Origin of the sequence: Actinopolymorpha alba DSM 45243, from assembly GCF_000373925.1 — a bacterium.
GTDB classification, from domain to species: Bacteria; Actinomycetota; Actinomycetes; order Propionibacteriales; family Actinopolymorphaceae; genus Actinopolymorpha; species Actinopolymorpha alba.
Genome location: NZ_KB892756.1, coordinates 1 through 94,031, shown reverse-complemented (window position 1 = coordinate 94,031; position 94,031 = coordinate 1). Strand labels below are relative to the sequence as shown.

Below are 94,031 nucleotides of genomic sequence, written 5' to 3'. Positions count from 1 at the left end.
ATATCCCCACCAGGCAAGGCAAATTTGCCTAGTGAGGTGGGGATATGGCGCGTGAGGTCCGCCAACGGGTGTACACAATGTGAGACAGAAGCCTGGCTTCTCACTATCTGATACAACAGGGCGTGCGCCATTCGAGACGGCCGGGATCTCACCCGGAGACCTATTCAAAACCCAGGTGATGAATTGAGCCTGCGTGGTGATTCGCCACGTGCGGGGCGCCGTCTCGAATGGCGTACACCCCAGCCGTTCGGATGTTGAGATCTCAGGGTTTAGGTCTGAGTTGTCATAGGTTTCTCGGTCTCTTAGCCGAGAAACCTATGACAACTCAGACCTAAAGGCCAGAGCACTTGTCTCGTATGGCGGTCAGGCTCGAGGGCGTTGCGGCGCGAACCTTCGAACCGTCCACATTTTGGATGGCTTACCGGACGACTCGGCAGACAAGAACCCGTACCGGTCTCACCCAAGGGGCCAGGGCAATTTGAGGATCGGGAAGGATTTTGGTCACATAGCGACGAAGATCCTTCCCGATAATGGCTCCGCGCGTCGTCGAGCTCTGCTCAGCGGCGAACGGTCGGCATGCCGAGGAGCACACCCTTGGAGGTTTCTTCCACGCGTCCCTGACGGGCCTCCCAGAGATCGCCAGCACGGGTCGGGCGTACGCCCAGAACGGGTCCATCGGCGACCAGGTGGTGGGGTGCGGCGTACGTCACCGCGACCCGCACGAGATCACCCGGTCGGATCCCATGCTCAGCCGCATCCGGCTTGCCGTGCTCACCGGGATTGGCGGCCTCACCGGGATTGCCGTGCTCACCGGGATTGCCGTGATCCCTAGTCGGGTTGCTGTATCTGCTCGGGTTGCTGTATCTAGTGGGATTAAAGTGGACCAGCCGGTTGTCGGATGCGCGACCACTCATCCGGGCGGTGGCGGCGTCCTTGCGCCCCTCCCCCTCGGCGACCAGGACCTCAAGCTCCCGGCCGATGAGCGTGCGGTTCTCAGCCCAGGCGATCTCCTCGACCAGGGCGACCAGGCGTTCGTAGCGGGCCTGCACGACTTCTTTGGGAACCTGCTCGTCCATCTCGGCGGCCGGCGTGCCGGGCCGCTTGGAGTACTGGAACGTGAACGCGGCCGAGAATCTCGCCTCGCGGACGACGTGCAGGGTCTCCTCGAAGTCCTCCTCGGTCTCCCCCGGGAAGCCCACGATGATGTCGGTCGTGATCGCGGCATCCGGCATCGCCTCGCGTACCTTCCGCACGATGTCGAGGTAACGCGCCTGGCGGTAGGAACGCCGCATCGCCTTCAGCACCCGGTCGGAGCCGGACTGCAGCGGCATGTGCAGCTGGTGCATGACGTTTGGCGTCTCGGCCATCGCGGCGATCACGTCGTCGGTGAAGTCGCGCGGGTGGGGCGAGGTGAAGCGGACGCGCTCGAGTCCCTCGACGGTGCCGCAGGCCCGCAGCAGCTTCCCGAACGCGAACCGGTCACCGAACTCCACGCCGTAAGCGTTGACGTTCTGGCCGAGCAGCGTCACCTCGAGGACACCCTCGGAGACCAGCGCCTCCACCTCGGCAAGGATCTCGCCCGGCCGCCGGTCCTTCTCCTTGCCCCGCAGCGCGGGGACGATGCAGAAGGTGCAGGTGTTGTTGCAGCCGACGCTGATCGCCACCCATGCGGCGTACGGCGACTCCCGCCGCGACGGCAGTGTCGACGGGAACGTTTCGAGGTAGTCCTTGATCTCGACCTGGGCCTCGCCCAGCACCCGCGAGCGCTCGAGCAGGGCCGGCAGCGACCCGATGTTGTGGGTGCCGAAGACCACGTCGACCCACGGCGCCCGCCGCACGATCTCGCCCTTGTCCTTCTGGGCCAGGCAACCGCCGACAGCGATCTGCATACCGGGACGTTTGGCCTTGGTGGGCGCGAGATGACCGAGGTTGCCGTACAGCTTGTTGTCGGCGTTCTCCCGGACCGCACAGGTGTTGAAGACCACGACGTCGGCGGTCTCGCCCGGCTCGGCCCGGACATATCCCGCGTTCTCGAGCAGACCGGACAACCGCTCGGAGTCGTGGACGTTCATCTGGCAGCCGAAGGTCCGGACCTCGTAGCTGCGCGCTGGGCTGTACGACATGACGCCCCAAGGTTAGACGAGGTCAGCGAGCGAACAGCGCGCCGGTGAGGCTGGTCGTGAGGTTCTTCAGCGAGTCCGGCAGGTGCTGCAGGTGCCAGTTGGCCGGACCGCTGTACCAGCTGAACCCCTCGTCCGGTTCGTCGTCGACGTCGGTCGCGACCAGCGCGTCGATCCAGCGTTCGGAGCCACCCAGAACCACCGCGTACGGCAGTGCCCGCGCGCACAGGTCGACGTGCTGGACGGCTGGCAGCTCGTCCGGGTCGAGTTCCAGTAGTTCGCCACGCAGGGAGGCGACCTGCCCGATCACGCGACCCGCCGCGGGTGCCTTCGCCGGCATGTGTTGCCCGAGCACGGTGAGACCGGCACCGATCGCCGTGACCGCGAGACCGAGGAGTCCCCACGTGGTGAAGAACGCCAGACCAACCGTGAGCAGGACGCCGGCGACCAGGACGCCGATCCCGGCGGCGGTCCACGTCGAGCGGGAGCGGTCGGGACGCTCGGCGAACCAGCCGTTGGCCACCACCTCGTCGTACAACGCGTCCTGGATCGCGCCGAGCTGGGTGCGTACCCGGCCACCGAGTTCGGAGACCTTCACCTCCGCCGCTCCGTCGACGAAGATCCCGTCGAGCAGTCGCTGCTCGTACCGCTTCAGCTCATCCGGCGTGGTCGCGGCGCGGGTCAGTGTCCAGTCGGACCGGGCGAACTCGTTCGGCTTGGGAAGCTCGGTGATCCGCAGGTGACCGCGGACCGCCAGGTCGAGGATCGTCGAGGTCACGTCCACCGGGTCGACCCGCTCGTCGATCAGCGTGCCGACCTCACCCGGGCGCAGGTCCTGAGGCGGGCTGAAGGTGGTGGTGCCGCCCGGCTCCCGGCGGAAGAACGAGGCCGGAACGACCCGCCCGGTCTCGATCGGGTCCCGGCCACGCCGCCGGTGCAGGAGGTAGAGGCCGGCGGCGCCCAGCGCGAGCACCACCGCGGTCACCCCGAGCTGCGTGGGTTCGGTCAGGAACGCGCGGCGGAAGGACTTGCGGTAGGCGACGACGGTGCTCGGCGCGACCTGGCCGGGCGGGAATCCCGCGACGATGGTCACCGAACCCCCGTCAGACAGCCCCCGCTGCTCGAAGATCGGCGCCGACTCCGTCATCTGCGCCAGGGTGCAGGGCATCGACCCGTCGAGCGGTCCGGCGGTGCAGCGGATGTAGTCAATCTGCGGGCTGCTCAAGGTGATCCTCGCCTCGGCGAGCTCGTCGAGCCCGTGCAGGGGCGTCCAGCGGAGTTCGGTGCCCACCGACGTGGCCGCGACCGCCCCGCGCACGTCGTACGTCACCTTCACCGTCGCCGGCGTCCTGCGCGCGGGGACGGAGACGGAGAGCGTCGTGACGTCGCCGTCGGCCAGGGCGCTCACCGCGGCGGGCGTGCCTCCAGTGGCTGACGGGTCGCCCGCCACCACGGCCTTGACGTTGCTGATCTCGACGACGTGGTCGACGTCGTCCGGCAGATGCCACCGGGTCACGACCTGACGGTCAACGGTGTCTCCCCCGCCGCCCGCACGCCAGGTCTCCGACACCCGCAGCGTGCCGTCCCGGTTGACGCGGACGTCGCTGGTGTACGACGTGAGCTTCGCGGCGGTCGAGGCGATCTTGGCACTCGCTAAGGTAGGCGCTCCAACGACACAGAACGTGGCAATCAGGACGAGCGCCGCAAGGCGGGCGCCCGTGGAGCGCCCTCGGCCGCGGACCGTCGCTGGAACGCCGGAACGCGTCGAAGGGTCATCATGGCTGGTCATCAATGGGGTTCTCCTGCCGGACAATCTTCGCAGGGCGCACCATATCCACGTCCCGCTCGACCGCCAATCCGGCCACCTGCTGGCGGTGGCTCCTTGCAGGGCCCGCCGACCCGCCCGCCGCAGCCGTCCGGTTGGGGCTGGGGACCCCAGTTTGGTGGACCAGGCACCCAACCGGCGCCGGCCCGGGTGGGTGGCCCCCAGACCAGACCGCCCTTCGCCCCGGGCGTCGGGCCGGGCGGGTCCGGTCCCGGAGGACCAGGACCCGGAGGACCATTCGGCCCGCCGCCCCCTGGTCCGCCCTCACGGCGACCCGACCGTACCGGCCTCAAGGTGACTCTGGTCCTGCTCGGCGCGGCCGTGGTCGTGGGCCTCAGCGCCCTCGCGGTGCGGATCTTCAACCAACCCGACACCGACCTGACCACGACCGGGTTCCCGACGTCCACGCCGACGACGAGTTGGTCCGCGTCCACGCCCACCTGGAGTCCGTCGCCCTCAGCGACGCCCACCTGGTCGTCCGCCGCCCCCACGAACTCCCCCACCGCGACGCCGTCCACCACCGTGACGCCGCCTCGCCGTACCCCCGCCGGTCCCTCAGACTCCGACGTCATCGGTAAGAACCGCATCTACTCCGTCGGTGCCCAGGCGTCCGTGTCGTGCCGGGAGTCGAACGCCCGGCCGTCGGACAAGAACGGCACCCGGATCTACTACCAGCGGCTCAAGGAGTGCCTCGACCGGGCCTGGCCCGGCCAGGTGAGGAAGGCTGGCGGGGAGTTCCGGCCGCCGACGGTGCTGATGATCTCCGGGTCCGTCGAGACCCCTTGTGGGCAGTACGTCCGGGCCTTCTACTGCGGCAAGACCGAGACGATCTACATGCGCTGGGAGGACGACGTACGGCAGTACACCAAGTTCCCCGAGCGGTTCCAGAAGGTCTACGCCCGGATGTTCACGAGCTTTCAGTTCTCCCATGAGTACGGCCACCACGTCCAGCAGCTCACCGGCATCCTCGGGTCGTACTGGAACCTTCGGTACGCCGCCAGCGAGTCGAAGGCGCTGGAGTACAGCCGGCGCGCGGAGTTGCAGGCGTCCTGCTTCGCCAGCGTCTTCATGGGCGCCAACCAGCCGTCGTACCCCATCACCGGGGAGGCCCGTAGCCAGTGGATGTGGCTGGTCGACCATTACGGTGACGAGTATGGCGAGGGCGTCCGCGATCACGGGAGCCGGAAGAACCACGGGTACTGGGCGCGGCGCGGCTTCCGCTCCGAGAGCCCCAGCACCTGCAACACGTTCACCGCACCGTCGAGCCGGGTGTCGTGACGCGACGACGTCGTCACCGTCCGCGGGCGTCTGTTCGAAGTGTTATCAGGGTGAACTCGCAAATGTCACAGCCGCAATGTAATTTGCCCTGTCATGACAGCCACGAGTGAGCAGACACCTTCTCCGGGGGAGGCGACCGGTCAGCCCCTGGTCGTCCTGGAACGGGTCAACAAGCACTTCGGCGACCTGCATGTGCTCCAGGACATCGACCTGTCCATCGCCTCCGGGGAAGTCGTGGTCATTCTCGGGCCGTCCGGCTCCGGCAAATCGACACTTTGCCGGACAATCAACCGGCTGGAGGGCATCGACTCCGGACGGATCCTGCTCGACGGCCAGGCACTCCCCGCCGAGGGGCGGGCGCTGGCTCGGCTACGTTCGGACGTCGGCATGGTCTTCCAGTCGTTCAACCTCTTCGCCCACAAGACCGTCCTCGAGAACGTCACGCTGGGCCCGATCAAGGTGCGCAAGCAGGCCGCCAAGGTCGCCCAGGACAGCGCGATGGCTCTGCTCGAGCGGGTCGGCGTCGCCAACCAGGCCGGCAAGTATCCCGCCCAGCTGTCAGGTGGGCAGCAACAACGCGTCGCCATCGCCCGCGCTCTCGCGATGCAACCCAAGGTGATGTTGTTCGACGAGCCGACATCCGCGCTCGATCCTGAGATGATCAACGAAGTGCTCGATGTCATGAGCACCCTTGCCAAGGACGGTATGACCATGGTTGTCGTCACCCACGAGATGGGCTTCGCCCGCCGTGCGGCCGACCGCGTGGTCTTCATGGACGGTGGACGCATCATCGAGCAGGCTCCGCCAGAGAAGTTCTTCACCGATGCGCAGACCGACCGCGCCAAAGACTTCCTGTCAAAGATCTTGACGCACTGAGCACGTGGAAATCCGTCACCGCGCGCCCGTGCGGAGACATGCACACCCCAGAAGAGAGGGACGACCAACAATGCGCGTACGGCGACTGTCAGGTATCGCTGCCGCGGCGGTACTTGCGCTGGGCTTGGCCGCCTGTGGTGGAGGCAGTGGCACCGAGGTTGACTCCGAGGCGTCGTTCCCGGCCGGCACCACCATGGCCAAGCTGAACGACGCCGGCAAGATCACGATCGGCACCAAGTTCGACCAACCGCTGTTCGGCCTGCGTGGCCCCTCCGGCAAGCCGGAAGGCTTCGACGTCGAGATCGGCAAGATCATCGCCGCCAAGCTCGGCATCCCGGAGGACAAGATCGAGTGGAAGGAAACCGTCTCGGCCAACCGCGAGCCCTTCATCCAGAAGGGCGAGGTCGACCTGGTTATCGCCACCTACACGATCAACGACGAGCGTAAGCAGAAGATCGACTTCGCCGGGCCCTACTACGAGGCCGGCCAGACGATCATGGTGTTGGACAAGAACACCGACATCAAGGGTCCGGACGACCTTGCGGGCAAGAAGGTCTGCTCCGTCGAAGGCTCCACGCCGGCGGAGAACATCCGCACCAACTACCCCAAGGCTGAGCTCGTCCCGACCGACGCCTACAGCAACTGCCTGGAGCCGCTGCGTTCCGGCCAGGTCGACGCGATGACGACGGACAACGTCATCCTGTCCGGCTTCGTCGACCAGAACGAAGGCGAGTTCAAGCTGGTCGGTAAGCCGTTCACCAAGGAACCGTACGGCATCGGCCTGAAGAAGGGTGACGACAAGTTCCGTAAGTTCGTCAACGACACCCTCAAGGCATCCGAGGACGACGGTTCTTGGAAGAAGGCATGGGAAGAGACCGCCGGAAAGGTCCTGCCCACGCCGACGCCGCCCGCGATCGACAACTACTGATCTGCCGCTGAGGTGGGCCACCGCGGTGGTTCCGGCCCCCACTCAGGTGGGGGCCTCCCCGCGGTGGCCCACCTTCCGCGTGCCGGGGCCACGGCAGATCGAGGCCGGCGAATCCGGCGCTTTCGACTCTGAGGTGATGGATGGACGTCGTTGTCGAGAACCTTCCGCTGTTCCTGGAAGGGTTTTGGACCACGCTGCGGCTCGCCGTGTTTTCGGGAGCGCTGGCGCTGGTGCTGGGCACCCTGCTGGGCGCGTGCCGGGTGTCCCCGATCCCGCCGCTGCGCGGGCTGGGCACCGTCTACGTCGAACTCGCCCGCAACACGCCATTGACGGTGGTCTTCTTCTTCGTGGTCTTCGTCACGCCACAGCTCGGGCTCAGGCTGCCGTTCTTTCCCTCAGCCGTGATCGCGTTGACGATCTACACCGCGGCGTTCGTCTGTGAGGCCGTCCGCTCTGGCATCAACAGCGTCGGAGTCGGCCAGGCCGAGGCGGCCCGGTCCATCGGGCTGTCGTTCAACCAGTCGCTGCGCAACGTGATCCTGCCGCAGGCCGTCCGCACCGTCGTACCCCCCTTGATCAACATCTTCATCGCGCTCACCAAGAACACCTCGGTCGCGGGTGGTTTCTTCGTGGCCGAGCTGTTCAACGTCGGCCGCCGGCTCACCAACGGCCACGCAACCGCGGTGACCCCGATCCTGATCGGTGTGGCGGTCTTCTACCTCCTCATCACCGTGCCCTCCGGCCTGCTCGCTGGCCGGCTCGAGCGGAAGGTGGCGATCGCCCGATGAGTTCGGTCCTCTACGACGAGCCCGGGCCGCGTACCCGCCGGCGCATCCTCATCGGCACCATCATCGGCGGTGCGCTGGTCGCGGTGATCGTGGGCGCCATCCTTTACCGGCTCTCCTCGCAGGGCATGTTCGAGGCTCGCCGCTGGGACGTGTTCGCCGATCCGCAGGTCTGGCAGTTCCTCGGCAACGGCCTGTTGGCGACGCTGCAGGCGGCCGCCGTCGCTGCGGTGTTCGCCGTCATCCTCGGACTGCTCTTCGCGGTCTGGCGGATGTCGGAGTCGCCCGCTCTGCGCATGACGGCGACGTTCATCATCGAACTCTTCCGCGGCCTGCCGGTCCTCCTGCTCATGTTCTTCACGTTGATCGTCTTCGGCCTGGAGAGCTACTGGGCGGTGGTCGCCGGCCTCGCCATCTACAACGCCGCCATCATCGGCGAGATCCTGCGGGCCGGCATCCTGTCCTTGCCACGCGGGCAGACCGAGGCGGCGTATGCCATCGGGCTCACCCACACGCAGACGCTGCTGATGATCCTGCTCCCGCAGGCGATCCGCCGGATGATGCCGTCGCTGGTGAGCCAGCTTGTCGTCCTTCTCAAGGACAGCTCGCTCGGGTACATCGTGGGATACCTCGAGCTACTCCGGTCGGTCCAGAACCTCCGCGACTTCTTCGGTAACCGGTATCTCTTCTCGGTCTTCTTCGTCGCCGCCGGCATCTACATCACTGTCAACTTCGCCTTGTCACGGTTGGCGGTCTATTTCGAACGCCGGGGCAGCAAGAAGACACCGGCGGGCGTGGCTGCCGGGTTGGACGAGGACGGCGCAGCACCCGCCGCATAAGAGGTCGCGCGGCTCATGGGTTGTGGGTCGGGGCACCCTTGTCCAATAGAGCCGTACCAGGGTGCCCCCGACCCAAACGTTGCGCCTCACTGTGCGGCCTCGCTGGCGCCTCACTGTGCGGCCTCGCTGGCGCCTCACTGTGCGGCCTCGCTGGCGCTTCACTGTGCGGCCTCGCTGGCGCTTCACTCCGCGGCCTCGCTGGCGCTTCACTCCGCGGTCTCGGTGGCGCGGGACTCACGGACGACGGTGATGCGGATCTTGCCGGGATAGGTGAGTTCCTCCTCCACCTGCTTGGCGATGCCCCGCGCCAGCACCTGCACCTGGATGTCGTCAACCAGATCCGGCAGCACCATGACCCGGACCTCACGACCGGCCTGCATGGCAAAGACTTTCTCCACCCCGGGATGGGAGCGCGCGATCTCCTCCATGCGTTCGAGCCGTTTGATGTAGACCTCCAGCGACTCCCGCCGCGCGCCGGGCCGCCCGCCCGAGATCGCATCCGCGGCCTGGGTGAGTACCGCCTCGACGGTCTGGGGTTCGACCTCGTTGTGATGCGCCTCGATCGCGTGCACGACATCGTCGGCTTCGCCGTACTTCCGCGCTACCTCGGCACCCACCCGCGCATGACTCCCCTCCGCCTGGTGGGTGAGCGCCTTTCCGATGTCGTGCAGGAACGCGCACCGCTTGGCGAGGGTGGTGTCAAGGCCGATCTCCGCGGCGAGCATGGCGGCAATGTGGGCCGACTCGACCAGATGCTTCAGGACGTTCTGGCCATAGGAGGTACGAAAACGCAGCGTGCCGAGCAGGCGTACCAACTCCGGATGCAGGTCGGTCAGCCCGGTCTCCACCAGTGCGTCCTCACCGGCGCGGATGCACAGATCCGCGACCTCACCCCGGCTGCGTTCGTACGCCTCCTCGATCCGGTGCGGATGGATGCGCCCGTCAAGGACGAGTTGCTCCAACGTGATCCGGGCGATCTCGCGCCGGACGGGGTCAAAGCACGAGAGCAGGACCGCTTCCGGTGTGTCGTCGATGATGAGGTTGACGCCGGTGACCTGCTCGAAGGTACGGATGTTGCGGCCCTCGCGGCCGATGATGCGACCCTTCATGTCGTCGCTGGGCAGATGCAGAACGGACACCACCGATTCGGCGGTCTGCTCGGTCGCGAGCCGCTGGATGGCGCCGACGATGATTTTGCGGGCCCGCTTCTCGCCTTCCTCGTGTGCCTCGCGCTCGAGGTCGCGAACCAGAATCGCGGCCTGCCGCTTGGCGTCGTTCTCGACCAGCTTGACCAGCTCCGACTTCGCCTGCTCGGCGGTGAGTCGGGCGGTCCGCTCGAGCACCTCTCGGCGGTCGGCTTCGAGGTCGGCCAACTTCGCCTTCTCCGCCGCGAGCTTCGCCTCGGACTCACTGAGGTGCCGGCCCCGCTTGTCGAGATCCCGGCCACGTTTGTCGAGATTGCGGGCGTCGAGGTCGAGTCGGGACTCGCGTTCGGTGAGCCGGCGTTCGCGGCGTTCGAGATCGAGCCGTTGCGCGCGGACTTCGGTGCGTTGGGTTTCGGCCGCACGCTCGGCCTCGGCTCGAGCCGCCTGCGCCCGGGTCTCGAGGTCGGCCGCGGACTCCTCCGCCCGCCGGCGTACCTCCGCCGCCTCCCGGTGAGCGTCCTCGAGCATCGAGTCGGCCGTGTGCGGGTGCGAAGAACCGTCACCGGTGTGCCGGATCTGGCGTACCAGCGCGATCAGCAGCCCCAATACGCCGAGCCCGACGACAAGAAGTACGACCTGGATGACTGTCCACATCAGGCGCTCCCTTCGCCAGACTGCCTTGTGGGGCGTTGGCCCCGAAGGGATCGCTCATGACCCGAGCACACCACACCGCGCCGTCGTGCTTCACCTTCCGGCGTACGACGTCAGGCCTGCTGCGCGGATACCTCGTCCTCGTTAGTCTCCGCTCGGTCTTGCTGGAGTTCGGTCTGCTCGTTCGGGTTTCAGAAACTCGTTGTCCATGGGGTTGTGCGCATCGTGGATGGTTCGGGTCATGCCATCCGAAAATCCGCTTGACACGGAAGCGATCCCCTGCTGTCTGGGAGGCTAAGGTGCGGTTACCAGCCGGTCAAGAAAAGTGTTCAAGGCCGGTCGGGCTGGCCGTCCGCCAAGGGCAGGTGGAATCGCGTGTACGTCTCGAAATCCAGCACGCTCTGAAATCCCAGCCGCGTCAGGACGGCAACGCTCCTGCGGTTGCCATGCGCCACACCAGCGAACACGTCAGTAGCGCCGAGGGACGCTCGGGCGAACCCGAGTACCGCACCCACCGCTGCCGTCGCATAACCGTGGCCGGTCGCGGTTTTGTCCAGCCAGTAGCTGAGACCGTAGTGCGGCGGAGCGACCGGGATCAGGTCGACACGGCCGATGAGTTCGTCAGCTCGCCAGATGCCGTAACGCAGGGTGGCGGCGGCGGAGCGCTCGAGGAAGTCATGGTCCCAGGCGCGGCGATAGTCCACCTCGGTCTCGGCGCCGCCGGGCCAACCAAGATGCGCCCGATTGCGCCCCGCGAGTGGGGCGTACGACCCGGCGTCCTCCCGCGCCAGCGGGCGGACCACGAGCCCGGCAATGGGCGTGGAAAGCTGCGGAGCGCCTGCCGCGTTCATTGCCGAGCCGCGGCCGAGTCGGGGCCGCCTCGCTGGATGTCCCCGACCTTCTGAGCGGGTTCATTCGCCGTCGGACCGCTCAGAAGAAGTCCCGCGCCCAGGGCGTGCGTCCACCGAACGTCCGATCCAGCGCGGCGAGATCGGACTCCTCCGCCCCGCCGATCAGTCCAGCGTGAGCCAGCCGTCGCGGATCCGCCCACCCGGTGTAGAGCGAGGTGAGTCGCCCGATGTCGATCAGGACATCGCCGCGGCCACCGGGTTCCAGCTGGCCCTCACCGTCCTTGACGCGCAGCACGTGCGGCCCGGCGTTCCACGGTGCGGTCGGGTCGATGAGGTCCAGGTGGATCTCGACATCGACCTCAGGCGCGAAGCCACGCGCCCTGATGGCGCCGGGTGCGTCGACCAGGCGGGCCATCCAGCACCATCCCGCACCTGCCGGGCGCAGATCGCGCTCCCCGAGCAGCAGGGGAAGCGCGCTGCTCACGGACGTCACCAGTCTGGCGGTCCGAGCAACCGGGTAATGGGCGGCGACGACGCGGAGAAGAGCGAGTTCGGAGTCGAGGTCGGCCGCGAAGAGATTGCGGACGGACAGCGTGTAGAGCTCGCGTTCGTCGTGGCCGTCGCCATGTCCGAGCGTCAGCGCGCCGGTGAGTACGCCGTCCACCTCAGCGACGTAGCCTTCCTGGGCTCCTGGATGACCCAGCAATCGACGCGCAGCGAACTCGGGGCCGTACGAGACGTTGCCGGGCACCTCACGCGACACCTCGTCGTTGAGCGCACGCAGCGCCGGAAGGTCAGCCTCGACGCTCTCCCGAACCGTCACCTGTCGCGTCGGCTTGGGAAGATCGGTGAGCGCTCGCAGGTCGATGTCGTGCTCGGGGTAGGCGCCCGCGACCTCCCAACCATGCCGCCGGTAGAGCGTGTGGTTCATGGGATAGAGGGTGGACAGCACTTCGCCGCGCTCCCGCATCGCGGTCAGAGCGTCGTCGAGAAGCGATGACGCGACCCGCCGCCCGCGGTAGGCGGGGGCAACCGCCACGCCGCTGATCCCGCCCATCGGGACCCGCCGACCTCCGAACCACTGTCCCAACTCCCAGATCACGAGCTTGCCGACAATGGTCCCGCCATCGGTGGCGACCAGGCGGCGCTCCAGAGGGACCGCGGTCCGGTCGAGTTCATCGTCATACGGCGCGGGCCGAGCGGCGAATGCCTGCTGACTGAGCTGGTGCATCGCTTCTCGGTCGTCGTCGCGTGCGGTCCTCACCTCGATTGTCATAGTTCCGCACGCTAGCCGTGCTCCCGCGAGGGACGCGAACGGATTGCCGAACGCCGCCCGGTGGGGTGCTGGGCGCGTCGAACCTGTTACTCCACGTCGCCGTCAGGCATGCCGTCCATCGCGTCGACGGCGCTGGCGAACTCCTCCACCGCGGCCCGCTCATGTTCGCCTGCCTCGTCGGCGAGCGCCTCGCGTACGACCCGGAGCGCGAGTGTCGGCGGGTAGCCCTTGCGGGCCAGCATGCTCGCCAACCGGCGTACCCGAATCCGCGCGTCCAGCCCACGCGTCGAGGGAAGCCGCCGGGCGACGAGCGACCGTGCGGTGGCCAGCTCGGTCTCCGGTGAGAGCTGGTCGACCGCGTCGCCGACCTCCTCATCGCCGACGCCCCGCCGGCGAAGCTCATGCGCGAGTGCCCGGCGGGCCAGGCCACGCCCGACGTGCCGAGAGTCCACCCACGCGCGGGCGAATGCCGCATCGTCAATGAGGCCCACGTCAGAGAACCGGGCGAGGACCCGCTCGATCACGTCCTCGGGCACGCCTCGACGGCGGAGCGCTTGTGCCAGCTCGGCCCGCGACCGGGGCTGGGCCGTGAGCTGGCGGAGAACGATCGTGCGCGCGAGTTGCTCGGGATCGGCCTCCGACCCCTCGGGCTCACCACCCGCACCGGCCTGTCGACGGGTACGCCGGCTGGCGCGGGGCTCGGCGGCCCCTGCGCCTTCGGCTTCGTCGTCCGGCCTCGACCAGCGACCGCGCTGGGCTCGACGGCTCACCTCGACTCCTCATGCTGGTCGAACTCGGCAGCCGTCTTAGAAGTCCTCCTCGCCAGCAGGAACGTCAGCGGGGTTGTCGACCTGCGGGCCGATACCGAGCTTCTCCTTGATCTTCTTCTCCAGCTCTTCGGCAAGGTCTGGGTTGTCCTTGAGGAACTTGCGGGCGTTCTCCTTGCCCTGACCGAGCTGATCGCCCTCGTAGGTGTACCAAGCGCCTGCCTTGCGGACCAGGCCGTTGTCGACCCCGAGGTCGATGAGGCTGCCCTCACGGCTCACACCTTCACCGAACAGGATGTCGAACTCCGCCTGACGGAACGGCGGCGCCATCTTGTTTTTCACGACCTTGACCCGGACCCGGCTTCCGACCGCTTCCTGGCTGTCCTTGAGCGTCTCGATCCGCCGGACGTCGAGCCGCACCGACGCGTAGAACTTCAGCGCCTTGCCACCCGTCGTCGTCTCAGGCGACCCGAACATGACGCCGACCTTCTCGCGGAGCTGGTTGATGAAGATCGCGGTGGTCTTGGAAGAGCTGATCACACCGGTGAGCTTGCGAAGCGCCTGGCTCATCAGCCGGGCCTGGAGACCCACATGGCTGTCGCCCATCTCCCCTTCGATCTCCGCCCTCGGCACGAGGGCCGCAACGGAGTCGATCACCACGATGTCGAGCGCGCCCGAGCGGATCAGCATGTCGGCGATCTCCAACGCCTGCTCGCCGTTGTCGGGCTGAGACACGAGGAGCGCGTCGGTGTCGACGCCGAGCTTCTTGGCGTATTCAGGGTCGAGCGCGTGCTCGGCGTCGATGAAGCCCGCGGTGCCGCCGGCCTTCTGCGCGTTGGCGACCGCGTGGAGAGCGACCGTCGTCTTACCCGAACTCTCCGGCCCGTAGATCTCCACCACGCGCCCGCGGGGTAGACCCCCGATGCCGAGCGCCACGTCGAGGGCGATCGCCCCGGTGGGGATCACCTCGACCGGAGCGCGGCCTTCCTGGCCAAGGCGCATCACCGCGCCCTTGCCGAACTGCCGCTCGATCTGGGCGAGCGCCGTGTCGAGCGCCTTGTCGCGGTCCTGAGCTGCCATGCTCGCCATCCCGGTCACGTCTGGGGCCCGTCGAGAGCCTCTGGTCTTCTTCACAGTCTTCTCTGTCGTCACACCCGCGACGTTAGAGGTGACCACCGACATCCGCCGATCGGGGCCGGTGAACCTGTGGATGTCTCGGCCGTCGCATGTGTTGTGGATGAAAAGCCGCCAACCTCGTCGGCGACCTCTCGCTTACAGCCTACGACTGTAGGACGAACACGTGTTCGAAGGCCACCGACACGCCCGAACAGATCGCCACAAATCCCGCCGAGAACGCCCACGTGTCCAAAGACTCGCCGACCGGCGAGCCGCTCAGCGTTCGGACGGGGGCAACTCGAGCGCGCGCCACACCGCCCGCCAGACCACCTTGGCGTCCCACCCGGCGTCCAGCGCCTCCACGACAGTGCGCCCCCCGAGCTCGGCGAGAACCTGATCCCGCGCCCAGGTGCGGGCGTACGCCGCGCCGAGGTGGTGCTCCATCCGCCACCAGAACTCCGTCAACCGCACCCGCCCAGTATCCGACATGCCAGCAATGCCCCTTCCCCGAGCCACCACCAGCAGGACCCGGAACGGCGCAAACCGCGCGACAGGGCCCGCGCGACTCTGGCGTACGCCACGCCGGTCGTCGACCCTGGTGTGGCGTACGAGAGACGCCAGGCGGACGATAGACAGATCACCCACCCCGGAGCTGGTGAGCGCTGCCTCCGAGTGCTCCCGCTCCTTGTCCCGGAGGACGTCATGCAGTCGTGTGTCCTGCTCAAGTACGGCGAGCTGGCGCTCAAAGGACGCAACCGCTGGAAGTTCGAGGAAGTCCTCCTCCGCAACCTCGGCAGGACTCTCGCCGACCTCGACGGCATCCACATCCGCCGCCGCAACGGCGTCCTCGTCGTCAAGGGCGCTCCCCTGCCCGCCCTGCTCGAACGCACGCAGACAGTTCTCGGGCTGGCGCTCGTCCACCCGGCGGTCATGGTCAAGCCCGAGATCGGCGCGATCGAGCAGGCGGCCGTCGAGTTGCTCCGGCCGTACGAGAACACCTCGTTCGCCGTGCGTCCGCGCCGCCGGTGGAAGGGTTTCGAACTCCGGTCCCAGGAGATCGCCGTCCGCATCGGCGACCGGGTGCGTACCGAACTCGACCGTAAGGTCGATCTCCGCAATCCCGACTTCGAGCTCGGCATCGAGGTCGATCGGCACGAGGTGCTCCTCTACACCGAGAAGCTGCCCGGCCAGGGCGGCCTCCCCGCAGGGGTCAACGGACGCGCGCTGACCCTCCTCTCGGGCGGCTTCGACTCCCCCGTCGCCGGCTACCGCTCGATGCGCCGTGGGCTCGCCACCGACTACGTGCACTTTTCTGGCATGCCGTTCACCGGGCCGGAGTCGATCTACAAGGCGTACGCGCTGGCATCCAGGCTCGACCGCTACCGCGGCGGCGGCTCGCGGTTGTGGGTGGTGTCGTTCGGGAACGCGCAACGCTCGCTGGCCACCGCCGGCGCCGGGAAGCTGCAGGTACTCGCCCAGCGGCGACTCATGGTGCGGGTGGCCTCGCGCCTCGGTCAGCAGATCGGCGCCCAGGCGATCGTCACCGGCGACTCCCTCGGCCAGGTCTCCAGCCAGACACTGCCCAACCTGGTCGCGGTCGAGGCCGCTGCCGAACTCCCCCTGCTGCGACCCCTGCTCGGTTGGGACAAGACCGAGATCGTCGCGGAGGCCGAACGCATCGGAACGGCGGAGATCTCCCGGCTGCCCGACGAGGACTGCTGCACGCTCTTCGCCTCGCCGCTCGCCGAGACCCGGGCCGAGGTGAGCGCCCTGGAGAAGATCGAGCGCCGGCTCGACCTCGATCCCATCGTGGACGACCTGATCGCGGCGGCGACGCTGCACGAGTTCGCGATCGAGCAGGACCACGCCGCCTGAACGGTGTGGAGGCGGGCGGACAGGGGCGCTGCCGGCGGATATCGCAGACTCGCGTGAGGTCACGACCGTCTCACATCGTGATCAACCAGCTTGGTCTCACACGGTGATGCGCGGGTTGGTGGAAGACAGTGGAGCTTTTCCGAGGGTGGAGTACCTGAAATGCTCCACTGCTTCTGCGTCGGCATCCCCCCGGCGGCTGGGTGTCTCGGCGATTTGACGGTCGTGAACTTCGTGGCAGCCCCGCAATAGGAAGGCTGATCATCTCGGATTGTGAAGACTTTGGGGTGTTATGGGCCCCCAAAGTCTTCACAATCCTTCCCGGAAAGGCCCAGGTGTCGCGAGTTTTGATAAGGCCTCGATGGGAGTCCGGTACGACGCGGGGCATATCCCCACGACGCAAGGGAAATCTGCCGCGCGAGGTGGGGAGTTGCCGCGTGACGGCAGCCCCCGTCTCACGTTCGCGTACGCCAGCCCCACCTGTCACTTCAGCAGGACGCGACCGATCCGACGGGACGACACCCAGAGGCTGACGCCCGCCATCGCGGCGAGGTAAGCGACGCTCACCAGCAACTGCCACGACGGCGTACCGAGCGTGAGGGCACGTAGGAGCGCCACACCGTGGTAGAGCGGCGTCAACTCCACCAGCAGGCGGACGACTGGCGGATAGGTCGACAACGGGAAGAAGGTCGCCGAGAGCAGGAACATCGGCAGGATCGCCAGGCTGATGAACTCGAAATCCTGCCAGCTGCGCATGAACGTCGTACCCGCCATACCGGCGGCGGCGAACGCGAATCCCACCAACACAGCCGCCGGCAGCGCCAACACCGCCCACCAGGAAAAGACCAGCCCCAGCGCCAGCATGGTCAGCAGGAATGCCGCCGAATAGAGTCCGCCCCGGATCAGAGCCCAACAAATCTCGCCCGTCGCGATATCCACCGGCCGCAGCGGCGTCGCGAGGACCGCGTCATAAAGCTTGGCGTACTTGAGTTTGAAGAACAGGTTGTACGTCGTGTCGGCGATCGCGCCGTTCATCGCACTGGCGGCGAGCATGGCGGGCGCGATGAATGCCGGATAGCTCACGGCGTGGCCGCCGACCTGGAAGTTCCCCACGAGCGGGGCGATACCGACACCGATCGAAAGCAGATAGAAGAGCGGCTCGAAGAAACCGGAGACGAGCACCAGCCAGTCGTGCCGGTAGACCATCAGGTTGCGTTCGACCAGCAGCCAGCCGCGGCCACGCACCGGCGGGATCGGGACGACCCGGGCGATAAGCGCTGCCATGGAAGGGACCTCCGGTCGAAACGAGAGTGCGAGCGTTGTCCAGGAAGGTGGGGCGGGCAACGACGGCGGACGACAACGATGACCGTCGACCTGGCCGCGCCGGCGGCATTCACGTCACCAGACGCCGGCGAAAGGCCCGGGCCGCCCACCAGGTGCCCGCCGCGATCCACAGGCAGAGGTAGCCGACGTTCACCGCGATCCAACCCGGAGACAGCGTCCCCTCGGTGAACATCCGCGCCAGATGAACGCCGTGCCACAGCGGCGTGGCGTACGCGATCGGTTGTACGACGACGGGCAGTTGACTCACCGGAAAGAACGCGCCCGAAAACAGGAACATCGGCAGGATCGCAAACCGGAAATACATGGAGAACACCGTGTCGCGTTCGGAGCGCACGGCCAGAGCGAATGTCGGCGTCGCGACCGAGAGACCAGTGAGCAGGCCGGCCACGATCGCCAGCACGCCCCACGGCGATGAGACCGCACCAAAAACCGTGATCACGACGAGATAAACCATGGACGTCATGAGCACCCGAAAGGCGACGAAAAGGAGATGCCCGATCAGCACATCACTTACGCGAAGCGGTGTCGCCAGCATCGCGTAATAGGTCTTGATCCATTTCCAGCTCCCCATCACCGGATAAGAGGACTCGAACGCCGCTGTCTGCATGGCGGTCGCCGCGAGGAGCCCGGGCGCGATGAACTGCAGGTACGTCTGACCACCGAGTGCGGCCCGCCCGGCGCCGGCGTTGATGAAACTGCCCAGGCCGAAGCCCATGGCGGCCAGATACAGGAAGGGCACCAGGAAGCTCGACACGATCGTGCCCCGCCAGGTCCGTTTGTACGACAGGAGCCAGTACTCCAGCGCGCGGAGTGCGGTGTCCATGCGGCCGCTCCGGAGAACACGTCAGTCGACGAGGGTGCGGCCCGTCAACCGGAGGAAGACGTCTTCGAGGCTGCTCCGCCTGACGAGGATGCCCGGTGGTGACAGACCCCGTTGATGCACGGCGTTCGCCGCCGCGTCACCGTCCTGGGTGTAGAGAAGGACCCGGTCGGGCAGCACCTCGACCCGGTCGGCGAGGTCGGCCACCTCGGCCGCGAGCGCCTGTTGACGGCCCGCCACGAACCTCAACTCCACCACCTCCCGGGTGGCGTGGGCGCGGATCAGGTCGAGCGGCGAACCCTCGGCCACGATGGTGCCGCCGTCCATGACCACCAGCCGGTCGCAAAGCTGCTCCGCCTCGTCCATGTAGTGGGTGGTGAGGACGAGGGTCACCCCCTCCTGCCTGAGCTGGATCAGGCGGTCCCAGACCAGGTGCCGGGCCTGCGGATCGAGCCCGGTGGTGGGCTCGTCGAGCAGCATGATCTCGGGCTCGTTGACCAGCGCCCGGGCGATCGTGAGGCGGCGCTTCATGCCGCCGGAGAGGTCGGCCACCTGGGCGTCGGCCTTGTCGGTGAGCTGGACGAAGGCGAGGAGCTCCGCCGCGCGGTCGGCGAGAGTACGCCTGGGCAGCCCGAAGTACCTGCCGTAGATGAGGAGGTTCTCGCGGACTGTGAGCTCCTCGTCGAGCCAGTTCTCCTGCGGGCAGACGCCGAGCCGGGCCCGGATCCTGGGTCCGTCGACGGCTGGGTCCATGCCAAGGACGCGCAGCGTGCCGCTCGAGACGGGCGACACGCAGCCGATCATCCGCATCGTCGAACTCTTGCCGGCGCCGTTGGGACCGAGAAAACCGAAGACCTCTCCCCGGAAGACGTCGACGTCGATGCCAGCGACCGCGACGAACGAGTCGAACCGCTTGGTCAGGCCGCGGGCCTCGATCAGCGCTCCCACCGCCACCTCCCGGAGGTATCACGCTCCCGGACAGCTGCCAGCGGGTCTGGGCCGACCCTGCCGGGCCGTCTCGTACGACTGTAATCCGGGCCACCGACGGATCCGTCCGACACCGCGACGCGGGTTGGCGCGGAGTAGTTGTACGAGTCCCCGCGGGGCTTCCCTGTGGGCCGGCCAGACCCGGTGATCATGTTCGTGATCATGAAGCCAGAAAGGGCTATACGTCCCGAAAACCCTCATGATCATGATCACTGAAGGGTCTGGCGGGGCATCCAGGAGCCGCGCAGCCTCGCGATGCCGCGGCGTGGCGTCTGGGCGTATGGCGTACCACGAACCCGCGCGATCCGCCCCGACCGGACAGTCGCCGTCGCGATCGGCACCGCCGGCCGCTGGTCGGACGGATCGATGTGGAGCGTCAGCGGATAGTGCCCGTTGGGGAGCCCGATGCCATCGCCGAACGACAACAGGACTCCATCGACGCCCGGCTCGATCCGCGCGGGCACGCGGGATGCCGCCGGCCCACGGCCGAGCATGACCTCGACATCCCTGACCGCGGCGTCCGGGCCGGCGACCACGGGCAGTAGCAGGCGGACCCGTCCGTCGCGGCCACGTGCCGATCCCACCCCACGGGTGGCGAGTTCGCGGCCGAGGGTCCTGAACCGCTCCTCGACGTCCAGGCTCAGGTGGCCGCCGGGGCGCGACCAGTACGGCTGTACGAAGACGGCCCGACCGCCCACGATGGCCGGTGACGCCTGGGTGGTCGGCGTCCGGTCCCCGCCAAGGCGCGGTCGGCGGGTGAAGCCGAGCGCGGTCATGCTCACCGAGACGTCGTACACGCCACGGCCGACCGGCGCACCGCAGGCCAGCGTGCGCGGGTCGAACGCGAGCGTCCCCGCCAGCACAACCCGAAGACGCCGCTCACGCGCCGCATCGATGGGCGCCGCATCGACCGGCGTCCCATCGACGGGCTCGACGGAAGCCAGCAGCCGCGCCGGCACGGGCCACCACACGTCCGCGTCCCGGTCGCGCACCATCGCCTCGGCCGCCGTACCAGCCAGTGGGTCGCCCACCTCCCAGACGTCACCCTCGTCCACCGGCCCGCCGGGAAGCTCTGCCACCAGCGCCGGATCCAGATGGAACCGTCCGTCGCGTTCCACCACCACGACCGGGGAACCGTCGGTATGCACGATCTCCAGGCGGACGTCAGCGCAGAGCCGGCCGTCCTCCCACCGCAGGCCAGCCAGCCGGGCCTGGGACTTGATGCCGCGACACCGGCGCGCGAACTCCACCAGCGCGTCCAACCGCCCCCGCTCGAGCAGCGCCGCCCGGAGCCTGTGGGTCGGGGACAGCCCCGGATGAAGACGGGCCGGGATGTGGTCGGCCGCGAGCGCGCGTACGGCGTGGAAGAACTCCTCGCGGCGCGGCTCGGGCAACGACAGCAAACCCGGCTCGCTCAGCCGGTCGAGGATCTCCGTCCGTAGGACCCACCCCAGCAGCCGGTCGCGCAGGTCACCTGGTTCGGTACCAGCGACGAGCGTGTCGAGCAGGTCGCGCAGGCCGGTGACGTACGCGAGCGGCCGCTCGGCCCACGCGTCGGAGCCGGCCGGCTCGCCGTCCCCGGGCGCCCGGACGTAGCAGGGGTAGTCGCTCAGCACCGTCACCGTCTTGGCCGTGAGGTAGGCCTGGGCCATGACGAGCTGATCCGCCAGCGGATGCCCCTCGACGAACCGGATCTCCGCGTCCATCAGGAACGAACGCCGGAACAGGTGGCCTGCGTCCAGAGCGTCGAACAGCGGAGCGTCCTCGACGTCGCAGCGCTCGAGGGTACGCCGGAAGAGTCCGTCGTACCCGGGCAACGGCCCGGACGCCTTGCCCAGCACGACATCGGAGCCGTTCCGCACCGCCAGCGCGTGCATGCGCGCGAGCGCCTCCCGACCGAGTTCGGTGCCGGGATCGACGAACAGCACGTACTCGCCACCCGCCAGCGCCAACCCGGCATTGCGCAGCGCTCCCGCGTCCGAGGCGTCGCTCACCTGGTGGATGCGTACCCGGGAACCGTCCCCGGACAACCGGGGAAGGTGGGCCGGCGGGGCATTCATGCCAGCCGGCGCGACGACCAGGAACTCGTAGTCTTGCGGAGGCATGCTCTGGCGGAGCAGGGATTCGACACACCGCTGAAGGCGTTCGACTGCTGACCGGCCAGCGCTCCCAACCAGCGGGACGACGACGCTGACCTTCATCGACTCCCCCTGGTCGTGAACCACACCGCGATCCGCAAGGGTACCGGCCGCGACGCGAAGCTCAGCGGGTCGACCAGCGGGCGAGCCGGCGTACGAACGTGCGTGCGCGTTCGGCCGGCCCCGTCGGCAGCGCGGCGATCGCCCGGAACGCCTGCTTGTGCAGCCACGGGTCGGTGGCGACCCGCGCGATAACCCGGCGCGGGATCGCGCGATAGGTGATGCTGCGCACCCCGACGATCCGCCCGCCGCGCACGATGGCGGTCCCGATCGGGATCGCCCGTTGCCGGCCGGACGTGTCGGTACGCAGCGACAGCGGGTGCCGTCCGGGTGGCAGGGTCGTGACGTCGTTGAACGCCAGGACCGCGTCCTGAGCGGGTTGGATCCGCGCGGGCAGCGTGCGCGCCGAGCCCGACTTGCCGACCACCACCTCGACCTCGCGGGCGGCGGTCCCGGGAGCCGCCTGGATCGGAACCGCAAGGTGGAGTTGCGATCCGCGCGCCTGGAGCTGGCCGATCCCGCGGGTGGCGAGTTCGCCGGCCAGGGTCTGGTGGCGTTCGTCGACCTCGAGGGCCAGTTGGCCGAGCGGCATCGTGCGGTGCGGAACGACGATCCGCGCGGGATCGCCCACGACCGCCGGGACGAGCGCTCCATCCCAACGGGCGCCGCCCTCGATGGCGAGGCGCACCGATCGACCGAGGCCAAGAGTCTGGACCGACATCCATGCTTCGTAGCGGCCGGGCTCGAGGGCGCCACCGCCGGCCAGGGTGCGCGGGTCGAGCGGCACGGTGCCGGAGAGGACCACGTGGTACGTCGGCTGCGGACCGCCGCCCACCGGAACCAGGATCGGCCGGAGCGTCACCGGTGCGAACCACCAGGTGTTGCTGTCGCGGTGGTGGACGCGGACCTCCGCCTCGGCATGCTCGCGCGGATCGCCGACATCCCAGCCATCCACGGTCGGAAGCCCGGCCACCAGGGTCTGGTCGAGAAAGAACCGGCCGTCCCGCTCGGTGACCACGACCGGGGAGCCGTCGGCGTGCAGCAGGCCGGTGCGGACATCTGCACACAGCGCGCCGTCGTACCACCGCAGGTCGTCCACGGTGGCGAAGCCCCGGACGTTCTCGCACCGGCGCGCCAACTCCATCAGACCGTCGAGCCGGTCGCGTTCGAGCAGTGTCGCCCGCAGGCGCATGATCGGTGAGAGTCCGGCGACGACCTCACCCGAGGAGAACCGCTCGGCCGCGAGTTCCTTCACGACCTTGTAGCCCTCGTTGCGATAGCCCTCGGAATAGCGCAGGAGGCGAGGCTCCCGAAGCCGCATCATCATCTCCACCCGGAAGAACCTCCGCAGGAGCTTGTTGCGCAGCTCACCGGGCTGGGTATCGACCTCCACCGCGTCGAGAACCTCGCGGAGATTGTCGTAATAGCTGCGCAGCGCGGTGCGGCTTCCGCTGTTGTTGCCGCCATCGTCGCGCCGCTGCCAGTAATAGCAGACATAATCGCCGAGAATGGAGACGATCCTGGCTTTGAGATACGCCTCCACCATGAACAACTGGTCTTCGAGGCGGCGCTTGCCCTCGGGGAATCTGATGGAGTTGTCGAGGAGGAACGCCCGCCTGAACATCTTGTGCGGACTCACACTCTCAATGAGCGCAGCATTCTCGACCGTGCACCGCTCGACCGTCTGCCGGAAGACATTGCTGGGCCCGGCCATCGTGCCGCCCACCTTGCCGAGTACGACGTCAGACCCGTTACGGGACGCGAGCGCGTACAACCGTTCCAGTGCTTCGGCGCCGAGTTCGTCGTCCTGGTCGACGAACTGCACGTACTCGCCATGCGCCATCTCGACGCCGACATTCCTTGGCTTGCCCGGCCAGCCAGAATTCTCCTGGTGATGCACGCGGACATGGGGGTGTTCGGCGGCAAGCTTGTCAAGGAGTTCCGGCGTATCGTCCGTCGACCCGTCGTCGACGAAGATGACCTCGTATTCCTCGGGCGGGAGACTCTGGCGCAGAAGCGACTCGATGCATGGAGCGATGTAATGGCCAGGGTTGTAAACGGGCACGACGACACTGACCTTGATCATGAAATCCCCCCGCGACGTAGCGCACGCATACTGTCGTTCGCGTGCGGAGGAGCATCCCCTCCAGTTGCTCAGTGAAACGTGCGCGGCGGGTCGGCAGGTTGTCGCGGTGGGGCCGCCGTTATCGATCCGTTAGCAACGACTGCGTTTAGGGATCCGGTTCGTGAGACAACCGGCCGCCGCGGGGCGCGGGCGTTGAGCAGTGGAGCCTTGTCGGTACTTCGCATGGGGAAATGCTCCACTGCCTTGCTCGATTGAGCACCTGGCGACGAGAACTCCTCCTCGCCGTTGCCCCCGCATCCGCGAAGTTGATCAATGGTGCCGGCTTGGGCGTTTCGCCGCTGCGGGCGTCTGGTTCGGCCGCCGTTGATCAAATTCACTCGACCGGATCCAGAAGAACAGTCGCCCAAGGCGAGGGTTTTGAATAACCCTCCCGAACTGTCACAGGTTCGCGGCCTCGCGCTTTGCGAGGTGGCTGATCGGTGGTGTGAGCCGGGACCCGCTCGAGCCTCGTCCCACACTCTGATCAAGCCAGAGGGTTGTCTCACATTGTGTACACCCTGCCGGGTACCTCACAGGGCTGGTACCTGCTTTGCATGGCATCCACGCCATGTGAAGCCCGTAATGACCACGTATACGTGGTCATTACGGGGGGTAGGCCCCACGGGAAAGCCTGATCTACCGGACACGCCCTACGAGGGCCTACCGCTCGGGCCATTACGCCCTACGCGGGAGCACCGGTCTGGCCGCCGTCAACGGCCTCGGCGAGGACGGCCGGCATCTCCAGGGCCGGACCCGCGCCGTGCTCGCCATCCCATTCGAGGTCAGCCGCCGCGAGGAGCGCGTCCGTCGCGGCGTTCCAACGCTCCTGCGCCGGAGGCGTGTCGGGCCCGAGAAGGTACGCCCGCGCCTCGAGCCGGGCGGACGCCAGCGGGTCGGCTCCGGTGATCGTCGCCAGCAGGACGTCGACGTCGGTGTCGGGGTTGAGGAGGTACGCCGACCGGGTGCTCGGGAAGGTCGTCCGGAACTCCCCCTCGTCCAGCCCTTTCGGATTGGCGACAACACAGGGGCGGCCGCTGGCGAGGAAGTCGGAGACGACACTCGACACGTCCGCGATCATCAGGTCGGCGACGTTGTAGCAGTCGAAGATCATCGGGAGCCGCCCGCGAACGGTGACATGCCGACCCGCGTAGGCGTTCCAGTAGACGGAGTGCCATTCGGCCTGGAGACGCTCGGCCTCGGCAACAGACAGGTCGCGCCGCGCCAGCCGGCGGGCGATCCGATCGAGCTGGCCTTCCGTTTCGGGGTGGATCGGCTCGAGTTCCTCCTGGGCCGCCGCTATCATCTGCCGGATCTCCCGGTCGGCAGCGGCCGCCCGTGGGTCGCGGGTACCGGTCAGCGGGTGCGGCTTGTAGATGAGCCGCACCGGGATCGGTGACCGGAGCAGCCGGTCGACCAGCGCGGGACCCATCACCGTCAACGACGTCTGGAAGTCGTCGTCGGTCCAGCCCTCCCAGGTGGGCAGGTAGAGGACGCTCAGGGGGCGCTGGGGCGTTGGGGTGGGGAGTGGTTCGGTCCGGCGTTCGACCATGTCGAGCTGCGGCCGGCCCACCTCCACGATGTCCTCGTCGCGGACGCCTACCTGGGCCCGGGAGTACCGCTCGCGCCCCGCGGGTCCCGCCACCCAGATCTGGTCGTAGACCTTGCTGAACGGGTTGAAGCTCGCCACCTTGTCGCTGTCCCCGTGCCCGATGAAGACGTGCTTGACCCGGGGCTCGCGCAGGAGGTGGATGTTGTTGCCGACGTTGGCGACGTACAACGCGATCCGCGCGTCGGGCAGCGCGAAGTTCATCAGGTCGACGGCACTCGGGATGCAGACGATCGGGAGCTCGGTGCGTCCGAGGCCCCGGATCGCGTGCCGTCCCCGGACCACTACTACGCAGGTGTGCGGCATCTTCTCCAGCGTCCGAAGCCACATCTCGGCCTGGTAGACGGAGTTGGCCGAGCCGCTGAAGTACAGAACGACCTCGGGATGATGTGCGCGCAACGCGGCGCTCACACCGTCAAGCCAGCGTTGCCGGTCAGGCCGCCGGCCCAACCGCACCAGCTGGAGTAACAGGAACACGCCCGCGCCGACCACTATCAGGGTGTACGCCGCAACGCTCACGCCGAACAGCCAGAACGGGCCGTACCACACGCTCAGCGCACCGGCGAGCACCGGCAGCAGACCCAGCGCCATGAGTCGCGGCGTCGGATCATCGGTCAGCACCTTCGGCAGCCGGGCAGTGTGGAACTCCGCCGGCAGGTCGAGGTTGCGCACCTCCACCGGCGGCAGCATCCGCCGCCGGACCAGGGTGAGCAGGCCGAGGTACCCGATCCGGCAGACCGGCACAGTGAGCGCGACCAGCGTGATCAGGAGCAGCTCGAAGCGGCTCATCGCGCGGTTGGCGTCGGTGATCGCGACCAGCAGCAGGAACAGAAAGACCTGCACGAACGCACGGTGGGAGATGCCGAACTGCGCCCGGCGCAGCAGCGCCACGACCGGACGGAACCTGCGTTCGACCACGATGTCGATGGCTGACGCGACCAGCAACGCCGCCGCGAACGCGAGCGGGCGGGCGAGGATCGCGGTCACGACGAGCGCGGCGTAACTCGCGAGGAGCCCCGCCAACACAGCGATCAGCGACCGTCGACGGGCGAGCAGGTGAAGCAAGATGGAACGTCTCCCAGAGGTCGTGAGGTGTGGGTGGGCCCAGGCGGGCGAAGCCCGGGGCCGGAACCACACATGTCGTACGTACGGTCGAACGGATCCGGAACGCCGCCGGCTGTGTCAAGTCTGCGGCCGGCCCGAGATCGATGGGCGCGTTAGGTCACGAAACTCACCGACTGCGCCACCGCCTTCCGCATGCGTTCGAGGGCCGGCGGATCGGCGGGACCGAGAAGCTGCTCACGAAGGAGCACCCGCTCGGACTCCGCGGGGTCGGCCTCTGCCCTCCCGGCGGCGAGGAGGCCCGTGAGTCCGTGACCGTCGGGTTCGACGAGGTAGCCGCCGCGGCTCGAAGGGTACCTAACGGCGAACTCCGTGGCCGGCAGGCTGGCCGGGTTGGTGACGGCGTACGGTCGCCCGCTGGCGAGGAAGTCGCTGATCACGCTCGACACGTCGCACAGGAGCAGGTCGGCCGCGGCGAAGCAGGCGTACAGACTGAACTGCGGGGAGGGTACGAGCAGGTGCCCGTCCCGGTCGGGGTCGGGTGTCAGCTGCTTGGCGGCCCACACCTCGAGTGCGGCCACCTGCTCGGCGCGCGAGGTGTGCACCGGGGCGACGGCCACCTCGAGGTCGTCACGCGCCCAGGTGTAGGCCTCCTGCGGCCCGACCGGGACGGGTGCCTGCGAGACGCCCAGCAACTCGAGGATCTCCTGATGAGCCCGCGCCACCGCCGGGTCCCGGGTGCCCGCCAGCGGGTGGGGCCGGTAGAGCACGCGGACGTCGGACTCCTCCAGCAACTGCCGGACGAGGGTGACCCCGCACGGCCCGACCGAGGTCTGGTGCGGCTCGTCGCCGTAGCCCTCCCAGGTCGGGGCGTACAGAACGGTCAGCCGCTTGGACTCCTCCTCCGACTCGGGCTGCGGCCGCTCCAGCGCCGCCACGACGTCGAGTTGGGGACGCCCGATCTCCACGACGCCGGAGTCGTCGACGCCGGTCGCGGCGACCCTGAACCGCTCCCGCGCCGCTGGCCCTGACACCCACACCTCGTCGTACGCCTTGAGGAACGGGTTGGTGGTCACGCCCTTGTCGCTGTCGCCGTGCCCGATGAAGACGTGGCGTACGCCGCGCCGCCTGAGCAGGTGGAGGTTGCTCACCGCGTGCGAGACGTACATCGCCACCCGCAGGTGCGGCAACGCCTGGGCCATCAGCACGTTGCCGTGCTCGACGCACAGGACCGGCAGCCGGGTCGGGCCCAGCTGCCGCAGGCTCTCCCGGTCGCGCAGGATGAGGAGCGACGGCACGTCGAGGCGTTCGAGGGTCTCGACCCACATCTCCAGCTGGTAGAGCGTCTCGGGGGTGCCACCGAAGTAGAGCGCCACCTCCGGCGCGGCCTTCTCGAGCGCGCGGTTGACGGCGGCCTGGAGCCGCGGTCGGGTCACCCGGCGCATGCCGAGCGCGGAGTACGCCAGCGCACCGGCTCCGGCCGCCACCACCAGGGTCGCCAGCGCGGCGCCCACGACCAGCGGGAGGACCGACCCGGCAAGTACCGTGACCGCCGACCCGCCAGACAGGAGTACGCCGGGCCAGCCGAGCGTGGCTTCCGCGTGTTGCCCGAGGAGCGGATGCGGCGCCGGTGGGATGCGGACGGGTGCGAGCGATAGCCCTCGGGTGACGACCGGCATCTTGCGTTGCCGGCGAACCACCTCGCCCAGCGCGGTCCCGAGGGCACGCAGGAGCGCGGTGGCGAGCAGGCCGCCCACCGCGACCAGGAACCAACCCGCCGGAGAGTCCTCCCGCACCAGCAGGATGAGGACCGCGACCGCCCCGAGCAGCCCGCGCCAGGAGGCACTCGCGCCGGCTCGGCCGAACGTCCAGCCGGCGAACGCTGCCCGCGACGGGACGACGATCTCCAGGCCGGTCACCACGACCGCGGCCGCCAGGAAGAGCCCGGCCCACGGCACGAGCGCCGCCACCAGCAGCGCGAGGTAGCCGAGGCCGAGCGCCCCCGCGAGTGCGAGCGGCACCCGCCCCAGGTCGGGGGCGGGTACCCGTTCGGTGAGCTGGATCGTACGCACGCCTAGGTCGCTTTACCCGCGCAACTCGTCCGCGTCGACGCCGACCTCATCGCCTTCGGCGGCGGCTTCCTCCACCTGGTCCAGAGCCGCCGAGATCTCCTGCGCGGGGTCCTGCTCGCCCGGCGGCGTGGTGACCGGACCCGCGGCCGGCGCCAGACGTACGTCGACCACGTGACCGGTCTGCTCCGACAGCAGGACGTCGAGCGACGCGAGCCCGACGTCACGGGCCGGAAGCAGCGTGCCGGGCGGCTCCTCGCCGAAGGCGCGGGTCCGCATCGGTGTCTGGGTGCGCTCGGGGTTGATGCAGTTGACGCGGATGCCGTCGCCCGCCCACTCATCGGCGAGCGCCTGCGTGAGGTTGACGACCGCCGCCTTCGTCGAGGAGTAGAGGCTGTAGCCGGCCCGGCCACGGGTGTAGGAGCTCGAGGTGAACAGCAGCAGGTGGCCGCCGGTCTCGGCGAGGTAGCGGTGCGCGGCGCGGGCGATGTACACCGGCCCGAGCAGGTTGACCTGCAGGCTCTCGGTGATGAGCTCGTCGGGACAGTCCGCCAGAGCCGCGGTGTGCAGCACGCCGGCGGTCACGGCCACGAAGTCGATCCGGCCGGACTCCTGGTAGGCCTGCTCCAACGCCGCGCGTACATGCTCGGGGTCCTCGACGTGGGTGCCGGTCGCGGACCGGCTGAAGCTGAAGACCGTCGCGCCCAACTCGCGGGCCACGTCCCCGATCTCCGCGCCGATACCGTAGCTGCCACCGAACACCACCAGCGTCCTGCCGGCGAGCAGCTCGCTCGCCTCGTCGGTCGACAGCGGGCCCGGCGGCGTGTGCGAACCCAGCCGGAACAGCTGGTCGGCGAGGAACACGTCGACGGGGTACGTCACCTTCATGTTGCGTTCGGACCCCTCGACGACCGTGATCGGGACGTCGGGAAGATAGCGCAACACCACGGCGCAGTCGTCAGTCGCCGCGAAGTGCGGGTCCTTGGCGGCCAACTCGTAGGCCCGGCGGATCGTGGAGAGCCGGAAGGCCTGCGGCGTCTGCCCACGGCGGAGGCGGTCGCGGCGGGGAATGTCGGTGATGATCCCGTCGTCGACAACGATGATCGTGTCGGCTGACGGGATGGCCACGTCGACCGCGGCGAAGGTGTCGAGTGCGGTCACGCAGTCGGCGATGATGCGGTGGTCGAGCAGCGGGCGTACGGCGTCGTGGAAGAGCACCTTCGCCTCACCCGGACCCACCGCGTCGAGCGCCACCCGGGTGGTGTCATTACGGGAGGCACCGCCTTCCAGGACCCGCGTGACCTTGCGGAACCCGGCGTTCTTGACGATCTTCTCCACCTCGCCGGTCCAGCCGGGCACCATCAAGACGATGATCTCGTCGATGTCTGGCGATCCCTCGAACACCTCGAGAGTGTGCTCGAGAAGAGGTTTGCCGGCGACTTTGAGCAGCTGTTTGGGAAGGCTCAGGCCCACCCTGACGCCGGTGCCACCGGCGAGCACTACAGCGACGGTGCGCAGCGGTGTCCCGGCCCTCCGCGGCTCGCTCAACTCCGTCCCCTGCTCCGGCGGCGTACCGGGCGTCGGCTCGGGCGTCGGATCGGGCCTCGTGTCGGGCACGGTCGCGTCACTTCCCCTCTTCGTGCCAGCGGACGGTCCGCTCGGTCTCACTGTGCGTACCGCCATCATCTGGTCTCGTTTGGTTCCGAGGATGGTAGTTGGCTCGTGTGTTGGCCTACCCGTCGCCCGCCATGCGCCGGGCTCTCAGCGGATGTTCACGAAGCCCTGGATGCCCGGAATTCGGCGGGTTCCGGAGGTTTCCGTTTCCCCCGCTCCTGCTGGTGCCGAGCGCCGGCCGACGCATGATCACCGATCGACGCGCCCGCCGGGACGTTCCGACCTTTGACGTTGGGATATCGCACTAAGGTGTCCGCTACGCTCACGCCAACAAGGGGGGAAGGCAACCACACGTGGCGAACGGCATGACAGTCAAAGTGAGCGTAATCGTCCCGGTCTACAACCCGGGACCCTATATCGAGGACTGCATCGGCTCACTCCTTCGGCAGAGCCTCTCCGACGAAGAGTACGAAGCGATCTTCGTTGACGACGGTTCGACCGACGAGACACCGGCCCGTCTCGACGCGCTGGCCGCCGATCACCCCCACATGCGGGTGATCCACCAGGAAAACTCCGGCTGGTCGGGCAAACCCCGCAACGTTGGCATCGAGGCCGCCCGCGGCGAATACGTCTTTTTCGTCGACAACGACGACTGGATCGGCGACGAGGCGCTCGAGCGGATGTACACCTTCGCCACCAAGAACGGCGCCGATGTCGTCATCGGCAAGATGGCCGGCAAGGGGCGCGGCGTTCCCCGCGAACTCTTCCGCCGAAGCTATGACCGGGCCACGCTCGCGAACGCCCCGCTGATCGACAGCCTGACGCCGCACAAGATGTTCCGTAAGGCGTTCCTCGACGAGCACCAGCTCCGCTTTCCCGAAGGGCGCCGGCGCCTGGAGGACCACGTTTTCGTCACCGCGGCGTTCTTCGCCGCCAAGACGATCTCGGTGCTGAGCGACTACGTCTGCTATTACCACGTACGCCGCGACGACGACTCCAACGCCGGCTTCCAGCGGCTTGAACCCAAGGGCTACTTCGCCAACCTCTCTGAAGCCCTCGACATCGTGGAAAAGAACACCGAGCCGGGTTCGTTGCGTGACCGGCTCTACCGCCGGTGGTACCGCGTCGAGATGATCGAGCGGCTTCGCGGGCGGCGGCTGCTCCAGGTGCCGTCGGTTGACCGGGTGGCATTGTTCGAGGAGATCCGGCAGATCTCGGGTGCGCGGTTCGGCCCCGGCGTGGCCGCCGGCCTCCCGCCGTCGCAGCGGGTCGTGTCCGCCCTCATCCAGGCGGACCGGCTCGACGATCTGGCCCGCCTCGCCGCCTGGGAAGAAACGATCCGCCACCATGCCCGGCTCGACGACCTGGGCTGGCACGGCGGTTCGCTCCGGCTCGCGCTCACCGGCGAGCTGCGCGCCGGCAGCGTTCCCCTGACGTTCGTCCACCGCGACGGGCGGGATCTGTTCGCGCCGCCGCTGCCGGAGGCGACCTCGGCCTCCCTTCCGGAGGAGGACCTCGACTCCACCGAGCGGTTGAACCAGAGCAAGGTCGACGTGATCCTGCGCTCCCGCGAGACGGCCGCGGAGTACTTCCTGCCGGTGACCTTCACCTCCACTCGCCGCCCGGTCACCGAGGGCGGCGACCACTTCCGCCTCCTCCTGCACGCCGAAGCGAAGCTCGACCCGGCGACGGCAGGCGGCGGCTCCCCACTCGCGCGCGGCATCTGGGACGTCATCGCCAGGATCACCAGCTGTGGCTGGACCAAGGACACCCGGCTGGGTTCGCTGCGCTCGCCGGCCGCCGCCGACCACTGCGTGCCGGCCGTGCTCGCCGGCTCGGCCGGCGTCGTCACGCCGTACTGGACTGACAAGGGCAACCTCTCCGTCGACGTCGGCCAGAAGACCTCCCGGCTCGAGCATGAGCTGGTGGTGCCGGCGAAGGCACAGGTCCGGATGTCGGGCAAGGACCTGACGCTCGTCGTTCCGCTCCAGGCGCTGGTGGGCCAGGCACGGTCCGACGCCGCCGTACGCTTCGTGGCCGAGGAGTCGAGCACCACCGTGGAGGTGGACGCCACCCTTACGCCGGCGGTCCATGGCGGCACCGCTGGTGCGGAACTCTCCGCAAGACTTGACCGCGACCACCTGACCCCCGGGCGTTGGTCGGTCGAGGTCCGCCTCGTCGACACCGGACACGGTCGCTTCGTCAAGCTCCCGCTCACCGTGACGGCGCCCGCTGGCTCCGGTCAGGTGGCGCTCGACCTACTCTCGCGTCCTGGCCGCACGCCGGATGGGCACCAAGACGAACTCCGCGAACCCAACGGCTTCGGCGGCGCGGACATGTCCGCGGCTCTGCGTGGCACCCGCCGGCTCGCCCGGCGGGTCCGCACAGCGGTGGCCGGCCGGATCAGGAAGCCAAGCAGGTAAGCCCGTCGCCGCGCGCGGCCGCCGTTCTTCGAACCGAAGAGGAGTGAACAGGTGAAGGCACTGAGCATCGACGGAGCCTGGGTGGTCGAGCCGCCGGTCTTCCCCGACGACCGCGGGCTGTTCTCGCCGTGGTTCTCCGGTGAGGAGTTCCGGAAGGCCACCGGACACGACCTGGCGCTCCGGCAGGCAAACTGCTCGGTGTCCCGGTGCGGGGTGCTCCGCGGCATCCACTTCGCCGACGTGCCACCGAGCCAGGCGAAGTACGTCACGTGCACGCGCGGCGCGATGCTCGACGTCATCGTCGACATCCGGGTCGGCTCCGCCACCTTCGGCCAGTGGGAGGCGGTCAGGCTGGACGACGAGACCCGCCGGGCGGTCTACATCAGCGAAGGTCTCGGGCACGCCGTCATGGCCCTCACCGATGACGCCACGCTGCTGTACCTCTGCTCCGAAGGCTTCGCGCCGAGCCGCGAGCACGGGGTCAACCCGCTCGACCCGGAGATCGGCATCGAGTGGCCGGCCGACCTGGAGCCGATCCTGTCGGAGAAGGACGCCGCCGCGCCATCGCTGGCGGAGGCCGAGCGGACCGGCCTGCTTCCGGCGTACGACGACTGCCAGGCCTACCTCGCCACGCTGCGGCGCAGCTCCGACCGGGGGTGACGGCCGGCTACTGCCGGCTGGCTGGCCGGCCGCCGCTCCGGGGCGATCTCACATAGTGGGCAACTCGCCACATTCATGATCAACTTGAGCGGAAGCCTGTCGGCAAAGAAGCCGAGAGACCGCGACCAAGCCGCACGATCAGGATGCCGCAATCAACTTGGATACGTAGTACATGCCAGTGGCGCCTCACACGTGGGTGCGGCGAGCCTGATAGACGTGCTTGCGGATCGAACGACGCCAACCTAATGGAAGTCGATTGACCACCCCTTTACCCAGCTTCCATAGGCCAGGGTTGCCGGCCGCGGCGCGGGTGATCCGCTGAGAAATACCACCGGCAGACTGGGGCGTTGGCACGGTCGCGGTGACCGCGCGCGCCGCCTCAGGCGTGGCCACCTCACCAGACACCGCATTATCGGCGGGTGCGGGTTGCGGCTCGGGCTGCCACCCGGCAAGCGATGTGCGACTGCCGAGCGAGAGGGATTCGTCAATGGTGGCCCGAAGCTCATCCGGCCCGAACTCAGTGCTCTCGTCTTCGCGCGCGGCGACGAGCGACGACCAGAATGGCGCCTCGAGGAGTTCTTCCGGGCGCATCGCGATCGTGCGGTTGAGCAGGACGTCGGGCACCTGCTGGGGATCGGGGACAGCGTAGGTCTCGAGGATTTCGTCGTACTTGTCCGCCAAAGCCGTGTTGGTCGGGTTGACGCCAAGGACCACCACGACACCGGTCGGCTGTGTGTCGACGACGGCGAGGCGGAGATCGGGGCGGTACCGCTGGAGGACCGGGATCACCTTGTAGACGTCGCCAGTCCAGGCCGTGGTGTGGCGGTCTCGTGCGGCTTCGGGGATGTTGCGGGGCATCATGTCGTCGAGGACGACGACGCTGGTCCAGTCGAGGTGGGGCTCGGCATTGATGAAGTCGCGCAGTGCGAAGTCGAACAGATGCATGCCGTCGATGAACGCCAAGTCGACCTTGGCGCCCTGAAGATGCTCGAACGGCTCCTCGCGTGCGAAGAAGTCGTCGCTGGTCTCCCGGATCATGTGGAGGTCGCAGCGAACTTCCTTCACGACCTTGAACGCCGGGTCAACGGCGACCGTCGGGACACGGGACAACGTCAGGCTGCGCCCGTCGTTGATACCCACCTCGAAATAGGTGCGTGGCTTGGACACCTCGTGCAGCTTGCGAAGGAATTCGTGGCGATGCACTCAGGAACACTCCTCGTCATACCTGACGATCGTTCGGGTGGGGGCGGCCCGGGAATTCGCTGACTGTAGCCAACTCGATGTGAAGCGGCAATGGGTGCCGCGGCGTCCGTCGCCCGCCACATGGGACGTCCGTACGCTCACGCCAGCGTGATGAACGCAGCACGGAGAGCCTGGCGCCATTCACGGATCGGTTGGATCCCGAATTCGGCCCAGCGGTCGTGGCCGAGGACGCTGTACGCCGGCCGGGGTGCTGGCCGGGGAAACTTGTCGGTGGTCGTGGGGCGTACCCGATCGGGGTCCGCGCCCAACAACCGGAATACCTCCTGCGCGAGCTCGTGCCAGGTTGCCTCGCCGGAGTTGGTGGCGTGGAACACGCCGCTCGCCGCGGGAGCCCTCCCCAGGGCGAGCAGGCGTTCGGCGACGTCGGCGGTCCAGGTCGGCTGGCCCCGCTGGTCGGCCACGACGTCGATGGTCTCGCGTTCGGACTCAAGACGCATCATCGTGCGGACGAAGTTGGGCCCGTGCGCGCCATAGAGCCAGGCGGTGCGCACGACGGCGCCAGACTCGGGAAGCGTGTCAAGGACCGCCTCCTCGCCTGCGAGCTTCGTCCGTCCGTAGGCCGTACGCGGCGCCGGCTTGGCGTCTTCGGCGTACGGCGTCGTGCCGTCGCCGGCGAAGACGTAGTCGGTGGAGACGTGCAGGAGCCGAGCACCCGAGGCGGCGCAGGCCTCGGCGAGCACACGCGGGCCGAGGCCGTTGATGCGGAAGGCCTCGTCCTCGTGTGTCTCGGCGTCGTCGACGGCGGTGTACGCCGCGCAGTTGACGACCACTGCCGGCTCGTGCTCGGCGAGGACCACCCGGGCCGCGGCCGCGTCGGTGATGTCGAGGTCGGCGTGCCGGAGCGCGATGGCGTCCTCGCCCTCGGCCGCCAGCCGGGCAAGCACGTCCTGGCCGAGCATGCCGCCCGCGCCGGTCACCAGCCAGGTCACGACAGGGCTGCCTTCTTCTTGAGCGGCTCCCACCAGTCGCGGTTGTCGCGATACCACGCCACGGTGTCGGCGAGGCCGGTCCCGAAGTCGTGCCGCGGCTGGTAGCCCAGCTCGCTGTTGATCTTCGTCCAGTCGACGGAGTAGCGCCGGTCGTGTCCCTTGCGGTCTTCGACGTACTCGACACTGTCCCAGGTCGCACCGCACGCGTTGAGGAGGCGGTCGGTCAGCTCCTTGTTGGTGATCTCGGTGCCGCCCCCGATGTTGTAGACCTCGCCGGCGCGGCCCTTCTCGAAGACGAGCGCGATGCCCTGGCAGTGGTCGTCGACGTGGAGCCAGTCGCGGATGTTGAGGCCGTCGCCGTACAACGGCACCTGCTTGCCGTCGAGCAGGTTGGTGATGAAGAGCGGGATGACCTTCTCGGGGAACTGATGGGGCCCGTAGTTGTTGGAGCATCGCGTCACGCGGACGTCGAGACCGTGGGTGCGGTGGTAGGCCAGCGCGATGAGGTCGCTCGACGCCTTGGACGCGGAGTAGGGAGAGTTGGGCTGCAGCGGGTCGGTCTCAGGCCAGGAGCCTTCGGAGATCGAGCCGTACACCTCGTCGGTGGAGACGTGGACGAACGGACCGACACCGTGCCGCAGAGCGGCGTCGAGCAGCGTCTGCGTGCCGACGACGTTGGTCACCACGAAGTCGGCCGCACCTTGGATCGACCGGTCGACATGCGACTCCGCGGCGAAGTGGATGACGGCGTCATGCTCGGCCATCAGCTGGTCGACGAGGGCCGGATCGGTGATGTCGCCCTGGACGAACGCGAACCCGGGCCACTGGCGTACGCGGTCGAGGTTGGCGGGGTTACCTGCGTACGTCAGCTTGTCGAGGACCGTGATCTGGGCGTCGGCGAGTCCGGGGTAGGCGGGCGAACCCGAGTCTGCCTCGACGCCGAGAGCGGTGCGGACGAAGTGGGAGCCGATGAACCCGGCCCCACCGGTGACGAGAACGCGTGGACCCGGGCCGGGCGAGGACACCGTTGATCTCCCCTGGGAGTGCTCTGTCATGAACTGATCTGAATCCTGCTGTGATCACCGAGGACCAGCCGGTGTGCCTTGGGCACCCGCGGCGCCGGCGTGACCTCGACATGGTGGCCGATGAGCGACGCCTCGATCCGGCGTACGCCCTCGATGGACGAATGGTGGAGCACGATGGAGAACTCGATCTCGGAGTCCACGATGCGGCAGTCCTCCTGCACCGAGGTGAACGGACCGACGTAGGAGTCGGTGACGCGGGTGTTGGCGCCCACGATCACCGGGCCCACGATCCGCGAGCCGACGATCTCGGCCCCCTTCTCGACGACGACCCGACCGATGATCTCGGACCGCTCGTCGACCGACCCCTGGATGTTCGGCTCGAGGGTCTCGAGCACGGAGCGGTTGACCTCGAGCATGTCGTCGACGTTGCCGGTGTCCTTCCAGTAGCCGGAGATCACCGTCGACCTGACGTCCCGGTCGTTGTCGATGAGCCACTGGATGGCGTGGGTGATCTCCAACTCGCCCCGCCACGACGGCTCGATCTCGCGGACCGCCTGGTGGATCGCCGGCGTGAACATGTAGACACCGACGAGGGCGAGGTCGCTCTTGGGCTGCTTGGGCTTCTCCTCCAGTGCGACCACCCGGCCGTCGGCGTCGAGCTCGGCGACCCCGAACGCGGTGGGGTTGGGTACGTGCGTGAGGAGGATCTGCGCGTCTGGCCGGCTCGCGCGGAACTCGTCGACCAGGGGCGTGATGCCACCGACGATGAAGTTGTCGCCGAGATACATCACGAAGTCTTCGTCGCCCAGGAAGTCGCTGGCGATCAGCACCGCGTGGGCCAGGCCGAGCGGGGCGTCCTGCGGGATGTAGGTGACCTCCAGCCCAAACTCCGCGCCGTCACCGACCGCTTCCTTGATCTCGTTGGCCGTGTCACCGACGACGATGCCGACCTGGACGATCCCGGCGGCGGCGATCGCCTCCAGGCCGTAGAACAGAACGGGTTTGTTGGCTACCGGTACGAGCTGCTTGGCCGACGTGTGTGTGATCGGCCGCAGGCGCGTACCAGCGCCCCCCGAGAGCACCAGTGCTCGCATGGTCCGACACCTTAGCCGTAACCGGACGTTCGCGCGGTGTCCACCGCCGATCTGAAGTGCGCCGGACCTGGGAGGATCTTCGACAGTACGACGTCCAACCTCCGGCAGCCCGAGCTGTCAGGTAAGAGTTCGGCCCGCCGGACACCGGTGGCACCGGACGGCTATCGGGCATCGTCTGGCAGGCTCGGGCAACCTACGGGGAGCGGTCGTGCGTCCTCGGCACGACCGCCCGAGGCGAGAGGAGCCGCGTGCGGAGCGATGACGGGGAGGTCTTCGATGCGTTCGTTCGGGCTCGGATGCCGGAATTGTTGAGGTTCGCCCACATGCTGACCGGCAACCACGAGGCCGCCGCCGACCTCGTTCAGGATGCGCTCGAACGCACCCTGAACGCCTGGCCCCGCGTGCGCAACCGGGACGATCCCGAGGGCTACGTCCGGCGGACCATGGTCAACCGCAATGTCAGCATCTGGCGCCGCCGGCGCCGGGAGCACCTCGTCGACGAGGTGCCAGACCAGGCCCGCCACGACGACCACCAGCTTCCCGACAAGGAACTCCAGGAGGCGCTGGCCGCGCTCCCCCGCAAGCAACGCGCGGTGCTCGTGCTGCGCTTCGCCGAGGATCTGTCCGAACGCCAGGTCGCTGACATGCTCGGCTGTTCGGTCGGCACCGTGAAGAGCCAGACCTTCAAAGCGCTCGCGAAGCTGCGGGCGCGCCTGCCGCACGCGGCTCCGCCAGGCACCCTGCCGCGCGCGGGCACCCGCACAGGCACGGGCACGGGCGCCGGCACGGAGTCCGGTGCCGATCCGGACTCCAGTACCGATCCGGGCCGCGAGACAGACAACACCAAGACCCGCGCCGACGCGACCGGCGGTGCCGCCGGTAGTAGCGATAGCGGTGCGGGCATCAGCAGTAAGGGCGCTGGCAACGAGGAGGACGCCCGATGGACCCACTAGAGGACCGCGTCCGCGAGGGGCTGCGGAGCGACCAGTGGCGACTGCCCGTCGACCCCGACGACGCCCTCGACCGCATCCACACCGGCGCGGCCCGCCGGCGTCGGCGGCGCGCTGCCGCCGCCGGGATCGCGGCCGCCGCGGTGGTGGCCGCCGGACTCGGTGGTGTCGGGTACGTCGCCAGCGGGCTGGGTACGCCGCTGACGGTCGCCAGCCGGTCTGAGAGCGGCTCCGCGGCGACCTTGATGGAGAAGGCTGAACCCGCACCGAAGTCCGACGTGTCCGACAGCGACCCGAAGCGGACGCAGACCCCTGAGCCGGAGCCCTCACGTGCCCGGGTCGAGGCGACCAGAACCAAACCGCCGGCGACACCGAGCGCCAAGGACTCCTACGAGGCTCAGATGCCCGCGAACTTCTCGCCGGTGTCGATGACCGCCGCGAGTGCCCGCACCTTCTGGGTTCTGGGCAGCGGACGCGAAGCCTCGGATGACTCGCCCACCGACCGTGCCACCGTCGCGGTCACCACGGACGGCGGCAAGACGTTCGCCCCGCTCCCCGACCTCGGGGCCAAGGTCGTCCGCGGCGACAACGAGTTGAGCGCCGACACGGTGCGCGACATCCGGTTCGCCGGGGACAGCCAGAACGGCTGGGCCTTCGGCGGCGCGCTGTGGTCAACCCACGACGGCGGCGGCTCGTGGGCCCGGGTGCGCGAGGTGCCCGGCCTGGTGGAGCGGCTCGAGACCGCGGGCGGCTCGGCGTTCGCGCTCGTCCGCGACAGCAGCGCCTGGACGTTGTGGTGGACCCCCGTCGACCAGGACGCCTGGCAGCAGCTGAGCGTGAAGCTCAACACCCCTGAAGGTCTCGCGGTCGCCGACAAGCTGGTCGCCGTCACCGATCGGAGCGCGGACCAGACCTACGCCCAGGTGTCCACCGACGGCGGCACGTCGTTCGTCCAGCGCGTGACTCCCTGCCAGCCCGACCTCGAACCCGGCCGCCTGTCGGCGAGCGCCACCTCGCTGTGGCTCACCTGCGCGACAGGTACCGCCGCGACGGTCAGCGTCTCCAACGACGCCGGCGTCACCTGGTCAGACGTACCCGCCGGGCAACCGTCGATCTCGGCGACCGCCTCCGAGCTGGGTGCGCGTAGCTCCAGCCGGGCGATCGTGGCGGTGCCCGGCCAGGCGCTGATCGTGGGACGCGGGGGTACGACGTCCGCGCCGGTGCCCGCGCTCGGCGACCCGGCGTTCGCTGGTTTCACCACCGACAACGTGGGCTACATCCTCGACCTCGACGGCAAGCTGTTCCGCACCACCGACGGCGGATCGAGCTGGTCCCAGGTCATGATCAAGTAGCGCTCACGCTCCGGCACTGGCCGAGAACGGTCAGAGACAGCGGGTCCGGCACCCTCCGGGCCGAGACCCGTGATCATGAGGGGCTGACCGACGGACCAACCCGGAGGACAGCATGGCGACGACGCCCGGTGACGACGTTCCGCCCGAGAGCCGTGGGGAAGGCGGTGTCGACCGGCGGGCGTTCCTGCGGTACGTGAGTGCCGGCGCTGTCGGTGCTACCGCGTTGGCCGCTGGTACGCCGAGCGCATCGGCCGAGGCGCCGCCAGTGGTGACAGGCGCCGGCCCGTTGGCCGGCCTGACCGGGACCCTGGCCGAGCTGAGTCCCATGGGGCTGCCGTTCCTGCACGGCTACGACGCACCCGCGATCAAGGCGTGGAGCCCCGACACCGACCCGTTCGCGAAGTACTTCCGGTCCCGCGTGCCGCTCGCGCGGCGCATCCCGACGTTCGCGCCGACCCAGGCGCATCCGGGCCTCGACGACCGGCCGCGCCTGATGACGCTCGCCAACGACTACGTGGAGCCGGGCAACTTCGCGCTCGCCCACCGGTACGGCTATCACCTCCAGGCGTACGCGCTGCGCTTCTGGCAGTACGTCGACATGTTCGGGTCCTGGCACGGCCTGCCGGTCAACGGCGAGTACGGCAAGGAGGATCCGCGCTTCGGCACCATCAACCTGCCCAACCCCGCCTGGACCGACGCGGCGCACCGCAACGGCGTCAAGAGCCTCGGCTGCTGGTTCTGGCCGCGCCCGGAGAACTTCGCGGAGTTCGTGGAGAAGCGTCCCGACGGGTCGTTTCCGGTGGCCGACAAGCTGGTCGAGATGGCGGCGTACTTCGGCTTCGACGGCTACTTCATCAACCAGGAAGCGGCCATCACGCTCGAGCAGACGGCTCTGCTGCACGAGCTGTTCTCCTACCTCGCGCGCACGGCGCCGCCGGGTTTCCACGTGCAGTGGTACGACTCGCTCACCATGGCGGGCACCGTGCGCTACCAGAACGAGTTCAACGCCACGAACTCGCCGTGGATCGTCGACGCTGACGGCACCCGGGTGTGCTCCAGCATCTTCCTCAACTACTGGTGGTCGCAGGAGCGGCTGCGGCGCTCACACGACCACGCGGTCGCCCTGGGGCTCGATCCGTACGAGGTGGTGTTCGCGGGTACGGAGGCGGGGCTCAACAACTTCTCCCAGCCGTACGACCCGCGCTGGATCTTCCCGGAGGGCGAAGCGGGCCGCACGAGTTGGGCGTTCCTCGGCACGGAGTTCCCGTGGCGGCTCGCGCCCGGCGACAAGTCGACGGTCGAGGGCCAGCGCGCCGCCTACGCCTTCGAACGCCAGTGGTGGTCCGGCCCGAAGCAGGACCCGGCGCAGACCGGCCGGTCACTGCCACCGACCGGCACCGACAAGGGCAATCCCGAACGCTGGGACGGCGTAGCCCACACCGTCGTGGAGAAGTCGGTGGTGGGAACGTTCCCGTTCGTCACGAGGTTCAACGCCGGAACCGGCGAGAAGTTCTTCGTGGACGGTGGGTTGGTGGCCGAGCGGCCGTGGTTCAACATCGGCATCCAGGACGTCCTACCCACCTGGCAGTGGTGGCTGCGGTCCGCCGACGGCGCACCTGCCGAACGCCTGACCGTCGACTACGACTACACCCGCGCGTACGACGGCGGCACCTCGCTCGCGATCTCCGGCGCGCTCGCCGCGGACGACGCGGTGGAGCTGCGGCTGTACAAAACGCGGCTCCCGGTCGTGCCAGACGTCCACCTCTCGCTCACCTACACGACCGGACGGGCGGGCGCGGCGAGCCACCTCCGTGTGGGGCTGGTGTTCACGGACGCGCCCGGCCGGGCGGTGGCGGGCGATCTTCACGCCGGCGACGTGCCGGCAAGCACACCGATCTGGCTGGACGCGGGGCGGACCGGCTTGGCCGGTTGGAATCGGCAGGTCTGGTCGCTGGCGCCGTACGCCGGGCGAACGATCGCCGCGGTGTACGTCGGCTTCCACTCCCCGACAGCCGTCGACGACTACACCGTCCACCTCGGTGAGTTCCGGCTGGAGCGTCGCGGGGACGCGGACCGCCCGCCCGCGAAGCCGCGCGGGTTCGTGGTCGAGGACGCGCGGGTGGCGGACGGCGGCGCGACGGCCTTCCTCGCCTGGGAACTCGCACCGGCCCGGGTCTGGTACTACGACCTGTTCCGGCTGGGTGGGCCAGGCGGATCGGGCGCCCGCGAATGGGTCGGCCGCACCTACGACGAGGTGTATGCCGTACCCGGCCTCGAACGTCGCGCCGGCGAGACGGAGACGGTGCTGGAGCTGGTAGCCGTCTCCCCTGGCGGGGCCGCGAGCCCGCCGGCGCGGCTGGCGTTCCGCTGGCCCTGACGGGTTGGCGAACCCGTTCCGTTGGGTCGGGGGGCCTGCGGCGGGTGACTGGCTGGAGTTGTGGGAGCGAAGTTGATCAACGGTCCCGAATTCGGACACCCGCCGCGGGTGTGCCCGATTTGCGGACCCTTGATCAACTTCGCCAAAGCGCGGGACCAGGATCGGGAAGGATTTTCGTCGCTATATGACTGAAATCCTTCCCGATCTTCGTATGACCAGGCTTCTTTGCCTGGTGTCTCAACATCCGGGCTGACTGGGTGGATGCTGAGAAACCAGGCGCCAACGCGTCGAACCTCGAGCCGGCGCGACGATCTTGAGCACGGCCTCATTGACCCGCCCTTGGCGGGCAGTGTCGGTGGGGCGAGGCACCATGGACGGGTGCCTGACGGATCTGATGTCCTCCAACGGTTCGGAGCGGCGACCCGGGAGTGGTTCCGGTCGTCGTTCGCCGCGCCTACCCCGGCACAGGTGGGTGCCTGGGACGCGGTGAGCCGGGGGCAGCACAGCCTGGTGGTGGCGCCGACGGGTTCGGGCAAGACGCTCGCCGCGTTCCTGTGGGCACTCGACCAGCTCGCCTCGACGCCACCGCCCGCTGACCGGAGCCGGCGGTGCCGCGTTCTCTACGTCTCTCCGCTCAAGGCGCTCGCGGTCGACGTGGAGCGCAACCTCCGCGCGCCGCTCACCGGGATCCGCCACACCGCCCGCCGGCTGGGGCTGCCCGAGCCGGCGATCGAGGTCGCGGTGCGGTCCGGTGACACGCCGGCCGACGCGCGCCGAAAATTCGCCCGCACCCCGGCAGACGTCTTGATCACGACACCGGAGTCGCTGTTCCTCCTACTCACCTCACAGGCCAGGGACGCCCTCCGGGGTGTCGAGACGGTGATCATCGACGAGGTGCACGCGGTCGCCGGCACCAAGCGGGGCGCCCACCTCGGGATCTCCCTCGAACGCCTCGACGCTCTCGTGGCAGGCTCCGACGCCGACGGAGACAGCACCGCCAGCGAGGCCCCGCGCCGGATCCAGCGGATCGGACTCTCCGCCACCGTGCGGCCGGTCGAGGAGGTCGCGCGGTTCCTCGGCGGGTCCGCGCCCGTGACGGTGGTCAATCCGCCGTACGCCAAGGAGTTCGACCTCAAGGTCGTCGTCCCCGTCGAGGACATGGGCGACCTGGGTCAGGTCCTCGGCCCGGAGGAGCAGTTCGGCGCGGCCGCCGGTCCCGAACGCCGTTCCTCGATCTGGCCCCATGTCGAGGAACGCGTCGCCGACCTGATCGAGCAGCAGCGATCCACGCTGGTGTTCGCCAACTCCCGCCGGCTCGCCGAACGCCTCACGGCCCGCCTCAACGAGATTAGCTCCGAGCGGCTCGGCGAGCGAGTGAGCGGAGTGGTCGGCGAGGAACGAGCCGCCCGCGAAGCGAACGAGGAGCCGAACGCGACCATTAGCTCCGAGCGGCTCGGCGACACCGACGGAGCTGACGGAGCTGACGACCTGCCCGTAGCCGGCTCACCGGCGCAGATCATGGCGCAGTCGGGAGCCAGCAAAGGCGCACCCGGCCTCCTGGCCAGGGCCCACCACGGTTCGGTGAGCAAGGAGCAGCGGGCGCTCATCGAGGACGACCTGAAATCCGGCCGGCTCCCCTGCGTGGTGGCGACCAGCAGCCTGGAGCTCGGCATCGACATGGGCGCCGTCGACCTCGTGGTGCAGGTGGAGGCGCCGCCGTCGGTGGCGAGCGGCCTGCAGCGGGTGGGGCGGGCCGGGCACCAGGTGGGTGCGGTGTCGCGGGGCGTGATCTTCCCGAAGTACCGCGGCGATCTCGTGGCCACCGCGGTGGTGACCGAGCGGATGCGTTCGGGTCTGATCGAGGCGACCCGCATCCCCACGAACCCGCTCGACGTCCTCGCCCAGCAGATCGTCTCTGCCTCCTGCATGGACACCTGGCAGGTCGACGAGCTCTACACCCTGATCCGGCGGGCGGCGCCGTTCCAGACGCTGCCGCGGTCGGCGTTCGACACGGTCCTCGACATGCTCTCCGGGCGCTACCCGTCCGACGAGTTCGCCGAGCTGCGGCCCCGGCTGGTGTGGGACCGCGTGGCCGGCACGCTGACCGGACGGCCTGGCGCGCAGCGGCTCGCCGTGACCAGTGGTGGCACCATCCCCGACCGCGGGCTCTTCGGCGTGTTCCTCGTGGGTGAAAAGAACAACCACCGCGTCGGCGAACTCGACGAGGAGATGGTCTACGAATCCCGGGTCGGTGACGTCTTCACCCTCGGCGCGTCGTCCTGGCGGATCGAGGACATCACCCATGACCGGGTGCTGGTCTCCCCCGCACCAGGGCAGCCGGGCCGGTTGCCGTTCTGGAAGGGCGACACGCTTGGCCGGCCGGCGGAGCTTGGCCGCGCCATCGGGGGTTATGTCCGCGAGCTGGGCCGGCGTACGCCCGACGAGGCGCGCACCCAGGTCCGTCAAGCCGGCCTTGACGAGTGGGCCGCCGACAACCTGGTGTCATACCTCGAGGAGCAGCGACAGGCGACCCGGCACGTGCCCGACGACCGCACGATCCTGGTCGAGAGGTTCCGCGACGAGCTGGGCGACTGGCGGATCTGCGTCCACACGCCGTTCGGCGGCGGCGTCCACGCGCCCTGGGCCCTCGCGATCGGCGCACGGCTGCGCGAGCGCTACGGCGTCGACGTCCAGTCCGTCCACGCCGACGACGGGATCGTCCTCCGTATCCCTGACACCGAAGACTCCCCGCCCGGCGCCGACCTCGCGATCTTCGAGCCGGACGAGATCGAGCAACTCGTCACCGACGAGATCGGCGGGTCCGCGTTGTTCGCCGCGAGGTTCCGCGAATGCGCCGCCCGTGCCCTGCTGCTGCCGCGCCGCGATCCGCGCCGGCGTACCCCCCTGTGGCAGCAACGGCAGCGGTCCGCGCAGTTGCTGGAGGTGGCGTCGAAGTACGCGTCATTCCCGATCGTGCTCGAGGCGGTTCGCGAGTGCCTGCAGGACGTGTACGACCTGCCCGGGCTGGTGGAGCTCCTCCGCGACATCGCCGCCCGCCGGATCCGGGTCGTCGAGGTAGAGACGAACGAACCGTCGCCGTTCGCGAAGTCGCTGACGTTCGGGTACATCGCGGCGTTCATGTACGAAGGCGACGCCCCGCTGGCCGAGCGCAAGGCGGCGGCCCTCGCGCTCGACCGTTCGCTGCTCGCCGAGCTCCTCGGCCAGACCGAGTTGCGGGACCTGCTCGACCCGGAGGTGATGGCGCGCACCGAGGCGGAGCTGCAGCGGCTGGTTCCCGAACGCCGCTGCCGCGGCCCGGAGGATGTCGCGGATCTCCTGCGGCTGCTCGGACCCCTGTCCACCGAGGAGGTCGCCGCCCGCTGCACCGAACCCGCGTACGCCGGCCGCTGGCTGTCCGAACTCGAAAGCACCCGCCGCGTGCTGAGACACAGAGGTACGGGGGAGCACCCAGACGGTGCCGAGCGCTGGGCGGCGGTCGAGGACGCGAGCCGGCTCCGCGACGCGCTGGGCGTACCCCTCCCGGTTGGCCTGCCCGAGGCGTTCGCCGAGCCGGTGGCCGACCCGCTCGGCGACCTGATCGCGAGGTACGCCCGCACCCACGGCCCCTTCCACGCCGGGGAGGTGGCCGCACGGTTCGGCCTCGGTGTGGCGGTTGTCAACGAGACCTTGCGCCGGCTGGCCGGGCAGGGCCGGGTCGTCGAGGGCACGTTCCGGTCGCCTGACGAGCCGCGCCCCGGGACCGCTTCCCACGTTGGCGGCCCAGAGGCGTACGGCACCGAATGGTGTGACGCCGGCGTGCTGCGTACTCTCCGCCGGCGTTCACTCGCCGCCTTGCGCAGCGAGGTGGAGCCGGTGGAGCCGGCCGCGCTCGCGCGGTTCCTCCCGGCCTGGCAGCACGTCGGTGGCCGGCTGCGCGGCACCGACGGCGTGCTGCGCGTCATCGAGCAGCTGGCCGGCTGTGCCGTGCCCGCGTCGGCACTCGAGCGCCTGGTCCTCGCCTCCCGGGTGGCCGACTACTCCCCCGCGATGCTCGACGAGTTGACCGCGACGGGCGAGGTGGTCTGGGCGGGGCACGGCACGCTTCCCGGCACAGACGGCTGGATCTCGTTGCACCTCGCCGACTCCGCAGACCTGACGCTGCCCCAGCCGGACCCGGAGTTCGAGCCGGGGCCGCTGCACCAGGCGGTGCTGGACGTGCTCGCCTCCGGTGGCGGCTTCTTCTTCCGGCCGCTGTCCGATGCGGTGCAGGCATCGCTCCGTACGAACGCCCCCACCGAGGAACCCGCCGACGACGACCCCGCGGGGGACGGGCGGGCCAGCAAGGGGGTCGCCGTCGATGACCAGTCGCTGGTGACCGCGCTGTGGGACCTGGTGTGGGCGGGTCACCTCACCGGGGACACGCTGGCCCCCTTACGGACGCTGCTCGGAAGCGGTTCGTCCGCGCACCGGTCGCGGTCGGCGCCACCACGGAGCCGGTTCGCAGGTGGTCGGTCGTCCCTACGGCGCGGCCGACCCGCGATGCCCAGCCGGACCGGTCCGCCGACCGCGTCCGGGCGCTGGTCGCTGCTTCCGGACCGCGAGCCTGATCCGACCCGGCGCGCCCACGCGGCCGCCGAGGCGCTGCTCGACCGGCATGGTGTCCTCACCCGCGGTGCCGTGATGGCCGAGCGCGTCCCCGGCGGGTTCGCCGCGGTCTACCAGGTGCTGTCGGCGTTCGAGGAGTCCGGCCGCTGCCGGCGGGGCTACTTCGTGGCGGGTCTGGGTGCGGCGCAGTTCGGGGCGCCCGGTGCGGTCGACCGGCTGCGTGCGAGCGGCCAGTCGGGTGACAGCGGCGAGCAGAGCGGTGACCAGCCAGACCTGTCCCAGTCTCTGGGCCGGCCGTCCTCCGACAGGTCAGCCAGGACAGTCGTCCTCGCCGCGACCGACCCGGCCAATCCGTACGGCGCGGCACTCTCCTGGCCCGCACGCCCCGACCAGGCGCCCGAGGAGCAACGCGGGCACCGGCCCGGCCGGAAGGCGGGCGCACTCGTCGTCCTCGTCGACGGCCACCTCATCCTGTACGTCGAACGCGGCGGGCGCACCCTGCTCACCTGGTCCGACGACCTCACCGACCTGCAACCCGCGGTTGACGCGCTGGCGCTGGCCGTCCGCGACGGCGTGCTGGGCAAGCTGAGCGTCGAACGCGTCGACGGTGAAGCGATCCTGCGCCCCCACGGCCACCCCGAGGGTGCCAGCCCGCTCGCCACAGCCCTGGCCTCCGCGGGATTCCACGTCACCCCGCGCGGCCTACGCCTCCGCGGCTAGCGCCTCGGGTCCGTCTGGTGGTGGCGCCACCCGGCCGGCTCCGCCGCCCCTTCGCCTTTGCCTTCGCCGTCGCGATGGTTGTCTCGATGCCGTCCAGCAGCACCTCGAGGCCGGCCTCGAACACCTCCCTGGCCTCCTGCTCGAGATACGGCACGCCTTCATCGTCGAACTCGAGCGCGCGATCGTTCTCCAGCCGGGTGATCATCGGGAACCGCTCGGCGAAGTCGGGGGCGACCTCACCCAGGAGCGCGGACCGTGCGTACCACCAGTCCTCCTCCGACACCCCCGTCATCGTCGGCGCCAGGCGCGACAAGGCGACCACCTGCACGGCGCCGCGGACGAAGCCGACGAGGCTGCCAACCAGCCGCCACAGCACCCGCGACTCCAGTCTGGTCCCGTCGAGGATCCGCAGCAGGGTCTCGATGTGGGTGTGCTCGTGCGGGCCCAGCACGGGCCGGGCCCGCGACACCTGCAGCATCCACGGATGCCGCAGATAGAACGCCCAGAGATCCTCAGCCCACGACCGCGTCGCCGCGCGCCAGCCGGCACCCATCGGGTAGCTGGTGGGCAGCTCGGCCAGGGCCTGGTCGTACATCAGCTCGACGAGCTCGTGCTTGTTGGGAACGTACGTATAGAGCGCCATGGCAGTGCGGCCGAGCCGCTCCCCCACCGCGCGCATGGACAGACCCGCCATCCCGTCAGCGTCCGCCACGGCGATCGCCGCCGCCACGATCGCGTCCACCGTCAGCCCAGGTTTGGGACCCGGGCCGGTCCGTGGCTCCCCGGAACTCGGCGTGCGCCACAACAGAGCCATCGAGCGGCGGGTGTCACCCTGGCCGGCAAAGATGACCAACTTGCGACTCCTTACGCCCTAACGTAATGTTGCCGGGCTATCCCTTTAGGCCGTAAAGGTATCAGGAGAGGCTACATGACTTCTCGTCCAGGCCAGCAACTTCCGGCGGACAGCCACGACGTGATCAAGGTACGCGGTGCCAGGGAGAACAACCTGGCCGACATCTCCCTCGACATTCCCAAACGCCGCCTCACCGTCTTCACCGGAGTCTCTGGTTCCGGAAAGTCCTCCCTCGTTTTCGGCACGATCGCCGCCGAGTCCCAGCGCCTCATCAACGAGACCTACACGGCGTACATCCAGTCGTTCATGCCCAACGTCAACCGTCCCGACGTCGACGCCCTCCACAACCTCAGCGCGGCGATCATCGTCGACCAGGAACGCATGGGTGCCAATTCCCGTTCGACCGTGGGCACGGTGACGGACGCCTTCACCATGCTGCGCATTCTGTTCAGCCGGTTGGGTGACCCGCCGGTGGGTCCGGCGACGGCGTTCTCCTTCAACAGGCCGGCCGGAAATGTCCGGGGCGAGATGGAGTTGGACCGCGGCAGCGGTACGCACACCACACGAGAAGTCACCCTGTCGGGCGGAATGTGTCCTGAGTGCGAGGGACTCGGCCGGGTCTCGACCGTCGACGTCGACCAGCTTTTCGATCGGGAACTCTCGCTCAACGAAGGTGCCGTCACGGTGCCGAACTTCGGGGTCGACTCGTGGTATTGGCGGGTGATGGCGGAGTCCGGACTGTACGACCCGGACACCAAGCTGAAGGACTTCACCGCGCAACAGTGGGACGACTTCCTCAACAAGCCGGCGACCAAGATCAAGGCGGGCGGCATCAATACGACGTACGAAGGGCTGCTGGTGAAGGTCCGGCGGATCTTCCTCGCCAAGGAACGCGAGTCGATGCAGTCCCATATCAGGGCGTTCGTCGACCGCGCGGTGGTGTTCGCCACCTGTCCGGCCTGCGACGGCACCCGGCTCAACCCCGTCGCGTTGTCGTCGAAGATCAACGGGCGCAACATCGCCGAGTGTTCCGCCATGCAGATCAACGAGCTGGCGGAGTTTATCCACGACATCGACGACCCGTCCGTCGGGCCGCTGCTGGCGAACCTTCGTGACCTGCTCGACTCGCTGGTCGAGATCGGCCTCGGTTATCTCAGCCTGGACCGCGAATCCGGCACGTTGTCCGGCGGGGAGGCCCAACGGGTCAAGATGGTCCGCCACCTCGGATCCAGCCTCACCGATGTCACGTACGTCTTCGACGAACCCACGGTCGGGCTGCACCCGCACGACATCGCGCGGATGAACGCCCTGCTGCTTCGCCTGCGGGACAAGGGAAACACCGTCCTCGTCGTCGAACACAAGCCCGAGGTGATCGAGATCGCCGAGCACGTGGTCGACCTTGGTCCAGGGGCAGGCGCGGCGGGTGGCCGGCTGTGCTTCGCCGGTGACGTGGCGGGCCTGCGTACCTCCGACACGTTGACGGGGCGGCACCTGGACCACCGGGCCCGGCTGCGGGAGGAGGTGCGCCAGGCCAGCGGGCAACTCTCGATCAGTGGCGCCTCCCTGCACAACCTCAGGAACGTCGACGTCGACGTCCCACTCGGCGTCCTTACCGTGGTCACCGGTGTCGCCGGGTCGGGCAAGAGCTCGCTCATCCACGGCTCGCTCTCCCACCGTAAGGATGTGGCCGTCGTCGACCAGTCGGCGATCCGCGGATCTCGACGGAGCAACCCCGCCACCTACACCGGAGTGCTCGACCCGATCCGGACCGCGTTCGCCAAGGCCAACGGCGTCAAGGCCGCGTTGTTCAGTGCGAACTCCGAGGGCGCCTGCCCGAACTGCAAGGGCATCGGGCTCGTCTACACAGACCTCGCCATGATGGCGGGGGTAGCGTCGACCTGCGAGGAGTGCGAGGGGAAGCGGTTCACGCCCGAGGTGCTCACACACAAGCTGAACGGCAAGGACATCAGCGAGGTCCTCGCCATGTCGGTGACGGAAGCCCGCGACTTCTTCGGGTCCGGTTTCGGCTCTGGTACGCCGGCTTCTCGCGGCAAGACAGCTACCGGCGCTGCCGGGCAGGCTCGAGTGATCCTCGACCGTCTGGTTGACGTCGGGCTCGGCTACCTCAGCCTTGGGCAGCCGCTGACGACGCTGTCCGGCGGGGAGCGACAGCGACTCAAGCTCGCGATCCAGATGGCGGAGAAGGCCGCTACGTACGTCCTGGATGAGCCAACGACGGGCCTGCACCTGGCCGACGTCGACCAACTCCTTGCCCTGCTTGACCGGCTGGTCGACGACGGCAACTCCGTCATCGTCATCGAGCATCACCAAGCCGTGATGGCGCACGCGGACTGGATCATCGACCTCGGTCCTGGTGCCGGCCACGACGGTGGCCGGGTGGTGTTCACTGGCACGCCCGCTGAGCTCGTCGCCAACAGTGAGTCGCTCACGGCGCAGCACCTGCGGACCTACGTGAACGGTCCCGGTGCTGGCGCTGGCGCTGGCGTGAGCACGGGCGCCGCCATGTAGGCAGACCCGCACCGTCGTCGACATCCTCTCGCCTCGTTGACGGCGACCCGGTTTTCGTGGGTCGCCGTCAACGGGGGCGGCGTCCGGTGACGAACCGAGCCGAATCCCTGGGTACCAGGTCAACCATCTGGCTCGACTGTTCGCACAGGCACTACACGTCAGGATCGCTCTCCATGGGGTTGTCCCCGGCCATTTCGCCGCGGTCAAACAGGCAATCACATGGGGACTACTCGTTATCGTCCCCGCGCTGGCGATCACCGGGCTCATCGGCTTCTTCCTTGCCGGTAGTTCGACCCACCGTTGGATAGCGTCCAAGAAACGGCGGATGCCGTTCATCGCCGGAAACGGACTGCTGATCCTGACCCCTGCCGCGCTCTATCTCGATAGGCTCGCCGCACGTGGCGAGTTCGACGCCCTCTTCTACACCGTCCAGACGATCGAGTTGGCCGCGGGCGCTGCCAACCTCGCCCTGATGTCGTTCAACATGCGCGACGGACTCCGACTGACCGGCCGATTGACAGGCCCCGAGGGCCAAGGCCCCGTCATTCCCCACCTCTAGCCGAATCCCATCCTGACCCGAGGACCCGAATCGATCACAGCTAAGGGGGATTCTGTGTTACGACGGATGATTCTGATTTGCGTTGCGGCGATGGCGCTCATTGCGGCTGGTTCGACAGCCCAGGCTGGTTCGACAGCCCAGGTAGGTTCGATCAGCGGCTCGGGCGCCGGATTGGAGGACTCGAACGTCACCTGGGAGAAGCTGCGAACGTTCGGCGTACCCCCGTCTGCGCGTTCGATGCCGGCGACAGCGAGCGTTGGCAAGCACCTCTACGTCTTTGGTGGTGTGTACGATTCGTTCGCCACTGGCCAGAACACGTTCCTCAACGATCTGTATCGACTCGACACCGAAACCCGGCGGTGGACCCTGGTTCCCTCGCGGGTCGCGCCGGAGCCGCGGGCCTGGGCGGCGGCCGCCGCATCCGAGCGATCGTTCGTTGTTTTCGGTGGTTCTCAGTACAATTCCGAGGGGACGGTCTTCAAGGCGTTCGATGACCTGTGGGCATTCGACACGACCCGGCAGCGTTGGGAACAGATCCGCCCGGTCAATCCGGGCCCAAGCGGCCGGAGTGGCTCGACGGCCTGGACTGCGGGCGGCAAGCTCTACATCTTCGGCGGTGTCGATGCGACACTGTCGGCGCTCAATGATCTGTGGGCCTACGACTTCCCCCAGAACACCTGGACCCAGCTCATCGAGAACGGCGACCCGTCCGCGCCGTCACCACGTCACGTCGCCATGGCCGGAACCCACGCTGTCATGGGGAAGTTGACGTTGTACGGCGGTGAAGGCGTGAGCGGCTCCAGCTTTCCGGTGCTCGACGACACCTGGCAGTACGACATCACGACGAACACGTGGGCAGAGATCACTCCCCAGGCCGGCAACCCGGATCCACCGCACAACTACGGTGCCGCTGGATTGATCGGTACTCGCCTCTATCTTCACGGAGGTGACATACCCGGTGGCGAGGCCGACTGCGGTGCACCGTACCCGCAGAATCCTACCGACCACATCTGGTCGTTCGACCTGACCACACACACCTGGCGCCAGCATCAGGCCGTCGGTCCGCCCGCCCGTTTGAAGCGCCACACCGCGGCGGTGATAGCCGGAAAGATGTACATCACCGGAGGCTATGACTTCCAATGCGCCGGCGGCGTCGGCCCCGGTCAGATCTGGAACCTCGACACTTATGTCCTAACGCCCTGATCCGACCCAACCGCCACCGCGCCGTCCTTGCGCGGAAGACCCGACCCGTCCGCCAGAGCGCGCCCGCGTAGCAGGCCGAGCCCGGGCCGGTGAGGCGCGCATATCGGCAGGCTCGAAACCCCTTCTTTTCAGGGGTTGTCGAGCCTGCCGGTTTGTTTGTTTGTCCCGCATCGTCCCGCGCAGGTTAGAAGGGCGGCGGGTCGGGGTCGGCGGGTTCGACGGGGTCGGTGAGGCGTGGTGGGGTGACCGTGTACTGCCGGCTGTGTGGGTCGGTGTAGGTGAAGTGGCCTGGGCTGGTTTGTTCGACTTTCCAGTCGCCCTCGGTTTTGACGCGGTGGTGGCGGCATAGTGGTGCCACGTTCGCGACGGAGGTCTCACCGCCCTCGGAGTATGGCTTCGTGTGGTCGAGGTCGCAGCTGATGGCTGGGCGTCGGCACAGCATCCAGGTGCAGCGCTGGTTCAACGACTGAACCAGCTCCGCCGGAAGACCGCGNAGGAAACGTTGCGCCATCGGATGCAGACTCAACAACTGGCCCGTCACCGGATGGGTGACCCCGACCGCGAACATCGCATCCGGATTATCCAGATGGTTGGCAAGTAGCCGTCTCGCTACTTCGGTGAAGATCGGACCGAACCCGCCAAGCTCCGCTGGCCGCTTCGCCCACTCCATCAGCGTCGGGAACGGCACATTCAGCTGCAGTTTCGCCTTGATCCCCGCTCTCCAGGACCGGAACGCCGCCGGGATCTCCTGCTCGGGAATCGGTTCCCGATCAGCGTCCTCGCCCCGTCCGTTCGCGGAGCTACCCGCACCGGCGGCCTCTCCACCCTCACCAGCGGCAGCCTCGCCGGCCGAACTGCCGGCCGCATTGTCGTCGCGGCGCTTCCGGCGGGGCCGGTCNAGNGGGNGGGTGTAGGTNGCGGGNTTGCAATCTTCACACGGGCAACCCNCAAGGTGGTGGTCGTGGTCGCACCCGGTGTGCCGGCACCCATCCGGTTCGGTGGCGGAGTTGTCCTGCGCACCCTCAGCTTCGGAAGGACTGTCGGCGTTGTTCTGCTCGTCGAGCAGGTCGTCAAAGGACCCTTGACAAGGGCTGCAATCGTCGCCGTTCTCCCCGTCGCCGTTCTCGCAGTCGCAGTCCTCACCGCCACTCTCAGCATCGGCGCTGGTCTGTTCACGACTGGCGGTGCCTTCGCGGGCTTCTTCCTCGCCGTCGCAAACGATGAGGTCGGCTTCGCCGGAGAGGAGGAGGGAGATGGCGATGTCGGCGCGTAGTTGGGGGAGGGTGCGTTCGTCCCCGCGTGCCTTCTCGGTGCGGGCGATGGCGTCGATCAAGGCCCAGGCTTGGGCTGCCTTGTCGTGGGAGATGCCGTGCAGGCGCACCGTGGAGACGTTGTCCTCATCCGGGTAGACGGCCACGCCACGGTCTTCCCGAGCCCTCTTGTGGCGTTCTTTCGCTGCTTCGGGGTTGACCTTGATGGTTTCGGCTTCGACATAGAGCCGTAGCAGCCCGCCCCGCAGCTTCAACACCTCAGGAAAGATCGCCTCATCCACCGCTGCACGGTCAGCTGGGGGTAGGAGGGTGAGCCGGTCGACGATCGTCCGCACCTCGGAGAATTCGAGTTCGCCGCGTTCCAACGCCTGCCGGGTGTTCGGCAGGTCTGTCAACGCCAAGGCGATGAGCATGAACTGATCACTGCGGTAGTTGGTCCACCCCAGCATCGGCGACAACAGTTCAGCCGCCCGCGGCTCCGGCACAGACGAGCGTTCCGCCTCATCATCCTTGAAACACGGCGGGCAGTGCGCCAACACGGCAGCCACAGCAAGACTCAAAGACTCGCCCCAACAGGCGACCTTCCGCGCGGCCTGAAGCAACACGCCAAGCTCGAAACCATTACAGACGTCCCGATCGACAGCAGCGAACGCCACCACCAACTCCGGACCGGGAAGCATGTCAGCAAACCCAGGCGGGAGCGGAGGGATCCGCACACCGTCGCCGTCGCTCATGCGTTCGAGTCTAGTCGATCGCAATCATGGGCGCAATCGCAGAAAGGCACGAACCCTCTTGTTTTTAAGGGAAACTGGCACCTTCACCGAGTGCCGACTCTGGTTATCCTGAGTATGGGAAAGGTGGACTGAGGTTCTGGGCCGGATCAACACCCCGTGTGCCTCGTCGGCGCCGCGCACGGCGGCGTCCACCAAAAAGCGCTGCGCTGCGCTACCGCGCTGTGCGGTAGCGCAGCGTTACCTCAGCGCGCGGCCGACCGCGAGCTTACGAGTGTCGGGCGCCAGCAGTCGCTGCGCGTCAGCGGTGAGGTCGTCGGGCTTCGTCTGGGACTCCCGCTCGGCTGCGACCCGCGCCTTGTAGACCTCAACCTCGTTGCTGGTGCGGGCATTGTCCCAGCCGAGAACGCCGGCCATGAGTTCGGCGGCGGGCTCGGCGGTTTCGGTGCCCCGGTGGGGAACCTCGATGGAGATGCGGGTACGCCGGGCGAGCACGTCGTCGAGGTGTACCGCCGCCTCGTGGGTCGCGGCGTACATCGCTTCCACGCGGAGATACTCCCCCGCACCGGGAAGGGGTTCGAGCAGCGAATGGTCCTTTTCGGCCAGCTCGAACACCTCGTCCACCATCGAGCCGTACCTGTCAAGCAGTCGTTGCATCCGCCACACGGGCACGCCGTTCTCTTCGGCGAGGGTGTCGACCTGGTTGATCAGCGCGTGGTAACCCTCGGCGCCCATCAATGGCACATGTTCGGTCACCGACGGCGGAAGGCGGTGCCCCAGGTCGGGACGGGCCGCGTCAACCGCGTCTTTCGCCATCACGCGGTACGTGGTGAACTTCCCACCCGCGATCGACACCAGGCCGGGCAGCGGCCGGGCCACGGCATGCTCCCGCGACAACTGGCTGGTCTCCTCGGACTCCCCCGCGAGGAGCGGCCGCAGGCCGGCGTACACCCCCTCGATGTCGTCGTGCGAGAGCGGCACCGCCAGCACCTCGTTGAGGTTGGCGAGAAGGTAGTCGATGTCGGCACGGCTCGCCGCCGGATGCGAGAGATCGAGATTCCAGTCGGTGTCGGTCGTACCGATGATCCAGTGGTTGCCCCACGGGATGACGAAGAGCACCGACTTCTCGGTACGAAGGATCAGCCCGACCTCAGACGCGATCCGGTCGCGCGGGACGAGGACATGCACGCCCTTCGAGGCACGCACCCTGAACCGCCCCCGGCCCCCGGTGAGGCGCTGGATCTCGTCGGTCCAGACACCCGTGCAGTTGATGACGACCTTCGCCCTGATCGTGGTGGTCGCACCGGAGTCCACGTCGCGGATGTGCGCACCGACGATGCGCCCGCCCTCGTGGAGAAACCCCGTGACCTCGGAGGAATTGCGGACCACCGCGCCGTAGCGGGCGGCGGTACGGATCACGGTGAGCGTGTGCCGCGCGTCGTCGGCCTGCCCGTCGTAGTAGCGGACCGCTCCGATGAGCGCGTCCTGGCGCAGGGCGGGGCTGAGCCGCAGGGCACCGGTGCGGGTGAGGTGGCGGTGCGCGGGGACGGAGCGTCCACGCGCCATCGTGTCGTACAACGTCAGGCCGGCCCCGACGTAGGGCCGCTCCCACATGCGGTGCTTGAGGGGATACAGGAACGGCACCGGCTTCACCAGGTGCGGAGCGAGCCGGGTGAGCATCAGCTCGCGCTCCTTCAGCGCCTCCGCGACGAGCCCGAAGTTCATCTGCTCCAGATAGCGGAGGCCACCGTGGAAGAGTTTGCTCGACCGGCTCGACGTACCACTGGCGAAGTCACGCGCCTCCACCAGAGCCGTGTCGAGTCCGCGGGTCACCGCGTCCAGCGCCACGCCAGCACCGGTGATGCCACCCCCGACCACCAAGACGTCGAAGGCCTGCTCACCAAAGCGATCCCAGGCCTGCGCCCGCTCCTGCGGACCCAGCTTCGCAGAACCTCTCACAGCCCTCTCCTTGCTGCTCGTGTCCGGCTGCTTGTGTTCGCCGTCCCGGAACCGGGACGAAGCGTGGGGTTCAGATGCATCCCGGGCTCATACGGACGTACCGACATCAGGGCCGGATGTTCAACCTACTAGGCACCCCTCGCGATCCAGGACCAGGACCGCCAGCCGGCACAAGTGCCGCGACGGCGACTGTCGGACACGTGAACGCACGCTCTGCGGCACCGTGAGCCGCGGGGCGTGAGGCGGGCACCGGTCGGTGGCACACGCATGCCATCCTTCCCGTCCGGGGAAGGGGTGGACATGATTGGACGGGCTCCCGGGTGCCGCCGGCTCTCGGAGCGACGTCGCTGTCGCCACCGTGCTCGCGCGGGTCGCCACGTGACATTCGACCTCCCTACGCACCCCAGCCATACGTACGCTACCCCGAGACCCGACAAGCCGAGCGGGAGCTGACATGACCGACTACGTCGCGGCCATAGACCAGGGAACGACGAGTACGAGGAGCATGATCTTCGATCACTCCGGCCGCGTGGTAAGCGTTCACCAACTCGAGCACGAGCAAATCTTTCCCCGCGCCGGCTGGGTCGAGCACAACGCCGAGGAAATCTGGCGCAACACCCGCGAGGTCGTGGCCGGAGCGCTGGCCAGAGCCGATATCACCGCCGCCAACATCGCGGCGGTCGGCATCACCAACCAGCGCGAGACCACGCTCGTCTGGGAACGCTCCACCGGCCGGCCGATCCACAACGCGATCGTGTGGCAGGACACCCGCACCGACCGGATCTGTGACGAGCTGGGCGCTCTGGGCGGTGGTGCCGAGCGCTACCGCGACCGCGTTGGTCTGCCGCTCGCGACGTACTTCTCCGGCCCCAAGGTCAAGTGGATCCTCGACAACGTCGAAGGCGCCCGCGCCCGGGCCGAACGCGGCGAGCTGTTCTTCGGCACCATGGACACCTGGCTGCTGTGGAACATGACCGGCGGTTCCGACGGTGGCCTGCACCTCACCGACGTGACGAACGCGTCCCGCACCATGCTCATGGACCTCGCCACGCTCGAATGGGACGCCGACATCGCCGCCGAGATGGGCATCCCGCTCTCGATGCTGCCAGAGATCCGTCCCTCGTCCGAGGTCTACGGGCAGGGCCGCAAGGGCGGCTTCCTGCCCGGCGTTCCGATCGCGGGCGACCTCGGCGACCAACAGGCCGCAACGTTCGGACAGGTCTGCTTCGACGTGGGGAACGCCAAGAACACCTACGGCACCGGCAACTTCCTACTCCTCAACACCGGGACCGAGCGGGTACGCAGCGAGAACGGCCTGCTCACCACGGCCTGCTACAAAATCGGGGACAGCCCCTGCGTCTACGCCCTGGAAGGGTCGATCGCCATCACCGGCGCGCTGGTCCAGTGGCTGCGGGACAACCTCGGCCTGATCCGCACCGCGACGGAGATCGAGGAGCTCGCGCGCACCGTCGAGGACAACGGCGGCGCCTACTTCGTCCCGGCGTTCTCCGGCCTGTTCGCGCCGTACTGGCGTTCGGACGCGCGTGGGGTGCTCGCCGGGCTGACGAGGTACGTCACCAAGGGCCACATCGCCCGCGCCGCGCTCGAGGCGACCGCCTACCAGACTCGCGAGGTGGTGGACGCGATGAACGCCGACTCCGGCGTGACGCTCACCGAACTCAAGGTCGACGGCGGCATGGTCGGCAACGAACTGCTCATGCAGTTCCAGGCCGACATCCTCGACGTGACTGTGATCCGGCCGCGGGTCGCCGAGACGACCGCGCTCGGCGCCGCGTACGCCGCGGGTCTCGCTGTGGGGTACTGGTCGAGCCAGGACGACCTGCGCGCCAACTGGCAGGAGGACCGGCGCTGGACCCCGCAGATGGATCCGAAGGTCCGTGACCGCGACTACAGGTCCTGGAAGAAGGCCGTCACCCGCACCTTCGACTGGGTCGAACCCGAGTGACCACCTCGAGCCCAGGTTAGGCGGCTCATTCAAAACTCCTGGACGCCGCACCGCTGTGTGAGGGTCCAACCTCCCATTCGGAGTAACTCAGCAAGATCGTGAAAACTGCGGGGGTTATGGCACCCCAAAATCTTCACGATCTGGGATGACCTGGCCATCGCGAGGCCATCCAAGGGTTCGCCAGGCGTAGAGCCTGGTGACCTCACCACCGGACTGGCGACGGCTCGTGCACCCTTCGGCGGACCTCACGCTGCAAGTCCCCACCCACCTTGCGCGGCAAATCTGCCTTGCCTGGTGGGAAACACGCCCGCCTCACACCACCGCAGAAGGCCCACACAATGTGAGACACCTCCGCCGCACCCCCAGTGGATGCGTTACTTCGGCCCGAGGGTTCCCGGTGGCTCCGGTTGCCAGGCCGGGCCGGTCGGCGGGGTCTGCTTCTGCTCCTTGATATCGAATTCCGGCAGCTTGCCGTCCCAGAGGTATTCGGTGCGGAAAATCGAGGCGTCCGCCAAGGGCGGTGTCATCCTCCTTGTAAATAACAACTTCGGAGTACGCGGGGAGGCGGGTTTCGGGGTCGATATAAAGCACCGCGTCAGTGACGGCCGAGCCCACTCCCCCGGGCCCGAACGACGGCTGCGGCGTACTCATGGCTCCATGCGACAGAACAGACAAATGTCCGGAAAGGGTAGCGATGCCGCTCGCCCGGTCTACCAGCGGCCGCGGTGGACCACCTCGTCCGCGGAGCGGCGGCCCCGCTTGAGGGAGGGCGACCGCCGGTCGGGCGCCGGGTGCCCGAGCGCGACCACGCCGATGGGCGTGTGATCCTCGGGCACGCCGAACGCCTTCCGGAAGGACGGGATCTGCTCGGGCGGGATCCCGAAGAAGCACCCACCCAACCCCTCGTCGGTGACGGTGAGGAGCATCAGCAGTGCGGCCATCCCGGTGTCGATGTGCCAGTACGGCACAGGCCAGCGGGCCTCGTCCCGGTCGGTCCAGCCCTTGTCGGCCTCGGCGTACCGATCGAGGTAGGCGCCCTTGCACGACAACGGGACCACGAGGACGGGCGCGCGCCGCATGCCCGCAGACCACGCGTCGACCCCCGCGCCGGCCGGCGTCGTCGCCTCCCAGAACCGCGCGACATCTTCGGGTGTGTCCAGCACCAGGAACCCCCACCCCTGGCTGAACCCCGCCGAGGGCGCCCGCACCGCGTTGTCGAGGATCCGCGCCACCACCGCCGGGTCGACCGGTCGGGGATCAAAGTTGCGTACCATCCGGCGCCGGCGTACGACGTCCTGAAAATCCATGCGGGACAGCCTGCCCCATTGCCCCATGCGCGGCCATCCCGCGTCACCGAGCCGTCAGCGGGCCACCCGTCCCCGCCGCCGCGTGATCGTGCGGCGGTCAGCGAGAATGCCGGGATGACGGATGTGCGGATCTGTTTCGTCGGCGACTCCTACACCGCGGGGGTCGGTGACCCGGATGGGCTCGGCTGGGTCGGGCGGGTGGCCGCGGCCTCCCGGCGGCAGGGCGTCCCGCTCACGGCCTACAACCTCGGGATCCGCCGCGACACCTCGCGCGACATCCAGGCGCGGTTCGCCGATGAGGTCGTACGCCGGCAGGCCACAGGGTGCGACAACCGGGTCGTCCTGTCGTTCGGCACCAACGACACCCAGGTCGAGCCTGGCGGGGTACGCGTCGAGCCGGTCGCGACCCTCGCCGTCCTCGCGGACCTGCTGGACTGGTGCCGTCAACGTGACGTTGCGGTGTTCGTGGTCGGGCCGCCCCCGGTCGTGGACGACGAGCGCAACCTCCGGCTGCTCCAGCTGACCGCGCTGATGCGGGAGCTCACGAAGCGGCGGGAGGTGCCGTTCGTACCCATCGCTCCCGTCCTCGCGGAGAGCACCCGATGGCGGGCCGAACTCGCGGCGGGTGACGGCGCCCATCCATCGGTCGGCGGGTATCAGAGCCTCGCGCAACTCGTCCTTGACGGCGGTTGGTGGAGCTGGCTCGGCGTACGGGCGGCGAACGGCGATGCCCGAAGGTGACACCGTCTGGCTGACGGCCCGCCGCCTGCGGACCGTGCTCGCGGGCCAGCCCCTCACCCGGGCCGAGCTGCGGGTGCCGCAGCACGCGACGGCCGACCTCGCCGGACGGAGGGTCCTGGAGGTGGTGCCCCGGGGCAAGCACCTGCTCATGCGGATCGAACCCGACCTGACCCTGCACACCCACCTCGGCATGGACGGCTCCTGGCGGATCCGGCCGGCAGGTGGCCGCTGGCCGGGAGTACGCGAACCCGTGCGGGTCGTGCTTGCCACCGCATCCGTCATCGCGGTCGGCGAGCGCCTCGCCCGGGTCGACCTCGTACCCACCTCCGGCGAGGACGCCCTCGTCGGCCACCTGGGTCCCGACCCGCTCGGCCCGGACTGGGATCCGGACGAGGCGGTACGCCGGCTTGGCGGCCAGCCGGAGCGTACGATCGGCGAGGCCCTGCTCGACCAGCACAACCTCGCCGGCATCGGAAATCTCTATCGCGCCGAGGTGTTGTTCCTGCGCGGGCTGGATCCGACCACGATGGTGCGCGACGCGGGCGAGCTCGGCCGGGTGGTACGCCTTGCCCGCCAGCTGCTCTGGACCAACCGCGAGCACCCCGAACAATCGACCACCGGCGACCTGCGGCGGGGACGCCAGCACTGGGTGTATGGACGCGCCGGCGAGCCGTGTCGACGATGCGGCACCCGGATCCGTCGGGGCGAGCTGGGTCCAGCCGGTCAGGAACGCGTGACCTTCTGGTGCCCGTCCTGCCAGCCGCAACCCCTGACCTGAAAGGCCGGACTCATGCTGTCAACACGACCTTGAGCCGACCCTCGGCCGGCGTCGCGGCAACCTCGAATGCCCGCTGTGCCTCGCGTACCGGCAGCACGTGTGTGACATACCCGTCCAGGGGACGCAGCTCCTCCACGGCGAGCTCGAGATAGCGCTGCCAGTCGCGGGTAGTGCCCGCGGTGAGTGTGAGGTGCTTGCGGAACAGCGTGCGGAAGGGCACGACGTAGTCGTCGGAATCGGCGACGCCGAATGCCACCACGTGCCCGCCCGATGCGGTCGCACGGACGGCGTCGGCCAGCGTCTCGCGCTGATGTCCGGCCGCCTCGACGCAGATGTCGGGTGCTTCCTCGTGCTCGAGCGCCGCCACCCACGCGTGCGCGCTGTTCGTCACCAGGGCATCGACGCCGTAGTGACGGGCGACGACGGAGCGGTCCACCGGGTCGACACCGGTCACCTGGCGAGCGCCTCGGCCCTTCAGGACGTACGCGAACAGCAGACCGAGCGGACCGAGACCCAAGATGGCGGCGGACCGACCCGTGACCTCCGGAATCTTGTCGACCGCGCTCAGGACCGTGGCGAGCGGCTGCGCCGCCACCGCCTCCAGGTCTGAGAACTCGTCCGGCACCGCGCAGAGCAGGTGGTCGGGGCTCGTGGAGTATTCCCGGAGGCCTTGAGCTCCGTGCGCGAACCCCACCACCCGCTGGCCGACCTCAAACCGCGAACCCGCACTCGCGACCACCTCCGCCACGAGCTCGTGCAACGGAAATCCAGGTCCTGGACGATCCTCGCCGTACGGCTTGACGGCACCGGTGAACTTGGGGATGTCACTGCCGCAGATGCCGCCCATGAGGAAACGCAGCATCACCTCGCCGGGGCGCAGGTCGGCAGCGGATGGCTTCGCACACGACACCCCGGCAACGCATCGCGGCCCTTCGAGGTTGTAAGCCCACATGTGGCTCCTTTCGGTTGATCACCCTCGTGAGCCACCATTCATTCGCCGGTCACGCCGTCGGTCAACTCCCGCACGATGTCGAGGCGGCCGTTGTGACGCGCGGTCTCCTCGATCATGTGATGGAGGATCCACCGGACCGAGATCTGTCCCTCGCCGGGACGGCGCTCGGGAGCCAGGTGGTCGAGTGGGAAGCCCGCCACGATCTCGCGGGAGCGGGCGCACTGCGCGTCGTACTCGTCGAGCAACCTCGACAGGGGCACGTCAGCGGCCGGCCGCCAGTCAGCGTCGGGATCCTCCAGACCGAACGGCGCGTCGTCTGGCCCCCCGAGCAGCACGAACCGGAAGCGCGCGCCGAAGACAGCGACGCACCACGAACGGGGTCGGATCGATGACAGCTGGTACGAACGAGACAGAACGTCTCGCGAGTGGGGACGGGAATCCGGCGATCCGGCCTAGGCCGCCGCGACCACCTCGCGACGGGTGCCGTCCATGGCGTTGTCCACGCGAGCGCCGTCCAGGCGGTTGGTGTCGATTCGGTGGGTCTCGATCCGCTTTGAGGTGACCTTGCCGATCGCCGGGCGCTCAGCAGGAGCGAGCATCCGGGTTTCGATCTTGTCGATCTCGTCGCTCACCTCGCGGAGCACCTCCGACAGGGGGACCTCGAGAGCGGAACATATCGCGGCGAGCAGCTCGCTCGAGGCTTCCTTCTGACCGCGTTCGACCTCGGAGATGTATCCCAGGCTCACCCGGGCATCCAGAGAGACCTCGCGGAGGGTGAGCCCCCGCCGCATGCGTTGGCGGCGAAGCACGCCACCCAGCAGGTGACGAACCAGGACCATCGGTCGCTCCCCTCGTGTCTCTGTCGTCTCAGGTGCCAGCATCATCAGTGCCTGTCATACGCGGACGACCGGCGGATGTCGCCCGGATGCGTGGTCAAGCTGAAACCACCGTACCCGGGAACCCTCCCATGTGACGACACCGCACGCCGCCACGCCGGAACCCAGTGGATCATCTTGCCCCGACACCTCCCCTGGCGGGGCGGCGAGGGCCACCCACCCGGCGGGGAAACGTACCCACTCCGGCCCCGATCAGGCCTGGTTCACCATCTGGAGGAGGAGTTCCAGGGCCGCGACCACGGTGGACTTCCGGATTTCGTCCCGCTCCCCCGCGAACTGGAACCTGCGTACCTCCAAGGCACCAGGCCCCGCACAGGCGACGTCGACGGTGCCGACGGGCTCGTCACCATGCGGCTGGGGTCCGGCGACGCCGGTGGTGGCCAGCGCATATGTCGCACCCAACCGCTCCCGCGCCCCCGACGCCATGGCCTTCGCGGTCTCGGGGTGGACCGGACCGTGGCGTTCGAGCAGGTCCGCGGGCACGCCGAGGAGCTGTGCCTTGAGATCAACGGCGTACGCCACCACGCCACCGCGGTACGTCGCCGACGACCCACCCTGCGTGGTGAGCGCGGCCCCTAGTAGTCCGCCGGTCAGAGACTCCGCGGTTGCCACGGTGGCGCCGCGCTCCCGCAGGAGTTCATGGCACCGAGCGGCCAACTCTGTCGCCGCCAGCTCCGTGGCTGCTAACTCGGTCGGGGCCAGTTCCGGGCCGGCAGGTCCCTCAGACATCGCGTTCACGCTTCCTTACCGCGACCGCGGCGAAGCCGCACGGCGCGCACCACGTAGTCGATGCCTGTCACCACGGTGAGTACGACGGCGACACCCATCGTGATCTCGCTCAGGAGCCTCAGGAACCCCTCCAGCGGCAGGAGGTAGAACCCGATCGCGATCGTCTGCAGCAGTGTCTTGGCCTTGCCGCCCGGGCTCGCCGCGATCACGCCGTAGCGGATCACCCAGAACCGCAGCAGGGTGATACCCAGCTCCCGAACGAGGACGATCCCGGTCACCCACCAGGGCAGCTCGCCGAGGATGGACAGGCCGACCAGGGCGGTCCCGATGAGCGCCTTGTCGGCCAGCGGGTCGGCGATCTTTCCGAAGTCGGTGATCAGGCCGCGCCGCCGGGCCAGCTCACCGTCGGCCTTGTCGGTCAGCGCCGCGATCCCGAACACCAGGAACGCCGCCACCCGCATCGTCGTGCTGGTACCACCCTCGCGCAGCAGCAGCCAGGCGAACACCGGCACCAGAGCGACCCGAACGACGGTCATCAGGTTGGCGATGTTCCAGGCGCTCGGTTGGGCGCTCCGCGCCTGCGTCACGCGCCGCCTCCGGACCTGATGGTCGGCGGGGCGTCTTCCACCACCTCGGTCACCCCCGCGACCTCGGTCACCTCGGCCACCAGGTCAACGCCGTCGGTGTCGACCACCCGGGCCTGCAGCAAGGTCCCGGGCCGGGCACCCGCGGCTCCCCGGACCAGCGTGGTGCCGTCCACCTCAGGACCCTGGTGAGCCGCCCGCCCTTCGACCAGGCGTACGCCGTGCGCTTCCCCCTCACCGGCCGCCGGATCCCCGTCGACGTCGACTGTCTCCACGATGACGTCGACGATCTCGCCGATCCGGTCCTCCGCGCGCTGGGCCGTGAGCTCCTCGACCAGCTCTGTCAGGCGTTCGACCCGGGCGGCGATCTCGTCCTCGTCGAGCTTGCCGTCGAAGGTCGCCGCCTCGGTGCCGTCCTCGTCGGAGTAGCCGAACACACCCACGACGTCGAGCCGGGCCGCCTCGAGGAACGCGCACAGCTCGTCGACGTCGTCCTCGGTCTCGCCGGGGAAGCCGACGATCACGTTGCTCCGGATGCCCGCCTCCGGCGCCTTCACCCGGATCTGCTCGATCAGGCCGAGGAAGCGTTCGGTGTCGCCGAACCGCCGCATACGGCGCAGGACGGTGGGGCTCGCGTGCTGGAACGACAGGTCGAAGTACGCCGCGACGCCCGGCGTGGAGGTCATCGCCTCGACCAGGCCGGGCCGCGTTTCGGCAGGCTGGAGATAGGAGACGCGTACCCGCGTGATCCCGTCGATGCCGACCAACGCGGGCAGCAGCCGGGTCTCGAGCAGGCGGACGTCGCCGAGATCCTTGCCGTACGACGTGGAGTTCTCGCTCACGAGGAACAGCTCGCTCACCCCCTGCTCGGCAAGCCAGTGCGCCTCGGCGACGATCTCCTCCGGCGGGCGGGACAGGAACGCGCCGCGGAACCTCGGGATCGCACAGAACGTACACCGCCGGTCACACCCGGACGCCAGCTTGAGCGGTGCGACGGGGCCGCTCCCGAGCCGGCGGCGGTGGACCCGCGGGCCAGACGCGGGAGCGATCCCCTCCGGAAGGTCGGGTCCCGCACCGGGCTCCACCACGCGGTGGCCGGGAACGGAGGTCGCCGGCGCTGCTCCCCCGCGTTCGACCGGGCTGATCGGCAGCAGCGTACGGCGGTCGCGAGGCGTGTGCGGCGCATGCCGGGTGCCCGCCAGCAGCGCGCTGACCCGGGAGGCGATGTCGGGATAGTCGTCGAAGCTCAGCACCGCGTCGGCCTCGGGCAGGGCCTCGGCGAGATCCTTGCCGTACCTCTCGGCGAGACAGCCCACAGCGACCACCGCCTGCGGCCGGCCGGCCTCCTTCAGGTCGGCGGCGGCCAGCAACTGGTCAACCGAGTCCTTCTTCGCGTTCTCGACGAACCCACAGGTGTTGACGAGAACGGCGTCGGCGTCCTCCGCGTCGTCGACCAGGGTGAAGCCGCCCTCGGCGAGCCGACCGGCCAACTCCTCGGAGTCGACCTCGTTGCGGGCACACCCGAGCGTCACGACAGCCACGGTCGTGGGCGCCGTCGGGGTCTTGGGGGGTGCGACAGGCTGAGTCATCGTGCCCATCTTCGCGTACGTCGAGTCTCGCGGCACAGTGTGGTTCCGGCCCCGCTCGGGCTCAGCCGCGGCGTACACCCTCCACCAGGCCGCGGATGTAGCCGAGGGCGAACAACCGGCCGTACGCGGAGTAGCCGGGGTTGGCGTTGCTGTCACCCTCCACGGTCGGCACGTGGTCGGGGCGCATCGGGCCGTCGTACCCCACCTCGTGATACGTACGCAGACATTCCCACATGTCAGTCGGCCCGTCGTCGTGCCAGGTCTCCTCGAACTTCTCGACCGTCCCGCGGACGTCGCGGAAGTGTACGAAGAAGATCCTGCCCTGCTCACCGAACTTCCGGATCACCGCCGGAATGTCGTCCGTCATGAGCCGGAAGTTGCCCTGGCAGAGCGTGATGCCGTTGACCGGGCTCGGCACGAGGTCGAGCAGCCGCTGGTAGTTGTCGACGCTGCGCATGATCCGGCCCACCCCGCGCACCGGGGAGATCGGCGGGTCGTCGGGATGCATGGCGAGCTTGACGTTGGCCTGCTCCGCGACCGGGACGACCCGGCGGAGGAAGTACTCCAGGTTGGTCCAGAGTTCCTCCTCGCTCAACGGGCCGGCCTCGACCGGCGGCGCCTGCTCCATGAGCGCGTGGTCGTAGCCGCTGACCAGGGAGCCGCCGCGCGAGGGGATGGCGGTGTCGGTACGCAGCCAGTTGAAGTCGCTCATCCACTCGTAGCACCAGACCGGGATGCCGAGCCGGCCCATGTTCTCGATCAGGGTGCACACGGTGTCGATCTCTTCGTCCCGGCCGGGCAGGCCGCGCTTCGCCTTCACCAGCGGCGGGCGCGCCTCGATCACGGCGAGCTTCAGCCCGGCGTGTTCGTACCGTTGCTTCATCGACAGCAGCGGGAGGTAGTCCCAGGGTGCGTCGTCACCGCGCCGGTCGACGCCCGCGGTCTGGGGCAGCCCGCCGACCGCCCATTCGACGCCCGCCTGGACAGCGATGCGCCACAACGCCGCCGCCTCAGGTGCGGGTGGAAGCATCTCCGCGAGCTTCATGCCGGCCCTCCCGTCGTACGCCCAAGCGCCCGCCCGGGGGGTCGGGCGCCGGTCAGTGGTCGTGGACCCAACCAAGCAGCTTGACGGCCTTGCCGCAGTCGTAGAAGCCGAGGTGGTCCGCGAATGGCCGCCGCACCGGAACGTCGGGATAGAAACGCTGGTGCAGCTCCTCCGAACTCAGCGCGCTTGTGGTCGTCGGCGCGACCACGAAGAACACCTCGTGCCCGCTGAAGTCCGCGGTCAGCGCGCGCAGGCAGGCGTCCGCGGACGCGTCGAGGCCCACCCAGCCCCACAGGTGCTTCGCCTCGAAGGCCAACCGGTCATCGGGCTGGACCGCGCGTACCGGCGGCTCGGGCGTGATCCCGTGGAACCGTAGGCTCGCGATCACCAGGTCGGGATACCGCCGGACCATCGCGTCCGCCTGCTGCTCGCTCTCCCACTTCGACAGGCTGTAGGCATCCTCGGCGTAGGTGGGATGCTGCTCGTCGACCGGGAAGTAGTCGTACCTCGGGTTCCGACTGTAGATGCCCCCGATCGCATTGATGCTGGACGCCGAGGCGACCCGGCCGATTCCGGCCTCGGCCGCTGCCAGCATGGCGTTGTAACTGCCGACGACGTTGTTGGTGTGGACGGCGTGGTCGGCCAGACCGAACGGGCCGGGTATCGCCGCGAGGTGCACCAGCGCCTCGCAGCCGTCCAGCTGGCCCCGCAGGCTGTCGTAGTCGGTCACGTCGACGGGATGGACGTCAACCGGAATCTCGGTGGGGAACCCGGACGGCAGCCTCGCTGGACGTGTCGTGGCACGGTCGAGTGCCACCACCTCATGGCCCGCCGCGACCGCGGCCACCACCACCGCCCTGCCGAGCTTTCCGTTCGCTCCCGTGACAGCGATCCGCACCCCAGCCCTCCTCGCTGACGATCATGCGTTCCGTGGATGAAGTATCGCGGTTCACGAGCCTGGGCGCCGGCCCACGGCCCGGAGTTGACCAGGTGAGGCTACGGCAGCGATGGGCGGAAGACCGCCCGGGGCACCCGACCATGATCAACTCGTCGGAAAACGGCCACGAACCGCTGGTCGGTGGGCGTTTCTCTTGGCGCCGCGAGCAGCGCTCCGCCTTTGGATGCCGCTAACCGCCTTGCATCTCCGCCCGGATCTTGCGTAACAGATCGGCGCTTTCCTCAACTGGGCGGTAAAAGAACATCCCGATCATGAGGCTGTCATGATCGGACCACATGCAGATACTCAACGGCGCCATCGTCCCTGATTCGGCTTCTTGCTCGGCAGAACCGCATCGGGCAAACCCGCCCAGTGGGCCGGCATCCACGTCCTCGATATCGGTGACCGTCATGCCATCGCTGCCCATACCCCTGAACGCCCCGTCGAGCTCTGCTTTGGGGCTAACGAAGAATCCGGTACCGCCGGCGAGCTGTACGAGCCTCTCGTCCGCGATCGGATCATGGTAAAAGGCGACGACAGGCTTGACGGCCTTTGTCTCCTTGAGCAGCTCAGCGGCGATTTTCTCAGAGGCCTGCTCGAGAGAGGGCTCGGTGCTGAGCACGAGGCCCGCAAGCTTCTCCGGCTTTCTCAGGGTGGAGAACCGTCGGGGCGAGGTTGTCGGGCTCGGCGAGACTGTCGGGCTCGGCGAGACTGTCGGGCTCGGCGACTCATCTGTCGGGCTTTCGCTGGCCTGGCTGGCAGTGGCGGCCGGGGCCTGGCGTTCGGCGTTCATCCGTACCGCTGAATTGATGTCTTGGAGCCCTAACAGAACGAAAATACCGAAGCTGATGTGGAGGACGAGTAAGAGATAGCGCCACCAGGCCCAGACGCTCGTGCTGTTGCGGGCGACGAGAGTGGCAACTACCGCACCGAGGGTGGCTGGAATAGCCCACTTCGCAAGGAGACGACCGAGGCCTTCCGGTGACTCAGGCGACCCCAGGGTGAACTGAACAGCCAGCAGACCGACAATCATAAAGACGATTGCCATGACGGCGCTCCACGCGAACGCCTCACGGTTGACACGGCGAAGAGGTAGCGGAGCTGACTGCCGGCGGCTCACTCGAGATTTCCTCTCAACCAATGGGGACGGAACTCCGCAACACAAGGCCCCCCACCCTTAATAGCCGGACGGGACAGTACCGTATCGACCCAAACGGGCGCCAGCAATGAAAGAAACCCGACCAGTATGCGACGCTGGCGACGTCCTCAATTGCTGAACGGGGATACCGCAAAGTCAGCATCGCGGTCGAATCGGGCAATAAGGAAATTCGGTCGAGGAACAATGCTCGCCTTGGCCGCGTGCCATCGCGGTGGGACCGGTGTTACTCCTCGCCGCGCAGTGTCACGAGGAAGCCCTCCAGCTCGTCCGGCTTGACGAGGACGTCCCGCGCCTTCGAACCCTCGCTCGGCCCCACGACACCCCGGCTCTCCAGGATGTCCATCAGCCGGCCCGCCTTGGCGAACCCCACCCGCAGCTTGCGCTGCAGCATCGAGGTCGAGCCGAACTGCGTCGACACGATCAGCTCGGCGGCCTGCACCACGAGGTCCATGTCGTCGCCGATGTCGTCGTCGAGCTCCTTCTTGGCGCCCGCCACTGCGGTGACGTCCTCGCGGTACGTCGGCTGCAGTTGTGTCTTGCAGTGCTCGACCACCTTGTGAATCTCGGCCTCGGCGACCCAGGCGCCCTGGATCCGGATCGGCTTGCTCGCGCCCATCGGCAGGAACAACCCGTCGCCCTGCCCGACCAGCTTCTCGGCACCGGGCTGGTCGAGGATGACCCGGCTGTCGGCCATGCTCGACGTCGCGAACGCCAACCGCGACGGCACGTTCGCCTTGATCAGACCCGTCACCACGTCGACGCTCGGGCGCTGGGTCGCGAGGACGAGGTGGATGCCGGCGGCCCGGGCCAGCTGGGTGATGCGTACGACCGAATCCTCGACGTCTCGAGGCGCCACCATCATCAGGTCGGCCAGCTCGTCGACGATGACCAGTAGGTAGGGGTACGGCGTGAGCACCCGCTCGCTCCCCGGCAGCGGACTGGCCTTGCCCGTGCGTACGGCCTTGTTGAAGTCGTCGACGTGCCGGAATCCGAACGCCGCCAGGTCGTCGTACCTCTGGTCCATCTCCGACACCACCCACTGCAGGGCCTCTGCGGCCTTCTTGGGGTTGGTGATGATCGGGGTGATCAGGTGCGGGATGCCGTCGTACGCCGTCAACTCCACCCGCTTGGGGTCGACCAGAATCAGGCGCACCTCGTCTGGCGTCGAGCGCATCAGGATCGAGGAGATCATGGAGTTGACGAAGACCGACTTACCGGAGCCGGTCGCGCCGGCCACCAGCAGGTGGGGCATCTTGGCGAGGTTGGCGACGACGAAGCCGCCCTCGACGTCCTTGCCGACGCCAGCCACCATCGGGTGGTGGTCGCCGCGCGCCACACCCGATCGGAGTACGTCGCCGAGGCTGACGATCTCCTTGTCGGTGTTGGGGATTTCGACACCGATCGCGGACTTGCCGGGGATCGGCGAAAGGATCCGCACGTCCCCGCTCGCCACCGCGTACGAGATGTTCTTGGTCAGCGCGGTGACCTTCTCGACCTTGACCGCCTGACCGAGTTCGATCTCGTAGCGGGTCACGGTCGGGCCACGGGTGTATCCCGTCACCTGCGCGTCGATCTCGAACTGGTCGAGCACCTCGGCGAGCCGGTCGACGATCGCGTCAGACGCCTTCGTGCGCGCCTTGTGCGGGGAGCCGGCCGCCAGGACCTCACCGGCCGGCAGGACGTACGTCACGTCACCGGACAGCGCGAGCTGCTCGACCCGCTGCGGGAGCGGGCTGTGCGGGGGCGGCTCAGCGACCTTGCCCTCCGCGGGCTGGTCTGCGTTGCCGGCACCTTCCCCAGCCGCCGCGCCGTCGGCCTGGTCGGCGCCCTTCGACTTGCCGCCGCGTTTGGAGATCTCGCGGCCTTCCAGGACCGGGCTGTCGTACGGCTGCTCACTGGTGCGTTCGAGGTCGTCGCCCTCCGCCATCGCGCCGACCCGCCGCCTCGACCGCGACCGGCGCAGAGGCTGCGTCTGCTTGCCGTCCTGACCGCCGTCTGCCCCCTTGGCGTCCGCCGCGGCAGCCTGCGTGCCGTCCTTGCGGCGTACGCGGTCCCAGAAGTCGCGGGCGCGTTCGGGCAGCGCGTGCAACGGGGTCCCGCCCACGACGAGCGTGCCGAAGAGCGTGAGCAGCACCAGCAGCGGCGCCGCGACGTAGGGCGTCAGCAGGTCGGACGGGACCGAGGACATGACGTAACCGATCGCACCGCCAGCCTGCTCCAGGCTCTTGATGCCGTCTGTCGGTCGGGGCAGGTCGTGCTTGAGGTGGAGCAGGCCGAGTACGCCGCCCAGGATCGAGACCCAGCCGATGAGCTGCCGGCCACCCGGACCGTTGCGGTCGGGATGGCGAAGCGTCCGCCAGGCGACGAGCAGGAGGAGGAGGGGCATGGCCCACGCAAGCGTGCCGACACTGCCGGTGACGACCGTGCGAATGCCGGCACCCACGTCGTTGGGCATCTGCCACCACACCGCCGCGGCCACCACAAGGGCCAGCCCGACGAGCGTCAGACCCACGCCGTCACGGCGCAGGTCGGGGTCGAGCTCGCGCGCGCTCGAACCAACCCGCCGCACGATGCCACCGATCAGGTGGGCGATGCCGAGCCAGATGCCGGCGATGAGCCGGACCAGGCCGGTGAACGCCTGCCCGACGACGCCGGAACCACCCCGCGCCGGCCGGCGGGCGGGTGCCTTCTTTCTCGCCCGGACCTTGGAGGTGGATGCGCGCGAGCGGGTACTCGAACGTGACGAGCTGGCCGAGCGTGACTGTGCCCGGCGTACGGGGGAAGTCGTACGGGGCGCCATGACCTGGGAGCGTACGGGATTCTCCGCTCGTACGCTCGCCTCACACGCGGCCGAGGGCCCGCGATGAGCGGGCCCTCGGCGAGATCTGACCGCTGAGACGGCAACTCCCCCGAGGCGTACGACGTTGTCCTCAGGTGGGACCGGCGAGGGTCCCGGATTTGACGACATCGAGGCGTCCCCCGTTGACACGGCCCGCGGGGCGCCGGACGGGAGGGCGAATGACGGGTACGAACGGGGAAGCGCCGCTGGCGCTCGATGAGACCTTCCTTCAGGACCCGGAGGCGGTCTACGCCCGCCTGCGCAAGGAGGGACCGGTCCACAAGGTCGTACTCCCGCACGGCTGGGAGACCTGGATCGTGACGGGGTACGACGAGGCGCGCGCGGCGCTGGCCGATCCGCGACTCCACAAGAACGGCCGGACCCTCGAGCAGTACATGGACCCAGAGGTCCTCGGCGACGGCACTGATGTCTTCGCCGAAGCCCTCCGCGCCCACATGCTGAGCTCCGACCCGCCCGACCACACCCGGCTCCGGAAACTGGTCAACAAGGCCTTCACCTCCAGGCGGGTCGAGGCGCTCCGGCCACGGATCGAGACGATCAGCGACGACCTACTCGACGCGATGGCGGCCCGCGCGGGTGAGCCGGTCGATCTGCTGGACACCTTCGCCTTCCCGCTGCCGATGACAGTGATCTGCGAGCTCCTCGGCGTACCCGCGGGAGAGCGGGACGACTTCCGGGCCTGGTCGACGACCGTGGTCTCCGACGCTGCCGACGAGGAGGTACGCGTCGCGTCGTACGCCATGGCCGGCTATCTCAGCCAGCTCCTCGCCGCCAAGCGTGAGAGCCCCGGCGACGACCTCCTCACCGCGCTCATCCAGTCCCGTGACGCCGATGACCGGCTCGACGAGCAGGAACTCATCTCGATGACGTTCCTGTTGCTGCTCGCCGGCCACGAAACCACCGTCAACCTCATCGGCAACGGCATGCTGGCGCTCTTGCGCAACCCCGAGCAGCGCGCGGCGGTGCGGGCGGACGCGTCGTTGGTTCCGGGCGCCGTCGAGGAGTTCCTGCGCTACAACGGACCCGTCAACCTGGCAACGATGCGGTTCACCACCGAGCCGGTGGCGCTCGGCGACGTCGAGATTCCCGCGGGCGAGTTCGTGTTGGTCGCCCTGGGGTCGGCCAACCACGACCCGGAGCGCTTCCCTGACGCGGGGCAGCTCGACGTGAGCCGTCCAGCGGGCGGACATCTGGCGTTCGGGCACGGGATCCACTACTGCCTCGGGGCTCCGCTCGCGCGGTTGGAGGGCGAGATCGCGTTCACCCGGTTGCTCGCGCGCTTTCCGGAGTTGCGACTCGCGGCCGAGCCGGACGAACTCGTATGGCGCAACAGCAGTCTGATCCGTGGCCTGGAAAGACTGCCGGTCCACCTGACATGAGCCAACCGTGCCCGCAGGCCCCAGGCCGTGCGGGCACGCCAGCCACACGGGGCAAGCCACAGCCAATGATTGTGAAGGAATTCCGTCACTATTTGATGGAATTCCTTCACAATGTCCAAGGATCAACCTGTAGTAGATGACCACGCTCCGTACGGCGCGTGGCCATCTACTACAGGTTGATCAGGATAGCCGCGGATGCGGGCCGTCATTGTTCTCTCGCGGCACCCCAACCCTTGTCGAGAAGCATCGGGAAATACGCACTCCGGAGCCGTTCGACGCCAGCCTCAGCTCCGAACTCGCATCTGAGTTCCGGATGCTTGTGATAGAACCGCAGCGCATAATAAGCCACTGCCGGGTCCACCGCCAGGAATCCAGCATTGATGCGTTCCATGTACGAGCGAATGAAGCCGAACCTACATAGCCAGCTATCCACTGGATCAGAGGTCTCCACTCCCTCCACCAATTCCAGCTGAATTACTGCGCCGCGCCGGTAGAGGGCGTCAGCGGCCGCCAGCGCCTCCCACGGGAAGAACCGGCACCCGAACCATGACCAGTGGTAAATACCCTCGGGGCTCAGCGCCAGCCCGAGAGGCCGACCCGAACGCACGAGCCGGGCGACCAGGTATATTGCAATGAGGAGCGCATATATTGGGGCCAGATCGGCTACTATGAGGAACCTCGCAGCCTGTCGGGAATTTGTACCGAGCGGAAGCATTCTAGCCTGCAGAGGCAATGTCAAGACGTACCCAAGGGAAACAATAGCCAGCAACGAGTGCGAATTTTTCGCCGCTCTCGACATTGAAATGAACGTCGCACGCTCTCCACAGTCTTGAAGATCTATCAGGCTAAGTTTCCGCGCACCTCTCCTTCGCGACGAAATCTGCGTCAGGTAACCCACGGGGAGCATCGTCGCGAGGCCACTGTAAAGTTCAACAGCAGAATGGCTACGCCATTATCACCCGCAACAAAGGCGGCACCTCCAACCACGAAGAAAAGTGCGACGAGAGCGACGGCTAGATTGAATAAAGGCACCCTCTTCCGGTAGGCATCCTCCCAGGATCCTGGCCATGGAAGCACGGGCTTCACCCATTCGGGACGCGGCTTCATTCAGGAGAATCCTCTCGGTCAATCGGCGTATCTACTCGGGTTGGTAGGCCCAGTTGTCATCGATAATCAATGGTGTCGGACGGGTGTGGTCGTAGACCCAGTCACCTCCGAGTCCACCAAGCACGCCACCAACTACCATTCCGCCCGCGGCCGCCCAGGCAGGTGGACCTGCAAGGGTCACAACGATGAGAACTACCCCCATCCCGAGATAGCCTCCAGCGACGGAGAACGCAACCTTCTCAGGAGGTTTGCCGGTGTAAAGGTCGATGCCGACGCCGACGATCATGAGGCCAGGACCGCCAAACTTGGACACTCGGGAGACCCAACCCATTCCCCAGGCGCCGGCACGAGCGGTGCCGGCCAGGACGTTGCCGACCGAAGCCGTGGACCGAGAGGTCGCCGAGAGGATCTTGCGAATCGTAGGCAGCTGCCCGCTATCCATGATCCGCGCTGAGCGGGCAAGGTTCTCAGCAGCGGACGCGTCGAACTGCCCGGCGACCTGCACGAAGCGCGCCTCGAAGAGATCCGCCAGATATTCAGCCTGTCCAGCCACGAGATCGCCGGCGATAAAGTACCTCTTTTCGGAGAGCTCCTTTGTTATTCGTTCAAGGAAGCCGTCCTGCTCGATGACCATGGCGCGGGCGCCCTTGATCAGACCCGCCACCTCGACGTACTTCTGCATCGCGCGGAGGTAGGCGTCCCGTTCAATGCGGGGATAGTAATCGTATTGGTCGCTTCCCGTGTTGAGTAGCTCATTCGTGGGCGGGTGGACCACCCCGCCAACGACATCCAGGTATTCGGCGCCATCGACGATCTCTCTGGCTTTGTCGATCTTCCGCTGAGCTTGCTCTAGCGCGTCGGCGTAACGGTCCAGCACGTCGGCCATGCGCCTGATGTCCTCGTAGAAGTCGTTGATGTGTTGGATGCCAGTCGTCAGCCGTTCGCGGAACTCGTCGCCGGCCCGGTCGATCCAGCCGCGGCTGACCTCGCCGCTAGCCTGACCGACCAGGCAGGAACTCTCGGACACGGCGTCCGCGAGCCCTTCTCTCATCCAGTTGGCGAACTCACGGATGCTCGCGGGATCGCCATCCCCCCTCGGTGCTGCCGGAAAGCCTGGAGCCACTGCCGACGGTGAGGGATGCCGCCATCTTGGCCACCTTGTCGGCCAAAGGTCCTGCGTACACCGCGTCGGGCATCGACGCAGCCGCTTGGTCAACCTGGTCGGCGGCTTCATGTAGCAGCCGGTGGATCTCGGCCATCGACCCATGGTCGATCTTTTTCGGCGGCATCAGCAAACCCACTCCTCCGTGATCAGCTGTGAGCAAAGGATCATGTGAGGCGCCTTCAGGCCGCGCCCGCTGAAGCTTGTCGTCCGGCTGTGGAAACTCCGACTCAAGACCGGTGGAGGCGTCTCGGCTCCTCGCGCTGCCACGACTCACAACGCTAGGGTCCGTGGTGTGTCGTCGCCGGTCGCCCGCCACCTGGAGTGCGTCATGCTCGATACGGCGCGCCTTAGCGACGACACGGTCTTCTCCATGCCGCGGTCCCACCTAAACGAAGGGTTCTGATGCGCGTCTCCGAGATCGACGTCTGGGTTGTCAACGTACCCTTGACAACCACCTTCGCCAGCAGCTTCGAGGCCAAGGCGGGCACGACAAGGACTGTCGTTCGCGTCCGTACGGATGACGGCCTCGAAGGCTGGGGCGAAACGATGAACGGCCGCCCGACCGCAGCACTGATCACCCGGATCAAGGAGCAGTTCATCGGCCTTGACCCCAGAGCGACCGCCGAGGTCGCCCGCCGGTGCGCGATGGTCCCCTTCTTCTACGGCTATATCGGCTATTGCGCGTTAGCCGCCTTGGAAATGGCGTTCCTCGATCTGAGTTGTCGCGCCTGGCAGGTTCCACTGCACCTCTATCTGGGCGGCGCAGCTCGGCACACTATTCCGATCACCGCTCTCCTGACCCGCGGCGCGGCCGGAAACGCCAGTAAGTCCGATCTTCCCGCCGTACTCGCCGACAAGGCCAAGGAAGAAATCAGCGCGCTTGGTTTCACCGCCCTGAAATTCAAGGGATCCGTCGACGCGCGCTTCGACGTCTCCGTCATGGGTGCCCTCCGCGAGGCCCTACCCGACCTCGCTCTCCGCGTCGACCCGAACGCCGCCTGGTCTGTACCCGCGTCGATCGCGGCCGGCCGCGCCCTCGACCCACTTGGACTCGAATACCTCGAGGATCCCTGCGAAGGGCTTGAAGGCATGGCCAGGGTCCGCTCCGAGATCGCCACGCCGCTCTGCACCAACATGTGTGTCGTACGTCTGGAGGATCTCGCCCCCGCGATCCGGATGAATGCCGTCGACATCGTGCACGCCGACGTCCACAAGTGGGGCGGCGTACGTCCGACCATGGACCTCGACGCGACCTGCCGGATCTTCGGGCTCGGGCTGAACTTCCACAGCGGCGGCGAACTCGGCATCTCGACCGCATGTCACCTGCACGTCGCGGCGGCTCTCGCCCGCCTGGAGTACGCGATCGACGCGATGTATTACCTCACCGCCGAAGACATTCTCACCGAACGTATCGCCTTCTCCGACGGCGCTCTGGCCGTGCCGCAGGGACCAGGGCTCGGCGTCACCGTCGACCTCGACCGGCTCACCTTCTATGCCCGCAGGAACGCCGAGGACGGCGACCACACGCCCTGACCACATGAGGTCGCGCCGCCACGGAGATGATCAACTTCGGGGCACCGAACGCCTGGGGAGCGCGCGGTTCGTCGGCTAGGCTCGTCGTCGTGCCCGCGAACCCGCCGATGACCGAGTGTGGCCCGCATCAGTGGCTCCAAGGACAGCCTTCGACAAGCTCGTCAGCGTTCCGGCAACGGGCAGGCCGCCACGTCACGGCGTACGCCCCCGCGGGCTGGCTGGTTGATGTCTGACCCATTGACCGAGTTGCTGACCGCGGCGCACGAGGCGCGAGTGTTCTCCGGCGCCGCCTGGTCGGTCGGCACGATCCAGGGACCCGCGCGGCGGGGCATTCTCGGCACCCGGGCCTGGGGCGGTGAGCCGGTCGACGACCGCACTCTCTGGGATCTCGCGTCGCTCACCAAGCCGATCGTGGGTCTTGCCGTCATGGCCCTGCTCGAGCAGGGCCGGCTCTCGCTCACCGATCCGGTCGCCGAACACCTGCCGGAGTACGCCGACACCGACAAGGCCGACATCACCATCTGGCACCTGCTCACCCACACCTCGGGTGTGCCCGGTGGCCAGCCGCTCTACCGCGATCACCCCGACCGGGCCAGCCTTCTCGAGGCGGTCCGGCGGTTGCCGCTACGTGCGCGACCGGGTGTCCAGGTCGAGTACAGCTCGCCCGGCTTCATCATTCTGGGCCGGGTCGCCGAGGCGGCGTCGAGCCTTCCGTTGGACGAGCTGGTACGCCGTACCGTCACCGCCCCGGCCGGCCTGTCCGACACCCTCTTCAACCCACCGGCCGACCAGCGGGCCCGGGCCGCCGCGACCGAGGACTGCCCGTGGCGGGGCGGGATGATCCAGGGCACGGTGCACGACGAGAACGCCGACGTACTCGGCGGCGTGGCCGCCCACGCGGGGCTCTTCACCACCCTGGACGACATGGAGAAGCTCGCGCTCACGCTCCTCCGGAACGGCCGCACCACCAGCGAGGGCCACCTCCTCCGTCCCCACACGCTCGCCGCCATGACCCGCCCGGCCACCGACCACCTCAACCTGCGTCGCGCGCTCGCCTGGCAGGGCAACGACCCGTTGGGGGCGGGCGCCGGTGACCTGCTCAGCCCGGCGGCGTACGGCCATACCGGCTTCACCGGGACGAGCCTGTGGGTCGATCCAGAGCTCGGGATCTATCAGGTCCTTCTGACCAACCGGGTCCACCCCCGCCGCGGGTCGACGGCGATGATGCGGACCCGGCCACGTTTCCACAACGTGGCGGTGCTCGACCTCCTCGGCGGCTGACTCGGTCGCTGATTCGGCGGCTGGACCTCAGCCCGGCCTGGCCGGCTGGAGCGCCCCGGATCGACCGAGCGGGCGTCGACAGAACGCCGTCCGCGACGTCAGCCACAGTGAGTGGACCTTCCAGACGCTCAGGGCGGTCGAGACGATGCCCAGGGCGAACAACGGCGGCGAGGACATGACGACCCGGAGTACCTGCTCCGAATTGAGGACGTTCATCGCCACCGACGCAACGCTCGACACAGTCACGGCCGTCCCGCCCACGACGACCTGCCCGACAAGGATCGCGCGTACCGGCACGTTCATCCGGGCGACCCAGGTCAGTAGCGCGAGTACGCAGAGTGCGCTCCCACCCCCGACCAGGCCGATCCAGTCGGTGAGGCTCGAGAGCAGCTCCATGTGGGGAGGTCCACCGGCGGCGCTGCTCGAGGTCGGGAAGTTCCTCGTCCACACCGCGGTCCAGGCCAGCACCAGGCTCGGCATGGACAGGGCGAAGAGCCTGGCGGTACGCCGGCTCTGGGCGACCGCGAGCTCGGTGCGGTACGCCGAGGCGAGCTCGGCCACCTGGCCGGAGGCCTCGACCGCGCGTACCTCCGCCTGGTGGGTGGACAGGCCGGCCCTGGTGTGCGCCTCCACCGCGTCGTGCAGTCCGTCCGCGAGCTCGCCGAGGAGGTCACGGCGGACGGTCCGCGGACCAGGAAGGGCGCGCTCGAGTTCGCGGAGGTAGTCCGCGATCGGCGAGTACGGTCCCGGCCGGCGCACGACGAAGGTCATGTGGCCACCGTCTCACGGGCCGCCCGCAGCGTACGGATGATCGAGCGGACCAGACACCACACGGCCACGGCCGTGATGACCTGGAGTGGAATGCCGATCCAGGAGATCACGAACGCGCCCAACGCTTCGTCGGGGTTGAGGACGGCCAGACCGCTGGTACAGATGAAGGTCACGATGAGGGCGGCGACGCCGATCAACCCGATCGCCGCAGCGACCCGAGGCTCGTGGCGAGCGAGGCCGCCCCGGATTCCGACCCTCGCACCCAGGGCGAGCATGGCGATCGCGAGCAACGCGCACGCACCTGTGCCCACCCCCACCACGGTCGTGATGTCGGACAGCAGGAGCACGATCCGCGGGGAGGGGGTGTTCCACGGACCGCCGACGAGCCACGGGATGTCCCACAGAAAAACCAGTCCGGGCATGGCGAGGGCGAGCAATCTGGAGGTACGCCGGGCCTGGGAGGCGACCAGCTCGGCTCGGTAGGCAGCGGCCAACTCAGCGACCTGGCCGCACTCCCCTACGGCACGTTCCTCGGCCTCGCGAGCAGCGAGGCCGGAACGGCGGACATGAGCCTCCGCAGCGTCATACAAACCGTCCTCGAGCTCGGAGAGGAGATCCCGGCGGGGGCCGGGCGGTCCGGTCAGCTGCCGCTCCACCTCCTTGACGTACGCGGCGATCGGCCCGTCCCGCAGAGCACCGTGCCGCTCACACCGCTCACTCATGCTTCGCTCCCCAGCACACCGCCGATCGCGGTCGTGAAGCGGGTCCAGTCGATGCGTTCGCGGGCAAGGGCCTGCCGGCCAGCACGCGTGAGCTGATAGGTGCGGCGCCGGCGTCCACCGACAATGCTCCACTTGCCACTGACGTACCTCGCCCGCTCGAGCCGGCGCAGTGCGGGATAGACGCTCCCGGTCGGCAGGTCGAGGATGCCGCCGCTGCGCGCCTGCAAGCTCTCGATGATCGCGTACCCATGCAGCGGACCGTCCTCGAGCGTGGCGAGGAGAAGGGCATCGAGATGCCCGCGCACGATATCGGCCTTCACAGGTAGGAAGCCTACCTGTGAAAGGGTGAAATGTCGGTTCCGCGAGGGCCGTCCCCTGGCGGAATCCTGGCTGCCCTGAGGCGACAGACCGGGACATCCCTGATTCATAAGTAGACAGTCGACATATACAGTCGGTTCGAGATCGGAAGGCTTGGAGGAAACCGTGGCACCACCCGTGGACACCGCCGACACCACACCATCCACCCAGCGCCCCACCGAGACCGGGCCGCGGGCCTCGCTGTGGACCCTGCGCGTCGTCGCTCTCATCGCCGCCGTGCTGGTGGTGGCCCAGCCGATCCTTGCCGGCGAATACCTCAGCGGTGCCGTCGACGCCATCGGCGTGCACGGCTTCAACGCCAACTTCGTGATCCTGATGGTCATGGTCCAGATCGCCGTTGGCCTGGTCTATTTCCTGGCGGGCCGGGGGCGCCTGTGGCCGGCGCTGTTCAGCGGCGCGCTGTTCTTCCTCGTGGGGATCCAGATCGGCATGGGCTACAGCCGCGATCTCGCCGTCCACATTCCGCTGGGTGTGATGATCGTCGCCAGCCAGGTCTTCTTCACCATCTGGGTCTTCCGCCGCGCAGCGCGGTACGCCCGGCCACGCAAGCGGCGCCAGGCATGACGGACGCGACGACCGGCCTCGCCGCTCCGCCCGTAGTTTCGACCGCACCTCAGGGTCCCCGGGCCTCGCTCTGGGCGCTCCGTGTCGCGGCGGTCATCCACGCCCTCGTGATCTTCGCCCAGCCCGTGCTCGCGGGTGTCTACCTCGCCGGCGACGTTGGCGCCATCGGCAACCACGAGGTCAATGCCCACACCGTGACCTCGGCCGCCGCCCTGCAGTTCATCGCCGCCTTGATCTATGGCTGGCGTGGCCGTGGACGGCTCTGGCCGCTGTGGCTCAGCCTCGCGCTCCCTGGCCTCGAAGAGGCCCAGAAGATCCTCGGTTACGCAGGCGTCCTCGACGCCCACATCCCGCTGGGTGTGACGTTGGTCGTTGTCCAGATCCTCTTCACGATCTGGGTTTTCGGTCCGACCTCACGTCTGGCCCGAGTTCGCAGAAAGCGCCGCACATGAGCTTCTCCCGACGTACTCCTTCTCGACCGAACCTGTCCCGGCGAGGTTTCCTCGGGCTAGTCGGGGCCACCGGCGCCGCCGCGGCTCTCGCGAGTTGCGGCCTCGGTGGAGTCGCCGGCCAGACCGCGGACCTCCTGCCCAGCCGGGCGCCGCTGCCCAAGCCGTTCCGCGTTCCGCTGCCGATCCCGCCGGTCAAGCGCCCGACCCGCTCTGACGGCACGACCGACTACTACGAGATCGTGCAACAGGCCGGCGTCGCCGAGATCCTGCCTGGCCTCAGGACGCCGATCCTGGGGTACGACGGGATCTTCCCGGGGCCGACGCTCGTCACCCGCAGTGGCCGGCGCACCGTCGTACGCCACCGTAACGAGCTGCCGGTCCCGGTGGCCGTTCACCTGCACGGCGGCCACACCCCTGCCGACAGTGACGGCTATCCCACCGACCTGCTGCTGCCGGTGAAGGGGTGGAAGCCCCCGGCCCATCAGGGACACGGCGGGAGCTCCATGCTCGGCCGGGTCACCAAGGGCGAGCGCGACTACGTCTATCCAATGCGGCAGCGGGCGGCCACGTTGTGGTACCACGACCACCGCATGGACTTCACCGGCCCGCAGGTCTATCGCGGCCTCGCCGGCTTCCACCTCGTCCACGATGACGAGGAAGCCGCGCTGCCCCTCCCCGAGGGCGACCGTGACATCCCCCTCATGATCTGCGACCGGTCCTTCGAGGCTGACGGCGCATTCCGGTATCCCTCGCTCGACCGCACGCTCCAGTCGACGCCTGGCGTCCTCGCCGACTACATGGAGGGCATTCTCGGCGACGTGATCCTCGTCAACGGCGCACCCTGGCCGGAGCTCGAGGTGGAGGCGGCCCGCTATCGGTTCCGGATCCTCAACGCCTCGAACGCCCGCCGCTATCGCCTCGCCCTGACGCCCGCACCAAATGAGGGCCCCGGGTTCGTCCAGGTGGGCGCGGACGGTGGACTTCTGGAGAGACCGGTCGAACACGACGCGATCGAGATCGCCCCGGCCGAGCGGTTCGATGTCGTGGTGGACTTCTCCGCGTACAAACCTGGCACGGAGGTGACGCTGACCAACGGGCTCGGTGGCGGCCAGACCAGCCAGGTGATGAGATTCCGGGTCACCCGGAAGGTCAAGGACGACAGCAGGGTGCCAGACCGTCTGAGCCGGATCGAACGCCTCGACCCGGCGAAGGCCGTCCGCACCCGCGAGTGGCACTTCCGCCGCGGCGCGCCGCAGGGCGACCCCAGCGGCATCGGGGGAAGTAACGTGCACTGGACCATCAACAACAAGGACTTCGATCCGAAGCGGATGGACGCCGCACCGAAGCTCGGCCAGATCGAGATCTGGCGCTTCATCTCCGACCTGCACCATCCTGTCCATATCCACCTCGACCCGTTCCAGGTGATCAAGCGGGGCGGAGGCGCTCCAGGGGTGTACGACGCCGGGTGGAAAGACACGGTTGACGTCCGGCCGGCGGAGTACGTCGACGTGGCGGTCAGGTTCACCGACTACCGCGGCGCGTACATGCTGCACTGCCACAACCTCGAGCACGAGGACATGGCGATGATGGCGGCGTACGAAACCGTCTGAACGGTCCTGGTCGCAGCGATGAGTCCGCACGGCTCGCGGAGTCTCACCATCATCAACAGTGCAGGAGGATCTACGTGAGCCAGCTTCTCAGAGTCCAGAACTTCAACGTCTCAAGTGACGGAATCGGTGCGGGCGAACACCAGAGCTTCGAGCAGCCGTTCGGCGCCGACCCCGGCGACATGTTCGCCTGGGCCGGCGCCACGGCGAGCTGGCCCATGCGCACCGATCCCGGCGGAAGCCGCGGCCTCGACGACTACCTCACGCGAGACTTCGCCCGCAACATCGGCGCCGAGATCATGGGCCGCAACAAGTTCGGTCCGCAGCGGGGCCCCTGGCGCGACCACGAGTGGCGCGGCTGGTGGGGTGACAAGCCTCCGTTCCGCACCCCGGTGTTCGTCATGACCCACCACACGCGTCCTCCGTTCACGCTCTCCGACACCACGTTCCACTTCGTCGACGGCGACCCGGCCACGGTCCTCGAGCAGGCGCGGGAGGCGGCGCAGGGTAGGGACGTCCGACTCGGCGGCGGGGTTACCACCATCCGGCAGTTCCTCGACGCCGACCTCGTCGACACCATGCACGTGGCGGTCTCGCAGGTGAAGCTCGGGTCCGGAATACGACTCTGGGAGTCACCCGATGAGCTGCTCGACCGGTTCCATCTCGAGGTCGTGCCCAGCCCGAGCGGTGTGACTCACCACCTGTTCTGGCGAAGGTGAACGCAGAGATCCCGTCCTACCAGTCAGGCACCTCGATCGCGTCGCGGCGCGGTCGAGGTGCCTTGTCCGCGAGGTCGGCGAGCAGCTCGGCGCTGGCGTCGAACGTCGTCACGGTCCAGCCCTCGTGATGCCTGCTCCACAAGGCTTCAGCTGCCTCGACGGTCGCCGGCGCCGGCGCGTCGGTGGGCCACACCACCAACCGCGTAAACCGTGAGTTGGCACCCACCGCGCGCCTGCTCGCCACACCCCAGTGGTCGACGTCCGCCCACGGAATCCGGATCGTGGCGTCCCCCCGTTGAAGGGTCACCGCGTCATCGTCCACGGTCACGCTCGCCCCGGCGGTCGGCGAGCCGATGAGGCGGACGGCGTAAGACACCGCGACGACTCCCATGATGGCGAGCAGCACGCCGAAGAACCACTCGGCCGTGAACGCCAGAAGGGCGCCTCCGCCGGCAAGGAAAGCGGCACCGATTCCGAGGGCCAGGAGGCCAGATCTGCGAAGGTCGGTGTCGACTCGGTGAACAGTTCCCATACTTCGACTCCTCAGACTGTGGCCGGACTCCAAGATCGTCTAGCGTGGCGATGCGCGATATTACGGACGTTCTGTTGACACCGAACGGGGAGCCGTCCACGAAATGCCAGTGCACGATCCAGAGAATTTCGTCAAAGCAATCAAAAAACTTGGTGAAGGTCCTGACTCACCATATCAGCGCCTTCTCAGTGCGCGCGGAAACCTGGCGTCGGCCGAGTTGCCCGTGATCGCTCTCGGACTCGCCGCGGCCTTCTTTATCAAGGATGACTACGACGGCGCCCGGCGTTTCTTCCATACCAACCTTGACGCCGCCTGCGACAATTTCCACGGCGTCCTGGAAGGCCTCGTCATCGTCGCCAAGAATTACCAGACCGCGGAGCAGGCCAACATCCTGGATCCGAACCAGGTCGCCGATCCGCCCAGCGAGATCAACTTGAGCTGGGAAGACATCCGCGGCGCCGGACAACTCACCGTACTCGGGATCGCCTGGGGCCTGGCGATCAAGGGCATGCTGGTGGGAGCGACCCTGAAAGGCGCCGGGCAGATCTCGGTGGCGGCCGGCATTTCCACGCTCCTGTGGGCGTTGTTCACGCCGCTTGACAGCGAACTCACCGACGCACAGAGCAGGTGGGAGTCGGCAGCGGAGGACCTCAACCAGTTCAATCTCGCGCTGGTGGACATCATGCCGATGTTCGCCCAGGCCTGGAACGGCAGCGAGGGCTCTGAGGCGTTCACAAACTACATGCGTCGACTGAAGGACGAACTCCACGAGTGCTCGCTCCTGATAACCAAGACCGCCAGCACCCTGAAGAACATCCACAACCATCTCTTTCGCGCGCAATGGCTGTGGTTCGGCTATTCACTCGCGGTTCTCATACTTCTGATCTGGCTCCAGGCCACAGCCGCCGCCGCTCCACCCACCGCCGGCGCCGTCAAGGTCGTTATCGAACTCGTCGGCGGGACGCTCAGCAAGGCGGTCGGAAGCTGGGTCGGGCTGGTGGGCGAGACCTCCCGCGCCCTTATCATCAGCGCCGGACTCGCGCCGTTCCTGATGCAGTCGTTCACCGTCGAGAAGAAGGAATGGAAATACGGCTCCTCGACGTACGACGGCCTGGATCTTCAGTCGGTGCGAATGTCGACCACCGACCTCAACAAACTCACCACGAAGTACTAACCACACGCACATCACGAGCAGAGCAAGGGGGCACTGCCCACGTGAGCACGGACGAGTACGAAGAGCTGTTGAACGCCGCGACCCGGCAGATGGAGGCGGCCCAGAGCGCGGCCGACCAGTTCGCGAGCCTTCGCGGCGTGGGCGAGGCCGCGGACGGGCGGGTCCGGGTCGAGGTGATGGCCGGCGGATCGGTGCAGGGACTGGAACTCGACCCGCGCGTCATGCGTATGCCATCGGAAGATCTCGCCGCCGCTGTCCTCGAGGCCATCCACGCCGCCACCTCGGACGCGAGCGAGAAGCTGGCGGAGATCTTCGACACCGCTCTGCCCGGCGCGGGGTCCGCGCTCGCCGGCCTCATCGATCCCGCCGGCATGGCAAACGGCACGGAAGCGACGCAGACCAGTGTGGACGAGATCGTGGAGTCCCTGCGGCGCACCCTTCAGGAGGGACGATGAAGTACGGCGAATACACCGCTCTGAGGGAGTCCGTCAAGCTGCGGTTGCGGGCGGCCCGCGAATCCGTTGACGTCCTGGAGACCCTCGACCGGATCCTCGACAGCTACGGCGAGGAGCTCAAGAAGACCGTCGGCGTCGGGGAGTCGCTCGAAGGTCAGGTGCACGCGGAAGTCGCCGCCGATGGTGAGCTGCGCGAGCTCGCGCTCGACCCCAGCCTGATGGCGATGCCCGCCGACGAGCTTTCCAGGGCCGTCCTCGAGGCGATCCAGACGGCGACAGACGAGGCGCGGGAGAAGGTTCGTCCTCTGAGCGAGGAGAGCCCTGACCAATAGCGACGCCTTACCAGCGACATCCGGGCCGGCCTGACCTCCACGTCAGGGCCGGCCCTATTCCGTGAACGCCCGATGGACCTTCGCTATCGCGTGGGCGATGTCGTCAACGTCGTCGTCCGTATAGCGTTCGTTCCACTGGAGAACGATGAGGCGTTCGGCGATCAGCTGCTCTGCCGTCGGACACAGGCCGGCGCGATAGTCGGGGACCTCGCGCGCCGGCGGGCTGCAGAGCGGATATCCCGAGGTGCCGTAGGTGCGGCGCTCGACCAGAACCGGCGTACGGTAGACCGGTCGGGTGAGGTAGCCGCCGTTCGCCGGAATCCCTTCTGCGGCGAGAGCCTTGGCGTAGTCGTGGCAGGAGCCACCGGCCGCATCCGGGTCGATGATCACCGGATACAGCCAGTAGCTCATGCCGCCGCCGTCGAGTGGTGGCATGAGTCCGGCGAGTGGCTCGAGCACGGCGGTGAGCCGCTTGGCCGCCTCCCGGCGAGCGCTGACCACGCCGGCGAGCTTGGGTAGCTGCGCCCGGGCGACCGCGGCCTGGAGCTCGGTCAGGCGGTAGTTGGTGGACAGGAACAGATGCGTCCGCTCGTCGGTGTCGCGCGGCCAGCCCTTGTCGGCGAACAACCGCATCCGGCGGGCCAGCGCCGGGTCGTCAGTGATGCACAGCCCGCCGTCGCCGGCGGTGATGTGCTTGGACTGCTGCAGGCTGAAGCAGCCGATATGTCCCACAGTTCCGGCGAGCCGGCCGTCAGGGACGCGGGTGAGATAGGCCTGCGCACAGTCCTCGATGAGAACGATGCCGTGTGCGTCGGCGAGCCGCCGGAGGGCCGCCACCGGTGCCGGCGCGCCGAAGAGATGTACGACGAGGATCGCGCGTGTGCGTGGCGTGATGCGGTCACGGACGGACGCGAGGTCAAGGTTGCCGGTCGTCGGGTCGACGTCGGCGAAGACGGGTACGGCGTTCTGCATCAGGATCGGCAGCACCGTGCCGGCGTCAGTGATGGGCGTCGTGATGATCTCGTCGCCTGGGTCGGGATCGACGGCGGCGACCGCGAGGTGGAGGGCCGCCGTACCCGAACTCGACGCGACCGCATGACCGATGCCGTAGTAGTCGGCGAACTCGCCTTCCAGGACGCGGGTCTCGGGGCCGATCGTGGAGTTGAGCTGGCCGGACTCGATCACCCGACGGAGGGCGTCCAGCTCCTCCTGGCCGAGGGTGCGGCCACTGGCGTTGCTGACGCTGGGGAACGCCGACGTGCGTACGGGCGTGCCGCCGTCGAGCGCGAGTTCGTCCTTGCCGCCTTGCCTCATTAGCCACCTCGTAGGGTTCGCCACGCTGGCTGGTTGGTCCGTGTGTCGGTCTGGCTCGTTCGTTGTGTCGGTCTGACACGGATGCCCACTCAATCCTGTCCTGGCCGGCGGCTGGTTGTCTATACGGTCTTGACCTAAAGTCGGGTCTGCGCCAACCTCCATTCATCGCACCGCCCGATCAGCTGTCGGAGGAACGATGACCAGATCCGGTCCCCTTCTGCCAAATCCCCCCGGGCGCGGCCGCCCGAGTCGCCGGGACTTCCTTCGTACGGCGGCCGCCGGCACCGCCGGGCTCGCTGGCCTGGCTGGCGCCGTCGCGCCGCCTGGCCTGCCGCTCCGCACCGCGTACGCCGCGACGCCGGGTACGCCGGCCGGTGTCCCTGCCGGTATCGCGGCGGGGGTCGCGACCACGCCGACCAAGACCGCCTCGACGTACTACACGCCGGAGAAGGTCGCCGCCGTCCGGCGCAACATCGACGCCTATGACTGGGCTCGTTCACTGCGCGACGGTGCGGTTGCCGCCGCCCGGCCCTACCTGGCCAAGGGCGATGAGTGGCTGTGGAGGCTGGTCACGGGCCAGCGTCTCCCCCGTAGCTATGCGGTGAACCAAACCCTCGGCTCGCCGATCACCGGCACCGATCTCTTCCGATTCGGCAACTACCCCTGGGAGGCCGATCCGCTCAACCGTCCGTGGAAGCTCGTCGACCCCTCCAGCGATTACGTCTTTCCGACCAACGACTTCGGCGCCTACTACGCCAGCGGACTGGACGAGCACGGCCTCTTCGACCCGGCGCACGCCGACCGGAGCCTTCTGGTCAACGAGCTCTATCCCGAACGTGGACCGACCTGGGGCGTCGACGATGGATACGGCTGGGTCGACGACAACGGCGACAAATGGACGTTCATCGCCTATTACATCCACTGGCAGCTGTGGTACGGCGCCACCGCGACCGCCAAGGCACCGTTGTATTTCGCGCTTCGATGGTTCCGGGACGCCTACGTTTATACGGGTGAGGAGAAGTACGCCCACGCCGGGTTGATCCTGCTCGACCGGATTGCCGACGTCTATCCCTCGATGGACGCCGCGGCCTACCGACGTGAGGACGGCTACCTGCAGTCGGATGGCCTTTCGGGCAAGGGAAAAGTCCTCGGCTGCATCTGGGAGAACAGCCTGGCGAGGGACCTCGTCTCCTCTTATGACGCGTTCTTTCCCGCGATCGCCTCCGGCGACGACGCGAACGTCGTTCCCTTCCTGTCGGCGAAGGCGCGGGAGTTCGGCCTGCCGCCCAAGGACTCCGTCGACGCGATCAAGGTGAACATCGAGAACAACATCGTCCGGCAGACCTTTCCCGCGGTGAAGGGCCACCAGATCGCCGGCAACTTCGGCTCCCACCAGGCCACCCTCGCCACGGCCGCGGTGGTGCTGGACTCCGCGACCGAGTCGCGGGAATGGATCGACTGGGTCTTCGCCAGCGGTGAGCGGGTCCGCGACCCCGACCTGCGGATCACCGGCGGCAACATGTACGCCACGCTGGTCGAGGACGTCGACCGTGATGGCATGGGCAACGAAGCGGCGCCGCACTACAACTTCTTGTGGATCGGCACGATCGGCGGGGTCGCCGACGCCCTGGCGGGATACCCGAAATACCCCGCCGCGGATCTGTACCAGCACCCGAAGTACGCCCAGATGATTCAGGTGCGTCCCAAGCTCACGATGCTCAACCGCTACACGCCCTCGATCGGTGACACCGGCGCCACTGGGCAGCCGTTGTTGAACGGCTCGGCGCAGGTGTATGCGGCGGACTTCGAGCGGTACGGCACCACCGAGGCCGCGCAGCTGGCCTATCTGCTGAACGGCAACAAGACCGATGGCCTCTACGGCAGTATCTACTCCAGCGACGTCGAGGGCACCCGGAAGCGGATCGCCGACGTCATTGCCACCAAGGGCCCCCTGACGCTGGCCAGCGTCAACCTGACGGGGTTCGGCTTCGGCGCCCTACGCACCGGCACAGGCGCGAAGGCCCGCGAGCTGTGGGTGAGCTACGGGCGTACCTCCGGGCACGGCCATGCCGACGCGCTTAACATCGGGCTCTTCGGCTTCGGTGTCGACCTGATGCCTGATCTCGGATATCCGGAGTTCGCGGACAACAACGCCCGCCGGATCGAGTGGAACGCCAACACCATTGCCCACAACACCGTCACCGTCGACGCGCGCAAGCAGGCAGCCCAGTGGGTGGGGCGACCGTACGGCTTCGCGGCCACCGACGACGTACAGGTCATTGACGTCGCCGCACCAAAAGCCTACTCGCAGACCAGCGTCTATCGCCGGGTGACCGCGCAGGTGAAGGTTGATGCCGAGAACTCCTACGCGGTGGACTTCTTCCGCGTGGTCGGTGGCCGTCAACACCACCTTTCCTTCCACGCCGCGGAGGGACCAGTCAGCACGTCCGGCCTCACGCTGGCCCCGCAGTCAGGCGGTACGTACGCCGGCCCTGGCGTCCTGCCCCCAGCCGACAACGCGGTCCCGCGGGCCAACCCGAGCGGCTTCGACTGGCTGTCCAACGTCGAGCGGGACTCCGATCCTGGCGCGACCTTCAGCGTGGACTGGAAGGTGAAGGACACCTGGGGCGTCCACAACCCCGACCCCGACCTGCACCTGCGCCTCACCGTGCTGACCGACGTCGACGAGGTGGCACTCTGCGACGGGATTCCGCCACGGAACAAGCCGGGCAACCCGGCGTCCCTCCGCTACCTGATCGCGCGCCGGCAGGGCGAGGGCTTGGCCAGTCAGTTCGTCTCGCTGATCGAGCCGTACGTCGGTCAGCGTTACGTACGTGACGTCGTGGCGGTGAAGGTACGCGGCGTCAACGCGGCGATCGCTCCGCACGAGGCCGCTGCCGTCAAGGTGACCTTGACGAACGGCCGGACTGACTACGTGGTGAGCTCGCTGCGCACCGACGTGCTGCTCAGCATCGACGACGACGCCTTCACCTTCCGCGGTGCGTTTGGCGTCTACTCTCTGCGGGACGGCAAGCCCGCCTACGCCTTCGGCCATGACGCCACCAAGGTCGGGCCGCTGCCCCGAATGCAGGGCCCGACCGCCGTGAACGGAACCGTGACCGACTTCCCCCGGGATCTCAGCGCCAGCAACACGGTGACACTCCGGCTCGCGAAGAAGGGTCCCGCACCCTCGACGCTGGTGGGTTCCTACGTCTACGTCGACAATGATGGGGAACGCAACGCGGCGTACCGCATCATCGGTGCCGAGCTCGTCAACGACACGACGTTGATCCTCGACATCGGAGCGGCGACCACCATCCGTGGTTATATCGACAAGAAGGACTTCAACCAGGGTTACCGCTATGACCTCGCGGTCGGTGCGGCGGCCCGGATCCCATTGACCAGGGAATGGAAGGGAACGAAGTGACAGGGAAGGACACCCTCGCCATTCACGGCGGGCAGGTTGTGCGCACGCGCAGGTTTCCGCAGTGGCCGACCGCTGGCCCCCAGGATGCCGAGGCTTTGGCTCAGGTGCTCGCCTCCGGCAAATGGGGCAGCACGCACGGGACACTCGTCACCGGCTTCGAAGCTGAGTTCGCCGCTTACCAGCAGGCCGCGCACTGTGTGTGCGTCAGCAACGGCACGCTCGCCCTCGCCGCGGCGTTGCGAGCCGCTGGCGTCGGCGTCGGCGACGAGGTCGTCGTACCCCCGTACACGTTCATCGCGAGCGCGGCGGCGGTGACGTTTGTGGGAGCGATTCCAGTCTTCGCCGACCTCAATTCCGACACGCACCTCCTCGATCCCGCGTCGGCGGCCGCCGCACTCACCGGACGTACTCGCGCGGTGATGCCCGTCCACATCGCTGGCCGGCCGTGCGACATGGACGCCTTCGCGGCGTTGGGGCGTGAGCACGGCGTCGCCATTATCGAGGACGCCGCGCAGGCCCACGGCGCCGAGTGGCGCGGCCGGCGGGTCGGCGCGCTCGGGGACCTCGGCACGTTCAGCTTCCAGACGTCCAAGAACATGAGCGCGGGTGAGGGCGGTGCGGTCGTCACGAACGACGACCGGCTGGCCGAGCGGTTGTACTCCCTCGCCAACGTCGGCCGTGTCAAGGGTGGCGGGTGGTACCAACACGAACATCTGGGCTACAACCTACGGCTGACGGAGTTCCAGGCGGCGATCCTGTCGGGCCAGCTGAGCCGCCATCCTGAGCAGCAGGAACGCCGTCGCGTCAATGCCGCCTTGCTCCGCGAACTCCTCAGCGGGGTCGAGGGTGTATGGCTGCCGCCGGACGACCCTTCGGTGACGGCGCACGGCTGGCACCTGTTCATCATGCGGGTGCCGGAGCTTGGCGTGACGGACCGACGGGACGCCTTCGTGCGGGCGCTCGCGGCCGAAGGGATCCCGTGTTCCAGCGGGTACGTCGGCCTGCACCGCAACGCTGCCTTGCGGGAGGAGATCGCGACGCTCATCAAGCGACTTGACCTCGATTACACCGATCCAGAGGTGCCGGTGGCTGACCGCGTGGCTTCCGACACGGTATGGCTGCCGCAGCCCGTGCTCCTCGGCACTGAGGAGGACGTGCGCGACATCGCGACCGCGATCACGAAGGTCCTCCGCCACGCCGCGCTTCTCTGACTGCTTGGTTGCGCGGCACCCTTCCGGGGGCGCCGGGCCCCGCAAGTTCGGGCCCTGCGAGCTCAGGCCCTGCGAGGCCTCGCCCCGCGCCGAACCTTGAGTAGGTGACCACTCCTGCGGTGGAACTGGTCATCTACTCAAGGTTCAACGACGACCAGCGCTAGCTAATGCGCCCCGATTTCGTCGGCGCCATCCACGGCCTCGCCTCCGCGTCAGCAAGGGTAGCTCGCTCAGATCGAATCCCAATCGAGCACACCGATGATGGCCGACTATTAGCCGACCCTCCTTGTAAATAAGGGATGTGCGGCCATCGCCGGTTGCGTAGACGATCTTGAGCGAGTAAGATCGAACGTATGAGCGACGGCGATGGTGTGCGGATCTCACCGCTCCCGCCTGGGTTTGCTGAGATGCTTCCCGGTCCGGAGTTGGTGGTGGCATTCGCTGCTGTTGATCAGTCAGCGTGTAATGGTTACGAGTTGGGTGAGCTGGTTCGTGCCGCGCGGAAGCTCGCTCGCTGGGCTGAGTACCTGAGTCTTGGTGCTGTGAATGCGTTGGCGCATTGCCCGCCGTGTTTCAAGGACGCTGAGGCGGAACGGTCGTCGCAGCCCGAGCCGCGGGCCGCTGAACTGTTGTCGCCGATGTTGGGGTGGACCAACTACCGCAGTGATCAGTTCATGCTCATCGCCTTGGCGTTGACCGATCTGCCGAACACTCGCGGTGCGTTGGAACGTGGTGAATTCGAATTCTCTGAGGTTCGGACGATCGTCGACCGGCTCAGCCTCCTACCCCCGGCTGACCGCACAGCAGTGGATGAGGCGATCTTCCCCGAGGTGTTGAAACTGCGCGGCGGGCTGCTACGGCTCTATGTTGAAGCCGAAATCATCAAGGTGGACCCGGAGGCGGCGAAGGAGCGTCACAAGAAGGCTCGCGAAGACCGCGGTGTAGCTGTCTACCCTGATGTGGACAACGTCTCCACCGTGCGCCTGCACGGCATCTCCCACGATCAAGCAGCCCAAGCCTGGGCCTTGATCGACGCCATCGCCCGCACCGAGAAGGCACGCGGGGACGAACGCACCCTCCCCCAACTACGNGCCGACATCGCCATCTCCCTCCTCTCCGGCGAAGCCGACGTCATCATCTGCAACGGCGAGGCCGACGTCATCGTTTGCGACGGCGAGGAAGAAGCCCGCGAAGGCGCCGCCAGTCGCGAACAGACCAGCACCGACGCTGGGAGTGCCGGCGAGGACTGCGACTGTGACTGCGAGAACGGCGACCGGGAGAACAGCGACGACGCCGGCCCTCGTCAAGAATCCTTTGACGACCTCCTCGAGGAACAGAACAACGCCGACAGCCCCGCCCAAGGCGAAGCTGAGGGTGCGCAGGAGGAATCTGCTGCCGAGTCGGATGGGTGCCGGCACAGCGGGTGCGACCACGACCACCACCTTGCGGGCTGCCCGTGTGAGGACTGCAAACCCGCCACCTACCCCCACCCGTTGGACCGGCCCGCACGTCAGGCCCGCAATAACGGAGCAACTGGTGAGGGCGACGCGGCCATGGGAGGCGGCGAACCCGGACGCGGTCCGGGTGGCGACGCTGACCGGGAACCAATCCCAGAGCAGGAGATCCCGGCCGCGTTCCGGTCCTGGAAGGCAGCGATCAAGGCGAAACTCCAGCTGAACGTGCCGATCACGACACTGTTCGAGCTGGC

The 94,031-nt window shown here is 68.1% G+C and carries 73 protein-coding genes and 1 pseudogene; 31 read left to right on the top strand and 43 right to left on the bottom strand.

All coding sequences use genetic code 11. From position 1 onward, the window contains the following. Positions 1–557 precede the first annotated feature (557 nt). Both miaB and B141_RS0117630 read right to left on the bottom strand, forming a co-directional pair. A complete protein-coding gene (gene miaB / locus B141_RS0117635) occupies positions 558–2,123 on the bottom strand; it encodes a tRNA (N6-isopentenyl adenosine(37)-C2)-methylthiotransferase MiaB (protein WP_020576504.1) in 1,566 nt (521 codons plus the stop codon). Between the two features lie 22 nt (positions 2,124–2,145). Next, a complete protein-coding gene (locus tag B141_RS0117630; RefSeq protein WP_020576503.1) occupies positions 2,146–3,909 on the bottom strand; it encodes a DUF2207 domain-containing protein in 1,764 nt (587 codons plus the stop codon). Positions 3,910–4,239: 330 nt separating this feature from the next. Between B141_RS0117630 and B141_RS0117625 the strand changes: the two genes are divergently transcribed. From B141_RS0117625 to B141_RS0117605, 5 genes are all read left to right on the top strand, one after another. Then, positions 4,240–5,223 carry a neutral zinc metallopeptidase gene (locus tag B141_RS0117625; protein ID WP_020576501.1) on the top strand — a complete coding sequence of 328 codons (984 nt, stop codon included), beginning with the start codon at positions 4,240–4,242 and terminating at the stop codon, positions 5,221–5,223. 93 nt (positions 5,224–5,316) lie between these two features. Further along, positions 5,317–6,099, top strand: coding sequence for an amino acid ABC transporter ATP-binding protein (locus tag B141_RS0117620; RefSeq protein ID WP_020576500.1), 783 nt, complete (start codon positions 5,317–5,319; stop codon positions 6,097–6,099). Positions 6,100–6,169: 70 nt separating this feature from the next. Next, positions 6,170–7,027, top strand: coding sequence for a glutamate ABC transporter substrate-binding protein (locus B141_RS0117615; RefSeq protein WP_020576499.1), 858 nt, complete (start codon positions 6,170–6,172; stop codon positions 7,025–7,027). Between the two features lie 140 nt (positions 7,028–7,167). Beyond that, positions 7,168–7,815 carry an amino acid ABC transporter permease gene (locus tag B141_RS0117610; RefSeq protein ID WP_020576498.1) on the top strand — a complete coding sequence of 216 codons (648 nt, stop codon included), beginning with the start codon at positions 7,168–7,170 and terminating at the stop codon, positions 7,813–7,815. Next, a complete protein-coding gene (locus tag B141_RS0117605) occupies positions 7,812–8,651 on the top strand; it encodes an amino acid ABC transporter permease (protein WP_020576497.1) in 840 nt (279 codons plus the stop codon). Before B141_RS0117610 ends, B141_RS0117605 begins: the two co-directional genes overlap by 4 nt. 206 nt (positions 8,652–8,857) lie before the next feature. Here B141_RS0117605 and rny read toward each other — a convergent pair whose 3' ends face one another. From rny to B141_RS52845, 6 genes are all read right to left on the bottom strand, one after another. Further along, a complete protein-coding gene (gene rny, locus B141_RS0117600) occupies positions 8,858–10,450 on the bottom strand; it encodes a ribonuclease Y (protein WP_020576496.1) in 1,593 nt (530 codons plus the stop codon). A 326-nt stretch (positions 10,451–10,776) separates the two neighbouring features. Then, positions 10,777–11,298 carry a GNAT family N-acetyltransferase gene (locus tag B141_RS0117595; RefSeq protein WP_020576495.1) on the bottom strand — a complete coding sequence of 174 codons (522 nt, stop codon included), beginning with the start codon at positions 11,296–11,298 and terminating at the stop codon, positions 10,777–10,779. Positions 11,299–11,377: 79 nt separating this feature from the next. Next, a complete protein-coding gene (locus tag B141_RS0117590; RefSeq protein WP_020576494.1) occupies positions 11,378–12,574 on the bottom strand; it encodes a GNAT family N-acetyltransferase in 1,197 nt (398 codons plus the stop codon). An 86-nt stretch (positions 12,575–12,660) separates the two neighbouring features. After that, positions 12,661–13,344 carry a regulatory protein RecX gene (locus tag B141_RS0117585; protein WP_020576493.1) on the bottom strand — a complete coding sequence of 228 codons (684 nt, stop codon included), beginning with the start codon at positions 13,342–13,344 and terminating at the stop codon, positions 12,661–12,663. A 36-nt stretch (positions 13,345–13,380) separates the two neighbouring features. Beyond that, positions 13,381–14,421, bottom strand: a complete 1,041-nt coding sequence (gene recA / locus B141_RS0117580; RefSeq protein WP_026257315.1) for a recombinase RecA — start codon at positions 14,419–14,421, stop codon at positions 13,381–13,383. Positions 14,422–14,733: 312 nt separating this feature from the next. Continuing rightward, complete coding sequence (locus B141_RS52845) at positions 14,734–14,928, bottom strand: DUF3046 domain-containing protein (RefSeq protein ID WP_026257314.1); 195 nt, start codon at positions 14,926–14,928, stop codon at positions 14,734–14,736. A gap of 231 nt (positions 14,929–15,159) precedes the next feature. Between B141_RS52845 and thiI the strand changes: the two genes are divergently transcribed. After that, positions 15,160–16,332, top strand: coding sequence for a tRNA uracil 4-sulfurtransferase ThiI (thiI, locus tag B141_RS0117570; RefSeq protein ID WP_040421625.1), 1,173 nt, complete (start codon positions 15,160–15,162; stop codon positions 16,330–16,332). A 480-nt stretch (positions 16,333–16,812) separates the two neighbouring features. Here the strand turns inward: thiI and B141_RS0117565 are convergent, their stop codons facing one another. The 8 genes from B141_RS0117565 to B141_RS41245 form a co-directional block, all read right to left on the bottom strand. After that, positions 16,813–17,613, bottom strand: coding sequence for an ABC transporter permease (locus B141_RS0117565; protein WP_020576489.1), 801 nt, complete (start codon positions 17,611–17,613; stop codon positions 16,813–16,815). Positions 17,614–17,722: 109 nt separating this feature from the next. Continuing rightward, positions 17,723–18,496, bottom strand: coding sequence for an ABC transporter permease (locus B141_RS0117560; RefSeq protein WP_020576488.1), 774 nt, complete (start codon positions 18,494–18,496; stop codon positions 17,723–17,725). A gap of 21 nt (positions 18,497–18,517) precedes the next feature. Next, positions 18,518–19,441, bottom strand: coding sequence for an ABC transporter ATP-binding protein (locus B141_RS0117555; protein ID WP_020576487.1), 924 nt, complete (start codon positions 19,439–19,441; stop codon positions 18,518–18,520). A gap of 248 nt (positions 19,442–19,689) precedes the next feature. Beyond that, positions 19,690–21,705: a glycosyltransferase family 2 protein gene (locus tag B141_RS41265; RefSeq protein ID WP_020576486.1), complete on the bottom strand. Its 2,016-nt coding sequence runs from the start codon at positions 21,703–21,705 to the stop codon at positions 19,690–19,692. 37 nt (positions 21,706–21,742) lie between these two features. Further along, positions 21,743–23,764 carry a glycosyltransferase family 2 protein gene (locus B141_RS41260; RefSeq protein WP_020576485.1) on the bottom strand — a complete coding sequence of 674 codons (2,022 nt, stop codon included), beginning with the start codon at positions 23,762–23,764 and terminating at the stop codon, positions 21,743–21,745. A gap of 721 nt (positions 23,765–24,485) precedes the next feature. Further along, entirely contained in the window at positions 24,486–26,474 is a 1,989-nt protein-coding gene (locus tag B141_RS41255) for a hypothetical protein (RefSeq protein WP_020576484.1), read from the bottom strand. Between the two features lie 152 nt (positions 26,475–26,626). Continuing rightward, positions 26,627–28,543, bottom strand: a complete 1,917-nt coding sequence (locus B141_RS41250; RefSeq protein ID WP_020576483.1) for a hypothetical protein — start codon at positions 28,541–28,543, stop codon at positions 26,627–26,629. Positions 28,544–28,555: 12 nt separating this feature from the next. After that, complete coding sequence (locus tag B141_RS41245) at positions 28,556–30,157, bottom strand: bifunctional cytidylyltransferase/SDR family oxidoreductase (protein WP_237742725.1); 1,602 nt, start codon at positions 30,155–30,157, stop codon at positions 28,556–28,558. 374 nt (positions 30,158–30,531) lie between these two features. On the opposite strand from B141_RS41245, the gene B141_RS0117525 reads away from it, so the two are divergent. After that, complete coding sequence (locus tag B141_RS0117525) at positions 30,532–32,577, top strand: glycosyltransferase family 2 protein (RefSeq protein WP_202805816.1); 2,046 nt, start codon at positions 30,532–30,534, stop codon at positions 32,575–32,577. Between the two features lie 51 nt (positions 32,578–32,628). Then, on the top strand, positions 32,629–33,237 hold the full coding sequence (gene rfbC, locus B141_RS0117520) for a dTDP-4-dehydrorhamnose 3,5-epimerase (protein WP_020576480.1): 609 nt from the start codon (positions 32,629–32,631) through the stop codon (positions 33,235–33,237). Positions 33,238–33,423: 186 nt separating this feature from the next. Here the strand turns inward: rfbC and B141_RS41240 are convergent, their stop codons facing one another. The 4 genes from B141_RS41240 to B141_RS0117500 form a co-directional block, all read right to left on the bottom strand. After that, a complete protein-coding gene (locus B141_RS41240; RefSeq protein ID WP_020576479.1) occupies positions 33,424–34,440 on the bottom strand; it encodes a class I SAM-dependent methyltransferase in 1,017 nt (338 codons plus the stop codon). Positions 34,441–34,577: 137 nt separating this feature from the next. Continuing rightward, positions 34,578–35,429 (bottom strand): dTDP-4-dehydrorhamnose reductase, encoded by an 852-nt coding sequence (rfbD, locus tag B141_RS0117510; RefSeq protein ID WP_020576478.1) that lies wholly within the window; start codon positions 35,427–35,429, stop codon positions 34,578–34,580. Continuing rightward, positions 35,426–36,484 (bottom strand): dTDP-glucose 4,6-dehydratase, encoded by a 1,059-nt coding sequence (rfbB, locus tag B141_RS0117505; protein ID WP_051114107.1) that lies wholly within the window; start codon positions 36,482–36,484, stop codon positions 35,426–35,428. The genes rfbD and rfbB overlap by 4 nt, the downstream gene beginning before the upstream one ends. Further along, positions 36,481–37,548: a glucose-1-phosphate thymidylyltransferase gene (locus B141_RS0117500; protein ID WP_020576476.1), complete on the bottom strand. Its 1,068-nt coding sequence runs from the start codon at positions 37,546–37,548 to the stop codon at positions 36,481–36,483. The genes rfbB and B141_RS0117500 overlap by 4 nt, the downstream gene beginning before the upstream one ends. Positions 37,549–37,796: 248 nt before the next feature. On the opposite strand from B141_RS0117500, the gene B141_RS0117495 reads away from it, so the two are divergent. From B141_RS0117495 to B141_RS0117480, 4 genes are all read left to right on the top strand, one after another. Next, on the top strand, positions 37,797–38,501 hold the full coding sequence (locus tag B141_RS0117495) for a SigE family RNA polymerase sigma factor (RefSeq protein ID WP_020576475.1): 705 nt from the start codon (positions 37,797–37,799) through the stop codon (positions 38,499–38,501). After that, positions 38,489–39,850, top strand: a complete 1,362-nt coding sequence (locus B141_RS0117490; protein WP_020576474.1) for a beta propeller repeat protein — start codon at positions 38,489–38,491, stop codon at positions 39,848–39,850. The genes B141_RS0117495 and B141_RS0117490 overlap by 13 nt, the downstream gene beginning before the upstream one ends. Before the next feature lie 112 nt (positions 39,851–39,962). After that, entirely contained in the window at positions 39,963–42,227 is a 2,265-nt protein-coding gene (locus B141_RS41235; RefSeq protein WP_020576473.1) for an endo-beta-N-acetylglucosaminidase, read from the top strand. A 378-nt stretch (positions 42,228–42,605) separates the two neighbouring features. Beyond that, entirely contained in the window at positions 42,606–47,552 is a 4,947-nt protein-coding gene (locus tag B141_RS0117480) for an ATP-dependent helicase (protein ID WP_020576472.1), read from the top strand. On the opposite strand, the gene B141_RS0117475 is transcribed toward B141_RS0117480, so the two are convergent. Then, positions 47,521–48,405, bottom strand: coding sequence for a TetR/AcrR family transcriptional regulator C-terminal domain-containing protein (locus tag B141_RS0117475; protein WP_020576471.1), 885 nt, complete (start codon positions 48,403–48,405; stop codon positions 47,521–47,523). The genes B141_RS0117480 and B141_RS0117475 overlap by 32 nt on opposite strands. Positions 48,406–48,480: 75 nt before the next feature. Between B141_RS0117475 and B141_RS0117470 the strand changes: the two genes are divergently transcribed. The 3 genes from B141_RS0117470 to B141_RS0117460 all read left to right on the top strand — a co-directional run bounded on the left by B141_RS0117470 (position 48,481) and on the right by B141_RS0117460 (position 52,696). After that, positions 48,481–50,934, top strand: a complete 2,454-nt coding sequence (locus tag B141_RS0117470; protein WP_020576470.1) for an ATP-binding cassette domain-containing protein — start codon at positions 48,481–48,483, stop codon at positions 50,932–50,934. Between the two features lie 325 nt (positions 50,935–51,259). Continuing rightward, positions 51,260–51,493: a hypothetical protein gene (locus B141_RS48675; RefSeq protein WP_020576469.1), complete on the top strand. Its 234-nt coding sequence runs from the start codon at positions 51,260–51,262 to the stop codon at positions 51,491–51,493. 90 nt (positions 51,494–51,583) lie between these two features. Continuing rightward, positions 51,584–52,696 carry a Kelch repeat-containing protein gene (locus B141_RS0117460; protein ID WP_020576468.1) on the top strand — a complete coding sequence of 371 codons (1,113 nt, stop codon included), beginning with the start codon at positions 51,584–51,586 and terminating at the stop codon, positions 52,694–52,696. 184 nt (positions 52,697–52,880) lie between these two features. Here B141_RS0117460 and B141_RS0117455 read toward each other — a convergent pair whose 3' ends face one another. Next, the gene (locus B141_RS0117455; protein WP_474775224.1) at positions 52,881–54,380 is read right to left on the bottom strand and encodes an HNH endonuclease; all 1,500 of its coding nucleotides are present in this window, start codon (positions 54,378–54,380) and stop codon (positions 52,881–52,883) included. A gap of 558 nt (positions 54,381–54,938) precedes the next feature. Beyond that, positions 54,939–56,657, bottom strand: a complete 1,719-nt coding sequence (locus tag B141_RS0117450; RefSeq protein ID WP_020576467.1) for a glycerol-3-phosphate dehydrogenase/oxidase — start codon at positions 56,655–56,657, stop codon at positions 54,939–54,941. A gap of 454 nt (positions 56,658–57,111) precedes the next feature. Here B141_RS0117450 and glpK point away from each other — a divergent pair, with 454 nt between their 5' ends. After that, on the top strand, positions 57,112–58,623 hold the full coding sequence (glpK, locus tag B141_RS0117445; protein WP_026257311.1) for a glycerol kinase GlpK: 1,512 nt from the start codon (positions 57,112–57,114) through the stop codon (positions 58,621–58,623). Positions 58,624–58,997: 374 nt separating this feature from the next. Here the strand turns inward: glpK and B141_RS49375 are convergent, their stop codons facing one another. Continuing rightward, positions 58,998–59,138, bottom strand: coding sequence for a hypothetical protein (locus B141_RS49375; protein ID WP_237742724.1), 141 nt, complete (start codon positions 59,136–59,138; stop codon positions 58,998–59,000). A gap of 195 nt (positions 59,139–59,333) precedes the next feature. Beyond that, positions 59,334–59,930, bottom strand: coding sequence for a nitroreductase family protein (locus B141_RS0117435; RefSeq protein WP_026257310.1), 597 nt, complete (start codon positions 59,928–59,930; stop codon positions 59,334–59,336). Between the two features lie 114 nt (positions 59,931–60,044). On the opposite strand from B141_RS0117435, the gene B141_RS41225 reads away from it, so the two are divergent. Together B141_RS41225 and B141_RS0117425 are read left to right on the top strand one after the other, a co-directional pair. Then, positions 60,045–60,671: a DUF459 domain-containing protein gene (locus B141_RS41225; RefSeq protein ID WP_020576463.1), complete on the top strand. Its 627-nt coding sequence runs from the start codon at positions 60,045–60,047 to the stop codon at positions 60,669–60,671. Next, entirely contained in the window at positions 60,658–61,449 is a 792-nt protein-coding gene (locus tag B141_RS0117425; RefSeq protein ID WP_020576462.1) for a DNA-formamidopyrimidine glycosylase family protein, read from the top strand. Before B141_RS41225 ends, B141_RS0117425 begins: the two co-directional genes overlap by 14 nt. A gap of 10 nt (positions 61,450–61,459) precedes the next feature. Here the strand turns inward: B141_RS0117425 and B141_RS0117420 are convergent, their stop codons facing one another. The 10 genes and pseudogenes from B141_RS0117420 to B141_RS0117375 form a co-directional block, all read right to left on the bottom strand. Next, positions 61,460–62,401, bottom strand: a complete 942-nt coding sequence (locus B141_RS0117420; RefSeq protein WP_020576461.1) for a zinc-binding dehydrogenase — start codon at positions 62,399–62,401, stop codon at positions 61,460–61,462. 38 nt (positions 62,402–62,439) lie between these two features. Next, the gene (locus B141_RS41220) at positions 62,440–62,787 is read right to left on the bottom strand and encodes a mycothiol transferase (RefSeq protein ID WP_272944084.1); all 348 of its coding nucleotides are present in this window, start codon (positions 62,785–62,787) and stop codon (positions 62,440–62,442) included. Between the two features lie 219 nt (positions 62,788–63,006). Beyond that, positions 63,007–63,240, bottom strand: a pseudogene (locus B141_RS53230) (helix-turn-helix domain-containing protein); the annotation flags it as partial. A 249-nt stretch (positions 63,241–63,489) separates the two neighbouring features. Next, positions 63,490–64,026: a CinA family protein gene (locus tag B141_RS0117405; RefSeq protein ID WP_026257309.1), complete on the bottom strand. Its 537-nt coding sequence runs from the start codon at positions 64,024–64,026 to the stop codon at positions 63,490–63,492. Between the two features lie 5 nt (positions 64,027–64,031). Beyond that, entirely contained in the window at positions 64,032–64,613 is a 582-nt protein-coding gene (gene pgsA, locus B141_RS0117400) for a CDP-diacylglycerol--glycerol-3-phosphate 3-phosphatidyltransferase (RefSeq protein WP_020576457.1), read from the bottom strand. After that, a complete protein-coding gene (gene rimO, locus B141_RS0117395; protein ID WP_420313595.1) occupies positions 64,610–66,208 on the bottom strand; it encodes a 30S ribosomal protein S12 methylthiotransferase RimO in 1,599 nt (532 codons plus the stop codon). The genes pgsA and rimO overlap by 4 nt, the downstream gene beginning before the upstream one ends. A gap of 52 nt (positions 66,209–66,260) precedes the next feature. Continuing rightward, entirely contained in the window at positions 66,261–67,244 is a 984-nt protein-coding gene (locus B141_RS0117390; RefSeq protein ID WP_020576455.1) for a mannonate dehydratase, read from the bottom strand. A 52-nt stretch (positions 67,245–67,296) separates the two neighbouring features. Continuing rightward, complete coding sequence (locus B141_RS0117385) at positions 67,297–68,142, bottom strand: NAD-dependent epimerase/dehydratase family protein (protein WP_020576454.1); 846 nt, start codon at positions 68,140–68,142, stop codon at positions 67,297–67,299. Positions 68,143–68,371: 229 nt separating this feature from the next. Further along, positions 68,372–69,229, bottom strand: a complete 858-nt coding sequence (locus B141_RS0117380) for a hypothetical protein (RefSeq protein ID WP_020576453.1) — start codon at positions 69,227–69,229, stop codon at positions 68,372–68,374. 334 nt (positions 69,230–69,563) lie between these two features. Further along, positions 69,564–72,140 carry an FtsK/SpoIIIE family DNA translocase gene (locus B141_RS0117375; RefSeq protein WP_020576452.1) on the bottom strand — a complete coding sequence of 859 codons (2,577 nt, stop codon included), beginning with the start codon at positions 72,138–72,140 and terminating at the stop codon, positions 69,564–69,566. Positions 72,141–72,358: 218 nt separating this feature from the next. Here B141_RS0117375 and B141_RS0117370 point away from each other — a divergent pair, with 218 nt between their 5' ends. Continuing rightward, complete coding sequence (locus B141_RS0117370) at positions 72,359–73,579, top strand: cytochrome P450 family protein (protein WP_020576451.1); 1,221 nt, start codon at positions 72,359–72,361, stop codon at positions 73,577–73,579. A 205-nt stretch (positions 73,580–73,784) separates the two neighbouring features. On the opposite strand, the gene B141_RS0117365 is transcribed toward B141_RS0117370, so the two are convergent. The 3 genes from B141_RS0117365 to B141_RS0117355 all read right to left on the bottom strand — a co-directional run bounded on the left by B141_RS0117365 (position 73,785) and on the right by B141_RS0117355 (position 75,981). Beyond that, positions 73,785–74,477 carry a hypothetical protein gene (locus B141_RS0117365; RefSeq protein WP_157181081.1) on the bottom strand — a complete coding sequence of 231 codons (693 nt, stop codon included), beginning with the start codon at positions 74,475–74,477 and terminating at the stop codon, positions 73,785–73,787. A 240-nt stretch (positions 74,478–74,717) separates the two neighbouring features. Beyond that, on the bottom strand, positions 74,718–75,713 hold the full coding sequence (locus B141_RS0117360; protein ID WP_020576449.1) for a hypothetical protein: 996 nt from the start codon (positions 75,711–75,713) through the stop codon (positions 74,718–74,720). A gap of 37 nt (positions 75,714–75,750) precedes the next feature. After that, positions 75,751–75,981 carry a hypothetical protein gene (locus tag B141_RS0117355; protein ID WP_157181080.1) on the bottom strand — a complete coding sequence of 77 codons (231 nt, stop codon included), beginning with the start codon at positions 75,979–75,981 and terminating at the stop codon, positions 75,751–75,753. Positions 75,982–76,253: 272 nt separating this feature from the next. On the opposite strand from B141_RS0117355, the gene B141_RS0117345 reads away from it, so the two are divergent. Further along, positions 76,254–77,384: a mandelate racemase/muconate lactonizing enzyme family protein gene (locus B141_RS0117345; RefSeq protein ID WP_020576446.1), complete on the top strand. Its 1,131-nt coding sequence runs from the start codon at positions 76,254–76,256 to the stop codon at positions 77,382–77,384. A gap of 225 nt (positions 77,385–77,609) precedes the next feature. Further along, the gene (locus B141_RS0117340) at positions 77,610–78,665 is read left to right on the top strand and encodes a serine hydrolase domain-containing protein (protein WP_026257307.1); all 1,056 of its coding nucleotides are present in this window, start codon (positions 77,610–77,612) and stop codon (positions 78,663–78,665) included. 27 nt (positions 78,666–78,692) lie between these two features. On the opposite strand, the gene B141_RS50745 is transcribed toward B141_RS0117340, so the two are convergent. Genes B141_RS50745 through B141_RS0117325 form a run of 3 tightly spaced genes read right to left on the bottom strand, consistent with a single transcriptional unit; the run spans position 78,693 to position 80,478 of the window. Beyond that, positions 78,693–79,436, bottom strand: coding sequence for a permease prefix domain 1-containing protein (locus B141_RS50745; protein WP_020576444.1), 744 nt, complete (start codon positions 79,434–79,436; stop codon positions 78,693–78,695). Continuing rightward, entirely contained in the window at positions 79,433–80,158 is a 726-nt protein-coding gene (locus tag B141_RS45770) for a permease prefix domain 1-containing protein (RefSeq protein ID WP_020576443.1), read from the bottom strand. The genes B141_RS50745 and B141_RS45770 overlap by 4 nt, the downstream gene beginning before the upstream one ends. Further along, the gene (locus B141_RS0117325) at positions 80,155–80,478 is read right to left on the bottom strand and encodes a PadR family transcriptional regulator (protein ID WP_020576442.1); all 324 of its coding nucleotides are present in this window, start codon (positions 80,476–80,478) and stop codon (positions 80,155–80,157) included. Before B141_RS0117325 ends, B141_RS45770 begins: the two co-directional genes overlap by 4 nt. A gap of 163 nt (positions 80,479–80,641) precedes the next feature. Between B141_RS0117325 and B141_RS0117320 the strand changes: the two genes are divergently transcribed. The 4 genes from B141_RS0117320 (at position 80,642) to B141_RS0117305 (ending at position 83,878) form a co-directional block, all read left to right on the top strand. After that, positions 80,642–81,100: a hypothetical protein gene (locus B141_RS0117320; RefSeq protein ID WP_237742723.1), complete on the top strand. Its 459-nt coding sequence runs from the start codon at positions 80,642–80,644 to the stop codon at positions 81,098–81,100. Next, complete coding sequence (locus tag B141_RS41205; protein ID WP_020576440.1) at positions 81,097–81,552, top strand: hypothetical protein; 456 nt, start codon at positions 81,097–81,099, stop codon at positions 81,550–81,552. Before B141_RS0117320 ends, B141_RS41205 begins: the two co-directional genes overlap by 4 nt. Continuing rightward, positions 81,549–83,162, top strand: coding sequence for a multicopper oxidase family protein (locus B141_RS0117310; protein WP_020576439.1), 1,614 nt, complete (start codon positions 81,549–81,551; stop codon positions 83,160–83,162). The genes B141_RS41205 and B141_RS0117310 overlap by 4 nt, the downstream gene beginning before the upstream one ends. A gap of 74 nt (positions 83,163–83,236) precedes the next feature. Beyond that, positions 83,237–83,878 (top strand): dihydrofolate reductase family protein, encoded by a 642-nt coding sequence (locus B141_RS0117305; RefSeq protein ID WP_020576438.1) that lies wholly within the window; start codon positions 83,237–83,239, stop codon positions 83,876–83,878. 16 nt (positions 83,879–83,894) lie between these two features. On the opposite strand, the gene B141_RS0117300 is transcribed toward B141_RS0117305, so the two are convergent. Further along, complete coding sequence (locus tag B141_RS0117300) at positions 83,895–84,410, bottom strand: hypothetical protein (protein ID WP_020576437.1); 516 nt, start codon at positions 84,408–84,410, stop codon at positions 83,895–83,897. A 223-nt stretch (positions 84,411–84,633) separates the two neighbouring features. On the opposite strand from B141_RS0117300, the gene B141_RS49370 reads away from it, so the two are divergent. From B141_RS49370 to B141_RS0117285, 3 genes are read left to right on the top strand one after another with little or no spacing between them, the layout of a single operon-like run. Further along, positions 84,634–85,584 carry a hypothetical protein gene (locus B141_RS49370; protein WP_157181079.1) on the top strand — a complete coding sequence of 317 codons (951 nt, stop codon included), beginning with the start codon at positions 84,634–84,636 and terminating at the stop codon, positions 85,582–85,584. 41 nt (positions 85,585–85,625) lie between these two features. Beyond that, a complete protein-coding gene (locus B141_RS49365; RefSeq protein WP_020576435.1) occupies positions 85,626–86,039 on the top strand; it encodes a YbaB/EbfC family nucleoid-associated protein in 414 nt (137 codons plus the stop codon). Further along, positions 86,036–86,371 carry a YbaB/EbfC family nucleoid-associated protein gene (locus B141_RS0117285; protein WP_020576434.1) on the top strand — a complete coding sequence of 112 codons (336 nt, stop codon included), beginning with the start codon at positions 86,036–86,038 and terminating at the stop codon, positions 86,369–86,371. Before B141_RS49365 ends, B141_RS0117285 begins: the two co-directional genes overlap by 4 nt. Positions 86,372–86,425: 54 nt before the next feature. Here the strand turns inward: B141_RS0117285 and B141_RS0117280 are convergent, their stop codons facing one another. Next, positions 86,426–87,685: a DegT/DnrJ/EryC1/StrS family aminotransferase gene (locus B141_RS0117280; RefSeq protein ID WP_020576433.1), complete on the bottom strand. Its 1,260-nt coding sequence runs from the start codon at positions 87,683–87,685 to the stop codon at positions 86,426–86,428. A gap of 196 nt (positions 87,686–87,881) precedes the next feature. On the opposite strand from B141_RS0117280, the gene B141_RS0117275 reads away from it, so the two are divergent. The 3 genes from B141_RS0117275 to B141_RS41190 form a co-directional block, all read left to right on the top strand. Continuing rightward, the gene (locus B141_RS0117275; protein ID WP_020576432.1) at positions 87,882–91,112 is read left to right on the top strand and encodes a heparinase II/III domain-containing protein; all 3,231 of its coding nucleotides are present in this window, start codon (positions 87,882–87,884) and stop codon (positions 91,110–91,112) included. Next, positions 91,109–92,323, top strand: coding sequence for a DegT/DnrJ/EryC1/StrS family aminotransferase (locus tag B141_RS0117270; RefSeq protein ID WP_020576431.1), 1,215 nt, complete (start codon positions 91,109–91,111; stop codon positions 92,321–92,323). Before B141_RS0117275 ends, B141_RS0117270 begins: the two co-directional genes overlap by 4 nt. A gap of 353 nt (positions 92,324–92,676) precedes the next feature. After that, the coding region (locus B141_RS41190; protein WP_040421614.1) for a DUF222 domain-containing protein at positions 92,677–94,031 on the top strand (1,355 nt) is incomplete at its 3' end.

Coding starts and splice junctions, on each gene's coding strand:
- B141_RS0117390 (WP_020576455.1), bottom strand. CDS start 67,244: ATGAAGCTCGCGGAGATGCTTCCACCCGCACCTGAGGCGGCGGCGTTG.
- B141_RS41225 (WP_020576463.1), top strand. CDS start 60,045: ATGACGGATGTGCGGATCTGTTTCGTCGGCGACTCCTACACCGCGGGG.
- B141_RS0117285 (WP_020576434.1), top strand. CDS start 86,036: ATGAAGTACGGCGAATACACCGCTCTGAGGGAGTCCGTCAAGCTGCGG.
- miaB (WP_020576504.1), bottom strand. CDS start 2,123: ATGTCGTACAGCCCAGCGCGCAGCTACGAGGTCCGGACCTTCGGCTGC.
- B141_RS45770 (WP_020576443.1), bottom strand. CDS start 80,158: ATGAGTGAGCGGTGTGAGCGGCACGGTGCTCTGCGGGACGGGCCGATC.
- B141_RS0117420 (WP_020576461.1), bottom strand. CDS start 62,401: ATGTGGGCTTACAACCTCGAAGGGCCGCGATGCGTTGCCGGGGTGTCG.
- B141_RS0117460 (WP_020576468.1), top strand. CDS start 51,584: ATGGCGCTCATTGCGGCTGGTTCGACAGCCCAGGCTGGTTCGACAGCC.
- B141_RS0117300 (WP_020576437.1), bottom strand. CDS start 84,410: ATGGGAACTGTTCACCGAGTCGACACCGACCTTCGCAGATCTGGCCTC.
- B141_RS0117500 (WP_020576476.1), bottom strand. CDS start 37,548: ATGCGAGCACTGGTGCTCTCGGGGGGCGCTGGTACGCGCCTGCGGCCG.
- B141_RS0117345 (WP_020576446.1), top strand. CDS start 76,254: ATGCGCGTCTCCGAGATCGACGTCTGGGTTGTCAACGTACCCTTGACA.
- B141_RS0117615 (WP_020576499.1), top strand. CDS start 6,170: ATGCGCGTACGGCGACTGTCAGGTATCGCTGCCGCGGCGGTACTTGCG.
- B141_RS41205 (WP_020576440.1), top strand. CDS start 81,097: ATGACGGACGCGACGACCGGCCTCGCCGCTCCGCCCGTAGTTTCGACC.
- B141_RS0117425 (WP_020576462.1), top strand. CDS start 60,658: ATGCCCGAAGGTGACACCGTCTGGCTGACGGCCCGCCGCCTGCGGACC.
- thiI (WP_040421625.1), top strand. CDS start 15,160: ATGCAGTCGTGTGTCCTGCTCAAGTACGGCGAGCTGGCGCTCAAAGGA.
- rny (WP_020576496.1), bottom strand. CDS start 10,450: ATGTGGACAGTCATCCAGGTCGTACTTCTTGTCGTCGGGCTCGGCGTA.
- B141_RS0117275 (WP_020576432.1), top strand. CDS start 87,882: ATGACCAGATCCGGTCCCCTTCTGCCAAATCCCCCCGGGCGCGGCCGC.
- B141_RS0117605 (WP_020576497.1), top strand. CDS start 7,812: ATGAGTTCGGTCCTCTACGACGAGCCCGGGCCGCGTACCCGCCGGCGC.
- B141_RS0117490 (WP_020576474.1), top strand. CDS start 38,489: ATGGACCCACTAGAGGACCGCGTCCGCGAGGGGCTGCGGAGCGACCAG.
- B141_RS0117280 (WP_020576433.1), bottom strand. CDS start 87,685: ATGAGGCAAGGCGGCAAGGACGAACTCGCGCTCGACGGCGGCACGCCC.
- B141_RS0117435 (WP_026257310.1), bottom strand. CDS start 59,930: ATGGATTTTCAGGACGTCGTACGCCGGCGCCGGATGGTACGCAACTTT.
- B141_RS0117630 (WP_020576503.1), bottom strand. CDS start 3,909: ATGACCAGCCATGATGACCCTTCGACGCGTTCCGGCGTTCCAGCGACG.
- recA (WP_026257315.1), bottom strand. CDS start 14,421: ATGGCAGCTCAGGACCGCGACAAGGCGCTCGACACGGCGCTCGCCCAG.
- B141_RS48675 (WP_020576469.1), top strand. CDS start 51,260: ATGCCGTTCATCGCCGGAAACGGACTGCTGATCCTGACCCCTGCCGCG.
- rfbB (WP_051114107.1), bottom strand. CDS start 36,484: ATGACAGAGCACTCCCAGGGGAGATCAACGGTGTCCTCGCCCGGCCCG.
- B141_RS41260 (WP_020576485.1), bottom strand. CDS start 23,764: ATGATCAAGGTCAGTGTCGTCGTGCCCGTTTACAACCCTGGCCATTAC.
- B141_RS0117375 (WP_020576452.1), bottom strand. CDS start 72,140: ATGGCGCCCCGTACGACTTCCCCCGTACGCCGGGCACAGTCACGCTCG.
- B141_RS0117595 (WP_020576495.1), bottom strand. CDS start 11,298: ATGAACGCGGCAGGCGCTCCGCAGCTTTCCACGCCCATTGCCGGGCTC.
- B141_RS41235 (WP_020576473.1), top strand. CDS start 39,963: ATGGCGACGACGCCCGGTGACGACGTTCCGCCCGAGAGCCGTGGGGAA.
- B141_RS0117610 (WP_020576498.1), top strand. CDS start 7,168: ATGGACGTCGTTGTCGAGAACCTTCCGCTGTTCCTGGAAGGGTTTTGG.
- B141_RS0117565 (WP_020576489.1), bottom strand. CDS start 17,613: ATGGCAGCGCTTATCGCCCGGGTCGTCCCGATCCCGCCGGTGCGTGGC.
- B141_RS0117620 (WP_020576500.1), top strand. CDS start 5,317: ATGACAGCCACGAGTGAGCAGACACCTTCTCCGGGGGAGGCGACCGGT.
- B141_RS0117340 (WP_026257307.1), top strand. CDS start 77,610: ATGTCTGACCCATTGACCGAGTTGCTGACCGCGGCGCACGAGGCGCGA.
- B141_RS0117310 (WP_020576439.1), top strand. CDS start 81,549: ATGAGCTTCTCCCGACGTACTCCTTCTCGACCGAACCTGTCCCGGCGA.
- B141_RS0117560 (WP_020576488.1), bottom strand. CDS start 18,496: ATGGACACCGCACTCCGCGCGCTGGAGTACTGGCTCCTGTCGTACAAA.
- glpK (WP_026257311.1), top strand. CDS start 57,112: ATGACCGACTACGTCGCGGCCATAGACCAGGGAACGACGAGTACGAGG.
- rimO (WP_420313595.1), bottom strand. CDS start 66,208: ATGGGCACGATGACTCAGCCTGTCGCACCCCCCAAGACCCCGACGGCG.
- B141_RS50745 (WP_020576444.1), bottom strand. CDS start 79,436: ATGACCTTCGTCGTGCGCCGGCCGGGACCGTACTCGCCGATCGCGGAC.
- B141_RS0117370 (WP_020576451.1), top strand. CDS start 72,359: ATGACGGGTACGAACGGGGAAGCGCCGCTGGCGCTCGATGAGACCTTC.
- B141_RS0117380 (WP_020576453.1), bottom strand. CDS start 69,229: ATGGCAATCGTCTTTATGATTGTCGGTCTGCTGGCTGTTCAGTTCACC.
- B141_RS0117470 (WP_020576470.1), top strand. CDS start 48,481: ATGACTTCTCGTCCAGGCCAGCAACTTCCGGCGGACAGCCACGACGTG.
- B141_RS0117405 (WP_026257309.1), bottom strand. CDS start 64,026: ATGTCTGAGGGACCTGCCGGCCCGGAACTGGCCCCGACCGAGTTAGCA.
- B141_RS0117590 (WP_020576494.1), bottom strand. CDS start 12,574: ATGACAATCGAGGTGAGGACCGCACGCGACGACGACCGAGAAGCGATG.